The sequence below is a fragment of the Streptomyces albiflavescens genome (assembly GCF_014645835.1).
Taxonomy (GTDB): domain Bacteria; phylum Actinomycetota; class Actinomycetes; order Streptomycetales; family Streptomycetaceae; genus Streptomyces; species Streptomyces albiflavescens.
The window spans coordinates 201,733-315,275 of record NZ_BMMM01000012.1; the positions used below are offsets into that span (position 1 = coordinate 201,733).

102 protein-coding genes, 2 pseudogenes and 1 riboswitch are annotated in these 113,543 nt (G+C 70.3%); of the genes and pseudogenes, 51 read left to right on the top strand and 53 right to left on the bottom strand.

The genetic code is table 11. From position 1 onward, the window contains the following. Positions 1-104: 104 nt before the first annotated feature. The 6 genes from IEY95_RS49345 (at position 105) to IEY95_RS29965 (ending at position 7,953) form a co-directional block, all read left to right on the top strand. Entirely contained in the window at positions 105-323 is a 219-nt protein-coding gene (locus tag IEY95_RS49345) for a glycoside hydrolase family 3 N-terminal domain-containing protein (protein ID WP_229703480.1), read from the top strand. A 71-nt stretch (positions 324-394) separates the two neighbouring features. After that, positions 395-1,099 carry a glycoside hydrolase family 3 protein gene (locus IEY95_RS29945; RefSeq protein WP_229703465.1) on the top strand — a complete coding sequence of 235 codons (705 nt, stop codon included), beginning with the start codon at positions 395-397 and terminating at the stop codon, positions 1,097-1,099. A 40-nt stretch (positions 1,100-1,139) separates the two neighbouring features. Continuing rightward, positions 1,140-1,817 (top strand): spermine/spermidine synthase domain-containing protein, encoded by a 678-nt coding sequence (locus IEY95_RS29950; RefSeq protein WP_189189277.1) that lies wholly within the window; start codon positions 1,140-1,142, stop codon positions 1,815-1,817. A 113-nt stretch (positions 1,818-1,930) separates the two neighbouring features. Next, entirely contained in the window at positions 1,931-2,668 is a 738-nt protein-coding gene (locus IEY95_RS29955; RefSeq protein ID WP_054236710.1) for a response regulator transcription factor, read from the top strand. 40 nt (positions 2,669-2,708) lie between these two features. Continuing rightward, a complete protein-coding gene (locus IEY95_RS29960) occupies positions 2,709-3,839 on the top strand; it encodes a HAMP domain-containing sensor histidine kinase (protein ID WP_229703466.1) in 1,131 nt (376 codons plus the stop codon). 292 nt (positions 3,840-4,131) lie between these two features. Next, the gene (locus IEY95_RS29965) at positions 4,132-7,953 is read left to right on the top strand and encodes a multifunctional oxoglutarate decarboxylase/oxoglutarate dehydrogenase thiamine pyrophosphate-binding subunit/dihydrolipoyllysine-residue succinyltransferase subunit (protein ID WP_189189278.1); all 3,822 of its coding nucleotides are present in this window, start codon (positions 4,132-4,134) and stop codon (positions 7,951-7,953) included. 93 nt (positions 7,954-8,046) lie between these two features. Here the strand turns inward: IEY95_RS29965 and fxsT (IEY95_RS29970) are convergent, their stop codons facing one another. The 13 genes from fxsT (IEY95_RS29970) to IEY95_RS30030 form a co-directional block, all read right to left on the bottom strand. After that, positions 8,047-11,529: an FxSxx-COOH system tetratricopeptide repeat protein gene (gene fxsT / locus IEY95_RS29970; protein WP_189189279.1), complete on the bottom strand. Its 3,483-nt coding sequence runs from the start codon at positions 11,527-11,529 to the stop codon at positions 8,047-8,049. After that, complete coding sequence (locus IEY95_RS29975) at positions 11,526-12,824, bottom strand: CHAT domain-containing protein (protein WP_229703467.1); 1,299 nt, start codon at positions 12,822-12,824, stop codon at positions 11,526-11,528. The genes fxsT (IEY95_RS29970) and IEY95_RS29975 overlap by 4 nt, the downstream gene beginning before the upstream one ends. Beyond that, positions 12,814-14,595 carry a magnesium chelatase gene (locus tag IEY95_RS29980; protein ID WP_189189280.1) on the bottom strand — a complete coding sequence of 594 codons (1,782 nt, stop codon included), beginning with the start codon at positions 14,593-14,595 and terminating at the stop codon, positions 12,814-12,816. The genes IEY95_RS29975 and IEY95_RS29980 overlap by 11 nt, the downstream gene beginning before the upstream one ends. A gap of 9 nt (positions 14,596-14,604) precedes the next feature. Continuing rightward, positions 14,605-15,549, bottom strand: a complete 945-nt coding sequence (locus IEY95_RS29985; RefSeq protein WP_189189281.1) for an AAA family ATPase — start codon at positions 15,547-15,549, stop codon at positions 14,605-14,607. Further along, a complete protein-coding gene (locus IEY95_RS29990; RefSeq protein ID WP_229703468.1) occupies positions 15,546-15,950 on the bottom strand; it encodes a CU044_2847 family protein in 405 nt (134 codons plus the stop codon). Before IEY95_RS29990 ends, IEY95_RS29985 begins: the two co-directional genes overlap by 4 nt. A 106-nt stretch (positions 15,951-16,056) precedes the next feature. Continuing rightward, the gene (gene fxsT / locus IEY95_RS29995) at positions 16,057-19,068 is read right to left on the bottom strand and encodes an FxSxx-COOH system tetratricopeptide repeat protein (protein WP_189189282.1); all 3,012 of its coding nucleotides are present in this window, start codon (positions 19,066-19,068) and stop codon (positions 16,057-16,059) included. A 255-nt stretch (positions 19,069-19,323) separates the two neighbouring features. Next, positions 19,324-21,171 (bottom strand): aKG-HExxH-type peptide beta-hydroxylase, encoded by a 1,848-nt coding sequence (locus IEY95_RS30000; protein WP_229703469.1) that lies wholly within the window; start codon positions 21,169-21,171, stop codon positions 19,324-19,326. Then, positions 21,168-22,367 carry an FxsB family cyclophane-forming radical SAM/SPASM peptide maturase gene (locus tag IEY95_RS30005; RefSeq protein WP_373294572.1) on the bottom strand — a complete coding sequence of 400 codons (1,200 nt, stop codon included), beginning with the start codon at positions 22,365-22,367 and terminating at the stop codon, positions 21,168-21,170. Before IEY95_RS30005 ends, IEY95_RS30000 begins: the two co-directional genes overlap by 4 nt. 241 nt (positions 22,368-22,608) lie before the next feature. Beyond that, entirely contained in the window at positions 22,609-22,821 is a 213-nt protein-coding gene (gene fxsA, locus IEY95_RS30010; RefSeq protein WP_189189283.1) for an FxSxx-COOH cyclophane-containing RiPP peptide, read from the bottom strand. Between the two features lie 89 nt (positions 22,822-22,910). Beyond that, on the bottom strand, positions 22,911-26,285 hold the full coding sequence (locus IEY95_RS30015) for an SAV_2336 N-terminal domain-related protein (RefSeq protein ID WP_189189284.1): 3,375 nt from the start codon (positions 26,283-26,285) through the stop codon (positions 22,911-22,913). A gap of 6 nt (positions 26,286-26,291) precedes the next feature. Continuing rightward, positions 26,292-27,320, bottom strand: a complete 1,029-nt coding sequence (locus tag IEY95_RS30020) for an AAA family ATPase (protein ID WP_189189285.1) — start codon at positions 27,318-27,320, stop codon at positions 26,292-26,294. 187 nt (positions 27,321-27,507) lie between these two features. Beyond that, a complete protein-coding gene (locus tag IEY95_RS30025; RefSeq protein ID WP_189189286.1) occupies positions 27,508-29,622 on the bottom strand; it encodes a VMAP-C domain-containing protein in 2,115 nt (704 codons plus the stop codon). After that, positions 29,619-30,224: a CU044_2847 family protein gene (locus IEY95_RS30030; RefSeq protein WP_189189287.1), complete on the bottom strand. Its 606-nt coding sequence runs from the start codon at positions 30,222-30,224 to the stop codon at positions 29,619-29,621. Before IEY95_RS30030 ends, IEY95_RS30025 begins: the two co-directional genes overlap by 4 nt. Before the next feature lie 152 nt (positions 30,225-30,376). Here IEY95_RS30030 and IEY95_RS30035 point away from each other — a divergent pair, with 152 nt between their 5' ends. Further along, positions 30,377-30,559 (top strand): DUF6104 family protein, encoded by a 183-nt coding sequence (locus IEY95_RS30035; protein ID WP_005312030.1) that lies wholly within the window; start codon positions 30,377-30,379, stop codon positions 30,557-30,559. A gap of 140 nt (positions 30,560-30,699) precedes the next feature. On the opposite strand, the gene IEY95_RS30040 is transcribed toward IEY95_RS30035, so the two are convergent. After that, positions 30,700-31,527, bottom strand: a complete 828-nt coding sequence (locus tag IEY95_RS30040; RefSeq protein WP_189189288.1) for a hypothetical protein — start codon at positions 31,525-31,527, stop codon at positions 30,700-30,702. 164 nt (positions 31,528-31,691) lie between these two features. Between IEY95_RS30040 and IEY95_RS30045 the strand changes: the two genes are divergently transcribed. Together IEY95_RS30045 and IEY95_RS30050 are read left to right on the top strand one after the other, a co-directional pair. Next, positions 31,692-32,675 carry a DUF4097 family beta strand repeat-containing protein gene (locus IEY95_RS30045; RefSeq protein ID WP_189189289.1) on the top strand — a complete coding sequence of 328 codons (984 nt, stop codon included), beginning with the start codon at positions 31,692-31,694 and terminating at the stop codon, positions 32,673-32,675. Between the two features lies 1 nt (position 32,676). Then, a complete protein-coding gene (locus IEY95_RS30050; protein ID WP_189189290.1) occupies positions 32,677-33,747 on the top strand; it encodes a PadR family transcriptional regulator in 1,071 nt (356 codons plus the stop codon). A gap of 144 nt (positions 33,748-33,891) precedes the next feature. Here the strand turns inward: IEY95_RS30050 and IEY95_RS30055 are convergent, their stop codons facing one another. The 4 genes from IEY95_RS30055 to IEY95_RS30070 all read right to left on the bottom strand — a co-directional run bounded on the left by IEY95_RS30055 (position 33,892) and on the right by IEY95_RS30070 (position 37,383). Beyond that, positions 33,892-34,464 carry a Clp protease N-terminal domain-containing protein gene (locus IEY95_RS30055; RefSeq protein ID WP_189189291.1) on the bottom strand — a complete coding sequence of 191 codons (573 nt, stop codon included), beginning with the start codon at positions 34,462-34,464 and terminating at the stop codon, positions 33,892-33,894. Further along, the gene (locus tag IEY95_RS30060; RefSeq protein ID WP_121405930.1) at positions 34,464-34,673 is read right to left on the bottom strand and encodes a helix-turn-helix domain-containing protein; all 210 of its coding nucleotides are present in this window, start codon (positions 34,671-34,673) and stop codon (positions 34,464-34,466) included. The genes IEY95_RS30055 and IEY95_RS30060 overlap by 1 nt, the downstream gene beginning before the upstream one ends. Before the next feature lie 103 nt (positions 34,674-34,776). After that, positions 34,777-35,742 (bottom strand): zinc-binding dehydrogenase, encoded by a 966-nt coding sequence (locus IEY95_RS30065; protein WP_189189292.1) that lies wholly within the window; start codon positions 35,740-35,742, stop codon positions 34,777-34,779. 417 nt (positions 35,743-36,159) lie between these two features. After that, positions 36,160-37,383, bottom strand: a complete 1,224-nt coding sequence (locus IEY95_RS30070; RefSeq protein WP_189189293.1) for an NAD(P)-dependent malic enzyme — start codon at positions 37,381-37,383, stop codon at positions 36,160-36,162. A gap of 540 nt (positions 37,384-37,923) precedes the next feature. On the opposite strand from IEY95_RS30070, the gene IEY95_RS30075 reads away from it, so the two are divergent. From IEY95_RS30075 to IEY95_RS30085, 3 genes are read left to right on the top strand one after another with little or no spacing between them, the layout of a single operon-like run. Further along, positions 37,924-38,880, top strand: a complete 957-nt coding sequence (locus tag IEY95_RS30075; protein ID WP_189189294.1) for an ABC transporter substrate-binding protein — start codon at positions 37,924-37,926, stop codon at positions 38,878-38,880. Positions 38,881-38,918: 38 nt separating this feature from the next. Beyond that, complete coding sequence (locus tag IEY95_RS30080) at positions 38,919-39,857, top strand: amino acid ABC transporter permease (protein ID WP_189189295.1); 939 nt, start codon at positions 38,919-38,921, stop codon at positions 39,855-39,857. Between the two features lie 35 nt (positions 39,858-39,892). Continuing rightward, positions 39,893-40,645 (top strand): amino acid ABC transporter ATP-binding protein, encoded by a 753-nt coding sequence (locus IEY95_RS30085; protein ID WP_189189422.1) that lies wholly within the window; start codon positions 39,893-39,895, stop codon positions 40,643-40,645. Between the two features lie 132 nt (positions 40,646-40,777). Here the strand turns inward: IEY95_RS30085 and IEY95_RS30090 are convergent, their stop codons facing one another. From IEY95_RS30090 to IEY95_RS30100, 3 genes are all read right to left on the bottom strand, one after another. Further along, entirely contained in the window at positions 40,778-41,563 is a 786-nt protein-coding gene (locus IEY95_RS30090) for a hypothetical protein (RefSeq protein ID WP_189189296.1), read from the bottom strand. Continuing rightward, a complete protein-coding gene (locus IEY95_RS30095) occupies positions 41,560-42,048 on the bottom strand; it encodes a sigma-70 family RNA polymerase sigma factor (RefSeq protein ID WP_189189297.1) in 489 nt (162 codons plus the stop codon). The genes IEY95_RS30090 and IEY95_RS30095 overlap by 4 nt, the downstream gene beginning before the upstream one ends. Before the next feature lie 146 nt (positions 42,049-42,194). Further along, entirely contained in the window at positions 42,195-42,953 is a 759-nt protein-coding gene (locus tag IEY95_RS30100) for a class I SAM-dependent methyltransferase (protein ID WP_189189298.1), read from the bottom strand. Between the two features lie 101 nt (positions 42,954-43,054). Here IEY95_RS30100 and IEY95_RS30105 point away from each other — a divergent pair, with 101 nt between their 5' ends. Continuing rightward, the gene (locus tag IEY95_RS30105; protein ID WP_189189299.1) at positions 43,055-43,684 is read left to right on the top strand and encodes a CGNR zinc finger domain-containing protein; all 630 of its coding nucleotides are present in this window, start codon (positions 43,055-43,057) and stop codon (positions 43,682-43,684) included. Here the strand turns inward: IEY95_RS30105 and sodX are convergent. Beyond that, entirely contained in the window at positions 43,588-44,022 is a 435-nt protein-coding gene (gene sodX, locus IEY95_RS30110; RefSeq protein WP_189189423.1) for a nickel-type superoxide dismutase maturation protease, read from the bottom strand. The genes IEY95_RS30105 and sodX overlap by 97 nt on opposite strands. A gap of 145 nt (positions 44,023-44,167) precedes the next feature. On the opposite strand from sodX, the gene sodN reads away from it, so the two are divergent. Continuing rightward, complete coding sequence (gene sodN, locus IEY95_RS30115; RefSeq protein ID WP_004983535.1) at positions 44,168-44,563, top strand: superoxide dismutase, Ni; 396 nt, start codon at positions 44,168-44,170, stop codon at positions 44,561-44,563. Between the two features lie 7 nt (positions 44,564-44,570). Here sodN and IEY95_RS30120 read toward each other — a convergent pair. Further along, positions 44,571-45,197, bottom strand: a pseudogene (locus tag IEY95_RS30120) (site-specific integrase); the annotation flags it as partial. Between the two features lie 3 nt (positions 45,198-45,200). Between IEY95_RS30120 and IEY95_RS30125 the strand changes: the two are divergent. The 3 genes and pseudogenes from IEY95_RS30125 to IEY95_RS30135 form a co-directional block, all read left to right on the top strand. After that, a pseudogene (locus tag IEY95_RS30125) lies at positions 45,201-45,347 on the top strand (tetratricopeptide repeat protein); the annotation flags it as partial. 35 nt (positions 45,348-45,382) lie between these two features. After that, complete coding sequence (locus IEY95_RS30130; protein ID WP_189189300.1) at positions 45,383-45,883, top strand: NUDIX domain-containing protein; 501 nt, start codon at positions 45,383-45,385, stop codon at positions 45,881-45,883. A 113-nt stretch (positions 45,884-45,996) separates the two neighbouring features. Further along, entirely contained in the window at positions 45,997-46,359 is a 363-nt protein-coding gene (locus tag IEY95_RS30135) for an ASCH domain-containing protein (RefSeq protein WP_189189301.1), read from the top strand. Between the two features lie 209 nt (positions 46,360-46,568). Here IEY95_RS30135 and IEY95_RS30140 read toward each other — a convergent pair whose 3' ends face one another. Beyond that, positions 46,569-47,330: an SDR family NAD(P)-dependent oxidoreductase gene (locus tag IEY95_RS30140; protein WP_189189302.1), complete on the bottom strand. Its 762-nt coding sequence runs from the start codon at positions 47,328-47,330 to the stop codon at positions 46,569-46,571. Between the two features lie 130 nt (positions 47,331-47,460). Here IEY95_RS30140 and IEY95_RS30145 point away from each other — a divergent pair, with 130 nt between their 5' ends. The 3 genes from IEY95_RS30145 to IEY95_RS30155 all read left to right on the top strand — a co-directional run bounded on the left by IEY95_RS30145 (position 47,461) and on the right by IEY95_RS30155 (position 50,403). Then, complete coding sequence (locus IEY95_RS30145) at positions 47,461-48,069, top strand: TetR/AcrR family transcriptional regulator (protein ID WP_229703471.1); 609 nt, start codon at positions 47,461-47,463, stop codon at positions 48,067-48,069. Between the two features lie 556 nt (positions 48,070-48,625). Next, positions 48,626-49,627: an ATP-binding cassette domain-containing protein gene (locus IEY95_RS30150; protein ID WP_189189304.1), complete on the top strand. Its 1,002-nt coding sequence runs from the start codon at positions 48,626-48,628 to the stop codon at positions 49,625-49,627. After that, positions 49,624-50,403, top strand: a complete 780-nt coding sequence (locus IEY95_RS30155; RefSeq protein ID WP_189189305.1) for an ABC transporter permease — start codon at positions 49,624-49,626, stop codon at positions 50,401-50,403. The genes IEY95_RS30150 and IEY95_RS30155 overlap by 4 nt, the downstream gene beginning before the upstream one ends. A gap of 5 nt (positions 50,404-50,408) precedes the next feature. On the opposite strand, the gene IEY95_RS30160 is transcribed toward IEY95_RS30155, so the two are convergent. Continuing rightward, complete coding sequence (locus IEY95_RS30160; protein ID WP_189189306.1) at positions 50,409-53,555, bottom strand: ATP-binding protein; 3,147 nt, start codon at positions 53,553-53,555, stop codon at positions 50,409-50,411. Between the two features lie 104 nt (positions 53,556-53,659). Here IEY95_RS30160 and IEY95_RS30165 point away from each other — a divergent pair, with 104 nt between their 5' ends. From IEY95_RS30165 to IEY95_RS30180, 4 genes are all read left to right on the top strand, one after another. Next, the gene (locus IEY95_RS30165) at positions 53,660-54,085 is read left to right on the top strand and encodes a helix-turn-helix transcriptional regulator (protein WP_189189307.1); all 426 of its coding nucleotides are present in this window, start codon (positions 53,660-53,662) and stop codon (positions 54,083-54,085) included. Between the two features lie 203 nt (positions 54,086-54,288). After that, positions 54,289-54,705, top strand: coding sequence for a VOC family protein (locus IEY95_RS30170; protein WP_189189308.1), 417 nt, complete (start codon positions 54,289-54,291; stop codon positions 54,703-54,705). Between the two features lie 122 nt (positions 54,706-54,827). Continuing rightward, positions 54,828-55,700 (top strand): ATP-grasp domain-containing protein, encoded by an 873-nt coding sequence (locus IEY95_RS30175; RefSeq protein WP_189189309.1) that lies wholly within the window; start codon positions 54,828-54,830, stop codon positions 55,698-55,700. Next, positions 55,697-56,452: a VOC family protein gene (locus IEY95_RS30180; protein WP_189189310.1), complete on the top strand. Its 756-nt coding sequence runs from the start codon at positions 55,697-55,699 to the stop codon at positions 56,450-56,452. Before IEY95_RS30175 ends, IEY95_RS30180 begins: the two co-directional genes overlap by 4 nt. Positions 56,453-56,521: 69 nt before the next feature. Here the strand turns inward: IEY95_RS30180 and IEY95_RS30185 are convergent, their stop codons facing one another. From IEY95_RS30185 to IEY95_RS30195, 4 genes are all read right to left on the bottom strand, one after another. Then, positions 56,522-57,748: an RNA polymerase sigma factor gene (locus IEY95_RS30185; RefSeq protein ID WP_189189311.1), complete on the bottom strand. Its 1,227-nt coding sequence runs from the start codon at positions 57,746-57,748 to the stop codon at positions 56,522-56,524. A gap of 5 nt (positions 57,749-57,753) precedes the next feature. Continuing rightward, on the bottom strand, positions 57,754-58,167 hold the full coding sequence (locus IEY95_RS30190) for a YciI family protein (protein ID WP_189189312.1): 414 nt from the start codon (positions 58,165-58,167) through the stop codon (positions 57,754-57,756). Positions 58,168-58,264: 97 nt separating this feature from the next. Beyond that, the gene (locus tag IEY95_RS49350; protein ID WP_229703472.1) at positions 58,265-58,483 is read right to left on the bottom strand and encodes a hypothetical protein; all 219 of its coding nucleotides are present in this window, start codon (positions 58,481-58,483) and stop codon (positions 58,265-58,267) included. 26 nt (positions 58,484-58,509) lie between these two features. Then, positions 58,510-59,097, bottom strand: coding sequence for a dihydrofolate reductase family protein (locus IEY95_RS30195; protein WP_189189313.1), 588 nt, complete (start codon positions 59,095-59,097; stop codon positions 58,510-58,512). Between the two features lie 113 nt (positions 59,098-59,210). On the opposite strand from IEY95_RS30195, the gene IEY95_RS30200 reads away from it, so the two are divergent. Then, positions 59,211-59,801, top strand: coding sequence for a TetR/AcrR family transcriptional regulator (locus IEY95_RS30200; RefSeq protein WP_189189314.1), 591 nt, complete (start codon positions 59,211-59,213; stop codon positions 59,799-59,801). Here IEY95_RS30200 and IEY95_RS30205 read toward each other — a convergent pair. The 3 genes from IEY95_RS30205 to IEY95_RS30215 form a co-directional block, all read right to left on the bottom strand. After that, a complete protein-coding gene (locus tag IEY95_RS30205) occupies positions 59,798-60,412 on the bottom strand; it encodes a GNAT family N-acetyltransferase (protein ID WP_189189315.1) in 615 nt (204 codons plus the stop codon). The genes IEY95_RS30200 and IEY95_RS30205 overlap by 4 nt on opposite strands. A gap of 330 nt (positions 60,413-60,742) precedes the next feature. Beyond that, complete coding sequence (locus tag IEY95_RS30210; protein ID WP_189189316.1) at positions 60,743-61,852, bottom strand: family 2 encapsulin nanocompartment cargo protein polyprenyl transferase; 1,110 nt, start codon at positions 61,850-61,852, stop codon at positions 60,743-60,745. Between the two features lie 154 nt (positions 61,853-62,006). Then, positions 62,007-63,413, bottom strand: coding sequence for a family 2B encapsulin nanocompartment shell protein (locus tag IEY95_RS30215; RefSeq protein ID WP_189189317.1), 1,407 nt, complete (start codon positions 63,411-63,413; stop codon positions 62,007-62,009). Between the two features lie 224 nt (positions 63,414-63,637). On the opposite strand from IEY95_RS30215, the gene IEY95_RS30220 reads away from it, so the two are divergent. The 3 genes from IEY95_RS30220 to IEY95_RS30230 all read left to right on the top strand — a co-directional run bounded on the left by IEY95_RS30220 (position 63,638) and on the right by IEY95_RS30230 (position 65,620). Beyond that, entirely contained in the window at positions 63,638-63,871 is a 234-nt protein-coding gene (locus tag IEY95_RS30220; protein WP_189189318.1) for a hypothetical protein, read from the top strand. 136 nt (positions 63,872-64,007) lie between these two features. Then, positions 64,008-64,601, top strand: a complete 594-nt coding sequence (locus IEY95_RS30225; RefSeq protein WP_189189319.1) for an N-acetylmuramoyl-L-alanine amidase — start codon at positions 64,008-64,010, stop codon at positions 64,599-64,601. Positions 64,602-64,642: 41 nt separating this feature from the next. Next, positions 64,643-65,620, top strand: a complete 978-nt coding sequence (locus tag IEY95_RS30230; protein WP_189189320.1) for a 1-aminocyclopropane-1-carboxylate deaminase/D-cysteine desulfhydrase — start codon at positions 64,643-64,645, stop codon at positions 65,618-65,620. Here the strand turns inward: IEY95_RS30230 and IEY95_RS30235 are convergent. Beyond that, on the bottom strand, positions 65,602-67,197 hold the full coding sequence (locus IEY95_RS30235) for a Na+/H+ antiporter (RefSeq protein ID WP_189189321.1): 1,596 nt from the start codon (positions 67,195-67,197) through the stop codon (positions 65,602-65,604). The two genes, IEY95_RS30230 and IEY95_RS30235, sit on opposite strands and share 19 nt — an antisense overlap. Before the next feature lie 61 nt (positions 67,198-67,258). On the opposite strand from IEY95_RS30235, the gene IEY95_RS30240 reads away from it, so the two are divergent. From IEY95_RS30240 to IEY95_RS30250, 3 genes are all read left to right on the top strand, one after another. Then, the gene (locus IEY95_RS30240) at positions 67,259-67,519 is read left to right on the top strand and encodes a UBP-type zinc finger domain-containing protein (RefSeq protein ID WP_189189322.1); all 261 of its coding nucleotides are present in this window, start codon (positions 67,259-67,261) and stop codon (positions 67,517-67,519) included. Between the two features lie 308 nt (positions 67,520-67,827). Continuing rightward, a complete protein-coding gene (locus tag IEY95_RS30245; protein WP_054228129.1) occupies positions 67,828-68,241 on the top strand; it encodes an ATP-binding protein in 414 nt (137 codons plus the stop codon). Further along, a complete protein-coding gene (locus IEY95_RS30250) occupies positions 68,238-69,374 on the top strand; it encodes an RNA polymerase sigma factor SigF (RefSeq protein WP_189189323.1) in 1,137 nt (378 codons plus the stop codon). Before IEY95_RS30245 ends, IEY95_RS30250 begins: the two co-directional genes overlap by 4 nt. A gap of 22 nt (positions 69,375-69,396) precedes the next feature. Here IEY95_RS30250 and IEY95_RS30255 read toward each other — a convergent pair whose 3' ends face one another. Then, a complete protein-coding gene (locus IEY95_RS30255; RefSeq protein WP_189189324.1) occupies positions 69,397-69,849 on the bottom strand; it encodes a hypothetical protein in 453 nt (150 codons plus the stop codon). 158 nt (positions 69,850-70,007) lie between these two features. Here IEY95_RS30255 and IEY95_RS30260 point away from each other — a divergent pair, with 158 nt between their 5' ends. Both IEY95_RS30260 and IEY95_RS30265 read left to right on the top strand, forming a co-directional pair. Further along, positions 70,008-70,976: a diacylglycerol/lipid kinase family protein gene (locus tag IEY95_RS30260; RefSeq protein WP_189189325.1), complete on the top strand. Its 969-nt coding sequence runs from the start codon at positions 70,008-70,010 to the stop codon at positions 70,974-70,976. A gap of 319 nt (positions 70,977-71,295) precedes the next feature. Then, positions 71,296-71,553, top strand: a complete 258-nt coding sequence (locus IEY95_RS30265; RefSeq protein ID WP_016639615.1) for a WhiB family transcriptional regulator — start codon at positions 71,296-71,298, stop codon at positions 71,551-71,553. A gap of 203 nt (positions 71,554-71,756) precedes the next feature. On the opposite strand, the gene IEY95_RS30270 is transcribed toward IEY95_RS30265, so the two are convergent. Continuing rightward, on the bottom strand, positions 71,757-73,223 hold the full coding sequence (locus IEY95_RS30270) for a sensor histidine kinase (protein WP_189189424.1): 1,467 nt from the start codon (positions 73,221-73,223) through the stop codon (positions 71,757-71,759). A 493-nt stretch (positions 73,224-73,716) separates the two neighbouring features. Then, the gene (locus IEY95_RS30275) at positions 73,717-74,367 is read right to left on the bottom strand and encodes a TetR/AcrR family transcriptional regulator (protein WP_189189326.1); all 651 of its coding nucleotides are present in this window, start codon (positions 74,365-74,367) and stop codon (positions 73,717-73,719) included. A 98-nt stretch (positions 74,368-74,465) separates the two neighbouring features. Between IEY95_RS30275 and IEY95_RS30280 the strand changes: the two genes are divergently transcribed. Beyond that, a complete protein-coding gene (locus tag IEY95_RS30280; RefSeq protein ID WP_189189327.1) occupies positions 74,466-75,218 on the top strand; it encodes an SDR family oxidoreductase in 753 nt (250 codons plus the stop codon). A 119-nt stretch (positions 75,219-75,337) separates the two neighbouring features. Here the strand turns inward: IEY95_RS30280 and IEY95_RS30285 are convergent, their stop codons facing one another. Further along, positions 75,338-76,420, bottom strand: coding sequence for an SIS domain-containing protein (locus IEY95_RS30285; protein ID WP_189189328.1), 1,083 nt, complete (start codon positions 76,418-76,420; stop codon positions 75,338-75,340). Between the two features lie 304 nt (positions 76,421-76,724). Between IEY95_RS30285 and nagB the strand changes: the two genes are divergently transcribed. Further along, complete coding sequence (nagB, locus tag IEY95_RS30290) at positions 76,725-77,510, top strand: glucosamine-6-phosphate deaminase (RefSeq protein ID WP_189189329.1); 786 nt, start codon at positions 76,725-76,727, stop codon at positions 77,508-77,510. Between the two features lie 247 nt (positions 77,511-77,757). On the opposite strand, the gene IEY95_RS30295 is transcribed toward nagB, so the two are convergent. From IEY95_RS30295 to IEY95_RS30310, 4 genes are all read right to left on the bottom strand, one after another. Beyond that, positions 77,758-79,353 carry a glycoside hydrolase family 3 protein gene (locus tag IEY95_RS30295; RefSeq protein ID WP_189189330.1) on the bottom strand — a complete coding sequence of 532 codons (1,596 nt, stop codon included), beginning with the start codon at positions 79,351-79,353 and terminating at the stop codon, positions 77,758-77,760. A gap of 10 nt (positions 79,354-79,363) precedes the next feature. After that, positions 79,364-80,203 carry a carbohydrate ABC transporter permease gene (locus IEY95_RS30300; protein ID WP_189189331.1) on the bottom strand — a complete coding sequence of 280 codons (840 nt, stop codon included), beginning with the start codon at positions 80,201-80,203 and terminating at the stop codon, positions 79,364-79,366. Next, complete coding sequence (locus IEY95_RS30305; RefSeq protein ID WP_189189332.1) at positions 80,200-81,198, bottom strand: carbohydrate ABC transporter permease; 999 nt, start codon at positions 81,196-81,198, stop codon at positions 80,200-80,202. The genes IEY95_RS30300 and IEY95_RS30305 overlap by 4 nt, the downstream gene beginning before the upstream one ends. Before the next feature lie 110 nt (positions 81,199-81,308). Beyond that, complete coding sequence (locus tag IEY95_RS30310) at positions 81,309-82,586, bottom strand: extracellular solute-binding protein (RefSeq protein ID WP_189189333.1); 1,278 nt, start codon at positions 82,584-82,586, stop codon at positions 81,309-81,311. A gap of 406 nt (positions 82,587-82,992) precedes the next feature. On the opposite strand from IEY95_RS30310, the gene IEY95_RS30315 reads away from it, so the two are divergent. The 10 genes from IEY95_RS30315 (at position 82,993) to IEY95_RS30360 (ending at position 95,898) form a co-directional block, all read left to right on the top strand. Then, positions 82,993-83,757 (top strand): GntR family transcriptional regulator, encoded by a 765-nt coding sequence (locus IEY95_RS30315; protein WP_189189334.1) that lies wholly within the window; start codon positions 82,993-82,995, stop codon positions 83,755-83,757. A gap of 193 nt (positions 83,758-83,950) precedes the next feature. Further along, positions 83,951-86,089 carry a carbon starvation CstA family protein gene (locus IEY95_RS30320; RefSeq protein ID WP_189189335.1) on the top strand — a complete coding sequence of 713 codons (2,139 nt, stop codon included), beginning with the start codon at positions 83,951-83,953 and terminating at the stop codon, positions 86,087-86,089. Continuing rightward, positions 86,061-86,261: a YbdD/YjiX family protein gene (locus IEY95_RS30325; protein WP_189189336.1), complete on the top strand. Its 201-nt coding sequence runs from the start codon at positions 86,061-86,063 to the stop codon at positions 86,259-86,261. The genes IEY95_RS30320 and IEY95_RS30325 overlap by 29 nt, the downstream gene beginning before the upstream one ends. 126 nt (positions 86,262-86,387) lie before the next feature. Then, complete coding sequence (locus tag IEY95_RS30330; protein WP_189189337.1) at positions 86,388-86,651, top strand: DUF3311 domain-containing protein; 264 nt, start codon at positions 86,388-86,390, stop codon at positions 86,649-86,651. Then, positions 86,648-88,258 (top strand): monocarboxylate uptake permease MctP, encoded by a 1,611-nt coding sequence (gene mctP, locus IEY95_RS30335; protein WP_189189338.1) that lies wholly within the window; start codon positions 86,648-86,650, stop codon positions 88,256-88,258. Before IEY95_RS30330 ends, mctP begins: the two co-directional genes overlap by 4 nt. A gap of 367 nt (positions 88,259-88,625) precedes the next feature. Then, complete coding sequence (locus IEY95_RS30340; RefSeq protein WP_189189339.1) at positions 88,626-89,144, top strand: GNAT family N-acetyltransferase; 519 nt, start codon at positions 88,626-88,628, stop codon at positions 89,142-89,144. A 62-nt stretch (positions 89,145-89,206) separates the two neighbouring features. Further along, a riboswitch (cobalamin riboswitch) is annotated at positions 89,207-89,346 on the top strand. 134 nt (positions 89,347-89,480) lie between these two features. Then, entirely contained in the window at positions 89,481-91,892 is a 2,412-nt protein-coding gene (locus IEY95_RS30345; RefSeq protein WP_189189340.1) for a ribonucleoside-diphosphate reductase subunit alpha, read from the top strand. Next, positions 91,892-92,905: a ribonucleotide-diphosphate reductase subunit beta gene (locus IEY95_RS30350; RefSeq protein ID WP_189189341.1), complete on the top strand. Its 1,014-nt coding sequence runs from the start codon at positions 91,892-91,894 to the stop codon at positions 92,903-92,905. Before IEY95_RS30345 ends, IEY95_RS30350 begins: the two co-directional genes overlap by 1 nt. A 352-nt stretch (positions 92,906-93,257) precedes the next feature. Next, positions 93,258-95,336 (top strand): putative Ig domain-containing protein, encoded by a 2,079-nt coding sequence (locus IEY95_RS30355; protein ID WP_189189342.1) that lies wholly within the window; start codon positions 93,258-93,260, stop codon positions 95,334-95,336. Between the two features lie 100 nt (positions 95,337-95,436). Further along, on the top strand, positions 95,437-95,898 hold the full coding sequence (locus IEY95_RS30360) for a type 2 periplasmic-binding domain-containing protein (RefSeq protein WP_189189343.1): 462 nt from the start codon (positions 95,437-95,439) through the stop codon (positions 95,896-95,898). Here IEY95_RS30360 and IEY95_RS30365 read toward each other — a convergent pair. After that, positions 95,859-96,062, bottom strand: a complete 204-nt coding sequence (locus tag IEY95_RS30365) for a hypothetical protein (protein WP_189189344.1) — start codon at positions 96,060-96,062, stop codon at positions 95,859-95,861. The two genes, IEY95_RS30360 and IEY95_RS30365, sit on opposite strands and share 40 nt — an antisense overlap. Positions 96,063-96,156: 94 nt before the next feature. Here IEY95_RS30365 and IEY95_RS30370 point away from each other — a divergent pair, with 94 nt between their 5' ends. Further along, positions 96,157-97,122 carry a GlxA family transcriptional regulator gene (locus tag IEY95_RS30370; RefSeq protein ID WP_189189345.1) on the top strand — a complete coding sequence of 322 codons (966 nt, stop codon included), beginning with the start codon at positions 96,157-96,159 and terminating at the stop codon, positions 97,120-97,122. A gap of 24 nt (positions 97,123-97,146) precedes the next feature. Here IEY95_RS30370 and IEY95_RS30375 read toward each other — a convergent pair whose 3' ends face one another. The 10 genes from IEY95_RS30375 to IEY95_RS30420 all read right to left on the bottom strand — a co-directional run bounded on the left by IEY95_RS30375 (position 97,147) and on the right by IEY95_RS30420 (position 107,706). After that, entirely contained in the window at positions 97,147-98,517 is a 1,371-nt protein-coding gene (locus IEY95_RS30375; protein ID WP_189189346.1) for a bifunctional albaflavenone monooxygenase/terpene synthase, read from the bottom strand. Beyond that, complete coding sequence (gene cyc1, locus IEY95_RS30380) at positions 98,514-99,599, bottom strand: epi-isozizaene synthase (RefSeq protein WP_189189347.1); 1,086 nt, start codon at positions 99,597-99,599, stop codon at positions 98,514-98,516. The genes IEY95_RS30375 and cyc1 overlap by 4 nt, the downstream gene beginning before the upstream one ends. A 406-nt stretch (positions 99,600-100,005) precedes the next feature. Continuing rightward, positions 100,006-100,656: a peptide deformylase gene (gene def, locus IEY95_RS30385; protein ID WP_189189348.1), complete on the bottom strand. Its 651-nt coding sequence runs from the start codon at positions 100,654-100,656 to the stop codon at positions 100,006-100,008. A 171-nt stretch (positions 100,657-100,827) separates the two neighbouring features. After that, a complete protein-coding gene (locus IEY95_RS30390) occupies positions 100,828-101,808 on the bottom strand; it encodes a tetratricopeptide repeat protein (protein WP_189189349.1) in 981 nt (326 codons plus the stop codon). A 153-nt stretch (positions 101,809-101,961) separates the two neighbouring features. Further along, entirely contained in the window at positions 101,962-103,266 is a 1,305-nt protein-coding gene (locus tag IEY95_RS30395; RefSeq protein ID WP_229703474.1) for an HD-GYP domain-containing protein, read from the bottom strand. Further along, a complete protein-coding gene (locus tag IEY95_RS30400) occupies positions 103,263-104,609 on the bottom strand; it encodes an HD-GYP domain-containing protein (RefSeq protein WP_189189350.1) in 1,347 nt (448 codons plus the stop codon). The genes IEY95_RS30395 and IEY95_RS30400 overlap by 4 nt, the downstream gene beginning before the upstream one ends. 158 nt (positions 104,610-104,767) lie before the next feature. Further along, positions 104,768-105,070, bottom strand: a complete 303-nt coding sequence (gene rsrA, locus IEY95_RS30405; protein ID WP_189189351.1) for a mycothiol system anti-sigma-R factor — start codon at positions 105,068-105,070, stop codon at positions 104,768-104,770. Continuing rightward, positions 105,067-105,750, bottom strand: a complete 684-nt coding sequence (sigR, locus tag IEY95_RS30410; RefSeq protein ID WP_189189352.1) for an RNA polymerase sigma factor SigR — start codon at positions 105,748-105,750, stop codon at positions 105,067-105,069. Before sigR ends, rsrA begins: the two co-directional genes overlap by 4 nt. A 254-nt stretch (positions 105,751-106,004) precedes the next feature. Further along, complete coding sequence (locus tag IEY95_RS30415) at positions 106,005-106,637, bottom strand: alpha/beta hydrolase family protein (protein WP_189189353.1); 633 nt, start codon at positions 106,635-106,637, stop codon at positions 106,005-106,007. Positions 106,638-106,890: 253 nt separating this feature from the next. Then, a complete protein-coding gene (locus IEY95_RS30420; RefSeq protein WP_189189354.1) occupies positions 106,891-107,706 on the bottom strand; it encodes an SOS response-associated peptidase in 816 nt (271 codons plus the stop codon). A gap of 50 nt (positions 107,707-107,756) precedes the next feature. Between IEY95_RS30420 and IEY95_RS30425 the strand changes: the two genes are divergently transcribed. The 4 genes from IEY95_RS30425 to IEY95_RS30440 all read left to right on the top strand — a co-directional run bounded on the left by IEY95_RS30425 (position 107,757) and on the right by IEY95_RS30440 (position 111,475). Next, on the top strand, positions 107,757-108,479 hold the full coding sequence (locus IEY95_RS30425; RefSeq protein WP_189189355.1) for a M50 family metallopeptidase: 723 nt from the start codon (positions 107,757-107,759) through the stop codon (positions 108,477-108,479). Positions 108,480-108,622: 143 nt separating this feature from the next. Continuing rightward, positions 108,623-109,963, top strand: coding sequence for a 3-phosphoshikimate 1-carboxyvinyltransferase (gene aroA / locus IEY95_RS30430; RefSeq protein ID WP_189189356.1), 1,341 nt, complete (start codon positions 108,623-108,625; stop codon positions 109,961-109,963). A gap of 16 nt (positions 109,964-109,979) precedes the next feature. Beyond that, positions 109,980-110,990, top strand: a complete 1,011-nt coding sequence (gene rsgA / locus IEY95_RS30435) for a ribosome small subunit-dependent GTPase A (protein ID WP_189189357.1) — start codon at positions 109,980-109,982, stop codon at positions 110,988-110,990. A 161-nt stretch (positions 110,991-111,151) separates the two neighbouring features. After that, positions 111,152-111,475, top strand: coding sequence for a DMT family transporter (locus IEY95_RS30440; protein WP_189189358.1), 324 nt, complete (start codon positions 111,152-111,154; stop codon positions 111,473-111,475). A 256-nt stretch (positions 111,476-111,731) separates the two neighbouring features. On the opposite strand, the gene IEY95_RS30445 is transcribed toward IEY95_RS30440, so the two are convergent. Next, the gene (locus tag IEY95_RS30445) at positions 111,732-112,346 is read right to left on the bottom strand and encodes a TetR/AcrR family transcriptional regulator (RefSeq protein WP_189189426.1); all 615 of its coding nucleotides are present in this window, start codon (positions 112,344-112,346) and stop codon (positions 111,732-111,734) included. Positions 112,347-112,610: 264 nt separating this feature from the next. On the opposite strand from IEY95_RS30445, the gene hisN reads away from it, so the two are divergent. Continuing rightward, positions 112,611-113,411, top strand: coding sequence for a histidinol-phosphatase (gene hisN / locus IEY95_RS30450; RefSeq protein WP_189189359.1), 801 nt, complete (start codon positions 112,611-112,613; stop codon positions 113,409-113,411). Positions 113,412-113,543 lie beyond the last annotated feature (132 nt).

Consider the following 113,543-nt stretch of genomic DNA (forward strand, 5'->3'; position numbering starts at 1 on the left):
GTCCCACACGTCGCTGTCTATGACCGACGCCACGCGAGAGCCGATTCACAGCAACTTCCAAGACCCGTCAGGCGTCCGCCGCCCTGGCGCCGTTCAAGGCGGCCATCGAGGCCGGCTGCTCGCAGCTGATGCCGTACTACGGCCAGCCGGTCGGCACCGACTGGGAGGAGGTCGGCTTCGGCTTCAACCGTGACGTCCTGACCGACCTTCTGCGGGGACGGCTCGGTTTCGACGGCATCGTCTGCACCGACTGGGGCCTGTTGACCGACGCGCCCGTCTTCGACGAGCTGTTCCCGCCCGCGCCTGGGGTGCCAAGCACCTGACCGTCGCCGAACGCGCGGCGAAGGCGCTGGACGCGGGCACCGATCAGTTCGGCGGCGAGCAGTGCCCCGGGGTGATCGTGGAAGTGGTTCGCTCGGGCCGCGTCCCGGAGGCATGTATCGATGAATCTGTACGTCGACTCCTGCGCGAGAAGTTCGCGCTCGGCCTCTTCGAAAACCCCTATGTCGACCCGGACCGGGCCGAGGAGGTCGTCGGGGCGGGCGAGTTCACCGCGCTCGGCGAGGCGGCCCAGCGCCGCTCCCTCACCGTCCTGACCGCCCAGGACCTGCTGCCGCTGAAGGGCCGTCCGAACCTGTATGTCCAGGGCGTCTCCGAGCAGACGGCCTCGGCGTACGGCCAAGTCGTCGCCGACCCCGTCGACGCGGAACTCGCGGTGCTGCGCCTGCGCACCCCGTACGAGAAGCGTCCCGGGATCTTCGAGTCCTTCTTCCACCCCGGTTCGCTCGCCTTCCCCGAGGACGAGCTGAAGGAGATCCTGCGACTCCTGGAGCCGGTGCCGACGTTGGTGTGCGTCAAGCTCGAACGACCGGCCGTACTCCCGGAGATCGCCGAGAAGGCGGCCGCCCTGGTCGCCGGCTACGGCGCCTCGGACGCCGCCCTGCTCGACGTCGCCTTCGGACGGGCACGGGCCGAGGGGCGCCTGCCGTTCGAACTCCCGCGCTCCATGGCGGCGGTGGAGGCGTCCCGGCCGGATGTGCCCGACGACACGGGGGATCCGGTGTTCCCGTACGGGCACGGGGCCGCACTCAGGGGTTAATTCGGCTACCCATCCTGGTGAAACTGCCAGGATGGGAGCCATGACTGCTTCGTACGACACCCCTGTGGTCATCGACCGTCGCCAGGGCCCCTACGGCGAGGTCGTGCTGCGGCGACACGGCGCGCTGCTGCAGATCATCGCCAACGGATGCTTCCTGATGGACACTTCCGACGGCCGCTCGGAGCGGCTGCTCGTGGACGCCGCGTACGACGCGCTGGACGGGCGTGCGCGGCCGGATGTGCTGATCGGAGGCCTCGGCGTCGGGTTCTCGCTCGCACACGCCGCCGCCGATCCCCGGTGGGGGCGCATCACGGTCGTCGAACGCGAGTCGGCCGTCATCGACTGGCACCTCCACGGACCGCTCTCCGCAATCTCCGCCGAGGCTCTCGCCGATCCGCGCACGGAAATCGTCGATAACGATCTGGTTGCCTACGTCAATGAGAAGTCGGCCACGTACGACGCGCTGTGTCTCGACATCGACAACGGGCCCGGCTGGACAGTCACCGAGGGCAACGAAGGCCTGTACTCGAAGGCCGGACTGGCAAGCTGCGCAAGGGTTTTGAGGCCCGGTGGGGTGCTCGCGGTGTGGTCGGCACAGCCCTCTCCGGAATTTGAAGGATCCCTACGGAATGCCGGGTTCCAGCGGGTGCGTACCGAAGAGATCCCGGTTGCCCGGGGCGTTCCGGACGTCGTACACCTCGCAGTCAGGGCTGGATAGCCGCGGCACGGTGACTGCCCGTACTCTGCTTCCCTGACGCCGATCATTCAAGCGTCAAGCGCAGTCATGGGATCACCCCACGGATTCCGGAAAGCACACTTCAGGGGCGGGCGATGGAGCAGACACACACCTCCCACAACGGCACGGCGGCGACACCGGGCGCTCAACGCCGGGTGTTGGTGGTCGAGGACGACCCGACGATCGTCGACGCCATCGCGGCCCGCCTGCGTGCCGAGGGATTCCTGGTGCAAACCGCGGGCGACGGCCCTGCCGCCGTCGACACCGCCGAGGCCTGGCAGCCTGACCTGCTGATCCTCGACATCATGCTGCCCGGCTTCGACGGCCTGGAGGTCTGCCGCCGCGTGCAGGCCCAGCGCCCGGTGCCGGTGCTGATGCTCACCGCGCGCGACGACGAGACCGACATGCTGGTCGGACTCGGCGTCGGAGCCGACGACTACATGACCAAGCCGTTCTCGATGCGCGAGCTGGCCGCCCGCGTGCACGTCCTGCTGCGCCGGGTCGAGCGCGCCGTCGTGGCCGCCTCGACGCCGCGCAGCGGAATCCTGCGTCTCGGCGAGCTGGAGATCGACCACGCGCAGCGCCGGGTGCGGGTGCGCTCGGAGGACGTGCACCTGACGCCCACCGAATTCGACCTGCTGGTGTGCCTCGCGAACACCCCCCGTGCCGTACTCTCGCGCGAGCAGCTGCTCGCCGAGGTGTGGGACTGGGCGGACGCCTCCGGTACCCGGACCGTGGACAGCCACATCAAGGCGCTGCGCCGGAAGATCGGTGCCGAGCGGATCCGCACGGTCCACGGCGTGGGCTATGCGCTGGAGACCCCGACTCCCTGAGCCGGGGCTTCGTCGGAAGCTTCTTGAGGGGGCTGATGTGATGAGCGGGCTCGGGCAGCGCGAGGTCGACGGGCACGGTTTCGGGGAGCACAGGAGCGCTGTTCCCTGGGGCGTCGTACGGCCCTTCTCCATCAAGACGAAGCTCGGCACGCTGGTCGTCGTCTCGGTCTTCATCACCACCGGTCTGCTGATGATCGCGGTGCGCACCGAGACCGAGCTGCGCTTCATCACGGTCTTCTCGATGATCGCCACACTCTTGATAACGCAGTTCGTGGCCCATTCGCTCACCGCACCGCTGGACGAGATGAACGCGGTGGCCCGGTCCATCTCGCACGGCGACTACACGCGCCGGGTGAGCGACAGCCGCCGCGACGAGCTGGGCGACCTGGCCGAGACGATCAACCTCATGGCCGACGAGCTGGAGGCCCAGGACCGCCAGCGCAAGGAACTCGTGGCGAATGTCTCGCACGAGCTGCGCACTCCCATCGCGGGCCTGCGCGCGGTCCTGGAGAACGTCGTGGACGGCGTCTCCGCCGCCGATCCCGAGACGATGCGTACGGCCCTGAAGCAGACGGAGCGCCTGGGCCGGCTGGTCGAGACGCTGCTCGACCTGTCGAGGCTGAACAACGGCGTCGTACCGCTGCACAAGCGGCGTTTCGAGGTCTGGCCGTACCTGTCGGGCGTGCTCAAGGAGGCCAACATGGTCGCCTCCGCGCGCGCGGACATCGCCTCGGGCTCCGGCAGCCACACGCGCACCGACGTCCATCTGCACCTCGACGTGTCCCCGCCGGAGCTGACCGCGCACGCGGACCCGGAGCGGATCCACCAGGTCGTGGCGAATCTCATCGACAACGCGGTCAAGCACAGCCCGCCGCACGGCCGCGTGACCGTGAAGGCCAGGCGGGGCGACCTCCCGGAGTCACTGGCCCTGGAGGTCCTGGACGAGGGGCCCGGCATTCCGAAGTCGGAGTGGCACCGGGTCTTCGAACGGTTCAACCGGGGCGGGGTCCCCTCGCCGCACGGTCCCGGCAGCGACGGCGGTACGGGGCTCGGCCTGGCCATCGCGCGCTGGGCGGTCGATCTGCACGGCGGCCGGATCGGTGTGGCCGAATCCGAGCGGGGCTGCCGGATCCAGGTCACCCTTCCGGGACTTCCATCTCTGCCAAGTTGACGTAAAGTTCGAACCGGAGCCACAAGATCCATCGGTGTCCGCACTGGCGGACACGTGTGATCAGGCAGAGGGGCCGCGTGAGTCGTGCCGCGACCCGGAATCGACATACCCGAACGAGCCCGTCCGGAACCGGAACCACGCTTGTTTCCCGCCATTTCCACAGCCGAAACACGGTTTCCGATGTGACTTGCACGACGTTGGACGGGCCCGACCTGACCTTCCCGGCCACAGGGGCGTAGCCTTAATTCCCGCTGTCCATCACCTTGTGAAGCGGAAGAGGGCGGTTGCCGCCGTGTCGCCACAGTCCCCCAGTAACTCGAGCATCTCGACCGATGACCAAGCCGGGAAGAACCCCGCTGCTGCGTTCGGTCCCAATGAGTGGCTCGTCGACGAGATCTATCAGCAGTACCTCCAGGACCCGAATTCGGTAGACCGAGCCTGGTGGGACTTCTTCGCCGACTACAAGCCGGGCGCCGCTGCCGCCTCGGCTCCGGCGGGTACTGCGGCCGCGGGGGCCGCAGGGACCACCACGGCGGCCCCGGCCGCGCCTGCCGCTCCGGCAGCCCCTGCGGCGCCCGTGACGCCCCCGGCTCCGGCTCAGGCCGCTCCCGTGGCTCCTGCCGCGCCCGCGCCCGCTCCGGTGGCCGCTCCCGCGGCACCGAAGCCCGCTGCCGCCGCCCCGGCTCCCGCGAAGGCCGCTCCGGCCGCCGCCAAGCCGAAGGCCGAGCCGGCCACCGAGGCCCCCGAGGGTCCGGAGTACGTCACCCTGCGTGGCCCCGCCGGTGCCGTCGCGAAGAACATGAACGCCTCGCTGGAGCTGCCCACGGCCACGTCCGTGCGCGCGGTCCCCGTGAAGCTGCTCTTCGACAACCGCATCGTCATCAACAACCACCTGAAGCGCGCCCGGGGCGGGAAGATCTCCTTCACCCACCTCATCGGCTACGCGATGGTGCAGGCCATCAAGGCCATGCCGTCGATGAACTGGCACTACGCGGAGAAGGACGGGAAGCCCACCCTCGTCAAGCCGCCGCACGTCAACTTCGGCCTCGCCATCGACCTGGTCAAGCCCAACGGCGACCGCCAGCTCGTCGTCGCGGGCATCAAGAAGGCCGAGACGCTGAACTTCTTCGAGTTCTGGCAGGCCTACGAGGACATCGTCCGCCGCGCCCGTGACGGCAAGCTCACGATGGACGACTTCACCGGTGTCACGGTCTCCCTGACCAACCCCGGCGGCCTCGGCACCGTCCACTCCGTGCCGCGTCTGATGCCCGGCCAGTCGGTCATCATGGGCGTCGGCTCCATGGACTACCCGGCGGAGTTCCAGGGCACCTCCCAGGACACCCTGAACAAGCTCGGCATCTCCAAGGTCATGACGCTCACGTCGACCTACGACCACCGGGTGATCCAGGGCGCCGCCTCCGGCGAGTTCCTGCGCATCGTCGCGAACCTGCTGCTCGGCGAGAACGGCTTCTTCGACGAGATCTTCGAGGCGCTGCGGATCCCCTACGAGCCGGTCCGCTGGCTCAAGGACATCGACGCCTCGCACGACGACGACGTCACCAAGGCCGCCCGCGTCTTCGAGCTGATCCACTCCTACCGGGTCCGCGGCCACGTCATGGCCGACACCGACCCGCTGGAGTACCGCCAGCGCAAGCACCCCGACCTGGACATCACCGAGCACGGGCTCACCCTGTGGGACCTGGAGCGCGAGTTCGCGGTCGGCGGCTTCTCCGGCAAGGCCCTGATGAAGCTGCGCGACATCCTCGGTGTGCTGCGCGACTCGTACTGCCGCACCACCGGCATCGAGTTCATGCACATCCAGGACCCGAAGCAGCGCAAGTGGATCCAGGACCGCATCGAGCGCCCGCACACCAAGCCGGAGCGCGAGGAGCAGCTGCGCATCCTGCGCCGACTGAACGCGGCGGAGGCCTTCGAGACCTTCCTGCAGACGAAGTACGTCGGCCAGAAGCGCTTCTCCCTGGAGGGCGGCGAGTCCGTCATCCCGCTCCTCGACGCCGTCATCGACAGCGCCGCGGAGTCCCGCCTGGACGAGGTCGTCATCGGCATGGCCCACCGTGGCCGCCTGAACGTCCTCGCGAACATCGTCGGCAAGTCGTACGCGCAGATCTTCCGTGAGTTCGAGGGCAACCTCGACCCGAAGTCGATGCACGGCTCCGGCGACGTGAAGTACCACCTGGGCGCCCAGGGCACCTTCACCGGCCTGGACGGCGAGCAGATCGCCGTCTCGCTGGCCGCGAACCCGTCCCACCTGGAGACGGTCGACCCGGTCATCGAGGGCATCGTCCGCGCCAAGCAGGACATCATCAACAAGGGCGGCACGGACTTCACGGTCCTGCCGGTCGCCCTGCACGGTGACGCGGCCTTCGCGGGCCAGGGCGTGGTGGCCGAGACCCTGAACATGTCGCAGCTGCGCGGCTACCGCACGGGCGGCACGGTCCACATCGTCATCAACAACCAGGTCGGCTTCACCGCCGCCCCGGAGTCGTCGCGCTCCTCCATGTACGCCACCGACGTGGCCCGCATGATCGAGGCGCCGATCTTCCACGTGAACGGTGACGACCCCGAGGCCGTCGTCCGCGTCGCCCGGCTGGCGTTCGAGTTCCGCCAGGCGTTCAACAAGGACGTCGTGATCGACCTCATCTGCTACCGCCGCCGCGGACACAACGAGTCCGACAACCCGGCGTTCACGCAGCCGCTGATGTACGACCTGATCGACAAGAAGCGCTCGGTGCGCAAGCTGTACACCGAGTCCCTGATCGGCCGCGGCGACATCACCCTGGAGGAGGCCGAGCAGGCCCTGCAGGACTTCCAGGGCCAGCTGGAGAAGGTCTTCACCGAGGTCCGCGAGGCCGTCTCGCAGGCGCCCGAGGTGCCGGCCCCGGACACGCAGGCCCAGTTCCCGGTCGCCGTGTCCACCGCGGTCTCCCAGGAGGTCGTGAAGCGGATCGCCGAGTCCCAGGTCAACATCCCCGACCACGTCACCGTGCACCCGCGTCTGCTGCCTCAGCTGCAGCGCCGCGCGGCGATGATCGAGGACGACACGATCGACTGGGGCATGGGCGAGACCCTCGCCGTCGGCTCCCTGCTCCTCGAGGGCACTCCGGTCCGCCTCTCCGGCCAGGACTCCCGCCGAGGCACGTTCGGCCAGCGTCACGCGGTGCTGATCGACCGGGTCACGGGCGAGGACTTCACGCCGCTCCAGTACCTCTCGGACGAGCAGGCGCGCCTGAACGTCTACGACTCGCTGCTCTCCGAGTACGCGGTCATGGGCTTCGAGTACGGCTACTCGCTGGCCCGCCCGGACGCGCTGGTCATGTGGGAGGCGCAGTTCGGCGACTTCGTCAACGGCGCGCAGACGGTCGTGGACGAGTACATCACGGCCGCCGAGCAGAAGTGGGGCCAGACGTCCGGCGTCACCCTGCTCCTCCCGCACGGCTACGAGGGCCAGGGCCCGGACCACTCCTCGGCCCGTATCGAGCGCTTCCTCCAGCTGTGCGCGCAGAACAACATGACGGTCGCCCAGCCGACGCTCCCGTCGAACTACTTCCACCTCCTGCGGTGGCAGGTGCACAACCCCCACCACAAGCCGCTGGTGGTCTTCACCCCGAAGTCGATGCTGCGCCTCAAGGCCGCCGCGTCGAAGACGGAGGAGTTCATCACGGGCGCCTTCCGCCCCGTCATCGGCGACGACTCGGTCGACGCCGCGGCGGTCCGCAAGGTCGTCTTCTGCGCCGGCAAGCTGTACTACGACCTCGAGGCCGAGCGGAAGAAGCGCGGCGTCACGGACACGGCCATCATCCGCATCGAGCGCCTGTACCCGCTGCCGGGTGCCGAGCTCCAGGCGGAGGTCAACAAGTACCCGAACGCCGAGAAGTACCTGTGGGCCCAGGAAGAGCCGGCGAACCAGGGCGCCTGGCCCTTCATCGCCCTCAACCTGATCGACCACCTCGACCTGGCGGTCGGTGCGGACGTCCCGCACGGCGAGCGCCTGCGCCGCATCTCGCGCCCGCACTCCTCGTCCCCCGCCGTGGGTTCCGCCAAGCGGCACCAGGCGGAGCAGGAGCAGTTGGCGCGGGAGGTGTTCGAGGCGTAGGCCTCGGCACGCGGTCGCCCACGACCGCTTCCTGTACGACGGCGAAGGCCCGGTTCCCTTTCGAGGGGCCGGGCCTTCGGCGTGCGGGCCCGTTCACGTGGTCAGGGGTTCGAAGTCCCAGAAGGGGCGCTCGCGGTTTCTGGCGGAGCGGGTGCGGGGGTGGTCGGCGCCCAGGGTCGCCTCCAGGTTGTTGAGGGCGACCTGTTCCAGCCGCTCGGCCTCCCCACGGTCGCCCGTGGCCCGCAGGTCGGCGGCAAGAGCGATGCGCGCCGACAGCGTCAAGGGGTGGGCGGGGCCGAGAACTTCGTCGGCCTCGGCCCTGGCCGCCGTGTCCAGGCTCATCGCGAGAGCTCTCTCTCGATCACCGGCCAGGGCAGCCGCCGCGGCGGCATTGAGAGCGCAGCCGAGCGCCCAGGGGTGGCCGGGCCCCACCGCCCGCTCCATGTCGGCACATGCTCGGTCTGCGAGGAAGCGGGCCTCTTCCCGTTCGCCGACCACACGCAGGATCAGGGACTGGTTGGCGTGGACGCCTGCGACGTAGGGGTGGGCGGGGCCAAGCATGTGCTCATAGCGGGCGACGATCGGCTCGCAGATCTCCCGCGCCCGGTCGAGGTCCCCGTGTACTCGTACGAAGCAACTGTGGGCGACGGCGAACATCAGGCTCAGTGGGTCGTCTTCGCCGACAACCCAATCACCGCGTTCCACGACCGAGGCAAACAAGGCCCATGCCTCCTCGAGCTCGCCGGCCTGATAACGGCACATGGCCAGGTTGTACTCGGCGTGCAGGGTCTGGGGGTGGTCGGGGCCGAGCTGCGCGCGGTGGCGTTCCGCGCTGGCCGCCTGGACCAAGACGGCGTCCCGCGGGTGGCCGAGCAGGCGCAGATCGGTCGCGTAGTGGATTTCGGAGAGCAGCGTCCACGGATGGCGGGGGCCCAGAACCTGGTCGCGGGCGTGCAGGACGCTCCGGTCCGTGTCCCGTGCGCGCCGGTAGTCACCGAGCAGGCGGAGCGACATTGCCAGGTTGTTCCGTGCCGCGAGAACAGCCGGGTCGTTCTCATCGCCCACGAGTTCCTCGTAGGCGTCGTAGATCTCCTGCGAGAGTCCGTATGCCTCTTGGTAGCGGCCCAGCGCCCGCAGGTCTGCTGCGAGGCCGCTCGCGGCCCGCAGGTACGGTCGTCGGCGGTCAGGGCGGCCGCTGGCCCAGTGCCGCTCGGCGGCGGCGCGGCTGACGGCCTCGCTGTGCCGGTAGTCGCCGACCGCACGCAGCAGGTTGGCGTAGTGGTGTCCGAGGTCCCACAGGGCCGGATGGTCGGAGTCGAGGAGCGCTTCCCAGACGGGGATGGCCTGTTCGGCAAGGCGAAGGCCAGTGCCGTACTCGCCGGCCAGGTAGAGGTGGCGCAGACAGTCGAGGACGAGGTTCTGTACGGCCGGGTCGGTATCGTGCAGCCCACCCGCGTACTCCAGGTGCGGGACGATCTCGGCATAGGCAGGCCACGTCTCCGGGTCGCCGGGCCTACCGGGAGCAGCGGCAGCGAGCGCGGCGCGGGCCGCGGTGGCGTACTCCCGGGCGTCGTCCTCGGGGATGTTCTGGCGGACGATCTGGTGCACCATGCGGTGCACGTACACGGCCGTCCCGCCGGACTCCAGCCGGATCACCGAGTACTGAGCCAGCCGCTGGAGCGTCCTGTCCGACAGCTCCTGATCATCCATCAACCATCGGATGGATTCAGGCCTTTGGTTGACCGGTATGCCTGTCAGGAGTCGTACGGGGATGGAGCCCGGCGAAAAGAACATGCACAAATTGAGGAGATCGACGGATTCGGGGGCCGTATCGCGCAATCTGTTCAGCAGGATCGCCCAGGCGGTCCGGAAGGTGAGCGGGAAGTCCGCGGAGACCGTGACCGCGTCGTACTCGCCGCCGCTTTCCAGCTCGGCGATGTACTCGCGGACCGACATGTCGGAGTCGCTCAGCCAGGCGGCTGTCTGGGCGAGCGCGAGCGGCAGGTCCCCCAGCGCCTCGGCGAGTTGGTCCGCCTCGGCTCCGGTCAGGCGGGGTGCGCGACGGCGGATGAAGGCGACGGATTCGGCGCGCTCGTAGAGCGGGACTTCCAGCAGCGCGGCATCGTGCCGCTCCCAGTCGGCGTTGCGTGTCGTGATCACAACATGGCCAGTCCCACTCGGCATCGTGTCGGCGACCAGTTCGGGGTCGTCGGCGCCGTCCAGGACGAGCAGCCAGCGCCGGTACGGCGCACCTTCGCGCAGCGCCAGGTGCACCGCGCGGATGCGCTCGCCGATCTCCTGGCCGGTCCGCAGCCCCAGCACCGGGGCCAGTCGGGCGAGACCCTCCCTGCAGGTGGAGCGTTGGTCAGCGCTGACCCACCACACGACGTCGTACTCGGAGCCGAAACGGTACACGTACTCAATGGCGAGCTGGGTCTTGCCGACGCCCGGCATGCCGCACAGCGCGGCCACGCCGGATTCCCTGTCCTGAAGCAGTCGGCCCACCCGCGTGAGCAGCGCTTCACGACCGGTGAATCGGGTGTTCCGGCGCGGCACCCCGCCCCATACCTCGGGCACCTCCATGGGGAAGCGCGGACGGGAGCGGCCGGAGTCGGCCGGCACAGACGTTGTCGGCACGCCGAGCCGGCGCAGCAGCCGTCGTTCGGCCTCCTCGGCGTCCACGCCGAGCAGCTCGACAGCCCGGAGGACCGCGGTCGCGGACGGAAGGGGCGCCGAGGTGATGCTGACCGCTGCGAAGCGGTCGGCGTTCGGCGCGACAACCTCGCGCAGAGCCTCGTTCCAGTCGTCGTGGCTGCGCGGCCCCAACTGGAAGTACCACTGGCTGAGGATCAGGAGCACTGGGCCCGGCACCGAGAGGAGCTCGCGCATCGCGTCCCCCGTGGAGGTGCCTTTCGACGGGTCCCAGCGGAGCAGCCTGACAGATCGGCCGCGCTGCTCCAGGCGGTCCGCGATCCACACCGCCCAGGCCCGGTTGTAGCCGGCGAAGCTGATGGTGATGGTCTGGCCGGTGAACGACTGGCCGGTGACGGTCTGAGGGTCACTCCGCTCGGGAACCGGCGTCGGCTGGATGGTGCGGGTGGAAGGCGGCTCCGGCGTCCGCGGCCTCGGCGGGGCAGGGAGGGAGGCCCGAGCCCGTACGACCTCCGCGAGCTGCGCCGCCGGTGCCCTCCCCGGCTCGCGTTCCCAGATCTCCGAGCGCAGTTCGGCCTTGCGGACGGGCACCCCCCACTGGTTGCTGACCGTCAGCCACAGCGCGGCGGGCCCTGGGATGGTGCCCGTGGTGACGCGGAAGGAGGCCGGGCCGTAGGTGCCGCCGAAGCGGTGCAGGACGACGCTGGGTTCGTCGAGCGCCGTACAGACGAAGTGCGGGGAGCCGTCGAGGGCGACGGTGAAGGTGAACTCCTCGTCGGGGTAGGGCCATTCGGCCTCGCCGCCGTCCGGCGCCAGCGGACCGCTCAGGTCGACCGTGACGAGGTAGTCGCAGTCCGTCTCGGCACGGTGCGGCCAGGCGACGACGGGTTCGATGAGGAGGGGGCGTTGATCGGGTGAGGTCATCGCGCCTCCACCCCCCGGGCCGTCAGTCGCAGCGTGGTCTGCGGGTGCCCGTAGTAGTGGAACATGAACGCGTACAGCAGGCGCAGGACCCGTTTCTGCCCGAACTCGTCGACCCTGCCGTCGTCGTCACGGATCGGGGGGACGGCGGACGGCGGGCCGAACTCCTCCGCCGCGCGGGCCCGGAAGGACAGCAGGGTCCGGGTGACCGGGCTGTGCGGGTGTTCGGCGACCTGTTCGACGAGACCGCGGACCAGGGCCCGGGCCTCCTTGTCGCCGACCTGGCCGGACGTGACGATGCAGCCGCCGGCCCCTTTGCGCAGGAAGAGTTCGGCGAACCCGCGCAGTGCCTGCTCGCCCTGGGCGCTGTTGAGGACGGCACGCCCGGAGTGGCAAGCGTTGAGGCACACCAGGGAGCGGTCGGCGCGCAGGGCGCCCATGGCCTGGCCGTTGAGCTCCGCCCAGGTGCGGTTACCGAGCGTGAGGCGCGGGACGCTGTCGCCGTAGGTGCCGTGGCAGCCCATGTAGACGAGGCCGGTGGGATCACCGGGGGTGTCGAGCGCCTGGAGGAACGCGGTCATCCTGGCGTGGAGCTGGTGGGCGTAGGGGCGGAAGACCCGTCCGTCGTCGGCCATCTCGTGGTGGAGGTAGCCGAGCACCCGGCCGCGGCAGTCCGTCGTCTCGCGCGGCAGGTCGTGGCCGCTGTCGTGCACGGTCGTCCAGCGGGACATCACGACCTGAGCGCCCAACCAGGCTTCTTGGAAGCCACGCGTGGCGTCGCCGGGCAGCAGGAAGAGCTCCCAGGGGAGTTCGTACCCCGTGTCGTCCCAGACGAGAAGCCGCAGCGACGCGCCGTGCCGGGCGCGGACGCGGTTGAACCAGTCGCCGAGTTCCGGCTGGTTGCGCGACCACAGGTGGATGCCGTGCAGGATGTCGGCGGGGTACTCGCCGTCGCGGCGGACATTCCCGAGGCCCACTCCGGGAGCGCTCAGCCGTGGAGATTCGGCCGCGCTGCGGACGGTCAGGTCGCCGCACCAGCCGGTCACCCGGTAGGCGTCGCGGCCCGCGCCGTCCTGGGCCCGGACGACGTACAGCACGGCGTCGCCGTCCTTGAGACGCTGATAGGGGTGGGCCGCGGCGCCGCCGACTCCGGACGCCGCCTCACGCGGCTGCCGCAGGCTGCGCAGGGAGGCGGGGGCGCGACGGGCCGCCTCCTTCAGACCGGGCAGCGACGCCCTGCGCACCATGGATCCCGTCCCGGACAGCCACCGGGCACCGTGCTGTTCCTCAGCCCCCATGGCTGTCCCGCCCCTCGACGACGGTGGCGCCGAGGGTATCGGCCAGCGCGAACGGCAGGTCTCCGTACGGCCTTCGAGCCGTGTCGACGACCGCCACGTTCAGCCTGCCGCGGTCCATGGCGGCGAACGAAGCAGCCGCGGTGAGGCTGTCCTCGATGCCCTGCACGGCCACGGGTCCGTGCAGTCGGCCGGTGTGGCTGGCGCGCAGCGGAACGTTGCCGCGGCCGTCGGTCACCACGACCAGCCAGGCCTCGGCGAGGGCGCTGCCCTGTCTGCGGAACGCCTGGCGCAGCACCTGCCCAGCCTGTTCGATGCCGTGGGCGAGCGGTGTGGCCCGCCCCTTGGGCCGGTACAGGGCGGCGAGTACACGCGGGTCGAGCACACCGCGCGCGGCGAAAGACTCGGCTCGCAGTTCATCGGCCGCGTCGGCACCGCCGACCTCGACGACGTGGATGGCGGCCCTGGATGTGTAGGCCCACTGGAGGAACGGAGTGAGCGCGTCCTGCCAGTCCCAGTCACCTCGACAGGTGTGGTCGAGGAGCAGGGTGAGCAGGCGTTCGGGGGCGGGTGCGCGGAGATTGCTGTGCAGGTCGACGGGGGCGACGGTGAACTCCCTGTTGCCCCGGATCCTTTGGTGCACGGCAGCTTCCCGCACCGTGCGCACCAGTGCGAGGTCCCGCAGGTCGCGCGCCCGCCGGGTTCCCACGACGGCTCCCCTCGTCGAGGTGGGCCCGGAGCGCCGCTGCCACGGGTTGCGCAGCGGCATGAACTCGCGCAGGGCCATGGCCTCGTCCTCCGGGTACGGCATGCCGAGCGTGGCACCCGGCGCGGGGCCAACCCCTTCGGCGGGCCCGGACGCGAGCAGCGGCAGCTTCTCCTCCGAGCGGCGCCGCTTCGCGGGCCGGCCTCCGCGGCGGCCGATGTCACCGGGGCGCGGCAGCGGAGGGAGCCGGGGGCCAGGTGCCTCGCTGTCCGCACGGTCGTCGGCCGGCGTCGGTTCGGTCACGCGCAGCCCGATGAGCCGCGCCGCCTCCTCGCAGTGCTGGGCCGTCACCTCCCGATGGCCTCCCAGGGTGGCGAGCGCCCGCGCGATCCGCGCGAGGGCCAGGCTTCTGCGCGGGCCCGCTCCCGGCCCGAGGATCTCATGTACGCGGGTGACGGCCCGGTCCGTGGTGGTGGCGAACGTGTCGTGGGGCAACGGTGCGTCGGTGGGGCCCGCATCCGGGACCGTACGCAGTCCGGGCACGGCGAGCCGTACCGCGAACCGGTCCAAGAGGTGCGGGGTGACGCGCCCCGCGTCCTCGGAGCGGCATAGTGCGAGCCACCGGGTACGCGGTCGATCAGCGATACGCAGCCCCGGCTGTTCGACCGAGACGAGATCGGCGCCGATGAGCTGCACGGCCGCCCGCATTCCGGCGACGCTGAGACTCGCCAGATCCGCGACGACGGCCAGGGGCGGGGGTGCCGCGCCGTCGACGAGGGGACTGGGCCCGACAGTGAACGCGATGCCGTCCGGGCGCCGTTCGAGTCGTGAACGGCACCACAGCTCCTCGTCGCGGGTGGCCGCGCCGAGCGGGATCCTGGCGGCGGGTGGGCCGGCCGGGCCGCCGAGGACCGCCGCGAAGACGCGGGAAACGGGTTCGATCAGGCGTGGCTCCAGGTCGAAGAGCAGCACCCCGGCAAGGGCCGGGTCGAGAGCCGCGCAGCGGAACGCGCACTCCAGCCGCCGCGCGTCGTCAGACGGTTCGAGGGCAGGGGTCGCGGTCGTCATGAGGTCGGCTCAACCCGCGTCGAAGAGGTCCTTGATCCGGGCATGGTCGTCGCGCCCCCAGTCGAAGGTCCCGCCGTGCGCCGCCTCGGGCCTGCGATGGCGCAATGCGAGGGGCAGTGCTTGAAGAAGATGGCGCGGCTGGACCCGGAGGACGCCGTCCAGGGCGGCGAGGGCACGGGCGGCCTGGGTGGCGACGATCTCGCCGCGCTGTCCGACGGCGTCGAGTTGCCCGGCGGCCTCGGCGCACAGGCGCAGGATGTCGTCGGGGACCTCGACCTGCGGGAATCGCTCCCGGGCGGCTTCGAGACGGTCGCGGACGACGCCGTTGTGCCGTTCGGCCTCGGCCAGCCACTCCGAGGTGCCCCGGGTCCGCTCCTCTTCGAAGGTGAGGACGGTACGGATCATCCGGTGGCGGGCGTCGGTGTCCAGGTCCGCGGCGGTGACCATGAGCCCGAACCGGTCCAGCAGTTGCGGCCGCAGTCCGCCCTCTTCGGGGTTCATGGTGCCGACGAGCCCGAAGGCGAGTTGCTTGGCGCTTGCGAGCCCCTCGCGCTGCACGGACAGCACCCCGGTCGAGACGACATCGAGGATGATGTTGACGACGTGGTCGTCGAGAAGGTTCACCTCGTCGACGTAGAGCAAGCCCTTGTCGTGTGCCTCCTCCAGGAGCCCGGGCTGTTCGCGAGTCTCTCCCCGCATCAGGGCGTCGAGCTGCCAGCCTCCGACGACACGGTCGTCGGTCGCGTTGATGGGCAGCGTGACGGGCAATTCGCCGTGCATCATCAGGGCGAAAGCGCGGACGATCGTCGACTTGGCGGTGCCGCGCTGCCCCGCTATGAGGACACCCCCGATGCCGGGCGCCACGTGGTTGAGCTCCAGAGCCAGCTTCAGGTCGTCCTGTCCGACTACACAGCTGTACGGGAGGATCCACGCCCCCGGCGATGTGCGGCTCACGAGGCGGCTCCGGGCGCGCCCCCAGCCGCGTCCGGAGCGCCGGAGGTCTGCCAGCGGAAGGTGATCTGGAGCTGGGCCTCGGCACCGCTCTTGACCAGGGCCGCCACACCCGCGTCGACCTTGATGGAGAGCTGCATCTCGATCTCGTCGGGCCTCAGGCCCGCTTCCAGCTCCTCGAACCTCCGTACCGCTTGTGCGGCGCACCGGCGTGCCAGGTCCAGTCCGTCGGTGTAGGCGTCGTGGGCGACCTCGACGACACGGCGGGCGGCTCCTCCCCTGGTGCTCTCGTCGCCGTAGACGAGGTCGAGACCGTCGGGGTCGGACGGATCGAGGTCCGTGTCGACTTCGACGGGGATGGGTCCATCCGCGCCCGTCGGGACGGGCCCCACCAAGATCACCACGCGTCCCCCTGGTTCAACTCTCTTGAAATGCACGGCTGTTGAGAGAGAACTTGGTCATTCCCCGGCGCGCGGGGGGTTATGCGCGCCGGGGTGGGCGACTCGGGGATCAGGTCGACAGGGGTTCGAAGTCCCAGTAGGGCCGGTTGCGGGAGCGGGCCGAGATGGTGTGGACGTGCTGGGGGCCCAGCGTGGCGGCCAGGTCGGAGAGGGCTTCCTGCTCCATCTTCTCGGCCTGCCGACGGTCCCTGATTCCGCGCAGGTCCGCCGCGAAGGCGATGCGGGCCGAGAGCGTCAGCGGGTGAGTGCGCCCGAGGGCCTCGGTGGCCCGCGTGACCGCCTCCTGGCTGAGTGACGCCGCCGACTCGGGATCGCCGACGAGGTTGCGCAGAGCGGCGGCGTTGATGGCACAGCCCAGCGTCCAGGGATGGTTCTCCCCCACCGCCGTGGTCATATCGGCCAGCACCTGTTCGATGACCGCATGCGCCTGGTCCCGTTCGCCGACGCTCCGCAGGACCAGGGCGTGGTTGGCCCGGACCCCGGCGATGAAGGGGTGCCCCTCGGCGAGCATCACCTCATAGCGGGCGACGACGGACTCGCCGAGCTCCCGCGCCTGATCGATATCGCCGTGCTCTCGCAGGAAACAGCTGGTGGTGGCGGCGAACCTCAGGGTCTGTGGGTCGGTCTCGCCCAGGACGCGCTCACACCGCTCCAGCACGCGGGTCAGCAGCGTGCCCGCCGAGGCGCGGTCGCCGCTGCGGTAGTGGCACAGGGCGAGATTGTGTTCGGCCTCCAGGGTCGGCGGCGCGTCGGACCCCATGACGAGACGGTACTCGCGCACGTTCTTGGCCTGGATCGACTCGGCCTCGGCATAACGGCCGAGAAGGCGCAGATCCGTCGCGTAGGACCACTCGGAACTCAGCGCCCACGGATGCCGCGCCCGCAGCAACAACCTGCGTGCCTCCATCGTCCGCCGGTCGATGTCCAGTGCCTCCTCATAGCGGCCGAGCAGCCGCAGGGACACCGCCAGGTTGTTCTGGGCTCCCAGGGTCCGCGAGTCCTGTTCACCCAGGAGCTCCCGGTACGTCACCGCGAGCCGCTGGGAGAGTTCCAGCGCCTCGTCGTAGCGGGCGAGGCCGCGCAGGTCGGCGGCGAGACCGCTGACCGCGCGCAGGTGGTCCAGGTCCTGCTCACCCCGTTGTTCGCGCAGATGGTCGACGGCGGCGCGCTCGATCATCTCCGTACGCTGGTAGTCGCCGACCTCGCGCAGCAGGTTGGCGTAGTGGTGGGTCAGTTCCCAGATCCTCGGATGGTTCTCGCCGAGCAGTGTCCGCCAGGCCTTCAGGGCGCGTTCACCGAGTTTGATGCCCGCCCGGTACTCGCCCGAAATGTACATGTACCGAAGACAGTTGAACACCAGCGTCTGCACCGCCGGGTCCTTGCTCTTCAGCACGTCCGCGTACTTCAGGTGCGGGACGATCTCCGCGTATCCGGGCCACAACCGGGTGTCGGTGGGGCGGCGCGGATCGGCGGCGGCCAGTGCCCGGCGTACGACGTCGATGAACTCGCGGCGGTCCTCGTCCGGCATGTCCTTGTGGACGATCTGGTGGACCATCCGGTGGAGGTACAGGGACTCGCCGGAGGACGCGGCCTCGTCGGTGGCCGCCTCGTGGGACTCCAGGCGGACGACCGAGTACTGGCGGAGCTGGTTGATCGCCTTGTTCCACAGGAGCGGGTCGTTGAGGAGGCCGGCGATCTGCTCGGGCAGCTCGTCGTGCGGCATCTCCTTCAGAAGGCGTACGGGGATGAAGCCGGGTGCGAAGAAGGTGCACAGGCGGAGCAGGTCGACGGACTCCGGGACGGTGTCCCGGAGCTTGTTCAGCAGTATCGACCAGGCGGTCTGGAAGGCGACCGGGAAGTCGGCGGAGATCTTGACGACGTCCTGGTCGATGCCGCCCTCCAGGAGGGCGATGTACTCCTGCACGGAGAGGTCGGAGTCGTTGAGCCAGCCCGCCGTCTGGTCGAGCAGGAGCGGCAGGTCCTCCAGCGCTTCGGCGAGCTGGTCGGCCTCGGGCTCGCCGAGGCGGGGCGCCCGGCGGCGGATGAAGGCGACGGACTCGTCGCGGGCGTAGACCGGCACTTCCAGCAGCTTGCTGTTGTGCTCGCTCCACTCGGGGTTGCGCGAGGTGATCAGGACATGGCCGGGGCCGGTGGGGACGAGGTCGTAGATCTGGTCCGGCTCGTCGGCGCCGTCCAGGATCAGCAGCCAGCGGGCGTACGGGTCGCCGCGGCGCAGCGAGTCCCGCACCGCGCGCAGCCGCTCGCCGTACTCGGCGCCCGTCGACAGCCCCAACTGCGGTGCCAGTTCGGCCAGCCGGCGCCGATAGGTGACCCGTTTCTCGGCGTTGACCCACCACACCACGTCGTACTCGGAGCCGAAGCGGTACACGTACTCCGCCGCGAGCTGGGTCTTGCCCACGCCCGACATGCCGTGCAGGGTGACCACGCCGGCTCCCGACTCGGCGCCCTGGAGAAGATGGTAGGCGTCGTTCAGCAGCGGCTCACGGCCGGTGAAGCGGGTGTTGCGGCGGGGCACGCCGCCCCACACCTCGGGCATGGCCGCGGGGAAGCGCGGGCCCCGGCGCGCGCCCTCGACGGACTCCGGCAGGGGGTCGGCGGGCAGGTCGAGGCGGTCCAGGACGCGACGCTCGGCCTCGTCGGCACCCGTGTTGTTGAGCTCGACCGCGCCGAGTACGGCGGCGGCGGTGGGCACCGGACTGGTGGTGACGGAGACGGCCGCGAAACGGGTCGGCTCGGGGGCGACGACCTCGCGCAACGCGGTGTTCCACTCGTCGTGGGTGCGCGGGCCCAGCTGGAAGTACCACTCACTGACGACGATCAGAATGCGACCCTGGGCGAGCTTCAGGTCGCGCAGCAGGTCCACGAGCGGTACCTCGGCCGGGGAATCCCAGCGCTGGTACACGACGCGATGACCACGTCGCTCCAGACGATCCCCGATCCAGGCCGCCCAGGCCCGGTTGAAACCGGCGAAGCTGATCGTGACGGTCTGCTTCGCGGCCCCCCTCTCGGTTGGCCCGACCGGCGTACGAGCTCCAGACATGCAGCGGCCTCCCCGCGCGAAATTTTAGAACCGCTGCGAGGTCCGGCGATAGGCACTGACGGATACCAGTCGCTTGCTTCACGGTTCCTTTCCATCCTTTTCAAGCGACGATCTTGGCGCACTGATCGTCCCGCGTCCGGGAACCCGCGGCTTTCGGCGAGGATGGCTCAATCGAGCCGGTGGCGCGGCGCGTTCGGCGGGTGCGCGATACGTCCGGTGCGCGCCGCGCATGGCTGGTTCACCCCGGCTCCCGGCTTACTCGCCCGGCACGTGGCGCTGCGTCCACAGCGCGCGGGCCGCCCGTATGTACGCCTCAGCGCGCGCCGTCTGCCCGCGCGGCGCGGGATGCTCGGCGAGCCGTTCGTAGACCGCGACCATCTGGTCGACGAACCGGCGCCCCTGCGCCGTGAGGTCCCCCGATCCGACGAGGGCCGGCAGTACGGCCCCGACCTGCTCGCGGTAGCGGGCGTGCTGGGCCCACGCGGAGTCCCGGTGGGCCGGGTGGGTGGTGACGAGCGCGGTGCGCTGGAAGAAGTCCGCCAGCGCGAGGTGGGAGTACGTGCCCTGCAACAGGCCGTCGTACGGGCGCGGGTCGGGGCGCCAGGGCGCGAAGTAACGTGCCTGCGGACCGGCGTGGTGGAGCGTCAGCATGTCGCTGAGTGCCGCCAGTTTGGTGTGCTGCAGTTCGTGCACCAGCGTGGCCGCGAAGGTCATGGGTGTGGGCGGGGTGCTGCTGAGGAGGGCGCCGAAGGCCTCACGCCGGGTGCCGCTGCAGCTGCCGGTGGTCCGGCCGCCGGCCGTCGAGCCGGGCGGCGCGGACAACGGGACCAGACAGCGCAGCAGGGCCACAGCCTCCGTGACGCGGTGCTCGCCACCTGGTCGGAGAACGGAGGCGATGCCCGACCACGACTGCAGCCAGCGCTTGCGCTCGGCGTCGTCGAGGGCGACCGGTCCGCTGAGCTCGTGGTGCTGGGGGCCGCCACGCGCGGTGCGGTACGGGTCGAGATCGTCCAGGGGTACGGGGTCCGAGCCGGGCAGCAGACCGGGCAGCGCGTAGGCGGGTGCCCACGCGGCGGCCTCGGACCAGGCACCGAAGCCGCCGCCCTGCAGGCGCACGACGATGTTCTTCTCGCCACGGCGGCGCAGGGTCAGAATCCCCCTGCGGTGCACGACGTCGACCGGGACGTCCCCGGACGCGGATGTGCGCAGCGCCCCGAGGGACGGCAGGGTGAGCACGCCGTCGCGCGCCCTCAGCCGTACCGCGTAGGACACCCCCGCGCGGGCGGCGAGGACCGCGGCGAGCGCCCCGAAGTAGGCCAGATCACGGCTGAGTTCGCGCCCGTCCCGCCCGGCGCGCGGCCCGGCGGCCGCGCCGAGCCCGCGCAGACAGTGCCGGGCCCACGGTCCGACGAAGGGGTGCAGGAGCTGGGTACGAACCGGCGAGAGCGTGACTCCGGCGAGGGCGCGCCCGGCCCCGGTCGTGGATACCGGGCCGACATCGCCGCCGCCCTCGGACACCGGCGCCCCGACGGCTCGGTACGCCACTGACCGCGGGCCGACTCGGGAATCGCCGTTCGACGCCGCCGACTCCACGTCCGGGTCCGCGTACACACCCGGCCCGTCCGGGTCCGCGTACACACCCGGTCCGTCCGGGTCCGCGTACGCACCCGGCCCCGGAGCTACACCGGGGCCGCCCCCGGACGCCGTCTCCGCCACCTGTCCGTACGTGGCCGACGCCGGGTCGGCAACAGCACGGCCCCCGGGCGCCCTCGCGTCCGCGGGGGCGGCACCCGCACCGGTCCAGGGCCCGGTGCGGCTCACCCCCGCGATTCCCGAGCCGTCCTCGTACCCCCAGCCGCCCCGCCGGACGGGCGGCTCCACCCGGTCCGCCTCCTCCAGCAGACCCCAGTCCTCCCGCAGCCGCGCCCGGGCGTCGGCGGAGCAGACCCCGGGGTCGGCCGCCTCCACCGCGTCGAGCACCGCGCGCAGCAGCAGCAACCGGCGCGTGTACTGGTCGCGTACGAGGAGGCCCAGGGTCTCGGGGCCGCCTTCGGTGCGGCCGAGTTCGGTCAGGGCCCGGTCCGGGACCACCGGCAGGATCACGGGGTGCCTCCTTCGAGAGAGGCGGTGACGGGCGCGGCGGCCCCCGCGAGCCGCCCCGCCACATGGCGGATGAAGCGCTGAAGGTCGGCGCAGTAGACGGAGGGGTTGGCGAAGCCGTCTCCGGCCCGGTAGCGGTGGGCGTAGTGGCCGCCGCCGCAGACGGAGAGGAGCGGGCAGGCACGGCATCGCGCGGCGAGCGAGGCTGCGCCCGTCTGCCGGGCCGCCACGCCGGGGTGACGCAGGGCCTCGTCGAAGCTGTGCCGGAAGACGTCGAGGCCGGTCTCCGCCGCCCCCTCGTAGCAGGACTTCAGGGAGTCGACCTGCTCGATCGACCCGTCCGTCTCCACGACGACGGCGTCGAACGGGGCCAGCCCCAGCGACTCGGTGGCGGCGGGCAGCCCGAACAGCAGCGCCAGGCACTCCTCGAAGAGCCGCACGCGCGTCTCCCGCCGCCCGGCCCCCCACCAGCGGTCGAAGACGGCACACAGCCAGTCCCCGTACGGAACATCGGTGCCGTCCCAATGCGGCGGCGGGGCCGACCAGTTGCCGTGCGGCAGCAGCAGGTCGAGGGCCGGCGGCCGCAGGGCCAGGAGCGACTCGTACAGCTCGACCGGGTCGGTCGTGGGGTCCACGACCGTGAGGATCCCGGCGTACACCTCGGGGAAGCGGTCGGCGATCAGGCGGGCGCCGCGCGCGGCGGCGGGCCAGGACGGGCGCCCCGCGCGGTCGGTGCGCAACGTGTTGTGCGCGGGCAGGCCGCCGTCGAGGCTGATGCCGACGCGGATGCCGTGCCCGGCCAGCACGGCGAGCCGCCGCTCGGTGAGCAGGGTGGCGTTGGTCTGGACGGTGGCGTGCACGGTGCACGAGTCCGGGACCCGGTCGCGTACGAGATCGGCGAAGCGGGCGAGCGTGTCCGCGCCCGCGAGCAGCGGCTCGCCGCCGTGCAGGACGAGGGAGAGCGCCCTCATGCCGTGGGCGCGCGCGTGCTCTCCGATCCGTAGCGCGGTCCGGGCCAGCACATCGGGCGGGGCGGCGGCGGGGCGGCTGCGCCAGGTGCGGTCGGGGCCCTCGTAGAGGTAGCAGTAGCGGCAGGCGAGGTTGCAGCGGCCGTGCGCCTTGACGATGAACTGCCGGAAGGGGAACGGCGGTTCGAGTGTCGGGACAGAGGTGATCGAGGTCGCCCGGACAGCTGCGATCGAGGTCGCGGAGGTCGCCTCTTCAGACACTCCGGCACCCCCATGCTCTACGGCCCGCGATCCCACGGTACGGTCCGCGTCACGGCCCCCTGCCCGTACGGGGCGGCATTCCCTGGCGGGGGCCGGACGCAAACGCGGCACGATCGAACTTGTCCGGTTCAATAACAGAGCCGACCGGAACTGACGCCTTGTGAACGGAGATTGATTACTTCTCTATTCATCTCGCCCCTCGGATCGTCCCTCAGAACGCGTTGTTGAACCCCCAGAGCATCTCGCTCGGCTGCCCGGCACGTTCCCTCAGCTCCTCCAACACCTCGGTCAGTACCGGGTGTTGAATCGTCCTGAGGTCCGCGAGGTCCAGCTCCAGCAGGTCCGGCAGAATCTGCGCATCCGGCAGATCCCGCAGCCGCTCCGCTGCGACGTCGGAATCCAGTGCGTCGTCCCGTGCACCCATGTCCTCCCCCTCTTCCCTCGCTCCGCTCCGGCACCAGCCGGACAGGCGCTCCCTCACCCCGCCCCGGCGGCCGCCGGGCAGGCGCTCCCTCACTCCAGCTCGGCCAGCCGCTGTGCCGTCTGCCGAGCCGTCGGCTCGCCCGTGCCGACGGCGCCGTCCGGCAGCCTGGACCACTCGGCCCGGGCGGCCCGGTAGGCCTCGCGTGCGGCACGCGGGCGCGCCGCCGCCTCGTAGGACATACCCCGCCAGTGATGCGCCTGCGCACCCAGTTCCACGGCCGCCTCGCGACGGCGGTCCGTCTCCGCCTCCTCCTCGGCGTCACGTGCCGACTCGGCGGCGGCGCGGAAGGCGTCGACCGCCTCGTCGAGCCGGGCGGGCCGACCCAGGCTCTGGTAGGCCTCGAACTGCGCCTGCCCGAGCTCCAGCCAGCAGCGCGCGGCCGTCAGCGGTTCGCCGGCCTCCAGCGCCGCGAGCCCGAAGAGGTGCTCGGCCTCGCGCAGATCCACCCGGTCGCCCCGGGCCCGGTAGCGCAGCATCAGGGCGCGGCCGAGCAGCAGCAGCCGGTACGCGAGTTCTCCGCTGCCCGCGGGGGTTTCGGTCCGGCAGTCGCGCAGCACCCGGATGGCCTGGGACAGCGACTCGCGCGTGCCGGGGCCGTTGGCGGGAACCGCCCGGCGCAGCAGCACTTCGCCCCATTCGGCGAGGATGTCCGCGTGCGCGGGGGCGTCCCGCGGCACGCCCCGGGAGGCCTGCTCGAAGCGTTCGGCCGCGTCCTGGAGCTCGCGCGGGTCACCCGACTCGGTGTACCGCGCCGCCTTGACGCGCCCCGCGCGCACCAACAGCGCCGCCCGCAGGCCCTGTTCACGGGTCAGACTCAACGCCTCGTCGACGTGTGCCTGGGCGTCGTCCAGCGCGCCGCCCGACTTCAGGATCGCGTCGACGAGGTCGAGGAGGATACGGACCCGGGACGGCTCACCGGCGGCGGGGAGCCCGGGCTCGGGGCCGGGTTCCAGGGCGGCGCGCAAGGAGTGCGCGCCCTGTTCCGCGTACAGCCGGGCCTGTTCGTGGTCGGCGGTGGCGCTGGACAGGCGCAGCAGGACACGGCCATGCGCCAGCGGCAGTTCGGGCGGGCGGTGACGCCGGTCGGGCCAGGCGTCGGCGAACGCCTCCAGCATGCCGACCGCGCCCTGGAGCAGCGCGCTGTCCCCGCCGAGGCGCCACTGGGCCTCCAGGGCGCGCACGCGCTCCAGCGTGAGTCGCAGGGCTTCTTCGGCCTCCAGGTCGGGCGCGGCGCAGGCCACCGCGTACTCGCGATCGGCGCGTTGCAGCAGATCGAGCGCGCCGCGCCGGTCGCCGCGGCGCCTGCGGTCGATGGCGGCGGCGTGCAGCACCCTTGCCAGCACGGCCCGTTCGCGCAGCGCACGCGGGTGGGCGACGGCCCGTTCGGCGGCCGCCTCCGCCTCGCGCAGCAGCTCCGCGCCGCCCTGCACCTCCCACAGCCGCAGCACACAGTTGGCGTACTCGGCCCACAGCTCCGGGTCGGCGCCTGGGGGCAGTTCGTGCTCGGTGGCGCCGCGCAGCAGTTGTACGGCGTCGATGAGGTCCTGCACCATGCCGTCGGTGTCGAACTGCCCGGCCAGGGAGCGGGCCCGGGTCACCGCCGCGTGGGTGGGCCGCTCGTCGGGCAGGTCGGTGCGCCCCCGGGCGCCGTACAGGGCGAACTGTTCCGGCAGCGGCATGAAGCGCTCCAGGACCCGCGCGGCGACCTCGGCGAAGGGCTGCGGGACCAGAGTGGCGCCGCCGTTGTCGCCGTTCTCGCCCGGATATCCGGCGCCCGGCGCGTACGGCCGCCCGGAGCCGCCCTCTCCGAGCTGCGCGAGCGCCAGGGCCGGGAAGTTGGGTCCGCCCTTGCCGAAGCGGTACTCGATGTACTCCGAGCAGTGCTTGAGCACCAGCATGGCCTCGTCGCGGCCCAGCGGCGACAGGAGCGCCTCTTGCACGCCGGGCGCGAACTCGTACCACTGGGCGCCGTCCGCCCCGAAGTCCTCCCCCTTGGCGCGTGACACCAGGCCGCTGAGCAGGACCTCGGCCAGTTCGGACGGCCCGGAGTCGGGCAGCATGGTGCGCTGCACGAGCTGCATCACGGGGAGACTGAGGGGTGCCGCCGCCAGATAGCCGGCCAGGCGTCCGGCCGTCTTCGAGGCGTTGGAGCGGAACCGGCTGACCAGTTCGAGCGCGGACAGCCGGCGCCCGGGGCGGGCGGCCCGGGCGGGCGGATGGTCGTGGCGCACCCAGCCGACGGCACCGGCGACGGGTCCCGCGCCGGCCCCGGACAGCAGCCGCGCCCATGCGCCGAGCGCGGCAGGCTCGGGAGGCAGTACCGGCACGGGCAGCGCGCCGGCGCGGGCCTCCGGCGGGGCGCCGGTCGACAGCCGGACCTTCAGGGTGGCCGCGCCCGCGAGCGCCTCGCCGCGCGTCAAATCGCCGTACGACACGGGGAGTCGGGTGCGGTTCCACATGCGCTGCGGCAGCGGCTGGATCACGGCGGCGGGGCCGAGGCGGGACAGGTGGTGCAGCAGTCGGTGGGCGTGGCCGCTGTGCCACAGGGGCCCCGCGCAGTCGCTGACAAGAAGCGTGATCCGGCGGCCCGTGGGGTCGCTCAGCCGGTCGGCGGAGTGCAGCGGGGCCGCGCCTGGCTCGGGACTGCGGCTGACGGCGGGCTCACCGTCCGGGCCCTGGTGCAGATGGCTGACCTCGATGTCCCAGAAGGCGCCCAACTGACCGAAGACCTGCTCCAGTTCGGCGAACATCCGGTCCCACACCCGCATCGACGAGGAGGCGTCCATCACCAGCTGGAGTGCCGCGTCGGCCCGCGTCACCCCGCGGAACACCGGCAGGACCAGACCGCCCGCCCGGGCGCTCAGCTCCGCGGTCGCCGTCTCGTCGAGGACCGTGCGCAGGGGCGGCGCGGCGGTCCGGTAGCCCTGCAACGGCCGTAATGCGCGCTGGAGTTCGAGCGGGGCGGGGAACGCGGGTGCGGCGGGCACCCCGATCGGCAGCACCGTCACCCGGCCCTGCCCGTGCCCCTGCGGCGCGCCGTCCCGCGGCACGGGATAGAGGGCGACACGCCGGTCCACTCCCCCGTCCTGCGGAGGCGGTTCACTGCCGTCGCCGGGCGGCTCCGGAGCGGTGACGGACGGGTCCGTGCGCTCCGGGAGCAGGTCGCCCCCGGCACCGGGCAGGGAGCCGTACGCCGGGACGCCGCCCTCGGCCGGTTCGACCGCTTCGGTCGGGCGCGCCCAGCGGGCCAGCCAGAGACTGTCGCACAGCTGCTGGGCGTCGGGGTCCAGCCCGATCTGCCGCATCCGGGCGACGAGTTCGGCGATCGGGTCGCGGCCGGGCAGGGCGGTGCCTCCCGCCCCACCGGGTGTGTCGGGACCGTGGCGCGCCGCGGCGTCAGGCATCGGGCCTCACCTCGGGCGGTCGAGTCGCTGGATGAGCAGGTCCGCGAGACGGTCGCGGCTGGGCGGGGCGGCCGCGTCGGTGAGGTAGATGGCGTTCAACAGCTGGTCGGCCGCGACGAGTTCGCTGCGCGAGCGCTCCAGGAAGTGGGTGATGAGATCGTCCCCGGCGCGCGCGGCCTCATCGCCGAGATGGGCGCGTACGAAGGTGGCGAGCCGCTTGTGGTCCGGGCGCCCCAGTTCGAGGTGGATGCACCGGCGCATGAGGGGGGCGGGGAAATCGCGCTCGCCATTGCTGGTGAGCACCACGAAGGGGAACGCGCGGCAGCGCACCCGGCCGTCGCGCACCCGAGCCTTGGTGCCGTCGGCGGTGAGCACCTCGGCCTCGCCGCCGGGCAGCCGGTCGGCGACGCGCTCCAGCTCGGGAATGGCGAACTCGCCCTCCTCGAGCACGTTCAGCAGGTCGTTGGGCAGATCGATGTCGCTCTTGTCCAGCTCGTCGATGAGCAGCACTCGCGGGGCGTCGGACGGCAGCAGAGCGGTGCCGAGGGGGCCGAGCCGGATGTAGCTGCCGATGCCCTCGACCGAGCCGGGAGCCCCGGGCGTGGCCGGATCGGTGCCCTGCGGGGCGGCGATCTGCACGTCCTGGAGGCGGGCGATCGCGTCGTAGTGGTACAGCCCGTCCTGCAGCGTGGACCGGCTGACGATCGGCCAGCGCAGCACATTGCCCAGGCCCAGTTCGTACGCCACCGAGTGGGCGAGCGTGCTCTTGCCGGCGCCCGGGCTGCCGGTGACCAGCAGAGGCCGGCGCAGATAGAGCGCCGCGTTGATCATTTCGAGTTCCTCGGCGCCCGGCCGGTGCAGCTCGGCCAGATGCCGGTGCGCGCCCAGCCTGCGGTCCTCGGAGCCGTCACCGTTTCTCCCCGCCGCGTCCCGGCTCGCGAAGTCGCGCCAGGGGGGTGGGGCCGGGAGGCGGTCTATGCCGTCGTGGGGTTCACCGGCACCTCGGTAGATGAGCCACTCGCTGGATTCGGTCATTGCCCAGTCCTCGTCGTCACTCGTCCACCATGGCCGCCGTCGAACATGCGGGAGCGTGCATCACCGTATCGACCCTCGATGACCGCCGAAAGAGCCCAGTACGGGCTCGTGACGGCCCAATTCGGCGCCGTGAAAACCCAGTTGGCCTTCATGGCGGCCAGGCGCGACGGAGCGCCGTATGCCACGGTCATGGCGCCTCCAACAGGTCACCGGTACCGGGCAGATGCAGGCTCGGATCGTCATAGAACAGGGCGATGCCGTCGGCCCAGTTGGTCTCCCGCAGGCCTGCGCGCAGCCCCACCCGCAACGCGTGGACGACTTCGGGAAGCCGCTCCGCGCTGCCCGCCTCCGCGATGGTGTCGCCGACGCGCCTGTGGAACTCACCGCAGACGGCGTCCGGTTGGCGCGGCCGGCGCCGCCACAGCGCGACGCCGTAGCCGCCGTGCACGATCCGCAACAACGCGACCGGGTCGTCCTCGAAACGATGGTCTCCGTAGCGGCACAGCACCGGGACCGTGGTGTGGGGCAGCCCGCGCAGCGACTCCGTGGACGGTACGGATACCCGCAACCCGTCCTCGCAGTCCAGGACTTCGGCCTTCCCACCGTACGCGTGGATCCACCGCCAGCGGGCCTCGCGCTCGTGCTGCTCCTCGTCGGCGGGCAGCTGCCGGTCGATGAAGTCGCCCTCGTCGGGCAGCTGCTCCCGGTCGGCGCAGCGCACGACCACCGGCCGGTGGGCGCCGAGCGGTGGCGCGTCCGGCGCGAACCGCCAGGCGTCGACGTCCAGTCCGAGCAGCTGATGGGGCAGCGCCACCTGGAGAACCGCGGGCCGCCAGGGCTGGTCGCACTGCCGGAAGGCTTCCGCCAGGGGCGCCGCGAGACTGCCGGTGAGTTCGGCCAGCGGAATGCGCTTGTCCTCGCCCAGTCGCACCACCTCCCCGTCGGGACGGCCCACGGAGACCCGCCAGTCGTAGCGGTCCCGTTCCCAGCCCAGCTGTTCCAGTTCGAGCAGGGCGTAGGGACGGGGCGCACCCTCGGCGCCATGCGCCAGGGCGCGCGCCCTCTGTGCCTCCGCCTGATACTCGGCACGGTTCAGCAAAGGCCGGAGGCTCTCGACCTTCCGCTGCGCGAGCTGGCGGCGGTACCTGACGCCAAGGCTCTCCGCGGCCCGCCACGCCCAGCGCCACAAGGCCCGCTCCGCGCTCTTGGTATCGGCGTCGACGAAGGGGCGCTCGGCGGTCATGACCCGCACCACATAGTCGATGACCAGTTCCAACGCGCCGTCCTGGCGCGAGCTCTCGTACAGCGCCCCGAGGCCGTCGCGCCAGGCGCGCGGCGCCGGGTGCGGGATCGCCGCATGGCTGCCCAGCAGGGATTCGAGGATGCCGAACAGCTCGCCGGTACTGGCCGGAGGCGGCAGATCGGCGAGCCTGCCGAGCAACCGGGTCCGCTCGAACGGGCTGAAGGCGCGGCCGGGCCGCGCGCCGAGCTGACCCTGCACGTCGGCCCAGGTGTTGCCGTCGTAGTCGGGATGGCGCTGCCGGTCACGGTGATAGCGGTCGTGGGCGCGGAAGACGGCCTGGTACAGATCCGCGTCCTCGCCTCGCACCTCACCCGTCGGCACCGGCAGGGACCGTAACTGCTCCACGCCCGTGCAGGTACCGCCGAGCCCCCGGTCCGCCTGCGACTTCAGAACACCGACGACCTCACCGCGTACGGGATCGACGACCGGCCCTCCCGAGACGCCGGGCGGCAGCACATCGCCGCCCAGCCGGATCTGCTCGCCCTCGGACCAGCCACCGAGGGTGCCCTGCACCGTGCAGGTCCCGTTCACCCGGCGCAGCTCACCGCCGACCACGGACCAGCCCGAGTACAAGACCTTCGCCTCTTCGTAGTACGCCACCGGACGCTCGGTGACATAGGCGCAGTCGTGGTCGACGGACTCGCGCAGCCGGACGAGCGCGAGGTCGGGGGCCGGCCAACTGCCGCGCACCACACCCTCGACATGGGGCGGGAGAGTCGTCGCCACGTCGCCCGCGACAGCGGACGTACCGCGGCCCGGTCCCGTCTCATAGACCACGGTCACCTCGCCCCCCTCCCCGCTCCGAGCCACATGCGCGCAGGTCAGAACCCATTCCGGAGCGACGAAATAGCCACTCCCGAGGAACGTGCCGGGCTCGTCCAGGGCATACCCGGCCCCCGCTCGATGGATGCGCACCGTCGCCGCGGTGACGAGATCACGCAGCGCACGGTGAGCGTTCCCGGGGCCGCCCGGTGCGCCCGGGGCGTGCCCGTCCGTCATGCCCCGCCCCCGACGGAGGCGTCACCGGAGCCGCCGTGCGCCGGGGCGCCGGGGGACGCGCCCGCGTGTGGGTCGGCCGGTGGGTTCGCCCGTGCGTCTGGGCCGGTTGAGCCTGGCTGCGGGTTGCCGCCGGTGCCGGTCGGATGTGCGTTTCCGCCGGTGCCGGTCGGGTGTGCGTTGCCGCCGGTGCCGGTCGGGTGCGTATGGGGGGTGGTGGTGCTCGGCCGCGCGTTCACGTCGGTCTCTTCGAGGTCCGGTGGGCCGCCGTTCCAGGTGAGCGTCACCGTGATGCCGGCCTTCGCCTCGCCGTCCGCCAGGAGGCCGACCACCTTGCCCGCCTTGGCCGTCAGCTCGATCCCGAACTCGACGCTGACCTCGTCGGGCCGCACCGCCCGCAGCGGCGCGGCCAGCGACCGCGCAACACTGGTGATCACCGACTGCAGGCTCTCGACCTGCGCCTCCACCCGGTCGCCGAACCCCGTGTCCGTGTACGACAGCCCGCCGGACGGTTCCTCCAGCTCCTCGGCCCCCGAGATCCGGGCCCAGACCGGCGTCCCGTCCGGCATCTCGATCCGTGCGATCCGGGTCACTGCGTCACCCATGGCATCCCCCGTTCCCCCACGCCCCCGTGGTACCGCCGACCTTGCAGGCTAGCCGCAGGGAGGCGGTCACGACAGAGGACCTCCGCGCGCGACGCGCCCCACTTATCCTTTTCCCAGCGTTCCACTTCACTTTCACCGACGGAGCACCATCCATGTACTTCACCGACCGTGGCATCGAGGAACTTGAGAAGCGGCGGGGCGAGGAAGAGGTCACCTTCGAGTGGCTCGCCGAACAGCTGCGGACGTTCGTCGACCTCAACCCGGACTTCGAGGTACCGGTGGAGCGGCTGGCGACGTGGCTGGCGCGGCTGGACGACGAGGACGACGAGGAGTAGGGCGACACTCGGGGCTGCGTACAGCGTGGGCGTCACGCCACCGGGGGCTGCGTACGCGTGGGCGTCACCCCGGGGGCTTGGTGCTCGTCGGCTCGCCCCTCGGGACTCGCGGTCGCGGTCGTCGGTCGGACTCGCGGTCGTCAGTCGAAGGCGCGCAGGTGGCCGTATGCCAGGCCCAGAGCGCCGTGGATCACCAGGAGCGCGCCGGCGGCGATCCAGCCGGCACTGCGGCGCCGTACGCCCCAGGCGGTGAGCGGGAGGCCGGCGGCCAGCTCGGCCGTGGCGAGGTCACGGGCCCTCGCGCCGCGGAACCAGGACGCCAGGCTGCCGCCTTCCATCACGTCGATTTCCGCGCGGACGGCGGCACGCCACCCCGACCACTCGATCTGCTCGGCGCCGGGCTGGATCCGGGCCACCTCACGGAGCCGGTCGGTCGGTTCTCCCGGGCTGATACCGGCCGGAAGCACCATCCCCGCGCGCGTGAGGACGGTGAGCAGAGTCCACACGCGCGTGCGTGCGTCCGCACCGGGGTCGGGCTTCGTCAACTGCTCCAGGGACTGCATGTCCAGCACCGGATCGAGACCGAGCCGCGCGGCCAACGTGCGCATCGCCTCGTCCTCGCCGACCGGGGTGCCGTTGGCCAGCCATTCGTAGCCGACGGTGCGACGGAAGCCCGAGGCGAGAGTGCAACCACTGTGGTCGGCGTCCCACCACAGGGCGAGTACCGGCCAGGAGGCGCCGACGGCGAGAGCCGCGGCCCAGCCGCTGAGCACACGGTCGACGGATTCCTCGCCGTGCCGCCAGGGCTTGCCCTCGGGAACCAGCACGCTCCACTCGGGACCGGCCCCGGCGAGCAGCATCCGCTCGCGCAGCAGCTGGGCGGCGGGACCGACGGACTCGGGGTGCGCCCGGCACAGGAGCAGGGCGCCGGGGGCCGTGGCCGAGGACTCGCCGGGCACAGTCGACATGGCCCCACTTTAGGACGTTTTGGCCCCTACATCTCGCCCATGATCCCCAGAACGGGTGTCTTGACTTTCAGCAACCGCGATATATCGTGAATGACGGGAGACGCGATATGGCGCGTCGAGTCCGGACTCGACGGGGGTCCGGTCCGGTCGAGGAGGTCTGCACCATGTCCGAGTGGTCCGTCGCAGAGCCGAGGAAGCTCACCTTCGACGACCCCGTGACGGCGCTGCACGTACGCATCGTCAATGGAACTGTCAACGTCGTGGGCACCGACGAGGGTTCCGCCCGGCTCGAGGTGTCCGACCTCGAGGGCCCGCCGCTCCAGGTGACCCAGAAGGACGGCACCCTCAGCGTGGCGTACGAGGACCTGCCCTGGAAGGGCTTCCTCAAGTGGCTCGACCGCAAGGGCTGGCGTCGCCATGCGGTGGTCTCACTGGCGGTCCCCACCGGCACCCGGGTCGAGGTCGGCGTGGTCGGCGCCGCCGCCGTGGTCTCGGGGGTGGACGCGCGCGTGGAGGTCAAGGGCGTCACGGGCGACACGACTCTCGTCCGCATCGCGGGTCCCGTGCGGGTGGACACGGTGTCCGGAAGTCTGGAGGCCCAGGCCGTCACCGGCGACCTCCGCTTCAACTCCGTCTCCGGCGACCTGACCGTGGTGGAGGGCTCGGGCTCCTCCGTGCGGGCAGAATCGGTGAGCGGCTCGATGATCGTGGACCTCGACGCCACGGGCGCCCCGACCGACGTCCAGCTCACCAATGTCTCGGGCGAGATCGCCATCCGACTCCCGCATCCGGCGGACGCGGAGGTCGAGGCGAACACCGCGAGCGGCACCGTCTCCAGTGCCTTCGAGGATCTCCGGGTCGGTGGGCAGTGGGGTGCCAAGAAGATCACCGGCCGACTGGGCGCGGGCAACGGCAGGCTGAAGGCGGTGACCGTCTCCGGCTCCATCGCACTGCTCCGCAGGCCACCGACGGAGGACGGGCCGTACGACGACGATCCGGCCCTCCGGCACGCGGCCTCGTCCGAGGGTCCAATCGACGACTCGACGATCACGTCGACCGACGACCCGACCGACGACTCGACCCACACCTCGACCGACGACTCGACAGACACCTCGACCGACGGCCCGACCGACAAGAAGGTGCTCTGACATGCCTCCCGTCTTCGCTCATGGCCGCCTTCGCCTCTACCTCCTGAAGCTGCTGGACGAGGCACCGCGCCACGGGTACGAGGTGATCCGGCTCCTGGAGGAGCGCTTCGAGGGCCTGTACGCGCCCTCGGCGGGCACCGTCTACCCCCGGCTGGCGAAGCTGGAGGCCGAAGGACTCGTCACGCACACCACCGAGGGCGGCCGCAAGGTGTACGCGATCACGGACGCGGGCCGCGCCGAACTCGCCGACCGCAGCGGCGAACTGGCCGATCTGGAGCTGGAGATCCGGGAGTCCGTGGCAGAGCTCGCGGCCGAGATCCGTGCCGATGTACGGGGCGCGGCGGGCGATCTGCGCCGCGAGATGCGGGCGGCCGCCACGGAGGCCCGGCGGGGTTCCAAGGGTGGCACCGGGGCCAAGGAACACGACGCGGAGCCGGGCGACTTCGGGGGCATCGGCGACTACCAGGACAAGGAGTCGTGGCGGGCGGCGAAGGAGGAGATGCGGCGCGTCCGGCAGGAGTGGAAGGAGCAGGCCCGCCGAGCGAAGGACGAGAGCCGCCGCGCCCGCGACGAGGCCCAGCGCGCCCGTCGCCAGGCCAAGGAGGCCCAGGAGCGAGCCCGCGCCCAGGCCCAGGAGGAGATGCAGCGGATGGCCAAGCGGGTCCAGGAGCAGGTGCAGGACCATTTCGCGCGGGGCGACTGGCCGACCGGCGTGCGCGAGGGACTGACCGAACTGGCCAAGGAATTCGGCGACTTCGGCAAGAACTTCGGAAAGGACCTCGGCAAGGACTTCGGCTTCGGCCGTACGGACACGAAGGCGGGTTCGACCACCGAACCGGAGTACACGGTCACCCGCGAGGACTTCCCCGCCGACTACGAACCCTCCTGGGCCCACGAGGACTCCACCGGCAATCCCGCCCGCGACCTCGACCGCCTCCTGGACCGCTTCCGCGACGACATCCGCGACGCGGCCCGCGACCACGGCGTCACGGAGGACCAACTACGGGAAACCCGCCGCCACTTGTCGACCGCGGCGGCACACATCGCGGCGTCACTGCGCAAGCACGTCTAGCCCGTCCGGCGTGCGAGGACGAGCGCGAAGCGCGATACGGGGGCCTGGGGGCGTAGCTCCCGGAGAGGGGAGGGGCAGGGGCGGAGGGGCGAAAACGCCCCCAGCCCCGCCCCGCCCACGCCGCCATACTCACCCCGCGCACCTTCACCCCGCCTCGGCCACACCACCGCCGCCGCCGTACAGCACCCGCGTCACCGCCTCGTGCGTAACCCCGTGATCGGCAAGCACCTCCGAGAGAACCCCGGGCCGCACGGTGAGCGCCATGAGCAGATGCTCGTCACCGATGTGCCGCTCACGCCGAGCGAGAGCGATCCGCAGGGACTGCGTCAGCACACCCTTCGCCCCCTGGGCGAAGGGCCGCCGCCGGGCCCGCCGACCACCCCCACCCCCTTTCCCCGAGTCCAACGCCCCTTCCCCGTGCGCCTCCTCGACCCGGGAGACGATCTCCGACAGGTCGATACCCAGCCCGGAGAGGGCGTCCGCATCGGCACGGGAGAGACCACCGCGACGCCGCGCCTCGGCGAGGTCCCGCTCCACCGAGTCCCGCCGGCCGGCCAGCCCGAGCGACGCCAGAGCGAACGATCCCCGGCTCCCCTCCCGGTCAAGCAGAGCGAGCAGCATGTGCTCCGCCTCCACCGTCTCGGCCCCCGCCCGCTCGGCCTGGAGCACCGCCCCCTCGACGACAGCACGCGCATCCTTGGTGAACCGCTCGAACATCACTGCCTCCCGTACTTCTTATGCACGGCCTGCCTGCTCACTCCGAGTTCCGCGGCGATCTCCTGCCACGACCAGCCCTGATTGCGCGCACTGCGCACCTGCACCGCTTCCAGTTGCTCCAGCAGCCTCCGCAGCGCGGAGACGGCGCGCAGCCCGACCCGCGGATCGCGATCACCCGCGCGCTCGGCAAGATCCGTTGCTTCGGTCATGACGTCAACCTACGTTGACAGGTCGAAACTTGTCAACCATAGTTGACACACGACAACGGCCGGCCCGGAGAACCGGACCGGCCGTTGTCGGCGGAGAAAACCGTCAGGAGTTCGTCAGCACGATCTTCCCGAACTGATCGCCCGCCTCCAGCCGCTCGAACCCTTCGCGGGCCCGGTCGAGCGGCAGCACCTCGTCGATGACGGGGCGTACGCCGGTGGCGGCGCAGAAGGACAGCAGGTCCTCGAGCTCGTCCTTGGTACCCATCGTGGAGCCGACGATCTTCAGCTCCAGGAAGAAGACGCGGGTCAGTTCGGCATGCGAGGGCCGGTCGCCGCTGGTCGCCCCCGAAATGACCACCGTGCCGCCGGGCCGCAGTGACTTGATGGAGTGTGACCAAGTGGCGGCACCGACCGTCTCGATGACGGCGTCGACCCGCTGCGGCAGCCGCGCCCCGGACTCGAGCGCCTCCACGGCCCCCAGCTCGACGGCCCGCTTCCGCTTGGCCTCGTCGCGGCTGGTGGCGAACACCCGAAGCCCGGCGGCCTTCCCGAGCACGATCGCGGCGGTGGCCACGCCGCCACCCGCGCCCTGCACCAGGACGGAGTCACCGGGCCGCACCCCGGCGTTGGTGAACAGCATCCGGTACGCCGTCAGCCAGGCCGTGGGCAGACAGGCGGCCTCTTCGAAGGACAGTTCCTTGGGCTTGGGGAGGATGTTCCACGTAGGTACGGAGACCTGCTCGGCGAAGGTGCCCTGGTAGTGCTCGGTCAGGATGGACCGGGGTTCCTTGGGGCCTACCCCGTGGCCGGTCTGGCCGATGACGGAATGCAGCACCACCTCGTTGCCGTCCTCGTCGATCCCGGCGGCGTCGCAGCCGAGGATCATCGGGAGCTTGTCCTCGGCCAGGCCGACTCCGCGGAGCGACCACAGGTCGTGATGGTTGAGCGAGGCGGCGCGTACGTTCACGGTCGTCCAGCCCGGCCTCTTCTCGGGGGTCGGGCGCTCCCCCAACTCCAGGCCGTTCAGCGGCTGGTCACGGTCGATTCGGGCGGCATAGGCAGCGAACATGACCTTGACGATAGGCTCCGCCCCCGGCCGGGGGAACCATGTCCCCCTGTGACACGCGTCCCGCCACCCCCGACGCGGGGGTGGGTTCGGGGGATGTCCTTCGCCCCCTCCGCCCCTGCCCTCCCCCAAGCTCTCGGCTTCGCCCGAGCAGGGGGACCCATGGCGGAGGTACCCCGCTGGGTCTGCTCCGCCGGCCTCGGCCGCCGACCGAGGCCGCGAGGACCGCTGTCCGTGCCTGGACCCCATCGAACCTGGGGGCTACTCCCCCAGACCCCCGCCAAAAGATCGCGCAGTTCCCCGCGCCCCTGAAAGCAGTTCCCCGCACCCATGAAAAGGGGCGGAGCCCCCCCCGCCCGAACGCCCCCACGCAAAAGTGGCCCCGCCGAGAAACCCGGCGAGGCCACCACGCACACCGCGTCAGCGGCGAGCAACCCCCTCGGCCCGGGCAGCCGCGGCCACCGCCGCGGTCACCGCCGGAGCCACCCGCTCATCGAACGGCGAGGGAATCACATAGTCCGCCGCAAGATCGTCCCCGACGACCGCGGCCAGCGCGTCGGCCGCCGCGATCTTCATCCCCTCGGTGATCCGGGACGCCCGCACCTGCAGCGCCCCCGCGAAGATCCCGGGGAACGCCAGCACGTTGTTGATCTGGTTCGGGAAGTCGGACCGCCCGGTCGCGACGACGGCCGCGTACTTGTGGGCGATGTCGGGGTGCACCTCGGGGTTCGGGTTGGCCATCGCGAAGACGAAGGCCCCCTCCGCCATCGACGCCACCGCCGGCTCCGGCACCGTACCGCCGGAGACGCCGATGAAGACGTCGGCGCCCGCGAGCGCGGACTCCAGCGTCCCCGTCAGACCGGCCTTGTTGGTGATCTCCGCGAGCTCACGCTTGACGTCCGTCAGGTCGTCCCGGTCCTTGGACACGACGCCCTTGCGGTCCGTGACGGCGACATCTCCGAGCCCTGCCTCCAGCAGGAACTTGGCGATGGCCACACCGGCCGCACCCGCGCCCGAGATGACCGCGCGCAGGTCGCCCAGCGACCGCCCGGTCAGCTTCGCGGCGTTGCGAAGCGCCGCCAGCGTCACGACCGCGGTCCCGTGCTGGTCGTCATGGAAGACGGGAATGTCCAGCCGCTCCTGGAGCTTGCGCTCGATCTCGAAGCACCGCGGTGCCGAGATGTCCTCCAGGTTGACGCCACCGAAGGACGGCGCCAGCCGGGCCACGGTCTCGACGATCTCGTCGACGCCCGTGCAGTCGAGCGCGATCGGCACGGCGTCGACGCCGCCGAACTGCTTGAACAGGATGGCCTTGCCTTCCATGACCGGAAGGGAGGCCTCGGGGCCGATGTCCCCCAGCCCCAGAACAGCTGTCCCATCCGTCACCACAGCCACGACGGACGACTTCCACGTGTAGTCGTGGACAAGGTCCGGCTGCTCGGCGATGGCGCTGCACACCTTCGCCACGCCGGGCGTGTACGCCAGGGACAGGTCGTCCTTGTCGCGGATCGGCACGGTGGCCTGCACAGCCATCTTGCCGCCGCGGTGCAGCGCGAATGCCGGGTCGAAGGAATCGAGGGGCTCGCCCCCGGCTTCCTGATCCGTACTGCTGTCGCTGCGAGGATTGACGATCTCCGCTGCCACTTTGTTTTACCCCTTAAGTCTTCATTGTTTGAGGGTGACCACTCCTGGTTGAGGGGTGGGCGGGCACCACGCAAGCCCAGCCGCCGTGGTTGCGTACGAGCTTGGCGCGACGGGCGCGCCGCACACGCGCCCTGAGCCCCGGATGAGGGGTGTAAAGAACCTTCTTACCGGACGGACGGTGTCGACGACGAGTCCATAACGCGAAGGTCACATGCCGGTGACATGACTCATAACCGAATATGTGGACAAGTCCACGACTTGTCCTCCTGTCGCCGCAAGTGAGGAGTAGCGGCCGCCCGCATCGCGAGATGCGCCGAAGATCTTCCGGCCGGAACGAGAGATTCCCGCACAAGGTCCGGCCTTGATGTACCGGCCCGTAGCGGTTCGGGGGTCACCCGTTATCCGATTTTGACATAGCGAGTCCCCTGAATGGCGTCGTCCGAATGGCAGGATGCCGTCATCACACAAGGTCGCGGCACTCGAAGGTCTGTGTTGTCGTCGACCTATCGGCTACTCCCTCATCCGCCGGAGGAACCCAACATGACCGCACGCTCCACCCGTCGTACGACCGCCATGCGCTCCCGGACAGCTGCGGTCGGTGCGATCGCGGTCGCTGGCGCCCTGATCCTCACCGGCTGCGGTGACCAGACGAAGGACAACTCGAGCAAGTCGACCACCGGCACGAGCTCGGCGCCACTGGCCGACAAGCTGCCCAAGGCGATCCGCGACGCGGGCGTCATCAAGGTCGGCTCGGACATCGCGTACGCGCCGGTCGAGTTCAAGGACAGCTCCGGCAAGACGGTCGGCATCGACCCCGACCTGGCGGACGCGATGGGCAAGCAGCTCGGAGTGAAGTTCGAGTTCCAGAACGGCACCTTCGACACCCTGATCACGGGCCTGCGCTCCAAGCGGTACGACATCGCGATGTCCGCCATGACGGACACCAAGGACCGTCAGGAGGGCATCGACGCCGACACCGGCAAGAAGGTCGGCGAGGGCGTCGACTTCGTCGACTACTTCACCGCCGGCGTCTCGATCTACACCCCCAAGGGCAAGACCCAGAACATCAAGACCTGGGCCGACCTGTGCGGCAAGAAGATCGTGGTGCAGCGCGGCACGGTCTCCGAGGACCTCGCCAAGTCCGAGTCGAAGAAGTGCACCGGCGGCAAGAAGATCGCCATCGAGTCGTACGACAACGACCAGCAGGCCCAGACCCGACTCCGCGGCGGTGGCGCCGACGCCGGCTCCTCGGACTTCCCGGTCGCCGCGTACGCGGTGAAGACCTCCGGCGGCGGCAAGGACTTCGAGCTCGTCGGCGAGCAGGTCGAGGCGGCGCCGTACGGCATCGCGGTCGCCAAGTCCAACACCCAGCTGCGGGACGCCCTCCAGGCCGCGCTGGACGCCGTCATCAAGAACGGCGAGTACGACAAGGTCATCTCCAAGTGGGGCGTCGAGGCCGGTGCCGTCAAGACGGCCACGGTCAACGGCGGCAAGTGACCGCGGATCCGAGCGGGCACTGAAAGGCAACAACTCCCGTGACTCTTGACATCGACAAGACGGCGGGCCCGGAGGACACTCCCCCGGCCGGACCGGAGGCCATCAAGGCGATCCCGGTCCGGCACTACGGGCGGTACGTCTCCGCGGTCGTCGCGATCGCGCTCCTGGTAGCCGTGATCTACGCGTTCTCCCAGGGCAAGATCAACTGGGGTGCGATCCCCGACTACTTCTTCGACCACCGCATCATCGACGGCGTACTCAAGACGCTGCTGCTGACGGTCCTCTCGATGCTGATCGGCGTCGTCGGCGGTGTGCTCCTCGCCGTGATGCGGCTGTCGAAGAACCCGGTGACCTCGTCCATCGCGTGGTTCTACATCTGGTTCTTCCGCGGCACCCCCGTCCTCGTGCAGCTGGTGGTCTGGTTCAACCTGGGCCTGGTCTTCACGTACATCAACCTCGGTCCGATCTACAAGGACTACTGGTCCAGCTTCATGACGCCGCTGCTGACGGCGCTGCTGGGGCTGGGTCTGAACGAGGCCGCGTACATGGCCGAGATCTGCCGGGCCGGTCTGCTCTCGGTCGACGAGGGCCAGACCGAAGCCAGCCACGCGCTGGGCATGAGCCACAGCAAGACCCTGCGCCGGATCGTGATCCCGCAGGCGATGCGCGTGATCGTGCCGCCCACGGGCAACGAAGTCATCAACATGCTGAAGACGACCTCGCTGGTCGCCGTGATTCAGTACTCCGAGCTGTTCCGCGTCGCCCAGGACATCGGCCAGACGTCCGGCGCCCCGGCCGAGATGCTCTTCCTCGCCGCCGCCTGGTACCTGCTGCTGACCTCGGTGTTCAGCGTCGGCCAGTACTACCTGGAGCGGTACTACGCTCGGGGTAGCAGCCGCACCCTCCCGGCCACCCCGTTCCAGAAGATCAAGGCCAGCCTGCTGTCGCTGGGCCGTCCGAGGGGAGGCATGGCATGACCGCCAATGTGACCAAGGCGGACTCCGCCACGACGATGGTCAAGTCCGAAGGCGTGCACAAGTCCTTCGGCCCCATCGAGGTCCTCAAGGGCATCGACCTGGAGGTGAAGTCCGGCGAGGTCTTCTGCCTCATCGGCCCCTCCGGCTCCGGCAAGTCGACCTTCCTCAGGTGCATCAACCACCTGGAGAAGATCAACGCCGGTCGCCTGTACGTCGACGGTGAGCTGGTCGGCTACCGGCAGCACGGCGACAAGCTGTACGAACTGCGCGACCGCGAGGTCGCGCTGAAGCGCCGGGACATCGGCATGGTCTTCCAGCGCTTCAACCTGTTCCCGCACATGACGGCGCTCGAGAACGTCATGGAGGCGCCGGTCCAGGTCAAGGGCGTCAGCAGGGCCCAGGCCCGGGAACGCGCGGGCCAGCTCCTGGAGCGCGTGGGCCTGGCCGACAAGGCGAAGAACTACCCCTCGCAGCTCTCCGGCGGTCAGCAGCAGCGCGTGGCCATCGCCCGCGCGCTGGCGATGGACCCGAAGCTGATGCTCTTCGACGAGCCGACCTCGGCGCTCGACCCGGAGCTGGTCGGTGACGTCCTCGACGTCATGCGCGACCTCGCCGAGTCCGGCATGACGATGATCGTCGTCACGCACGAGATGGGCTTCGCCCGCGAGGTGGGCGACTCGCTGGTCTTCATGGACGGCGGTGTGGTGGTCGAGTCCGGCCACCCCCGTGACGTACTGACGAATCCGCAGCACGAGCGGACGCAGTCGTTCCTGTCCAAGGTGCTCTAGCGGTACGCGGAAGCAAGGGGCGGTACGGAGTTCCCGTACCGCCCCTTCTTCATGCCGTCCCGGCTACGGCCTTCATGCCGTCCCGGCTACGGCCTTCATGCCGTCCCGGCTACGGCCTTCATGCCGTCCCGGCTACGGCAGCAGCACCGGATTCAGGATCAGCTTGTGCAGCTGGGCCCTGGTCAGCGGCGGCGTCTTCAGCAGCGGACCGAGCTGGCCCTTGCCCTGGAAACCGGTGGTGTCGCGGACCTGGAGGATCCCGCCGTCCGTCAGCTTCAGCGAGGCGACGTACGTCTTGCCCCACTTCGGGTAGGAGTAGCTGCCCGGCTCGGGCACGCCCTCCTGCCAGATACCCAGCAGGCTGCCGTTGGGGAGCTTCTCGGTGGTGCAGTTCACCCGGCCGTCCTTCGGGGCGTCCTTGCAGGGGTCCTCGATCCCCTTGCGGCCCGTCTTGACCGCGACCTGCTGGGAGGTCAGGACCCGCACGCTCAGGTATCCGGTGCCGCCGTCCCGGCTGACCGCGTAGTCCCCGTCGTACGGCCCGACACGCTTCGGGAGCGGCGCCTTGGGCACCTGCTTGACCAGCCGCAGCAGCGACACCTCGCTGATCTTCCCGGTCCCGGCGGGCAGCAGCTTCGCGAACTTGGCCGCCTGGGTGGTGAATTCACCGGCGGTGGGCTCACTGGCGACACTCGACCCGCCCCCGCCGCTGTTCAACAGGCCGGGGCCGACGGCCACCAGGCCGGCTGCAACGGCCGCGGCCACAGCGCCGGTCGCCGCCGCACGCCGCCGCCACCGCACGCGCGAGGCCTGAGCGAAGACGGCCTCGCTGCCGCGGCTCCCGGGCGCCCGCACGTCGTGCACGGCCCGCCCGAGCAGTTCCCTGACGTGCTCGCTCTCGACTTCCTTCTGGTTCATGCGTATTCCTCCCGCACCGCGGCCCTGAGCGCCGCGAGTCCCCTGGCCGTGTGGCTCTTGACCGTGCTCTCCCGCATCCCGAGCAGCTGGGCCGTGGCGGCCACGCTCAGGTCCTCCCAGTAGCGCAGCACCAGCACGGCACGCTGCTTGGGCGCGAGCTCCGCGAGAGCGGCCCGCACCATCAGTCCGGTGTCGCTGTCGACCAACTGCCCCGCCACGTCCGGCACTTCGCCGTACGCCTGCTCGCGCCGCCAGAACCGGCGACGGGCGGAGATGAAGGTGTTGACCAGCGTCTTGCGCGCATAGGCCTCGAGGTTGTCGAGGCGTCCGTGCCGGCGCGCGCCGAGGACGACCTTCACCAGGGTCGTCTGCACGAGATCCTCCGCCTCGTCGCGGTTGCCGCACAGCAGATAGGCGCTGCGGAACAGCGCCGTGCGTCTGCCCTCCACGAAGGCGTGCAGAGCGACTTCCTCGCCGCGCGTCATCCCGCCTCCCTCCCCGGCCCGCGGTCGCGGACCGTCTCACCCTTCCAGTGCGGTGGGAGGTCACACAGGACGCAGAAGAGGCGGTACGGAATTTCCGTACCGCCTCGATCGCCGTCGCCGGCGCTTGGTTGGGGGTCCCGTCGGGCTTACTTGAGGGCCAGGAGAAGCGTGTCCGAGGGTGAGCACCACACCGGCCGGGCCTCCCCGAAGCCCTTCTCGCGCAGCACCCGCGCGTGCCAGGCGGCGGACGGCGTGTCGCCGTCGGCGTGCTCGCCGTAGATCTCGAAGCGGCGGGCGGTGGGCGCGGCGAGGACGGGGTCCTTCGCGGCCAGCTCCCACCATTCGGCCCAGTCGAGGGCGCCGTTCTTCTTGGCCTGATCCATATGGGCGTGCCGCTGCGCACGCTCGGCCGCGTTGATCCTGGGCGTCGTCTCGTCGATCATGTGGTCGGCGTTCATGAAGACACCGCCGTCGCGGACGAGTTCCGCGACCTGACCGTAGAGGGCCGCGAGAGGTTCGCTGTGCAGCCAGTGCAGGGCCGTGGCAGTCAGGACGGCGTCGTACGAGTCGTACGGCAGCAGCGTGGGCCACTGCGGGTCCTTGAGGTCAGCCGTGACGAAGGAGACCCGGTCGTCGCCCTCGAAGGTGCCCTCGGCGATGGTCAGCAGCGCGGGGTCGAGATCGACGCCGGTGCTGGTGGCGCCGGGCAGGCGGGCGAGCAGCCGGGCCGTGATGGTGCCCGTGCCGCAGGCGAGGTCGAGGACGCGCGGCTCGGGCCCGACCAGCGCCTCGACCATGTCGAGCATCACCCGGAAGCGCTCCTCGCGGTCCGGCATGTACCACTCCTGCTGCCGGTCCCAGCTCTCCTGCCAGGCGCGCCAGTCGGTTCCGGTGCTGACGGTCATGGAAGCCCCTTACTTCGCTCGCCCACGTAATACCCTGGAAGCACGATCATCTGTTACCTGACCGCAGCCACGACGATAGAGCGCCCCCGTAAGGACTACAAGTGGAACTGGCCTATTACTCGGATTACGCTGTCCGTCTCGTCAACAGCGAGGAGCCGGGCCGGGGCAAGGACTCGCTGACCTCGGTCGAGGCCGTCCGCGACCTCTTCGGCGGCAACTCCTCGGCGGCCCGCCGCGCCACGGACGCGGACGTCACCCGCTTCCGCTCCGTACGGGCTCGGCTGCGCGCGGTCTTCGAAGCGGCGGACGGCGGCAACGAGACCCTCGCCGTGGACCTGCTGAACTCACTCCTCCTGGAGTTCCCGGTGAGCCCGCAGATCTCCGGCCACGACTACCGGGACGACGACGGCCGCCCCCTGTGGCACATGCACCTGGCGGATCACCCGTCGAACGCGACGGCGGGCTACGCGGCCATCGCGGCGATGGGCCTGGCCTTCCATCTGACGGAGTACGGCGTCGACCGCCTGGGCCTGTGCGAGGCGTCACCCTGCCGCAACGCCTACCTGGACACCTCGACCAACCGCTCCCGGCGCTACTGCTCGGACCGCTGCGCGACCCGCGCCAACGTGGCGGCCTACCGCGCCCGCAAGCGCCTGGAGGCGGACCGGTCGGACAGCACGGGCCTCGCGGCCCCCGCCACCCACCGGACGACGGCGACCGGCGACCGCTGATCACCCTTCAGGGGCCGGTACCGGAACCGCACCTTCCCGAGGACGAGCTCCTCGGGAACGGTTCCGTAATCAGTGCTGTCTCCCCCGGCGAACGCATTGTCCCCGAGCACCCACCAACCCCCCTCCCGGCGCTCCGCGATCCGCTTGACGACCAGCAGATCCTGCTGGAACGGATGACGCAGGACGACGACGTCACCGGGCCTGACCCGCGCCCCCCACTGCACGACGAGCCGATCCCCGTGCTGAAGCGTGGGAACCATGGAGGGTCCCGTCACCTCGGCTGCTCCGAACGGCAGCACGGCCCTCCCACGCTCGGTCTCCTGCGACAGCTCCGGCATCACCGGCACCTCCCCGGTCCTATCCTCCACCAGTCCCAGTTTCACCCTGGACTTTTGTCCTAAGCCCATGGGGGCACTCGCGAAAACCCCTCTCCCACGGAGTAATGTCCCACCTGAGAAGACGATCACGAGGAAGGACAGCTCAATGCTCTCCCGCCTGTTTGCCCCCAAGGTCAAGGTCAGCGCGCACTGCGACCTGCCCTGCGGTGTGTACGACCCGGCCCAGGCCCGCATCGAGGCGGAGTCGGTGAAGGCCGTCCAGGAAAAGATGGCCGGCAACGACGACCCGCACTTCCAGGCTCGCGCCACCGTCATCAAGGAGCAGCGCGCCGAGCTCGCCAAGCACCACGTGTCGGTGCTCTGGAGCGACTACTTCAAGCCCCCGCACTTCGAGAAGTACCCGGAGCTGCACCAGCTGGTCAACGACACCCTGAAGGCCCTCTCGGCCGCCAAGGCGTCCACGGACCCGGCGACGGGCCAGAAGGCGCTGGACTACATCGCCCAGATCGACAAGATCTTCTGGGAGACCAAGAAGGCCTGATCTATGGCTAGGCCGTCTGACCTGCTGTTTCGCGGGTCGCATCGCCTACCTGTCCGCACCCGGTCCGCAGGCCGCCGAAAACGGCGTCCATGACGGTCCGGGTGCGGTCTTCTTCTCCCGGCCACAGGTGCGCGCAGATCCGCAGTGTGATGACGGCGGATGCGTGGCCGAGGACGAGTTGGACCTGCTTGACGCTCGCTCCGCCGGCGATGAAGGCGGAAGCGAAGAAGTGGCGCAGGTCGTGGGTCACCATGTGCGGCAGCTCGACGGGCTTGCGGCCCTCACGCTCGGCCGTCTCGTTCTCTGCCGCCTGGAGCGTCCCGCGGACGCAGTTCCACTCCGTCTTCCAGCGGCGGCAGTTGAGGGGCTCGCCCTCCTCCATCGTGAACAGCCATTCCTTGGAGGGGCGCGCGGCGAGGTGTGTGAGCAGCGCGTCGGTGACGACTTCGCCGACTGGGACGGTGCGCCGGGACTTGGCGGTTTTCGGCGGCCCGATCTTCCCGGACTGGAGGCGCTGACGCTCGACGCGGATGGTGCCGGCCTTGAAGTCGACGTTCGACACCTTGAGGCCGAGCAACTCGCCTATTCGCAAGCCTGATCCGGCGAGGGTGACGATCGCCGCACGGATGTACGGCGTCGCGCGGGCCCCCTGATGGAGGGCATGACCTCCAACCGCACCCGCAAGGCGATTACCTCGCTCCGCTCCACCCTGTCCATCTACCAGCGCCGCAGAGTGCCCGGAGCCGCCGAACTCGCCCGCCGCGCACGCGAAGCGCCGGCCTAAGCTGCCACCATCCGGCCGACGAAGGGACACAAGCCGTGGCTCAGCGGACCACCGACGACCAGCCCAAAGCCCTGCCGCCCGCCCTCGAATCCATGACACTGCTGGTCGCCGCCGTCATCGTCCACGACCAGGCCACCAATCGCGTCGTCCTCCTCCAGCGCAGCCAGAACGCCAAGTTCGCCCAGGGCATGTGGGACCTGCCCGTCGGCAAGAGCGAGCCCGGCGAGCCGATCACCGAGACCGCAGTGCGCGAGCTGTACGAGGAGACCGGCCTGACCGTGAAGCCCGAGTCGCTGAAGGTCGCCCACATCATCCATGGCGCATGGGGCGTCGAAGCGCCAAACGGCTTCCTCACCGTCGTCTTCGCCGCCCACGAATGGACCGGCGAACCCGAAAACCGCGAACCGCGCAAGCACGCCCAGGTCCGGTGGGTCGACGCCGATGCAATCCCGGAAGACTTCGTGGACACCACCTCAAGCGCCCTCCACCGGTACCTCGTGGGAGGCCGGGAGGTCTCCCTCGACGGCTGGCAATAGAAGCGCCACCTGCGGCCAAACCGGTTGCCAGAGCGGGCCCTTCGCCACTCGTACTCGGCAACCAAGACCTGCCGCATGATGACCGAACCAGCCACCAGGAGCATTCCCACCCCATGACCGACGCCACCGCCCGCGTCCGCGAGCTCAACCTCTACCGCCAGTACTTCGACCTCGTCGCCGCGGGCACCAAGACCATCGAGGTGCGGGTCAAGTACCCGCACCTCGCCGACCTCGCCGCTGGCGACACCATCCGCTTCCGCAGCAAGGGCACCGACGAGACCTGCGACGTGAAGGTCAAGCGGGTCACTGAGTACTCCGACTTCGAAGCCCTGCTCGACGGCGAGGGCGCCGCGAACGTCAACCCGACCGCCACCCGCGAACAGCAACTCGCCAACATCCGCGCCATTTACCCACCCGAAAAGGAATGCCTCGGCGCCCTGGCCATCGAGATCGAGTTGCTTCAACTCGGCCTGTGAGCGTGATAGGCAGACTGCGAAAACAGACTGCAACCAACCCCTCTCAGACATCGGCAAGGTCCACGCACGGCCACGGTTACGGAGCGGCTGGCCCACGCCACCGTGCAGGCCCCGGCGGCGTGGGCGTCATGGGGGGGAGCGTCCGGCCGTCACCCGCACGTGCCGGCCTCCCCGCCCGGGATCGGTGTCCTTGAACACGCGCTTGGTGTTCAGATCTGCTCGGTGGGGCGTACGAGCAGTTCGGCGACGTTTACGTGCCGGGGGCGGGTGACGATGTAGCCGACGGTGTCGGCGATGTCCTGGCTCTGCAGCCGATCGATCTCGCCGATGGCGGTGGCGAGTTGCTGCTGGACGACGGCCGTGTTGTGAGTGCGCAGCTCGGTGTCGACGCTGCCGGGCTCGACGACGGAGACGCGGACGTGCTGGCGTGCCAGTTCCTGGCGCAGGGCCTCGCTGAAGGCGCCGACGCCGAACTTGGTGGCGCAGTACACGGCGGACATGGCGAAGGCGCCACGGCCCGCGAGGGAGCCGATGTTGACGATGTCGGCGACCTGACGCGGCTGATCGGCGGCTGCCTTGACCAGGTGGGGAATGGCCGCGTGGGTGCTGTACATCAGGCCCATGAGGTTGATGTCGATCATGCGGCGCCAGTCGTTCAGGTCCGCGCTGGGGGCGGGGCCGAGCAGCATGAGGCCGGCGTTGTTGACCAGGGTGTCCAGGCGGCCCAGGCCCTCCACGGTCCGCTCGACCGCTTCCGCGGCGGCCTGGGCATCGGTGATGTCGGCGGGCACGACCAAGGCGTTTCCGCCGGCGGTGGAGATTTCCCCGGCGAGGTCGGTGAGCCGGTCCTCGCGTCGGCCTACCAGGGCCACCGAGGCGCCCTCGCGGGCCAGCTCCAGGGCGGTGGCGTGGCCGATACCGCTGGAGGCCCCGGTGACCAGGGCGACGGTTCCTTCAAGACGACGAGTCATGTGTACAAGCCTTTCGATGAACGGCCACGTTGCTGCGGGCCGCACGGGATAGGGGGAGGACGGCCCCATGGGGGTGGGACCGTACGAGGGTGGAGGCCGCTCAGGGCCGGGCCGAGGGCACAATGGGGAAGTGAGCAGCACTGGGCAGAAGACCACCAACGCCGCACGTCGAGAGATCAAGAGCGAGGGGGAGCTACCGCCCCGCGAACGCTTGGTCCGGGCCGCGTCGCGGCTGTTCTATTACGAGGGCGTCCGCGCGATCGGCGTGGAACGGCTGATCGCCGAGGCCGGCGTGACGAAGGCGACCTTCTACCGGCACTTCGCCTCCAAGGACAACTTGGTGGTGGCCTATCTGCTGACCAAGGACGCCTACTACCGGCAGGTGGCCGAACCGCTGGCCGCCGGGCACCCGCCCGCGGAGGCGATCGACCTGATCTTCGAGGCGATCGCCGAGCACGCCCGCGAGCGCGGATTTCGCGGATCGCCGTTCCTGAACGCGGCCGCCGAGTACCCGGATGCGGATCATCCGGTCCGCGGTCTGGTGACGTCCCACCGGGACTGGATCCGCACCCTCTTCCAGGAGCTGCTCACCCGGCTCGGCCACGCCGACCCGAAGTCGGCCGCCGGTGCGCTGCTGATGCTGTACGACGGCGCTATGGCCGCCGGCTACCTGGATGACTGGTCGGCCGCGCACAAGACCCTGCTGGACGCGGTCCGGCTGATCCGGTCGGGGAGCTGACCCTGTCGGGAGGGGCCGCGACACGGCGGCCCTCTGCGGGGCTCCGGCCAGGCCGGGGCACGGATTGCTTTCATGGAACCTTTTGATCTTTCGTCGGTGTGCGCCGGGGACCCACTTGCACTCCTGTGCCTGGAGGCAGTCCCGCACGGAAGGCCGAGGGCCAGCATCCCATCAGGTAGGAAGACCGGTCGTTCTACCTAGAAGATAGCCTCCCTGGCGTCGTCGCGCTAGCGGTCAACCCATTTATGAGATCCCTCACCGGGTCGCCACTGACTCAGAGGGCCTCCCCGGCTTGCACGTCCGCGCTCGCCTGCTCCCTGATCTCCTGACGCCCCCTTCGAACCGCACTTCGTTGGGAGTCCTGAGCCAGCAGTGCAGTACCACGCCCAGTAGTCCGCACACAGTCCGCAGGACACTCGATCGCGACCGTCGCACCCCATCGCCAGCAATCACCAAACGGCCAGGTCATGGGTGGGTTTCACGCCCAGCGGGCTGCTTCGCCCCCGTGAAACCGCCGTGAAACCGCCGCAAATCCGCGACCCCGCACGCTCCTCGCATGACAACGAACACCGCGACCGCGCACCACCCCGCCAGGACCGCACCGGCGTACGCCATCACGGCGACCGGACTGCGCAAGGAGTACGGCGAGCAGGTCGTCCTCGACGGGATCGATCTGGCTGTCGCCGAGGGCACCGTCTACTCGCTGCTCGGGCCGAACGGCGCCGGCAAGACCACCACCGTGCAGATCCTCTCGACGCTGCTCGACGCGGACGGCGGGGAGGCGCGGATCGGTGGGCACGACCTGTCCCGGGAGCCCGACGCCGTGCGGGCGCAGATCGGCGTCACGGGGCAGTTCGCCGCCGTGGACGGCATGCTCACCGGCGAGGAGAACCTGCTGCTGATGGCCGACCTGCACCATCTGGGGCGGCGGGAGGGCAAGCGGCGGGCCGCCGAGCTGCTCGAGCGGTTCGAACTGACCGGGGCGGCGAAGAAGCTGCCCGCCGCCTACTCCGGCGGGATGCGGCGGCGGCTCGACATCGCGATGACGCTGGTCGGCGACCCCCGTGTGCTCTTCCTCGACGAGCCGAGCACCGGGCTCGACCCGCGCAGCCGGCACTCCATGTGGCAGATCGTGCGGGAGCTGGTCGCGGGCGGCGTCACGGTCTTCCTGACGACTCAGTACCTCGAAGAGGCCGACCAGTTGGCCGACCGCATCGCCGTCCTGAACGGCGGCCGGATCGTGGCCGAAGGCTCCCCGGAGGAGCTCAAGCGGCTCGTACCCGGCGGGCATGTGCGGCTCCGGTTCGCCGACCCGGCCGGCTATGAACGGGCAGCGGCCGCCCTGCGCGAGGCGTCCCGCGACGACACCGCGCTCACCCTGAACGTGCCGAGCGACGGCAGCTCCCGTGAACTGCGGTCCCTGCTCGATTGGCTGGAAGCCGAGTCGGTCGAGGCCGAGAGCCTGACCGTGCACACGCCCGACCTGGACGACGTGTTCTTCGCCCTGACGAGCCCGACCACCGGCCCGATGAACTCCCTCAAGGAGAGCCTCCGTTGAGCACCCACTCGTACGCCATGAGCGACTCGGTGACCATGCTGCGCCGCAATCTGAAGCACGCGATGCGCTATCCGTCCATGACGCTCACGACAGCGGCGATCCCGATCATCATGCTGCTGCTGTTCGTGTACGTCTTCGGCAACGCCCTCGGCGCTGGGATCACCCCCTCGGGCGGCGGCGACTACGTCGACTACGTGGCACCCGGCATCATCCTGATGGCCGCGACCTCCGGGGCGATCTCGGTCGCGGTGTCCGTCTGCGTCGACATGACCGAAGGCATCGTCAACCGGTTCCGCACCATGTCCATCTCCCGGGCCGCCGTACTGAACGGGCATGTCGTGGGAGGCGTGATCCAGACGATGACCTGCATCGCGCTGGTCATCGGGGTCGCGTTGCTCACCGGGTTCCGGCCCACCGCCACGCCCGTCGAGTGGCTCGCCGCCATCGGAGTGCTCGCCCTGGTCGTCCTGGCGCTGACCTGGGTGTCGGCGGCCCTCGGACTGCGGGCCAAGACGGTCGAGTCGGCCAGCAACGCACCGACTCCGCTGACCTTCCTGCCCTTCCTCGGCAGCGCCATCGTCCCGACGGACTCGATGCCGACGGGCGTGCGCTGGTTCGCCGAGTACCAGCCCTTCACGCCGATCATCGAGACGCTGCGCGGGCTGCTGATGGGCACCGAGATCGGCGACAGCGCCGCCCTCGCGGTCGCCTGGTGCGTCGGGCTCACCGTCCTCGGCTACTTCTGGGCGCGGTCGGCGTACGACCGCGCCCGCTGACCCGCCTACTGGTGGGCGTGCTCCCGCAGCAGTTCCAGCGCCGCACCCCGCAACTCCCCGCCCCCCAGGGCGGCATACGCCGACACCGCGTCGTCGTACGCCGCCCTGTCGGCGCGCCCGGCCGCCTCCCCGAGGCGGGCGGAGGACATCGTCGGCTGGAAGCCGCGCAGGCAGCGGAAGCGCTCGGCGAGGGCGAAGAGCCGTGCCGCGGGGACGCACTCGCCCCGCTCCAGACCGACCATGGCGAGCGCCAGCAGGTAGGTGCCGCACACCGGCAGGTCGACGACGTACGCGGGCTGCGTGACGGTCGGACGGGTCAGCAACACCCTGAGCCTGTCGGGCAGTTCCCGTACCAGCGGCTCCACCAGGTCGAGCCGGCCGTGCTGGGCGTGTGCGATGACGGCGACGGCGTGCGCCTCCAGGTTCCACGCCTCCACGCCGGACGGATCGGCCTGGAAGAGGGGCCCTTCGGGGCCGGGACCCGGCTCGGCGGCCCGCCGCCAGGTGCGCAGACCCTCCTCGGTCCGCCCGCGCGCGAGCAGGATCTCCGCCCGCACCCCGTGGCCGTACATCAGCATGCCGAACGGGTCGTCCGCCTGGTTCAGTGCCGTCTGCTCCAGCCAGTGCTCGGCCTCGTCGAGGGCACCGAGCCGGAGGTGGACCAGCACCAGGGCCCAGCGGACTCCCATCGTGTCGGACCAGGGGCCCAGGAGCTGTTCCTGGAGCCGCTGCGCCACCAGGATGTGGCGCCGGGCCTCCTCGCCCCGCTCCAGCTGGAGGCAGAGTTCGCCGATCCGGGCGTGGGCCTGGGCCAGCATCCATGGGCTGCCCCGCCCGTCGAGCGCGGCGAGCGAGCGCCGGGCTGCCCCGAGGGCCCGCTCCGGGTCGTTCTCGTTCTCCGCCACGAAACTCATGGCGGAGTTCGCGACACCGGTCACCAGCGGTTCGGTGCTGTCGCACAGGGCCGGCAGCTCGGAGTGCGCCCGCGGCAGGGCGTCCAGCACCGTCGCCGCGGCCCGGACGAGGGTGTCCGGCGGCGCCGGCGGAAGTCTGCGCAGGGTGGCCAGGGAGCGCAGTGCGGGGGTCCGCGGCCCGTGCAGCAGGAACAGGTTCGCAGTAAACAGCACGGCCGCCGTCCGCGTGACCTCCAGATCCTCCGGCCCGGGCCGCAGACGTGCCAGCAGCGGGCCGTTCTCCTCAATCAGCGTGACCACGCGCGTGTAGTTGGACTCCAGGTTCCAGATGCCGGAGAGCACCGCGGACACCGCCGCCACCGTGGCCCCGTCGGCGCGGGCCTGCGCGAGCCGCAGCGCGTGGACGAGGTTGTCCTGCTCGGCGCGGATCCGGTCCAGTGCGGCGACCGACTCGACGTCCAGGACCGCCTCGTGGTGGGCCCGCCCGAAGTCCCGCGCCCACGCCAGGAGTCGGCCGGTCACCCGGTCCGTCTCCCCCTCCGTCTCCCGACGGGCGGCGCTGAACTCCCGTACGGTCTCCAGCATGCGGAAGCGGACGCCCGATGCGGTGTCCGTGACCTTGAGCAACGACTGGTCGACGAGATGCTCCAGGACGTCGAGTACGTCCATGGCGTCGTCCCCCAGCAGATGCTGTGCCGCCTGCGCCGTGAAGCCGTCCGGGAAGGCCGACAGCGCGCGCAGCGCAGCGCGGCCCTCGGCGTCGAGCAGGTTCCAGCTCCAGTCGACGACGGCGAGCAGCGTGCGGTGCCGCTCCGGGGCGTCGCGCGCGCCGCCCTTGAGCAGGGCGAAGCGGTCGTCGAGGCGGCGGGCTATCTCGGGCACCGACATGACACGGACGCGGGCCGCCGCCAGCTCCGTCGCCAGCGGCAGGCCGTCCAGGTGGCGGCAGAGTTCCTCGACCGGGCCCGCGGGCAGGTCGACGCCCGGCCGCGCGGCCCGCGCCCGCTGCCCGAACAGCTCGACGGTCGTCGCCAGGCTCAACTCCGGGAGCAGGTACACCGATTCGGAGGACAGGCCGAGCGGGGCCCGGCTGGTGGTGAGGACACGCAGGTCGCGGGTGGTGGACACGAGGCCCTGTACGAGGTCGGCAGCGCCGCGCACGACGTGCTCGCAGTTGTCCAGGACCAGCAGGGCGCCGGGGCCGAGGGCGCCGGCCATGCCGGTGAGGACGTCGGCCGGGACGCCCGGGTGGCCGCCGGGTCCTCCTGCGACGCCGAGCGCGGAGGCGACCTCGTCGGCCACGTCGGCGTCGGAGGTGACACCGGCGAGCGGCACGAAGTGCACGGACTTCTGCTCGGCCGCCCGGCTCACCACGTGCGCCATGCGGGTCTTGCCGAGGCCGCCCGCGCCGACGATCGAGGTGACCCGGGAGGCGCGCAGCAGATCCATGACCGCCGCGATGTCGTCGGCACGGCCGAGCAGCGGGTTCGGCTCGTGCGGGACGCCGTGGCGGACGGCCGGGGCCTCGTCGCGCAGCAGCTCCTGGTGCACGGCGCGCAGCGCGGGGCCCGGGTCGGTGCCGAGGTCGTCGCGCAGCGTGCGGCGGTAGGTGTCGTAGCGGGCGAGGGCGGCGGCGGGGCCGAGCGTGGCGGCTTCGCAGCGCAGCAGCTCCGCGAGCACCTCCTCGTCGCGGGGGTGCTCCCGTACGAGGCCGGTGAGCGCCTCGGCCGCCTCGGCACGGCGGCCGAGCCGGGCCAGGGCGAGCGCGCGGGCGCGCACCAGGGTCGTGTACGCCGGGACGCGCGCAGCGCGCAGCGCGGAGACGGGGTCGGCCGCCAGGTCGTCGGCGCTGCCGTCCCACAGCGCGAGCCCCACCTCGGCGTGCGCCAGCGCGGCGGTGTGGTCGCCGTCCCGGGCCGCCCGGGAGCTCGCGGCCGCGGCGAGCAGGACGGCGGAACTGTCCACCTGTGCCTCGTCCAGCGTGAGGCGGTAGCCCGTGGCAGTGCTGGCGATCAGCTCGGCACCGAGCTGGGAACGGGCCCGCGAGACGAGGACCTGCAGCGCCTTCGTCGGATTCTCCGGCTGCTCCTCGGGCCACAGCCCGTCGACCAGCCGGGCCGTGCTGCACCCGGTGCGCAGATCGTCGGCGAGCAGGGCGAGCAGGCCACGCAGCCGGGGTCCGGCGACCTCCCGGTCGCGATAGGACACCCGCGAGAGGAAGGTCAGCTCGGCGGTCATTCGAGTAGGTTAGCGAGCGCGGGTGCCGGGGCGTGCGGGTAAGGGGACCCCTCGGTGTCAGCGCTCCGGGCCATCGTGTCGGCGCCGGATGCCATCCTGGTGTGGTGAATGTCGAGGACTTGGTCCGGCTGCGCCGGGCCCGCGACCGGATGGACCGTGAGTACGCGGAGCCGCTGGACATGGGCACGCTCGCGCGCACCGCGCTGATGTCGTCGGGCCACTTCCAGCGGAGCTTTCGCGCGGCCTTCGGCGAGACGCCGTACACCTATCTCATGACCCGCAGGATCGAGCGTGCCAAGGCTCTGCTGCGCCGCGGCGACATGACGGTCACGGCGGTCTGCTTCGCCGTGGGCTGCACCTCGCTCGGCTCCTTCAGCTCCCGCTTCACGGAGCTGGTCGGCGAGACTCCGAGCGCGTACCGGGCCCGCCCGCACGACCACGGCGCCCCCATCCCGTCCTGTGTGACCCGGCGGCTGACCCGCCCGGCCCGCCACCCGAACCCGGAGGCGGAACCGGGCTCGCGCCTCTAGGGGGCTTCTGATGGATCTCCGCGGCGTCGCGACGCCCGGCATGCTCCCCCACTGTGCCTTAAGGGCGTGGGGGAGCATGCCAGACGTCGCGGGGCAGACGGGAAGGTGACGACAGGCCCTGGCGTCCGCGCCGCGGTCCGCCGGGCCGGCAGGCCCGAGGGGCTGGACGGCAGATCGAGGCGGCAGGCCATAGCGTGAGGCGTATGGACCTGAAACTCTCCCAATGCTTCATCGCCGTGGACGACCACGACAAGGCGCTCGCCTTCTACCGGGACGTGCTGGGCCTGGAGGTCCGCAACGACGTCGGGTTCGAGGGGATGCGTTGGGTCACGGTCGGCTCGCCGCTCCAGCTGGACGTGGAGATCGTCCTGGAGCCCCCCGCCGCGAGCCCGGACATCTCCCCCGCGGACAAGCAGGCCATGGCCGAACTGCTGGCCAAGGGCGTCCTGCGCGGTGTCATCTTCTCCACCGCCGACTGCGACGCCCTCTACGAACGCGTCCACGCCTCCGGCGCCGAAGTCCTCCAGGAACCCATGGACCAGCCCTACGGCCTCCGCGACTGCGCCTTCCGCGACCCGGCGGGCAACGTGCTCCGCTTCACCGAACGCTCCGGTGCCTGACCTGGACCACCGTTGGGTGCCGTGAGGTCGGGATCGTGCGGGAGGCAGACTACGTCCGTGTGTTCCGCGTGCGTGGTCTGCCCGTGGAGCGGAACGTCCGCGCAGTGTCCGAGGAGTCAGCCATGCCGTCCGCCCGCGCCCGTGTCCTGTATGTCAGCGACCTGGCTTATCCGGCCAAGGGGCGCCGTTACTGCGACGAGGACATCTTTCTCACCTCGCGGCTGCGCGACGAGTTCGACATCGCCGTGTGCCACCCGCTGGACGCGGCCGGGCTGATGGACGGCTTCGATGTCGTGGTCGTGCGGAACAGCGGGCCGGTGCTGAACTACCAGGCGGAGTACGACGCGTTCCGGGAGCGGGCGGTCGCGGACGATGTGCGCGTGTACAACGAGCTGTCGGGCAAGGGGGACATGGCGGGGAAGGGGTACCTGCTGGAGCTGACCGCGGCCGGGTACCCGGTCATCCCCACCATCGACCGCTCGGAAGACCTGGGGCGGCTGCCCGACGTCGACACATACGTGGTGAAGCCGAAGCTGGGGGCCGACTCCATAGGGCTGGAGTTCGTGGCGCGCGAGCGGCTCCCCGAGCTGGCGTACGGCGACGTCCTCGTCCAGCCGCGCATCGACTTCCGCTACGAGGTGTCCTTCTACTTCGTCGACCGCGCCTTCCAGTACGCCCTGTACGCGCCCCACCCGGACCGCCGCTGGGCCCTGGAACCGTACGAGCCGACCGAGCAGGACCTGGAGTTCGCGCAGCGGTTCGTCGACTGGAACGACATCGCGTACGGCATCCAGCGCGTGGACGCCTGCCGGGCCCCCGGCGGCGAGCTGCTCCTGGTCGAGCTGGAGGACCTCAACCCGTATCTGTCCCTGGACGTCCTCGCCCCCGAGGCCCAGGACGCCTTCGTCGCGAGCGTGAAAACCTCGTTGCGCGCTCTGATCGGGCGGGAGACGGTACGAGCCGTACCGACCGGCCGACAGGGAGCGCCCCGATGACCGCACAACCGATCCGGTGGACCTATGCCTTTGTCGACCGGCCCATGAAGGAGTTCGGGCCGGCCACCGATTTCTGGACCGCGGTCACGGGGACACGGCTGTCGGAGCCCCGCGGCGACCAGGGCGAGTTCGTCACCCTGCTGCACGAGGGCGCCGATGCGTGCGTGAAGGCGCAGGGCGTCGAGTCGGGCGAGGGCGGCGCGCATCTCGACCTCGCCGTCGGGGACGTGCCGGCGCTGGTGCAGTCGGCGCTGCGGCTGGGCGCCGTACTCGTCGCCGATCACGAGGGGTGGGCCGTACTGCGTTCCCCCGGCGGGCAGTTGTTCTGTGCGGTGCCGTGGCACGGGGAGTCGGCCCGGCCGCCCGTGGTCGAGTCACCGGGCGGCGCGACCAGCCGGCTCGACCAGGTGTGCGTCGACGTGGCACCGTCCGTGTACGACACCGAGATCGCCTTCTGGAGCGAACTCACCGGCTGGGACTCCCACCCGGGCGCGCTACCGGAGTTCCACCTGGTCAAGCCCCCCGCCGCCCTCCCCTTCCGCATCCTCCTGCAACGCCTCGGCAGCGACCGCCCCACCTCCGCCCACCTCGACATCGCCTGTTCGGACATCGAGGCGGTGCGGGCCCGGCACGAAGATCTTGGCGCCACCCTGGTCGACCGCGGCGCCCGCTGGGCGGTGATGCGGGACCCGGTCGGCGGCACCTACTGTCTGACACCCCGCGATCCCGGGACGGGCAGCCTTCCCGGCTGACCGGCCCCACCGCGCCCGACCAGTTCGTCGGGGCCGACGCAGGAGCCGTACAAGAAGGAGCCGGAAACGCTATGGCTTCAGGCGTGCGGACCGCGCGTGCAGATAGCGCTGTTCGGGAAGGCTGAGCGTCTTGCGGGCGGCGGACTCGTACGCGGCGCGGGCCGCCGCCGTGTCGCCCGCGCGTTCCAGCAGGTGGCCGCGGACCGCGTCCAGCCGGTGACCGGACGCCAACTCCTCTTCCAACGCGTCGAGTTCGGCCAGACCTGCCCGCGGCCCGTGCACCATGGCCACCGCCACCGCCCGGTTGAGGCGCTCGACGGGGCCCGGGACCTGACGCACCAGCACGTCGTACAGGCCGAGGATCTCGCGCCAGTCCGTCTCCTGCGGGGACGGCGCCTCGTCGTGCACCGCGGCGATGGCGGCACGGAGCTGATAGGGCCCTGCCCGCCCCCGCGACGACGACAGCGCCCGTGTCACCAGGGCCACGCCCTCCTCGATCGCCGCCTTGTCCCACAGATCGCGGTCCTGCTCGTCGAGCGGCATCAGCTCGCCGTGCGGGCCGGTGCGGGCGGCCCGGCGGGCGTCGGTCAGCAGCATCAGCGCCAGCAGGCCCGTCACCTCGTGGTCCTCGGGCAGCAGCCGGTGCACGGTACGTGTCAACCGGATGGCCTCGCCCGCGAGTTCGGCCCGCCGGAGCACCGCTCCGGACGTCGCCGTATAGCCCTCGTTGAAGATCAGATACAGGGTGTGCAGGACGGTCGGCAGTCGCTCCTCCCACTGGTCCGGGCGCCCGAATCGCACCCCCTTCACCCGCTGCTTGGCCCTGCTGATCCGCTGGGCCATCGTCGCCTCGGGCACGAGGTACGCCCGGGCGATCTCCGCCGTGGTCAGACCGCCGACAGCCCGCAGGGTGAGCGCGATCTGCGCGGGCGGGGTCAGATCGGGGTGGCAGCACAGGAAGAGGAGCGAGAGCGTGTCGTCCTCGCTCGGCGCCCGGTCCACGCCCGGCGGCGACGCCGTGAAGGCGTCCCGGGGAGTCAGCGCGGCCGCCCTCTCCTCCCGCAGCCGCCGCGCCTCCTCACTGCGCAGCGCATCGGTCAGCCGCCGCGAGGCGACCTTGATCAGCCAGCCGCGCGGATTGTCGGGCACACCCTTGTCGACCCACTGCCCGGCCGCCGCGAGCAACGCCTCCTGTACGGCGTCCTCGGCGGCGTCGAAGTGTCCGTACCGGCGTACGAGCGCGCCGAGGACCTGCGGCGCGTGCCGACGCAGCAGATCCTCGACCTCGATGCTCATGCCGGTCAGATGTCCCCGGCGCCGTCCAGAATGGGCCGGATGACGACCGGGTAGTCGGTGGCACCCTCCGGGCAGGGGCACCGCGTGACGCGCTCGGCGATCTCGGTGACCCGCTCCAGGCTCGCGCACTCCAGGACCCAGTAGCCGGCCATCAGCTCCTTGGTCTCGCTGTACGGGCCATCGGTGATCACTGCCTTGCCGTCCTTGCCCAGGGCGACCAGCCGGGTCTGCGCGGGTTCGGCCAGCCCCTGCCCGTCGATCAGCTCACCCGTCTCGGACAGATCGTTGTTGATCGCGCCCATGTACGCGTACATGGCCTGCAGTTCCTGCTCGCTCCAGGCCGGGGCCTGCGCGGACGCCTTGCCGCGCATGGCCTCGTAGTCGGCCTGCGTGCCCTGCACCATCACCAGGTACTTCATGAGTCCGCTCCTTCGGCTCCCGCCGCCCGCGGTGGGCGGCTCTCAGGGGGGACGTCGGAGCCGGCCCTCGATTCTCTACACGGCCTCGCTCGTTCGGTCAGGATTTCCCCGTAACCGGCTCGTCCGGCTCGCTCGGGGGCTCCGCCGCGGACTCGCCGACGTACGCCGAGGACTCACCGACGTACGCCGCGCACTTCGGATTCCGGCAGGGCCCAGGCCGCCAGAGGGGGACCCACGCACCCAGCGTCTTGTGACGCCGTACGACCGTGGCGACCGGCTGCCCGCATTCGGGACATACTCGCTCATCGGTGCCCATGCCTTCAGGGTAGGACGCCGGGGCCTTCAGCGCTTCCTGCTGTACGTCCGCACGAGCACCCCGTTCTTGAACACCCGCACGCCGTCGAGCGTGAACTCGGCGACGTCGAACCCGGAGCCGAACATCGGCATGCCGGAGCCCAGTACCACCGGGTAGGTCTTGATGACGAGCTCGTCCACCTCGTCGATCAGCGCGCCCGCGAGCTGCGAGCCGCCGCACAGATAGATGCCCAACTCGCGGTCCTCCGCCTTGAGTTCGCGGACCTTGCCGAGGACGTCGTCCGCGACGATCTCCACGTGCGGGTCGGGCGACTCCTTGAGGCTGCGCGAGGCGACGTACTCGCGCAGATGGGCGTAGGGGCTGGTGACGCCGGCCTCCAGCGCCAGGTCGTAGCTGGCGCGGCCCTGGATGATCGTGTCGAAGTGCCGGTTCTCGAGATCGTCGATACCGAGCGGGCGGCGGCCGTGGGTCGACAGCGTGTCCGGGTACTCCGCCTTGAGGAAGTCCTCGAGGAACTCCTCGTCGACGAACGGCATGAAGAACTGGGCGTCGCCGTCCGGCGCTCCGATGAAGCCGTCGATCGAGCAGGCGATGAAGTACGTGAGCTTGCGCAAACGGGTCTCTTTTCGTCAGTCGGCCGACGGTCGGCCGTTTCGCAACCACTCCAGTTATAGTGCTTCATCTGTAGTGGTTACAAGAGACTCAAGAGACTTCTGGAGGTTGCGCGATGGCACGGAACCCGGAGCGCAGAGCGGCTCTCGTCGACGCGGCCGTGGAGGTGCTGGCGCGCGAGGGAGCGCGCGGGCTGACGTTCCGCGCCGTGGACGCCGAGGCCGCCGTGCCGGTGGGCACCTCGTCGAACTACTTCACCGACCGCGACGACCTGCTGAGCCAGGTCGACGCCCACCTCCACCAGCGCCTCGCCCCCGACCCGGCCGTACTCGCCGTATTGCTGCAGGGGCCGAGGGACCGTTCCCTGGTGCTGGAGTTCATGCGCGACCTGCTGGCCCGCGCGACCCGTGACCGCACGGGCTATCTCGCCCTCTTCGAGATGCGCCTGGAGGCCACCCGCCGCCCCGCCCTGCGCGCCTCGTACACCAGGTCGGTGCGCGGCGACCTGGAGCAGGGCATGGAGTTCCACCGGGACGCCGGGCTGCCCGGCGGCGACGAGACCGTGACAGTGCTCTATCTCGCCGTGCTCGGGCTGCTCCTGGAGCACCTGACCCTGCCCGGGGTACTGGACGGCGTACTACAGGGAGTCGCCGTCCCGGACGAGCTGCTCGAACGGATCGTGACGACGATCGTCCCGGCGAGCTAGGGGGTTTCTGATGGATCCTGCCCGGGCCGCGGCTCGCGCCACATGGGCCACATCTGCGGGCCGTCCGGCAGATCGAGGGGACGCCCGACAAGGTCGAACCCGAGACGCTCGTACAACTTCCGGCTGCGGGCGTTGCTCGCCTCCAGATACGCGGGCACGCCCTCGCGGTCGCAGCGGTCGAGGACCGACTGGATGAGCGTGGTGCCAAGGCCTCCACCCTGCCGCTCCGGCGCCACGGCGATCATCCACAGGTACTCGTGGTCGCGGCCCGCGGGGTGGACGTCCGCCGTCAGCCGCCCGATCAGCTCGACGCGCTCATTCTCCGGGTCGACGGCCTCACGCAGCTGCACGGCACCGTCCTCGTCACCGTGCTCCTCGGCGGGAACGGGCAGCCACAGGGCACACGCCGCACCGTCCTCGGCCACATCGACTCGCCCCTCGGCGAGCACGACATCGAGAAACGCGGCCATCAGCTTGTGGTGCGTGGCACGCCGGTACGCCTCGTCCGGAAACACCCAGCCGCTCACCGGATCATCCAGAAAGGCCGCATCGAGCAGCCCGACGACCAGCTCCCGATCCCCCTCGCCCGCCGTACGGATCGCCACGCCCATGTGCCCGCTCCTTTGCCCCAACTGACGTTGATCGTATGGCGGTTGAAGCGTAACCGGTGGGGCCGGCCGCTTCAGCCCCAGCCCCAGCCCCAGCCCGCATCATCCAGCACCGTCCGGCGTTCGAGGACGAGGCCGTCGAGGCCGAAGCGGGGGGTCTGGGGGCGGCAGCCCCCAGATACGGGAAGGGCAGGGGCGGAGGGGGCGAAAGAACGAGCCCCGCACACCGTGGGGATGTGCGGGACCCGCCCGGCCGGAGCCCGGCGCCGTACGGAGGTCAGGTGCCGTACGGAACCGGCGGCTCCGGGGTCTTCGACCGGCGCGCCACCCCGGTCAGTCGGTGCGCCGGGTCACGAACTCCGCCAGCGCGAGGAGCCCGCCCGCCGCCTCCGGATCGGGCACCGCCCGGGACAGCTCCTGCATCGCCCGGGACATCCGGTCGACCGCCTGGCCCTGCGCCCAGTCGCGGCCACCCGCCCGCTCGACCGCGAGGACCGTACGCTCCAACTCCCCTTCTTCGTAGGGCGCTCCGTACAGCTCGGCCAGTTCGCCGGCTGCCGGCGTGCCCGAAGCGAGCGCGGCGACCACGGGCAGCGACTTCTTGCGGGCGATGAGATCCGCCCCGGCCGGCTTGCCGGTGCGGCTCGGGTCCCCCCAGATCCCGATCACGTCGTCGATCAGCTGGAACGCCAGCCCGGCCTCCCGGCCGAACGCGTCCAACGCGTCGACGTCCTCCTCGTCCGCCCCCGCGTACAGCGCCCCGAGGGCACAGGCGCAGCCGAGCAGCGCTCCCGTCTTCGCCTCGGCCATGGCGAGGCACTCGTCGAGAGTGACCTCGTCGGGGCCGCGCTTCTCCATGGCCGTGTCCGCGTGCTGTCCCGCGCACAGCTCGACCACGCAGGACGCGAGCCGAGCCGCGGCCGCCGAGGACGCCGGGTGCGGGTCCTCGGCGAGCAGCCGCTGGGCCAGCGCCTGCAGGGCGTCCCCGGCGAGGATCGCGTCGGTGTCACCGAACACGGTCCAGGCGGTGGGGCGGTGCCTGCGGGTGGTGTCCCGGTCCATGACGTCGTCGTGCAGCAGGGTGAAGTTGTGGATCAACTCCACGGCGGCGGCTGCCCGCACGGCCGTCGTGTGCTGTCCGCCGAGCGCCCGGACCGCGGTCAGTACGAGCGCGGGCCGGATCGCCTTGCCCGCGTTGCCCGCCGCCGGAGTGCCGTCCGCGTGCTCCCAACCGAAGTGGTAGAGCGCGATCCGGCGCATCGAGCCGGGCAGGGATTCGACGGCCCTGCGCAGCTCGGGGTCGACCGACTCCCGGGCGCGCTCCAGGATGCCCGCCGCTTCCTGCCCCTCGTGCGGGCTCGGTGGACCCTTCCTGTCCATGAGCCTCCCGATGGGGCTCCGCCTGTGCAGGATCTCGGTCGGGCTCCGCGTCGTCTCCGTCATGAAGCCACCTGTGCACTCACCCCTGACCAACTCACCCATGGAATCGCCCCGGAGAGCCTGCGGACAGTGGTACTTCCGCGGCCGCTGGGCGCGTACCCCCTCGATGTACCCGCCCCGGAAGGCGGGCACACGGCGACCGCCGGCTCGCGGAAGGTCACCGCCAGCGACCGATCTCGACGTTCTCCAGGATGCCGAGGGCGTCCGGCACGAGCACCGCGGCCGAGTAGTACGCCGTCACCAGGTAGGAGATGATCGCCTGCTCGTTGATGCCCATGAAGCGCACCGACAGGCTCGGCTCGATCTCGTCCGGGATGCCCGCCTGCTGGAGCCCGATCACGCCCTGCTCGGCCTCGCCGGTACGCATGGCGATGATCGAGGTCGTACGGGTGTCGCTGACCGGGATCTTGTTGCACGGGAAGAGCGGCACCCCGCGCCAGGTCGGGATGCGGTTGCCCGCGATCTCGACGCTTTCGGGGACGAGTCCGCGCTTGTTGCACTCGCGGCCGAACGCGGAGATCGCGCGCGGGTGGGCGAGGAACAGCTTGGTGCCGCGCCTGCGGCTGAGCAGTTCGTCGAGGTCGTCGGGGCCGGGGACGCCGTCGTGCGGTTGCAGTCGCTGGTCGTACTCGCAGTTGTTGAGCAGTCCGAAATCCCGGTTGTTGATGAGCTCGTGCTCCTGGCGCTCCTTCAACGCCTCAACGGTAAGCCTCAGCTGCTGCTCGGTCTGGTTCATGGGCTGGTTGTAGAGGTCGGCCACGCGCGTGTGCAGGCGCAGCACGGTCTGGGCGATGCTCAGTTCGTACTCGCGCGGCGCGGCCTCGTAGTCGACGAAGGTGCCGGGGATGTCCGGCTCTCCGGTATGGCCGGCCGCGAGGTCGATCTCCTTCTCGCCGTACTTGTTGGTGCGCTGCGCCGGAATCGCGCGCAGCTCCCGGAGGTGGGTGCGCAGGGACTCGGCGCGCTCCGCGACCTGTTCGAGATCCTGGCGGGGCAGCGTGAGCACGGTGACCGCGGTGACGGCACGGGCCGTGTACTCCCAGATGGCGTCCGGGTCGATGAGCGCCTGCTCCCCGAAGTACGCGCCGTCGGCGAGGACACCGAGCACCGCGTCGTCCCCGTAGGGGCCGGTGCCGATTTTCTCGACCCTGCCGTGCGCGAGCAGGAACACCTCGTCGGCCTGGCTGCCGAACGAGGCGAGCACTTCCCCTGGCACGAACTCCCGCTGCCGGCAGCGCTGGGCGAGCTCGCCGAGCACCTCCTGATCCTCGTACGACCGCAGTACGGACAGCTCGCCGAGCTCCGCGGGGATGACCTGGACGCGGTCACCGGTCTTCACGAACGTCACCCGGCCGTCGCCCACGGAGTAGCTGAGCCGCCGGTTCACGCGGTACGTGCCACCCTGCACATTCACCCACGGCAGCATGCGCAGCAGCCAACGTGAGCTGATCTCCTGCATCTGGGGTGCGGACTTGGTGGTGGTGGCCAGGTTCCGCGCGGCGGATGTGCCGAGACTCTGCTGCGGCCTGCCCTGCTCCGCGCGGACCTCTTCGCCTACCGACATGAAAATTGCCCTCCCGGTCGTGCACTGATCTGCGGGAACAAGACTTCCATCACGGAGCGTGCCGGTGCTATTACACGAATGAGCGGGAATGGATCATCCCGGACTGGGCACCCAACGGAATTCTGTCCAGGGAACTCCAAGATCCGGCCAACCGTTTGCCCCTTTGAACGGACACCTGAACGGACACCGTTTGCCCCTTTGACGGACAACGACAGGAGACGGCAGTGGCAGGCTTCCTGGACCGTGCGAAAGAACAGGCGCAGCGCGGCCTCACACAGGGCAAGCAGAAGCTCGACGACGTGCAGGCGCAGCGCGCCGGCGGCGACCTCCTCAAGAAACTGGGCGCGGCGTACTACGCGGAGCGGCGCGGCAGCGGCTCCCCCGAGGCGACACAACAGGCCCTGCAGGCCCTGGAGAGCCACATAGCGGCGCACGGGGACGCGTTCCTGCGCTCCTGACCGGCCCACTCCGCTCCTGACCGGATCGGCTCGCACGCTGTGCGAACGAGTAGGCCCGGCCACCCGATCATGGGTACAAGCTGCGGTACGAGACGGCCGCGACAGGTGGCCGGCGTGCAGCGCGAAGGAGGCGGCCATGGCCCCACCCATGTCCGCGGGCAGTTTCCTGGACCGGCTCAGGGAGGCAGGCGTCACCGTCGTCGAGGTCGGCGACTGGGAGCATCACAACCGCAACCACAAGGGCCCGTGGGGTCCGGTGTACGGCGTGATGATTCACCACACGGTGACCTCCGGCAGCGAGCGCACCGTCGAAATCTGCCGCGAGGGCCATCCGGAGCTGCCCGGGCCGCTGTGCCACGGCGTCATCACCAAGGACGGCGTCCTCCACCTCGTCGGCTACGGGAGGGCCAACCACGCGGGCCTGGGCGACGACGACGTCCTGCGTGCGGTGATCGCGGAGAAGGCGCTTCCGCACGACAACGAGGCGAACACCGACGGCAACCGCCACTTCTACGGCTTCGAGTGCGAGAACCTCGGCGACGGAATGGACCCCTGGCCCGAGGCCCAGCTGGAGACCATCGAGAAGGTCTCCGCCGCGATCTGCCGCCACCACGGCTGGACGGAACGCTCGGTCATCGGCCACCTCGAATGGCAGCCGGGAAAGGTGGACCCGAGAGGATTCACCATGGCCTCGATGCGGGAGCGCATCCGCGACCGCTTGAAGTCTTGAAGTGACGAGCGGGCGCGGGTGGCTGCCCCACCCCCGGACAGATGTCCGACAATGGCGGGGTGACCAGCCCTGACGTCCCCGACGCTCCCGAAGCGCTCGGCCCGACCGCCTTGCGGCCGCGACTTCCGTCGCCGCTGCGGGAGGCCGCGGACGAGCGCTTCGCCCGCCATGGCGTCCGGCTGCTACTCAAACGGGACGATCTGATCCACCCGGAGCTGATCGGCAACAAGTGGCGGAAGCTGATCCCGAACCTGAAGGCGGCGGCGGGCCGCACGGTGGTCACCTTTGGCGGTGCGTACTCGAACCATCTGCGCGCCACGGCCGCCGCAGGCCGTCTCCTGGGCCTGCCCACCGTGGGCGTGATCCGCGGCCAGGAGCTGGCCGAGCGCCCCCTCAACCCCTCGCTCGCCCGGTGCGCGGCCGACGGCATGCGGCTGCATTTCATCGACAGATCGACATACCGTCGCAAAGCGGAGCTGGAGACCCTGGCCGGCATCCTGCGCACGGTGGGCGCCGAGGACGCGTACGTCGTGCCCGAGGGCGGCAGCAACTCCCTGGCCGTATGCGGCTGTCAGGCGCTCGGCGCGGAGCTGCGCGGCCACGCCGAGGTGGCCGCCCTCGCCTGCGGCACCGGCGGCACCCTCGCGGGCCTGGCCGCCGGACTCGGCCCCGACCAGCGCGCCCTCGGCTTCCCGGTCCTCAAGGGCGGCTTCCTCAGCGCCGACATAGGGGCCCTCCAGCACGCCGCCTTCGGCGCCCGCCGCGGCACCTGGTCCCTCGACGATCGCTTCCACTTCGGCGGCTACGCCCGCACCACCCCCGAACTCGACGCCTTCGCCGAGGACTTCGAGCACCGCCACGGCCTGGCCGTCGAACGTCTCTATGTCGCCAAGATGCTGTACGGACTCGTCGCCCTGGCGGAGGAGGGCGCCTTCCCGCGCGGAACGACCGTCGCGGCGGTGATCACCGGAGCGCCCTTCCCGGATTCGGGGCTGGGGCCTCACGCCGCCTCCCGATAGGCCGCCGCCTCCTCCAGGTCCAGGCGGCGCAGCAGGGTCCGCAGCATCTCGTCGTCGATGTAGCGGTGGTCCCGGAGCTTGACGAAGACCTCGCGCTCGGCACCGATCATCTCGCGGGACAGCCGCCGGTAGGTGTCGTCGGCGGTCTCGCCGGTCACCGGGTTGACCGCGCCGAGGCGCTCCCACACGGCGTTGCGGCGCCGCTCCAGGACACTGCGCAGACGGTCGGCGAGCGGCGGGGGCAGGGCGTTGCGCTCGTCGGTGAGGAGGTCGTCGAGGCGCTGTTCGGCGACCCGGGACGCCTGCGCCTGGGCATTGGCCTCGGCGAGCGTCTCGGCCTGCGGGTCACGCCCCGGCAGCTTCAGGAACCGGATCAGCGGGGGCAGCGTCAGCCCCTGCACGACCAGGGTCCCGATGACCGTCGTGAAGGTCAGGAAGAGGATCAGATTGCGCCCGGGGAAGGCCTCGCCGCCGTGCACGGTGAGCGGGATGGAGAAGGCGATGGCGAGCGAGACCACACCTCGCATTCCGGCCCAGCCGATGATGAACGGCCCCTTCCAGCTGGGGTTGTCCTCGCGCTCCCGGATGCGCGCCGACAACAGGCGCGGCAGGAACGTCGCCGGATACACCCACACGAACCGGGCCGCGACCACGACGAGGAAGAGGGCCACCGCGTACCAGGCGGCGGTTGCGCCCTCGTACTGCCCGAGCCCCTTGAGGACGACCGGCAGCTGCAGTCCGATCAGTGCGAACACCGCGGACTCCAGGATGAACGCGACCATCTTCCAGACCGCCTCCTCCTGGAGCCGGGTCGCGAAGTCCACCTCCCAGGCACGGTGCCCGAGGTAGAGCGCGACGACGACGACGGCGAGCACCCCGGAGGCGTTCAGCTGCTCGGCGATCCCGTACGCGACGAAGGGGATCAGCAAGGAGAGGGTGTTCTGGAGAAGCGCCTCCTTCATGTGGGTGCGCAGCCAGTGGATGGGGATCATCAGGACAAGCCCGACCAGCACGCCGCCGACCGCGGCGATCAGGAACTCGCCGACGCCGCCCGCCCAGGTCGCGCCCTCACCGACCGCGGCGGCGAGCGCCACCTTGTAGGCGGTGATCGCGGTCGCGTCGTTCACCAGGGACTCGCCCTGCAGGATGGTGGTGATCCGCGAGGGCAGCCCCACCCGGCGCGCCACCGCCGTCGCCGCGACGGCGTCCGGCGGTGCCACGACCGCCCCCAGGACCAGCGCCGCGGGCAGCGGCAGGTCGGGCACGATCAGATACGCGGCCCAACCGACGACGAAGGTCGCGAAGAGCACGTACCCGACCGACAGCAGCGCCACCGGCCGCAGCTGCGCCCGCAGATCCAGGTACGAGCTGTCGGTGGCCGACGTGTACAACAGCGGGGGCAGCACCAGCGGGAGCACAATCTCGGGGTCGAGTTCGTAGTTGGGCACCCCGGGGATGTACGAGACGATCAGGCCCGCCGCGACGAGCAGCAGCGGCGCGGGGACCGGGGTGCGGCGGGCCGCTCCGGCGACCGCCGCACTACCCGCGACCAGCAACAGCAGTGGCAAAACGTGCATCGTCTTCCGCCCGCCCTCGTTTTCGCGCGGCTTCCCGCACACCCGACGTAACCTGGCAATCATGAAACAGTGCACGCACACCGACGCGCTGCCGCACCCCGAACCCGAACCCCTGAGCGAGACCTGTGTGGAGTGTCTGGCCGCCGGCACGCATCCGGTGCAGCTTCGCCTGTGTATGGAGTGCGGGCACCTCGCCTGCTGCGACTCCTCACCGCTGCGCCACGCGACGGAGCACTTCAAGGACACCGGACATCCGATCATGCGCACTTTCGAGCCCGGGGAGAACTGGCGTTGGTGCTTCACCGACCACGTCCTCGTATGACGCGCGGACGGCATACTGAAAGGACCCGCGGATCACGTAGGTGCGTGACCCTCGATCCGGACGGTTCGACGGTCTGACGCCTGGGTACGTCAACCCGGCGCGCGCTCTTCCTATTTGGGCCCGCAGACCCCTAGCCACTGTCCGTACTCGTAGGCTTACTATGAGTGACAGCAAGGGAGCGGGGTCCCCAGGACAGGAAACTTGGGAGCGCGGTAGCGTCACCGCTGAACCACCTAGCGCGTTACCCCGGGGGGCGACCCTCGGCCCCGAGAGAGCTCGAATGAGCTTGTACCACCATGGAGGTGAGGGTGTCCCAGATCGCAGGCGAGCCCGCGACGAAGGACTTCGTGGAAGTCCGGCTGCCGGCCGCGGGTGCCTACCTGTCGGTGCTGCGCACGGCCACGGCCGGGCTCGCAGCCCGTTTGGACTTCACCCTCGACGAGATCGAGGACCTGCGCATCGCGGTCGACGAGGCCTGCGCGATCCTGCTGCAGCAGGCCGTCCCCGGCTCGGTGCTCAGCTGTGTGTTCCGGCTCATCGACGACTCTCTGGAGGTCACGGTCTCGGCCCCGACCACGGACGGTCACGCCCCCTCCCGGGACACCTTCGCATGGACCGTCCTCTCGGCCCTCGCCGGCAAGGTCGACTCGACCGTCGCCGAGGACAAGACCGTTTCGATCAGCCTCTACAAACAGCGCGGCGCGGGACCCGGGCCGGCGTGAGGAACGGGGACGGGCCGGTGCAGGACGAAGAGCGCGGCACACGGGAGCTTCCCGCTGAGCGTGTCGACGGCCTCGACGGGCCGCGGCGCACGGCGGAAGGCGTCGACGGCATCCCCGAGCAGGCCCGACCGCACCCGGAGGACGGCGCCTCCCCGGCCGTATCCGAAGCGCCGATCGACGAGCACGAACGGGAGAGACTCTCCGGCCGGGACGACGGGCAACGGGATCCGGAGGGTGCCGCGCGGAGCACGTCCTCGGAGGGGCGACGGCTGGTGACGGGCGGGACTATGAGCGAGCACGAGCGAGACGACGAGCTGGGAGCGCAGAGCGTGCAGGGCGCGCAGCACGGGCCGAGCGCCCAGCACATCCAGCACGACCCCCAGGACCGCAGCGGGGCACGGGCGATGTTCATCGAGCTGCGCAAGCTGAAAGAGGGCAGCGCCGAGTACGCCGAGCTGCGCAACCAGCTGGTCCGCATGCATCTGCCCCTCGTCGAGCACCTGGCCCGCCGCTTCCGCAACCGCGGGGAGCCGCTGGACGACCTCACCCAGGTCGCCACCATCGGCCTGATCAAGTCGGTCGACCGCTTCGACCCGGAGCGCGGCGTCGAGTTCTCGACATACGCGACGCCCACCGTCGTCGGCGAGATCAAGCGGCACTTCCGCGACAAGGGCTGGGCGGTGCGGGTGCCGCGCCGACTGCAGGAGCTGCGGCTCGCGCTCACCACGGCGACCGCCGAGCTCTCGCAGCTGCACGGCCGCTCCCCCACGGTCCACGAGCTGGCCGAGAAGCTGGCCATCTCGGAGGAGGAGGTGCTGGAGGGCCTGGAGTCCGCCAACGCGTACTCCACGCTGTCCCTGGACGTCCCCGACACGGACGACGAGTCCCCGGCCGTCGCGGACACCCTGGGCGCCGAGGACGAGGCCCTGGAGGGCGTCGAGTACCGGGAATCGTTGAAACCGCTGCTCGAAGACCTCCCTCCGCGCGAGAAGCGCATCCTGCTGCTGCGCTTCTTCGGCAACATGACGCAGTCGCAGATCGCGCAGGAGGTCGGCATCTCCCAGATGCACGTGTCACGGCTGCTGGCCCGCACGCTGGCGCAGCTGCGGGAGAAGCTCCTCGTGGAGGAGTGAGATCAGCCGCTGGTGGGACCGGTTACCTCTGGTCCTGTGCGTCACTGCCGGGCCCTCGGATTCCGAGGGCCCGCGTCGTGGCCGGGTTCACCAGCAGCACCAGAGCCACGATCGCGACGACCGCCAGGGCGATGCCGCCGGGGATCGCGACGCTGTCGGCCTGCAGCAGGTTGTAGGCCACGGGCAGCGCCATGATCTGGGTGATGACGGCCGGGCCCCGGCTCCAGCCGCGGCGCAGCAGCAGTCCGCGCGCGGCCAGCAGGGGCAGCAGGGCGAGCACGATCAGCGTGACGCCGCCGGTGACGGCCTGCTGCCGATCGTCCGGGTCGCCCGTGAGACCGAGGACGAGCATGTAGACGCCGCCCGCTACGAGGGCGAGCCCCTCCAGCGCGGCCAGCGCCGCCGCGGCGGTCAGCCGCCCGGGGCGGGGTTCTGCGGTGGGGGCGTCGGGGGTGGGGTTCTGCTCAGGGCTCACCCCTGAAGAGTAGCCGTCGGCCCTGGGCCGCCGACCGCACCGGGTCGCACCGGGTGTACAGACTCAGGTCACCGGGTGGGCAGACTCACGTTCCCATCTCTTACCTGATCCCTACCTCGGTCTGGGATGAGTACCACCCAGTAGGTACGCTGCATCGCATGCGTGCACTTCTCGTGGTCAATCCGGCAGCAACCACCACAAGTGCGCGCACGCGTGACGTCTTGATCCACGCGCTGGCCAGCGAGATGAAGCTGGAGGCGGTCACCACCGAGTATCGCGGGCACGCCCGGGACCTCGGCCGGCAGGCCGCGGAGAGCAAGGACATCGACCTGGTCGTGGCCCTCGGCGGCGACGGCACGGTCAACGAGGTCGTGAACGGCCTGCTCCACCAAGGCCCCGATCCGGAGCGCCTGCCGCGCCTCGCCGTGGTCCCCGGCGGCTCCACCAATGTCTTCGCCCGCGCCCTGGGCCTGCCCAACGACGCCGTGGAGGCAACCGGCGCCCTGCTGGACGCGCTGCGTGAGGAGCGCGAGCGCACGATCGGCCTGGGTCTGGCCGCGGGCACACCCGGCACGGCGGACGAGGCCGTGCCCTCCCGCTGGTTCACGTTCTGCGCGGGACTCGGCTTCGACGCGGGCGTGATCGGCCGGGTCGAGCAGCAGCGCGAGCGCGGCAAGCGCTCCACGCATGCGCTATATCTGCGCCAAGCGGTGCGCACGTTTTTGGACGAACCCCACCGCAGACACGGAACGATCACACTGGAGCGCCCCGGCGCGGACCCGGTCACCGATCTGGTCCTGTCCATAATCTGCAATACCTCGCCGTGGACGTTTCTCGGCAATCGTCCGGTGTACGCCGCCCCTAAGGCCTCGTTCGATACCGGGCTCGACGTACTCGGTCTCAGCCGCATGTCGACGACCGCTGTCGCCCGGTATGCCACGCAGTTGCTCACTTCGTCCCCCGAGCGCGGACCCCATGGCAAGCACGCCGCATCCCTGCACGACTTGACAGACTTCACCTTGCATTCGAAGGTCCCGCTGCCCCTTCAGATGGACGGCGACCACCTCGGACTGCGAACCAGCGTGACGTTCACAGGCGTACGCCGTGCACTGCGTGTGATTGTGTGAGTGGAAGGGCCCAAAGTCCTTTCACTCGAACGTTTAGACCAGGATCCACCCCATGGAAGTACGGCTGTGACCTAGTCGACACCGAGGAATCAAAAAAAACTTTCCTGAAGGGGTTGTATCCGCCGCTGAGGTTTGCGAGTCTCTACGTGGCGCTCGGGACGGCCCGCAACATCGGCCACCACAGAGAGCCAGAACCCCTCCTCAAATCACAGGACCACGCCAGTCCGTCTGGTAGTCGGCCCTTCACTTGTTGAGGGATTCGTGAAAGCGTTCACATTCACAAGCAACCTGCATGTAATACCAAGGAGAGGTAGCAGCCATGGACTGGCGTCACAACGCCGTTTGCCGCGAGGAAGACCCCGAGCTCTTCTTCCCCATCGGCAACACCGGTCCTGCGCTGCTGCAGATCGAGGAAGCCAAGGCCGTCTGCCGCCGCTGCCCCGTCATGGAGCAGTGCCTGCAGTGGGCGCTCGAGTCCGGCCAGGACTCCGGCGTCTGGGGTGGCCTCAGCGAGGACGAGCGCCGCGCCATGAAGCGCCGCGCCGCCCGCAACCGGGCCCGTCAGGCTTCCGCCTGACACCCCACCCCGCACGAGCCTGAGCTTGGCGGCGCGTACAGCGAGTACGCATCTCCCGCCCCCGAGCCGCAGCGCGCAGTACCCCCGATGCGCATAGCAACGTGAGCGTGAGCCCCGGACCACTCAGTGGTCCGGGGCTTATTGCTGTTTGCGGCTGCAGGGATTGCTCTCCTGCGTATCGGTCACCCGTGCGACCGGCTCGGTCACTTCTGGGCCCGCACCGGGATGTCCAGGATCACCTGCGTACCGCACTCCGGGGCGGCCACCATGTCGAAGGTGCCGCCCAACTCGCCCTCCACCAGCGTCCGTACGATCTGCAGGCCGAGGTTGCCCGAGCGGTGCGGGTCGAAGCCCTCGGGCAGACCGACTCCGTCGTCCTGGACGGTGACCAGCAGACGGGCCTCCTTGGTGGTGCCGCCGCGTACGGCCGCGACCTCGACGGTGCCCCGGTCGCCCTCGCGGAAGCCGTGCTCCAGGGCGTTCTGGAGAATTTCGGTGAGGACCATGGAGAGGGGGGTCGCGACCTCGGCGTCCAGGATGCCGAAGCGGCCGGTACGCCGGCCGGTGACCTTGCCGGGCGAGATCTCGGCGACCATGGCGAGCACCCGGTCGGCGATCTCGTCGAACTCCACGCGCTCGTCCAGGTTCTGGGAGAGCGTCTCGTGCACGATCGCGATCGAACCGACCCGGCGTACGGCTTCCTCCAGGGCCTCCCGGCCCGTGTCCGAGTCGATGCGCCGGGCCTGCAGCCGCAGAAGTGCCGCCACCGTCTGGAGGTTGTTCTTCACCCGGTGATGAATCTCCCGGATGGTCGCGTCCTTGGTGATCAACTCGCGCTCACGGCGCCGCAGTTCGGTGACGTCACGCAGGAGCACGAGTGAGCCGACACGCGTGCCCTTGGGCTTGAGTGGGATCGCACGCAGCTGGATCACGCCCTCGCCGCTCTCGATCTCGAACTCGCGGGGCGCCCAGCCGCTGGCGACCTTGGACAGTGCCTCGTCCACCGGACCGCGGGACGGGGCGAGTTCGGCGGTGGTCACACCGAGGTTGTGGCCCACCAGGTCCGCGGCCAGGCCGAGGCGGTGGTAAGCCGACAGCGCGTTCGGCGAGGCGTACTGGACGATGCCGTCCGCGTCGAGCCGGATCAGTCCGTCGCCCACCCGCGGCGAGGCATCCATGTCGACCTGCTGGTCGGGGAACGGGAAGGTGCCCGCCGCGATCATCTGGGCGAGGTCGGAGGCGCTCTGGAGGTACGTCAGCTCCAGCCGGCTCGGGGTGCGCACGGTGAGGAGGTTGGTGTTCCTGGCGATGACACCGAGGACGCGCCCCTCACGCCGTACGGGAATGGACTCGACGCGGACCGGAACCTCCTCGCGCCACTCCGGGTCGCCCTCGCGTACGATCCGGCCCTCGTCGAGCGCCGCGTCCAGCATGGGGCGACGGCCGCGCGGGACGAGGTGGCCGACCATGTCGTCCTGGTACGAGGTGGGGCCGGTGTTGGGCCGCATCTGGGCGACGGAGACATAGCGGGTGCCGTCGCGCGTGGGGACCCACAGGACGAGGTCGGCGAAGGAGAGGTCGGAGAGCAGCTGCCACTCCGAGACCAGCAGATGCAGCCACTCGAGATCGGAGTCACCGAGGGCGGTGTGCTGGCGTACGAGGTCGTTCATGGAGGGCACATCTGCGAGCGTACCCGGCGGATACGACAGGCCCCGAAATCAGTCGTCGGCACCGGCTCCGGAAACACCCGCGGGCCGCGGCGCCTGGGAGGGACCCTCAACCCTCCCGGCACCGCAGCCCGGAGCAACAACGGCCGCGGGGTGTGCGGTCCCGGTCGGCCGAAGAGAGGAGCCGGAGCAGTCAGGGCAGAGAGCGCCGGTTCCTCGGTCCGCCTTCCTGTGCGGGGAAGACGGAGGCTTGTTCACTTGCCTTCAATGCTTTCAGTTGCCAAAGCATTGTGGACTAGACCATGGTCCTGCGTCCATGTGCCTTCTGTCCATGCGTCGGCGGATGTTAGTTGTTGTCTGCTTATCCAACATCCAAAGGCATCCATCACGCAGACTAACCCGCTTCGGTTCATGAACGGGCCGGATTGGCGGATGAGTCGGCCCGGATTGGTTCATGACGGCGACTGCCGCGGCTCATGACGGCGACTGCCGCGGCTCATGGCCGGGGCCAGAGCGCCATGGCGAGTTCGGCGAGGGCCTCCAGCTCCTCCCTGGCGGCGCCGTCGCGGGCTTGCTGGCTCATGCCTTGGATCATCGCCCCGGTGTGCCGGGCGAGGGCCGCCGCGTTCGTGTCGGCGGGCAGCTCACCCTCGGCGATCCCCGCCTTTATACGACTCTCGAACGCGGCGATGTTGGCGTTGCGCCGCTCGCGCAGCGACTCCTCCACCTCCGGTGAGGTGCAGTTGGTGGCCGCGTGGATGACCAGGCAGCCGTGCGGACGGCCCGGGGCGGTGTACTCGACAGCGGCCTCGCGCAGCATCCGCTCGACCGCGCCACGGGCCGTGGGCTCCTCGGCCAGCGCGCGTTCGCCGAACGAGCCATACCTCGTGCCGTACTCGCGCACGACCTCGTCGAAGAGCGACCGCTTGTCGCCGAACGCCGCGTAGAGACTCGGGGCACCGATGCCCATGACGCGCGTGAGGTCGGAGACGGAGGTCGCCTCGTACCCGTGCTCCCAGAACGCGAGGATCGCCCTCTCCAGCGCGGTCTCACGGTCGAAGGAACGGGGGCGGCCACGCTGCTTGGTCACGGCCGTCGCGGCCTCGTGCCGGGCCGCGCCCGCCTCGGTCTGCTGCCTGCTCACCATGAGGTGGATTTTATAGCGGGTGCTAGAGAAATGTCGGTGGGCTGTTGTACGGTTTTTTCTGTAGCGACCACTAGTGAAATGGGGAAGGGGGCGCCGACATGGACGTGCTCACGGGCAGGACGGCACTCGTCACGGGTGGCGGCAGGGGCATCGGGCGGGGCATCGCCGAGCGGCTCGCACGGGACGGCGCGCGGGTGGCCGTGCACTACGGCAGCAATGAGGCGGCGGCGAAGGAGACGGTCACCGCGATCGAGGCGACCGGAGGATCGGCGTTCGCCATCGGGGTGGAGCTGGGGCGGCCGGGCGACGCGAAGGCCCTGTGGGAGGCCTTCGACCGACAGGCGGACGGCCTGGACATCCTGGTGAACAACGCGGGGATCGGCACGTCGCGGCCCCTCGATGAGATCGACGAGGCGGAGTACGACAGGGTCTTCGCGGTGAACGTGAAAGCGCCGCACTTCATCGTCAAGCACGGCCTGGACCGCCTGCGGGACGGCGGGCGGGTCATCAACATCTCCTCCGGGCTCGCACGGACCGCCGCCATGCCGGACAAGATGGCGTACGCGATGACCAAGGGCGCCCTGGATGTCTTCACCCGGGACCTGTCCAAGGTGCTGGGCCCTCGGGGGATCACCGTGAACTCGGTGGCCCCCGGCATCATCGACACCGACAACACCGCCGAGTTGCTGCACGGGACCGAGGACGGATGGGCGCAGGCCTCGGCGATATCCGCGCTGGGCCGGGTGGGGGTGCCGGCCGATGTGGCCGACGTGGTGGCGTTCCTGGCCTCGGACGACGGGCGGTGGATCACGGGGAGTTGGGTGGATACGACGGGTGGTTCGCTGACGTAGGGCCCGCCGGGGCCGAGGCGTGGGACCGGGCGGGATGCCAAGGCGCCGGGCCCGGCGGAGTGCGGAGGGCGCCGGGTCCGGCGGGGTGCGGAGGCGCCGGGTCCGGCGGGCCCTGGGTCTCAGCGGGTCTCCGTCACCTTCGCGAGGGCGCGCGGCGCGTCCGGGTCCTGACCGCGGGCGATGGTGACCTCGTAGGCCAGGAGCTGGAGCGGGAGGATCTCCAGGAGCGGCTGGACCTCTTCGGCGACACCCTCGGTCGGCAGGACGAAACCGGCCGAGGCCTGTTCGACCTGGGCCCGGGGGCCGATGACCACGAGGTCGGCGCCGCGGCCGCGCAGCCGGTCGAGCACGGGCTGGAGCGCTTCGCCGCCCTTGCCGTCGGTGACGACCGCGATGACCGGCGAGATGTTGTCGACCATGGCGAGGGGGCCGTGCAGGAGGTCGGCGCCGGAGTACGAGAGGGCGGGGATGTAGCTGGTCTCCATCAGCTTCAGGGCGGCTTCCTTGGCGGTGGGGTAGCCGTAGCCGCGAGAGGTGATCACCATGCGCTCGGCGAAGCGGTAGCGCGAGGCGAGGGCCCTGACCTCGTCCTGTCGGGCGAGGAGACCGGCGGCGAGGTCGGGCAGCACCTTCGCGGGAGCGCCGTCGCCGCCGCACAGGCCTTCGACGAAGAGGTAGAGAGAGAGAAGGGAGGCCGTATAGGTCTTGGTGGCAGGGAGGGCCTTCTCCGGTCCGGCCATGATGTCGATGTGGTACTCGGAGACGGCGGCCAGCGGTGAGTCCGGGTTGTTGGTCACCGCGAGGGTGATGGCGCCGGCCTCGCGGGCGGCCCGGGTCGAGACGACCAGGTCCGGGGAGCCGCCGGACTGGCTGACGGTGATCACCAGGACGTCGGTGAGATCGGGGTGCGCGCCGTACGCCGTGGTCGTCGACATCGAGGTGAGCCCACAGGGCAGGCCCAGGCGGATCTCCAGGAGGTACTTCGCGTACAGGGCGGCGTTGTCGGAGGTGCCGCGGGCCGTGAGCAGCACGAAGCGCGGCTTGCGGGAGGCGATCCGCCGGGCCACGTCCTGGATCCGGGGCCCGCCCGTGTCGAGGATCCGCCGCAGCACGTCGGGCTGTTCGGCCATCTCCCGGGCCATGATCCGGCCCGGGCGGTCGCCCCGGGATGCGCCCTGGGGGTGCGAGGGCGTGGCGGTCATGGGTGCCTCCTTGTGCGAGGTGTGCGGTGAGCGGTGATCTGTGCGGTGCGGAGTGGGCCGGGTGCGGCGTAAGTCGGTGTGGGGTGGCCGGGTGCGGCGTGAGTCGGTGTGCGGGTGGCCGGGTGCGGCGTGCGTCGGTGTGCGGTTTCCATTGCACTCCCCCAGGTGGGGGCTCGCGCGTCCTGGTGGGGCCTTCGGGGCGACGGGCGGGTGACGCTCTGCTAGATTGGTCTATACCACACGTGTCCCCCTTCGGGTTCCAGTTGAGTCCCCTGAGTCCCCTCTCCAGATCGGCAGGCCCAGCGTGGAAGTTGTCATCGTCCCGGACGCCAAGGCGGGCGGCGAGCTGATCGCCGAGGCCATGGCCGAGCTGCTCCGGCGCAAGCCCGACGCCCTGCTCGGCGTGGCCACCGGCTCGACTCCGCTGCCCATTTACGAGGCTCTGGCGGCCAAGGTGGGTTCCGGTGCCGTGGACGCCTCGGGCGCGCGGATCGCGCAGCTCGACGAGTACGTGGGGCTGCCGGCCGAGCATCCCGAGTCGTACCGTTCCGTGCTGCGGCGGGAGGTGCTGGAGCCGCTGGGCCTGGGCATGGACGCGTTCATGGGGCCGGACGGCACCGCGCAGGACGTGCAGGCCGCGTGCGTGGCGTACGACAAGGCGCTGGCGGAGGCCGGTGGGGTGGATCTGCAGCTGCTCGGGATCGGGACGGACGGGCACATCGGGTTCAATGAACCGTGCTCCTCGCTCGCCTCGCGGACCCGGATCAAGACGCTGACGGAGCAGACCCGGGTCGACAACGCGCGGTTCTTCGAGGGCGACATCGAGCAGGTGCCGCACCACGTCATCACCCAGGGCATCGGCACGATTCTGGAAGCGCGGCATCTGGTGCTGCTCGCGACGGGTGAGGGCAAGGCGGACGCGGTTGCCGCGACTGTGGAGGGGCCGGTTGCCGCGGTGTGCCCCGCTTCGGCCCTTCAGCTTCACCCGCACGCCACGGTGGTCGTCGACGAGGCGGCGGCTTCCAAACTGAAGCTTGCGGATTACTTCCGGCATACGTTTGCCAACAAGCCGAGCTGGCAGGGGATTTAGGTCGGCTGATGCTGTGCGAAGGCGCCGGACACCCTTTCTCGGGGTGTCCGGCGCCTTCGCACATCTCGTGCCTGGGGTACTGACGCGGGTGCGGCTGCGTGGGTGGTGTGTTCCCACCCGCCTCCAAGCCCTCGACTTCGCTCGAGCGGGGGGACCTCCATCGCCCCTTGCGGAACACTCGCCCCAGGCCACGGCCTTCTTGCACGGCGCTCGTGGCAAGCGCGCACCGCACGGTCCGCTCCGGAGCTCAGGCTCCCGTGATGACCTCCGCCGCCGCTCGGCCGCATACCCTTGCCGCGCCGTGGGTGGCAATGTGGAGGGCGCCACGAGGCGAGGACTGGGGTACGCCCATCTCGACCACGACGGTGTCGGGGCGGGCTGCGAGAAGGGTGTCGAGGGCGGCTGCCATCCAGGGGTGGCGGTGTTCGTCCCGGACGACGGCGACGATACGGCGGGGGCCCGCGGCGGCGAGGGCCGAGGGGCCCGCTTTCTCGCCGGTGAAGCTGCCGGTCTCCGTGCCGGGGAGCAGACGGGCCAGTTCCGCCGCGACGCCCCAGGGAGTCTCGTCGCCGACGGCGATGTTCGCGACCGGGGTGAGGGCGGCGACGTACGGGGCCTCGGTGAGCGGGGCGTACGTCTCGGAGTGGGTCACTGTGAGCGCGCGCCGGGCGGCCACGAGCCCGACCTCGACACGATCACTCGCGCCCGCGCCCGCCTCCGCGCCCGCTCCCGTACCGGCACCGGCACCGGCACCGGCACCGGCACCACCCACGAATGCCCCGGCTCCCCCGCCCGCACGCGCAGCCCCGGAAGAAGCCGTCCAACGAGCCAGTTCCCGTACCCGGCTCGCCGCGTCCGCGAGGCGTTCCTCCGGGAGTTCACCGGTGCGGACGGCGGAGACGAGGGCGTCGCGCAGGCGGCGTACCGTGTCGTCGTCCGCCAGTCCCCCGCCCACGCAGATCGCGTCGGCGCCGGCGGCGATGGCGAGGACGCTGCCGCGTTCGATGCCGTACGTCGCGGCGATGGCCTGCATCTCCATGCCGTCGGTGACGATGAGGCCCTCGTAGCCGAGTTCCTCGCGGAGCAGGCCGGTGAGGATGCGGCGGGAGAGGGTGGCCGGGCGGTCCGGGTCCAGGGCGGGGACCAGGATGTGCGCGCTCATCACGGCGCGGGTGCCGGCGGCGATCGCGGCCCGGAACGGGGCGAGTTCGCGGCCCTCCAGCACCGACAACTCGGCGTCGATGCGCGGCAGCGCGTGGTGCGAGTCGACCGCCGTGTCGCCGTGGCCCGGGAAGTGCTTGGTGCACGCCGCGACGCCGGCCGCCTGGAGTCCGGTGACGTAGGCCGCCGTGTGCCGGGCCACCAGATCGGTGTCGGCGCCGAAGGACCGTACGCCGATGACCGGGTTTCCCGGATTGGAGTTGACGTCGGCGGACGGGGCCCAGTTGAGGTTCACTCCACAGGCGGCCAGGCGGCGGCCGAGCTCGAAGGCGACGTCCCGCGTGAGCGAGACGTCGTCCACGGCGCCCAGCGCGTGGTTGCCCGGAAAGGACGAACCCGTCCGCACCTCCAGGCGGGTGACGTCACCCCCCTCCTCGTCGATCGCGACGAGCACGTCGTCGCGTTCGGCGCGCAACTGCGCGGTCAGGGCCGCCAGTTGCCCGGGTGAGTCGATATTGCGACCGAACAGACCGACCGAGGCGAGGCCTTCGCCGAGGCGGCGGAGCAGCCAGTCGGGGGCCGTGGTCCCCGTGAAACCGGGCTGCAGGACGGTCAGGGCGTCACGGGTCAGGCCATCTTTTTCTGAATTGGACGCAGCGGTACCACTGGCGAGTGTCGTCATCGGGGTGGCGTTATCCCTTCACGGCGCCTGCGACAAGGCCGCTGACGGCCTTCCGCTGCAGGAAGACGAAGAGGATCAGGATCGGTACGGCGAAGAGCGAGGCCGCTGCCATGGTGGCACCCCAGTCGTCGCCGAAGGTCGTCTGGAAGCTGGACAGCCACAGCGGGAGGGTCTGGGCCTCGATGTCCTTGTTGAGGATGAGGACCATGGGGAACTCGTTCCAGGCGGTGATGAACCCGAAGAGCGAGGTGGCCATCAGGCCCGGCGCGAGCAGCGGGAAGATCACCTTGATGAAGGCCTGGGTGCGGGTGCAGCCGTCGACCATGGCCGACTCCTCCAGCTCCTTCGGCACGGCGGCGACGTATCCGCGCAGGGTCAGGATGGTGAAGGGCAGCACCATGACCATGTAGAAGATGGTCAGCGGGACCAGACTGTTGAGCATCTCGGAGTCGCGCACGATCATGTAGATCGCGATGACCATGACCTCCCAGGGGGCCATCTGCGCGATCATGAATGTGACGATGAAGCCGCGCCGCCCCCTGAACCGCATCCGCGCCAGCGCGAAGGACGCGAGCAGCGCGATGACGAGCGACAGGAGAACCGACAGCACGGTGACCGTCACGGAGTTGCCGACCAGCGTCCAGAAGTGGTCCGCGTCCACGGCTTTCTTGAAGTGCTCGAACGTGGCGTCGGTCGGGAAGAAGACGGGGTCCTCGGCGATGATGTCGCCGGTCGGCTTGAAGGCCGTGGCGAACATCCAGTAGACGGGGAACGCGAAGACCACGAAGAGGACGATCGCTGTCGCGTTGGGCCAGAGACGGCGGATCGCCGAAGAAGCAGTGCGCTTCACAGCTCGTCCTCCTCCTGCTTGAGCACGGTGCGCAAGTAGTACGCGGTCAGGGCCAGCAGGATCAGGATGGTGAGGAACGAGATCGCCGCGCCCATCCCGAAGTGCTGGTTGCCGACGCCCTCGACGAAGGCGTAGACGGGCAGGGTCTCGGTGAGCCGGTCGGGTCCGCCCGCGTTCATGGCGAAGACCTGGGTGAACGCCTTGAAGATCCAGATGACCTCGAGGAACGTCGTCGACCACAGGAACGGCCGCAGGAACGGGAAGGTCACCGAGGTGAAGCTCTGCCAGGCGCCGGCGCCGTCCAGCGCGGCGGCCTCGTAGAGCTCCTTGGGGATGGTGGTCGTGGCGGCGTAGAGGTTGATCGCCACGAACGGAATGGATCCCCAGACGATCAGCAGGGTGACCACGGAGAACGTGGACAGCTGGGAGCCGAACCAGTTGTAGTCGGCCATGGAGTGCCAGCCGAGTTTGTCCAGTACCCAGTTGACGACGCCGAAGCGCTGGGCGAACAGCCACTGGTAGACGGTGGTCGCGGCGACGACCGGCATCGCCCAGGCCAGCACCAGGCCGAGCATCAGCGTCAGCCGCATGCGCTTGCCGAGCCGCGCGAGGAGCAGGCCGATCAGGGTGCCGAGCAGCATGGTCAGAACGACGTTGACGGCGGTGAAGACGAGGGACCGTCCGACGACCTTCCAGAAGTCGGAGCCGGTCAGGACTTCCTTGTAGTTGTCGATCCCGTTCCACTCGGTGAGGTGGAGGATCAGCTGCCGCGGGTTGAGGTTCTGGAACGACAGCATGCCGTTCTTCACCAGCGGCCAGCCCAGGAGTACCGCGGTGGCCGCCAGCGCGGGCAGCAGGAGCAGATAGGGGACGGCTGCGCCGCCTCGGCTCTTCCCGCGGTTCTCCCCGTCTCTCCCGACTCCGGGTGGGGAGGCGTCGCTCTTGCGGATTCCGGCCGCCGCGGCCGTGTCCGCGCGTTCGGTCTGCACTGACATGCTCGCCATCTCTCTGTGGCCCTACTGGTCGATGCGCCACGGCGCCGGGCACCCTGTTCGGTGCACCACGGCGCCGGGGCGCCCCGTTCGGGGCGCCCCGGCGCGGGTGATCAGCTCGTCTGCGAGAGACGCTTGTTGATCTCGGACTCGACCTGCTTGGCGGCGTCGGCGGGCGACTTACCGTTCAGCACCGCGGTCATGTAGGTCTTGATCGGGTTCGGGGCGTTCTCGACGGCGGCCCACTCGGGGATGAGCGGCGTCGTGCCACCGCCGGCCGCGGCCGGGGCGGCGGCCACGGCGGCGGGGTTGGCCGAGAGGTTGGACTGCAGCGACTCCTTGTTCGGGATGACGCCGTTCTCCTTGGCGAGCGCGCCCTCGAACTTGTCGGACAGGGCCATCTTCAGGAACTCCTTGGCGAGTTCCTGCTTCTTGCTGCCCGCGGCCACCGCGAAGTTGGAGCCACCGAGGAAGACGCCCTCGGGCTTGTCGGCGGTCTCACCCGGGATGGTGAAGTAGCCGATGTCCTTCTCGATCTTCTTGTTGGCGGCGATGGCCGTGCCGGCCTCCCAGCCCATGCCGATGAAGGCGCCGACGTTGCCCTTGGCGAAGACCTCGGCCTGCTGCGGGGTCGCCTCGTCCTTGTCCTTGGGGGCCTTGGAGTAGGACTGGTACTTCTTGTAGGTCTCCATGGCCGCCGCGACCTTGGGGTCGGCGAGGTTGGAGACGTACTTGTCGCCTTCCTTCTTCACCAGGTCGGCGCCCTGGCCGATGGTCAGGCCGTCGAAGAAGTACCAGTTCTGGCCGGGCAGGTAGATCGGCTCGGCCTTGGTCTTCTTGCCGATGGTGTCCAGGTCCTTGAAGAACTCGTCCCGGGTCTTCGGGGTGTCCTTGATGCCGGCGTCGGCCCAGACCTTCTTGTTGTAGACGACGACGCGGTTGGCGAAGTACCACGGGGCCGCGTACTGCTTGCCGTCGTAGACCGAGGACTTGTTGAGGGCCTCGGTCCAGTCGGCGCCGATCTCCGACTTGAGGTCCGTCAGGTCGGCGAGACCGCCGGTGGCCGCGTAGGCGGGGGTCTGGGTGTTGCCGACCTCGATGACGTCCGGCGGGGTCGACTCGGAGAGGGCGGTGGTGATCTTCTGCTGGATCCCGTCCCACTTCTGGGTCTCGAACTTCAGCTTGGCGCCGGTCTTCTTCTCGAAGGCCGCCTTCAGGTCCTTGGTCCAGGTCGGCGGCGTGGAGCCGTCCATTGCCCAGACGGTCAGGGTCTGGCCCTTGTAACCGTCGGCCCCCGCCTTCTTGTCGCTGCCGCCGTCGTCGCCGCCGCAGGCCGCGACCGACACCATCATGCCCGCGATACCGATCGCGGCTATCAGCTTGCGCTTCACGCCACCCTCCTCAGGGATGCCACAAACCCCCCTGGCTCCCCGCGGTGACGTACGACGTGTACCGCCCGTGGGGCCGGGACTGGACCAATGGTGTAGACCAGTACGGGGAGCTTGGCCTAGACCTAGAAGGGTGTCAAGGAGTTCGCGAGCCCTCTGACCGTCCGTTATGGGACCTACATATGAAGGGACCTTTAAGTAGGTAACCGACATAATTCTCGGCGCTGTTCGCGCGCCCACAGGTGGACCACTTCAGCGCGGTGGACTAGACCAACAGGTGCGCCGACGGTATATAGAGGGGATCACGGAGCGTGCGGGGGGACACTCGCACATAAAGCCGTGCCACGATGTGAGCCGTGGCCGATGGGGATGTCGGCCGTTTCGGCATCCGGAGCCGGGAAGGCAGAGCATGAGCGCCGACGTCAGCAGTGCGGAGAACGAGGGTGGGGCCCCCATCCGTACCGCGCGCGTGCCCAAGTACTACCGCCTGAAGAAGCACCTGCTCGACATGACGGAGACACTGCCGCCCGGCACGCCGGTACCGCCCGAGCGCACCCTCGCCGCCGAGTTCGACACCTCGCGCACGACCGTGCGGCAGGCCCTTCAGGAGCTGGTCGTCGAGGGCCGCCTCGAACGCATCCAGGGCAAGGGCACCTTCGTGGCCAAGCCCAAGGTCTCCCAGGCGCTGCAGCTCACCTCGTACACCGAGGACATGCGCGCCCAGGGCCTCGAACCCACCTCGCAGCTGCTGGACATCGGCTACATCACCGCCGACGAGACCCTCGCCGGGCTGCTCGACATCTCGGCCGGCGGCCGGGTGCTGCGCATCGAGCGCCTCCGCCTCGCCAGCGGCGAACCGATGGCCATCGAGACGACCCACCTGTCCGCCAAACGCTTCCCCGCCCTGCGCAGGTCGCTCGTCAAGTACACCTCCCTCTACACCGCCCTGGCCGAGGTGTACGACGTCCATCTCGCCGAGGCCGAGGAGACCATCGAGACCTCGCTGGCCACTCCGCGCGAGGCCGGACTGCTCGGCACCGACGTCGGCCTGCCCATGCTGATGCTCTCCCGGCACTCGCTGGACAAGCAGGGCGAGCCGGTGGAGTGGGTGCGCTCGGTGTACCGCGGCGACCGGTACAAGTTCGTGGCACGCCTGAAGCGCCCGCAGGAGTGATGCGGCGGCCCAAGCACCCGCAGGACCACCGAGTCCCAAACACCTACAGGACCATCGAACCTCAAGCACTCGCGGGAGCGATGAGGCTCAAGCGCCCGCGAGAACAAGCCACTTGAGGTAGGCGCGTGGTGTAGCGCGACTCATCTTCCTGCTCTACGTTCCTCCCGTCACCGCATGGACGGGAGGACGAACGGTGCGTACCGCCAAGCCTCGAACCATCGTCATCTGGACCCTCGTCGCGCTGGTGGGCGCCGCGGGCTGGTCCGTGCTCGCGCTCTCGCGGGGCGAGAACGTGTCGGCCGCCTGGATGGTCGCCGCCGCGCTCGGCTCGTACGCGATCGCCTATCGCTTCTACGCGAAGTTCATCGCGCACAAGGTGCTCAAGGTCGACGGCACACGAGCCACCCCTGCGGAGCGGCTGAACAACGGCATCGACTTCCATCCGACGGACCGGCGCGTGCTGCTCGGCCACCACTTCGCAGCGATCGCGGGCGCGGGCCCGCTGGTCGGCCCGGTGCTGGCCGCGCAGATGGGCTATCTGCCCGGCACCATCTGGATCATCGCCGGAGTGATCTTCGCGGGCGCGGTCCAGGACATGGTGGTCCTGTTCTTCTCCACGCGCCGGGACGGGCGGTCGCTCGGGCAGATGGCCCGTGAGGAGATCGGCCCGTTCGGCGGGGCGGCGGCGCTGCTCGCCGCCTTCGCCATCATGATCATCCTGCTCGGGGTGCTCGCACTGGTGATCGTGAACGCGCTCGCCGCCTCCCCCTGGGGCACGTTCTCGATCGGGATGACGATCCCGATCGCCCTGCTGATGGGCTTCTACCTGCGCGTCCTGCGCCCGGGACGGGTCACCGAGGTGTCGCTGATCGGCGTGGCGCTCCTGCTGCTCGCCCTCGTCGCGGGCCGCTGGGTCGCCGAGTCCTCGTGGGCCGGCACCTTCACCCTCGCCCCCTCCACCCTGGTCATCTGGCTGGTGGCGTACGGCTTCATCGCCTCGATCCTGCCGGTCTGGATGCTCCTCGCACCCCGCGACTACCTCTCCACCTTCATGAAGATCGGCACGATCGCGCTGCTCGCGCTCGGCGTCGTCATCGCGCTGCCGACGCTGAAGATGGACGCGGTCACGGACTTCGCCGAGCGGGGCGACGGCCCGGTGTTCGCGGGTTCGCTCTTCCCGTTCGTCTTCATCACCATCGCCTGCGGCGCCCTCTCCGGTTTCCACGCACTCATCTCGTCCGGCACGACGCCCAAGATGATCCAGAAGGAGACGCAGGTCCGGATGATCGGGTACGGCTCCATGCTGATGGAGTCGTCGGTCGCGATCATGGCCCTGGTCGCCGCGTGCATCATCGACCCGGGCCTGTACTTCGCCATGAACGCGCCCGCGGGCGTCGTCGGCACCACCGTCGAGTCGGCTTCGCACGCGGTCGCGAACTTCGGGTACACCATCTCCCCGGCGGACCTCGCGAAAGCCGCGCACCAGGTGGAGGAGCAGAGTCTGCTCTCCCGCACCGGCGGCGCGCCCACTCTCGCCGTCGGTGTCTCGGAGATCTTCTCGAAGGTCACCGGCGGAAGTCTGCGCGCCTTCTGGTACCACTTCGCAATCATGTTCGAGGCGCTGTTCATCCTGACGGCGCTGGACGCGGGCACACGCGTGGGCCGGTTCATGCTCCAGGACATGCTGGGGAACGTCTACCGCCCCTTCAAGAACGTGAGTTGGAAGCCCGGCCTGATCGCCACCAGCGCCCTCGTGTGCGGACTGTGGGGCTACTTCCTCTGGGTCGGTGTCCACGAACCCCTCGGCGGCATCAATCAGCTCTTCCCGATCTTCGGCATCTCGAACCAGCTGCTCGCGGCGGTCGCCCTGGCCGTCTGCACGACCCTGCTCGTGAAGTCCGGACGCCTCAAGTGGGCCTGGATCACCGGCATTCCGCTCATCTGGGACGCCACGGTGACGCTCACGGCCAGCTATCAGAAGGTGTTCTCCGGCGATCCGCGTGTCGGCTTCTTCAAGCAGCGCAGCGTCTACCAGGACGGCATCGACGCCGGAAAGGTCCTGCCGCCCGCCAAGAGCATGGACGACATGCACACCGTGGTCACCAACTCCACGGTGGACGGCGTCCTTTCGGCCGTACTCGCCGTCCTCATAGTCGTCGTGATCGTGGACGCGGCCCGGGTGTGCGTCCGGCACGTACGCCGCCCGGCCCTCTCCACGTTGAGCGAGGCACCGTACGTGGAGTCGAAGATCGTCGCCCCGGCCGGGCTGATCCCGACCCAGAGGGAGAGGCGGGAGGAGCGAGATGCGATCGGCGCTGCACCGGGCAGCTAGCGGAATCCGTTGGTATATACGGGAGCTGACGGATGAATCCGCATATGACCGCTATGTCGCACACATCCGCCAAGACCACCCGGACGCCCCCGTGCCGTCACGCCGGGACTTCGAACGAGCACGCACGGACCGTCAGGAGGAGGACCCGCGCCAAGGGTTCCGCTGCTGCTGAAGGCCGGACCCTACCCCACACGAACCCTCCACATCCGCTATCCGGAGGGGGGTTCCATAAAGCGGAATCGTCGCCTAGATTGCCTGCGCGTTACACAGGTGATCAGTGAGGGGACGGAGCCGCCATATGTCAGATGTGCCCGAAGTGAAGCCACCGGCGGTGACGCCGGTCCGTGTCGTGATAGCCCTCTGCCTGTTCGCCCCCTTCGTGGCGATGCTGTGGGTCGGCTCGTACGCGAAGACGGATCCGGCCTTCATCGGCATCCCGTTCTTCTACTGGTACCAGATGCTGTGGGTGCTCATCTCCACGGCGCTGACGATGATCGCCTACAAGCTCTGGCAGCGTGACCAGCGTGCCCGCGCCACCACGAAGGGCGGTGTCGAGGCATGAAGGACGGCGTGAACGGCGTGGCACTCGCCGTCTTCATCTTCTTCTTCCTGGCCGTCACGGTCATGGGCTTCCTGGCCGCGCGCTGGCGCAGAGCCGACGACGAGCACAGCCTCGACGAATGGGGCCTGGGCGGACGCTCGTTCGGCACCTGGATCACCTGGTTCCTGCTCGGCGGCGACCTCTACACGGCGTACACCTTCGTCGCCGTACCGGCCGCGATCTACGCGGCGGGCGCCGCCGGCTTCTTCGCGGTCCCGTACACCATCCTGGTCTACCCGCTGATCTTCACGTTCCTCCCCCGCCTGTGGTCGGTCTCCCACAAGCACGGATACGTGACGACGTCGGACTTCGTGCGCGGCCGCTTCGGCTCGAAGGGCCTGTCCCTCGCCGTGGCCGTCACGGGCATCCTGGCCACCATGCCGTACATCGCGCTCCAACTGGTCGGCATCCAGGCCGTCCTGGACGTGATGGGCGTGGGCGGCGGCGAGAACACGAACTGGTTCATGAAGGACCTCCCGCTCCTCATCGCCTTCGGCGTACTGGCCGCGTACACCTACTCCTCCGGCCTGCGCGCCCCGGCCCTGATCGCGTTCGTGAAGGACACCCTGATCTACATCGTGATCGCGGTGGCCATCATCTACATCCCGATCAAGCTGGGCGGGTTCGACGAGATCTTCAAGGCAGCGGGCGACAAGTACACGGCGGCGGGCGCGGGCGGAATCGTCCCCGCCGAAGCGGGCCAGTGGACATACGCCACTCTCGCCCTGGGCTCGGCACTGGCGCTCTTCATGTACCCGCACTCGATCACGGCGACGCTGTCGAGCCGCAGCCGCAACGTCATCCGCCGCAACACCACGATCCTCCCCCTCTACTCCCTGATGCTGGGCCTGCTCGCGCTGCTCGGTTTCATGGCGATCGCGGCCGGAGTGAAGGTCACGAACGGCCAGCTCGCCATCCCTCAGCTCTTCGAGACCATGTTCCCGGACTGGTTCGCGGGCGTGGCCTTCGCCGCCATCGGCATCGGAGCCCTGGTCCCCGCGGCCATCATGTCGATCGCGGCCGCGAACCTCTTCACGCGCAACATCTACAAGGACTTCATCAAGCCGGACGCGACCCCCCAGCAGGAGACCAAGGTCTCCAAGCTGGTCTCGCTCCTGGTGAAGGTCGGCGCGCTGGTCTTCGTCCTCACCATGGACAAGACGGTCGCGATCAACTTCCAGCTCCTCGGTGGCATCTGGATCCTGCAGACCTTCCCGGCCCTGGTCGGCGGCCTGTTCACCCGGTGGTTCCACCGCTGGGCGCTGCTCGTGGGCTGGGCCGTCGGCATGCTCTACGGCACACTCGCGGCGTACGGGGTCGCCTCCCCGACGCAGAAGCACTTCGGCGGCAGCGCGAAGGAGATCCCCGGGATCGGGGAGATCGGCTACATCGGCCTCACCGCGTTCGTACTCAACGTCGTGGTGACCGTCGTCCTCACCTTCGCCTTCCGCGCGTTCAAGGCCCCCGAGGGCATCGACGAGACGTCCCCCGAGGACTACACGGCGGACGCGGGCGACCCCGGCGTCGAGGCGGAACTCCCACCGGCCACGGCGGGCGCGAGCCACTAGACCCGGGCTGAGCTCGGCGGCACGATTGCCCGCAGCTGAGCCAGTACGCACCCGCAGTCGCCAGACCACGGAAGGGGCCGTGCCGGTACATCACATGCCCCGTCGCTTACGCGGTTGCCAACAAACAGGACCCTGCAGCCCAAGCGATCTGCCACCGGCGACGGGGCGGATGTACCGGCACGGCCCCGCCCCGCCCACCGACCGCAGGCGAACCGCCCCACCGAGCCGCAGGCGCAAACGCCCCACCGAGCCACAGGCGCAAACGCGCCACCGAGCTCAGGCGCAAACGCAGACGCAGACACCACAGGACGGGCCGCCGGACAAAATCCGGCGGCCCGTCGCCGTGCCCGTCCGGCACACTCCCCGCATGGACATCGTCATCAGACGCGCACAGCCCGAGGAGTACGCCACCGTCGGCGAGATCACCGCGCAGGCCTACCTCGGAGACGGCCTGCTCGACTTCGGGGAGCACGACGAGTACCTCGGAGAGCTGCGGAACGTGGCCAAGCGGGCCGCCGCCGCGGACGTACTCGTCGCGGTGGCCCACGACCGCGTACTCGGCGGCGTGACCTTCGTCCCGCAAGGCGGCCCCATGGCCGACATAGCCCGCCGGGGCGAGGCGGAGATCCGCATGCTCGCGGTCGCGCCCGAGGCCCGCGGCCGGGGCGCGGGCGAATCCCTCGTCCGCGCCTGCATCGACCGCGCACGCGCCACGGAAGGCTGCGTACGCGTCGTCCTCTCCACCCAGCGCACGATGCTCACAGCCCACCGCATCTACGAACGTCTCGGCTTCACCCGCACCCCCGACCGCGACTGGAACCCGATCCCGGACATCGACGACATCCTGCTGCTCACCTACGAGTTGGCGCTCAAGCACACTCCGTAGCACTCCCCGACGCCGACGCGACACAACATGTGGGGGTGCTCCCGCAGCCCGGCACAAGATGTATGCTCATGCTCGCTGTCGTCGCAGGGGAATCCGGTGCGAATCCGGAACTGTCCCGCAACGGTGTACTTGTACGTGTTCATGCCCAGCAGAGCCGCGTACGAGTTTCAGTCCGAGGACCTGCCGACAGCGCGCCCCGGCCATCCGGCCCGGGCGCCGACGACGTCCGGGCCTCGCGGAATGGGCCGGTGGACGCGGTGCGCCGCTGCCCAGAAGCGCCCCCGTGTGCCCCGCTCCTCCCCAACAGGCCCCGTGCCGAGCGAGGGAGAGCCCCAAGTGACCATCGCGCCAGCCGACCCGGCTTCAGCTTCCGTTTCCGTGAAGCAGGTCCCGGTGGAGACGGACGGTCCCGGTACCACGCTGCTGCGTACCCTGACCGACCTCACCGCCGACCTCCCCGACGCCGACCCCGGCCGGGTCGCCGCCGCCGCGCTGCGCGGCCGGTCCGCCCGCGCGGACGACGCGGAGCTGCGCGAACTGGCCACCGAGGCCGCCGCGGGCCTCATCTCCGAGGACCCCGCGTACTCCCGCCTCGCCGCCCGCCTGCTGACGATCAGCATCGCGGCGGAGGCCGCCTCGCAGGGCGTGCGGTCCTTCTCCGAGTCGATCGCCACCGGCCACCGCGAGGGTCTGATCGCCGACCGTACGGCGGAGTTCGTACGGCTGCACACGGCCCGCCTGGACGAACTGATCGACGTGCACGCCGACGACCGCTTCGGCTACTTCGGCCTGCGCACCCTGCACAGCCGCTATCTGCTCCGGCACCCGATCACGCGCAAGGTCGTCGAGACGCCCCAGCACTTCATGCTCCGGGTGGCGTCCGGCCTCGCCGCGGACACTGTGCTCGATTCAAAGACGGGGACCAGAGCGCTCGACGAAGTCGCCGCCCTCTACCGGCTCATGAGCCGCCTCGACTATCTCCCCTCCTCCCCCACGCTCTTCAACTCCGGTACACGGCACCCCCAGATGTCGTCCTGCTACCTCCTCGACTCCCCGCTGGACGAGCTGGACTCGATCTACGACCGCTACCACCAGGTCGCGCGCCTGTCGAAGCACGCGGGCGGCATCGGCCTGTCGTACTCCCGGATCCGTTCCCGCGGTTCGCTGATCCGCGGCACGAACGGGCACTCCAACGGCATCGTCCCGTTCCTCAAGACCCTCGACGCCTCGGTCGCCGCGGTGAACCAGGGCGGCCGGCGCAAGGGCGCGGCCGCGGTCTACCTGGAGACCTGGCACTCCGACATCGAGGAGTTCCTGGAGCTGCGCGACAACACCGGTGAGGACGCCAGGCGTACGCACAATCTGAACCTCGCGCACTGGATCCCGGACGAGTTCATGCGCCGGGTGAACGAGGACGCCGCCTGGTCCCTCTTCTCCCCGTCCGACGTACCCGAGCTGGTCGACCTGTGGGGCGAGGAGTTCGACGCCGCGTACCGCAGGGCGGAGGCGGCGGGGCTGGCCAAGAAGACCATCCCGGCCCGCGACCTGTACGGCCGCATGATGCGCACCCTCGCGCAGACCGGCAACGGCTGGATGACCTTCAAGGACGCCGCCAACCGCACCGCCAACCAGACGGCGGAGCCGGGCCACACCGTTCACTCCTCGAACCTGTGCACCGAGATCCTGGAGGTCACGGACGACGGCGAGACGGCGGTCTGCAACCTCGGCTCGGTGAACCTGGGCGCCTTCGTCGACCGGGCGAGCGGCGACATCGACTGGGACCGCCTGGACGAGACGGTCCGCACGGCCGTCACCTTCCTGGACCGGGTCGTCGACATCAACTTCTACCCGACCGAGCAGGCGGGCCGCTCCAACGCCAAGTGGCGCCCGGTGGGCCTCGGCGCCATGGGCCTCCAGGACGTCTTCTTCAAGCTCCGTCTCCCCTTCGACTCGCCGGAGGCCCGCGCCCTCTCCACGCGCATTGCCGAGCGCATCATGCTCGCCGCGTACGAGGCCTCGGCCGACCTCGCCGAGCGCAACGGCCCGCTCCCGGCCTGGGAGAAGACCCGTACGGCCCGCGGTGTCCTGCACCCCGACCACTTCGACGTGGAGCTGACCTGGCCGGAGCGCTGGGCGGCGCTGCGGGAACGGATCGCCGCCGTGGGCATGCGCAACTCCCTCCTCCTCGCCATCGCGCCCACCGCGACGATCGCGTCCATCGCGGGCGTGTACGAGTGCATCGAGCCGCAGGTGTCGAACCTCTTCAAGCGCGAGACGCTCTCCGGCGAGTTCCTCCAGGTCAACTCCTACCTGGTGGACGAGCTGAAGAAGCTCGGCGTGTGGGACGCGCAGACACGGGAGGCGCTGCGCGAGTCCAACGGCTCGGTGCAGGGCTTCACCTGGGTGCCGCAGGACGTGCGCGACCTGTACCGCACCGCGTGGGAGATCCCGCAGCGCGGTCTCATCGACATGGCCGCCGCCCGGACCCCGTTCCTGGACCAGGCCCAGTCGCTGAACCTGTTCCTGGAGACGCCGACCATCGGCAAGCTCTCCTCGATGTACGCGTACGCCTGGAAGTCGGGCCTGAAGACGACGTACTACCTGCGCTCCCGCCCGGCGACCCGCATCGCCCGCGCCGCACAGGCGCAGGCGCAGACCCAGACCCCCATCCCCGTACAGGCGACTCCCGACGAAGACACCGTCGCCTGCTCCCTTGAGAACCCCGAGTCCTGCGAGGCCTGCCAGTGATGAGCTCTACCGAAAAGAACCTGCTCGACCCAGGCTTCGAACTCACCCTCCGCCCCATGCGCTACCCGGACTTCTACGAGCGCTACCGGGACGCCATCAAGAACACCTGGACCGTCGAGGAGGTCGACCTCCACTCGGACGTCGCCGACCTCGCGAAGCTGTCGCAGGGCGAGCAGCACATGATCGGCCGGCTGGTCGCGTTCTTCGCGACGGGCGACTCGATCGTGGCGAACAACCTCGTGCTGACGCTGTACAAGCACATCAACTCCCCCGAGGCGCGGCTCTATCTGTCGCGACAACTCTTCGAGGAGGCCGTGCACGTCCAGTTCTACTTGACGCTGCTCGACACCTACCTCCCGGACCCGGAGGACCGCGCCGCCGCCTTCGCCGCCGTCGAGAACATCCCCTCCATCCGTGAGAAGGCCGAGTTCTGCTTCAAGTGGATGGACTCGGTGGAGAAGCTGGACCGGCTGGAGACGAAGGCCGACCGCCGGCGCTTCCTGCTCAACCTCATCTGTTTCGCCGCGTGCATCGAGGGGCTCTTCTTCTACGGGGCCTTCGCGTACGTCTACTGGTTCCGCAGCCGGGGTCTGCTGCACGGCCTGGCGACGGGCACCAACTGGGTGTTCCGGGACGAGACGATGCACATGTCCTTCGCCTTCGAGGTGGTCGACACCGTCCGCAAGGAGGAGCCGGAACTCTTCGACGACCTGCTCCAGCAGCAGGTGACCGACATGCTCCGCGAGGCCGTCGAGGCCGAGCTCCAGTTCGGCCGCGACCTGTGCGGTGACGGTCTGCCGGGCATGAACACCGACTCGATGCGGCAGTACCTGGAGTGCGTCGCCGATCAGCGCCTGACGCGGCTGGGCTTCGCGCCGGTGTACGGCTCCGAGAACCCCTTCTCCTTCATGGAGCTCCAGGGCGTTCAGGAGCTGACCAACTTCTTCGAGCGGCGGCCGTCGGCGTACCAGGTCGCGGTGGAAGGAACCGTCGACCTCGACGAGGACTTCTGACGACACCTCAGGGATGATGCCGGGCCGCGCATGCGGCCCGGCATCATCGCGTCTCGTCCATGGACCGTCCATGGGTCGTCCATGGACCACCTATGGAGCGGCAAAGTTCTTCCGGCGCCGCTATCCGCGCCTCATCGGCCCCGGCTAGGTTCTGGCCGTCCTGACATGTCACACACAGCGGCATGCCGGGTGAGCAATTGGCATGCCCCTGACACTTCTCCAGGTACCAACGCTACGCGCGTCACAGGCCTGCCAGGCAACGCCGAGAACCCCCACTTCCGGCTGTGGAGCCGCGTACGGCCCTACCCGGTCCGCGCGGCACCGGCCTCAAACCGATGGAGGCAGCACCCCCATGCGTGAGACACGCTCCGTCAGACCCGCCCGGAGACTGCGAAGACTCCTGACCGCCGCCCTCCCCGCCCTCGCCCTCGGCGTCGCCGGGTTCGCCGCGGCCCCGCCGGCGGGTGCGCAGACCGCGCCCACCCCGCACGTCTCCCGGGTCGCCCAGAACGCGAAAGCCCTGACCTCCCCCGCTGCCCAGGCCGTTCACCCGACCGGCAAGGCCGGCCAGAAGGTGTCCACCACGCATCTGTGCGGCACCCCGACCCCCGGGCACGCCGCCTGCTTCGCCCAGCGGCGCACGGACATCAAGCAGAAACTGGCCGCGGCGATATCCCCGAACGCCGCCGCCGCGGTGTCCGGCCTCAGCCCGGCCAACCTGCACAGCGCGTACAACTTGCCCTCGACCGGCGGCTCCGGCCTGACGGTCGCCGTGGTCGACGCCTACAACGACCCCAACGCCGAGTCGGACCTGGCCACTTACCGCTCGCAGTTCGGCCTGTCGGCCTGCACCAAGGCCAACGGCTGCTTCAAGCAGGTCAGCCAGACCGGCTCGACGACCTCGCTGCCGTCGAACGACACCGGCTGGGCGGGCGAGGAAGCGCTCGACATCGACATGGTCAGCGCTGTCTGCCCCAACTGCAACATCATCCTGGTCGAGGCCAACTCCGCGAACGACACCGACCTCGGCATCGCGGAGAACGAGGCGGTCTCGCTGGGCGCGAAGTTCGTGTCCAACAGCTGGGGCGGCGACGAGTCCTCCTCCCAGACCAGCGAGGACACCCAGTACTTCAAGCACCCGGGTATCGCCATCACCGTCTCCGCCGGTGACTCCGGCTACGGCGCCGAGTACCCGGCGACCTCCCAGTACGTGACGGCCGTCGGCGGAACGGCGTTGACCACGTCCTCCACCTCCCGCGGCTGGAGCGAGTCGGTCTGGAAGACCAGCAGCACCGAGGGGACCGGCTCCGGCTGCTCCGCGTACGACGCCAAGCCGAGCTGGCAGACCGACACCGGCTGCACCAGGCGCATGGAGTCGGACGTCTCCGCGGTCGCCGACCCCGCGACCGGTGTGGCCGTCTACGACACCTACGGCGGCTCCGGCTGGGCGGTCTACGGCGGTACGAGCGCCTCCGCGCCGATCATCGCCGGTGTGTACGCCCTCGCGGGCACCCCGGGCTCCGGCGACTACCCGGCGAAGTACCCGTACTCCCACACCTCGAACCTGTACGACGTCACCAGCGGCAACAACGGCTCCTGCTCGACCTCGTACTTCTGCACCGCCACCACCGGCTACGACGGCCCGACCGGCTGGGGCACCCCCAACGGCACCACCGCCTTCACCTCGGGCACCAGCACTGGCAACACGGTGACCGTCACCAACCCGGGCAGCCAGTCCACCGCGACCGGTGGCTCGGTCAGCCTGCAGATCTCGGCCTCCGACAGCGCGGGCGCGACCCTCACGTACAGCGCGAGCGGCCTGCCGACCGGTCTGTCGATCAACAGCTCGACCGGCCTGATCTCCGGCACAGCGAGCACGGCGGGCACCTACAGCGTGACCGTCACCGCGTCCGACAGCACCGGCGCCTCCGGTTCGGCCACCTTCACCTGGACCGTCAGCACGTCCGGCGGCGGCACCTGCACCTCGGCGCAGCTGCTCGGCAACCAGGGCTTCGAGTCGGGCAACACCACGTGGAGTGCCTCCAGCGGGGTCATCACCAACGACAGCGGTGAGGCGGCGCACGGCGGCTCCTCCTACGCCTGGCTGGACGGCTACGGCTCCACCCACACCGACACGCTGTCCCAGTCGGTGACCATCCCGAGCGGCTGCAAGGCGTCGCTCACCTTCTACCTGCACATCGACACGGCCGAGACCAGCACCAGCACGGCCTACGACAAGCTCACCGTCACCGCCGGATCCACCACGCTGGCGACCTACTCCAACCTCAACAAGGCTTCCGGCTACGCCCAGAAGACCTTCGACCTGTCCTCCTTCGCCGGCTCCACCATCACGCTGAAGTTCAGCGGCGTCGAGGACTCCTCGCTCCAGACCAGCTTCGTCGTCGACGACACCGCCCTGACGACCAGCTGACCCGCGAAAGCCCTGGCCGCCGTCGCGGCCAGGGCTTTTCCGTGCCCCGAAGTGGATCCTGATGCGGGGGTGGCACGTCCAAGCGACGAGGAGGCCCCCCATGCGCCGAACGACCCACCACCGAACCATCGCCCTCGCGGCACTGACGCTTCTCCTGGCCGCGGGCTGCGGCACACAGAGCGGAAGCGACGCGGGCGGCAGCGGCACCGTGTCACCGTCCCCCACGACATCCCACAAGGGTTGTGCGGAGGCGAAGGCGGAGCTCGGTGCCGCCGACACCGGCCGCACGTTCTGCCTGACGACGGGCGATGTGCTCCGCATCAGCCTGGACGGCACCACGAGCCGGCCGTGGGCGCCGGTCAAGGTCGGCGGCAGCGGCCTGGAGGCGACCAACAGCGGCATCGTCCTACAGCCGGGCGACGCCTCCGCCGCCTTCAAGGCCGTCTCCGCGGGAACGGCGCAGCTCACCTCGTCCCGCCCGTTGTGCCCCAGCGACCCGGCCCGGATCTCGTGCAAGGGTCTTCAGGACTGGACAGTCACAGTGGTGGTGACGAAGCCCTGAGGGCGGGAGGGGCGGTCCGCCTCGGGGCGGGCGGCCCGGGCCGCCCTGAGCTGACGATCGACGCGCCGCTCGTGGGCGAGCCCGATCAGCGAGGGGAGCGCCACGACCGCGAAGATCCCAAGGACGGTCAGGATTCCGACGAGGTTGTCCATGAGTGTGTTCATGAACACCACTGTCGCGCCGATTGCTCCTGACCGTCAGTGGCAGGACTGCCGCACACCCTCGAATTACTGCCACTTCCGAGGCACACTGAAAGGCATGCTGAAGAACGTGGCCGCAGTCCTGCTCGACGGTGTGCACCCCTTCGAACTCGGAGTCGTCTGCGAGGTGTTCGGTCTCGACCGCAGCGACGAGGGGCTGCCCGTCTACGACTTCGCGATCGCCTCGGCCGAGGGCCCCACGCTCGACACCCATGTCCCCGGGTTCACCGTCTCCACCCCGCACGGCCTCGACCGGCTCGACGAGGCCGACCTCGTCGTCGTACCGGCCGGGGACACCTATGCCGTGCGCGACTATCCACCCGAGCTGCTGGACGCGCTGTGCCGGGCCGTCGAGCGCGGCGCGCGGGTGCTCAGTGTGTGCTCCGGTGTCTTCGTGCTGGGCGCGGCCGGGCTCCTGGACGGCCGGCGCTGCGCGGTGCACTGGCATCATGCGGAGGCGCTCGCCCGGCAGTATCCCCGGGCGATCGTCGAGCCGGACGTGCTGTACGTCGACGAGGACCCGGTGATCACCTCGGCGGGCACCGCCGCCGGCATCGACGCCTGCCTCCACCTCGTCCGCAAGGAGCACGGCCCGGAGGTCGCCAACGCCATCGCCCGGCGCATGGTCGTACCGCCGCACCGCGACGGCGGCCAGGCCCAGTTCATCGAGCGCCCGCTGCCCCGCTCCCGGTACGACACGGTCGGCGAGGTGCTGGTGTGGATGCAGCAGCACCTCGACGAGGAGGTGACCGTCGAGCAGCTCGCGGCCCGCGCCCATATGTCCCCGCGCACCTTCGCGCGCCGGTTCCAGCAGGAGACGGGGACGACTCCGTACCGCTGGATCCTTCGCCAACGGGTGCTGCTGGCCCAGGAGTTGCTGGAGGCCACGGACGAGACGATGGACGCGATCGCGGGCCGCGCCGGGTTCGGCAACGCGGCCGCGCTGCGCCATCAGTTCGTCCGGAGCCTCGGGACGACCCCGCAGGCGTACCGGCGCACGTTCAGGGGCCCGCGAGCGGCCTGAACGTGCGCCGGTAACCACGCACGGTCAGCGCGGCTGGGCCTTCAGCACCAGCTTGTGCGGGCGCAGGGTGATGCCGACGTGGGTCGCGTCCTTGGAGCCCGACACCTGCTCGAAGCGCCACCGGGACGCCACGGTCGCCGTGATCAGACTGAGCTGGGCCATCGAGAAGTGGTCACTGGGGCACTTCCGGTTGCCCAGGCTGAACGGGCGCATCGCGTACTTCGGTATGTCCTTGGACCGTTCCGGAAGCCAGCGGTCGGGGTCGAAATCCTGGTGCTTCTGGTACGACCGGGGATCGCGCTGGATCGCGTACGGGCTGTAGACGATGTCGGCACCGGCCGGAATGCGATAGCCGCCGAGCTCGGTTTCGGTCACGGCGCGCCGCGTCAATATCCACACGGCGGGATGCATACGCATCGTCTCGACGACGACATTGTTCGTGTGCGACAGCTTCCGGACGTCGTCGAATCCGACGGGCCGGTCGCCCGCGACGGATTCGACCTCCTTGCTCACCTTGTCCGCCTGTTCCGGGTGTTCGGTGAGGGCTTGCAGGAGCCACATGATCGTGGACGCGATGGTTTCGCCGCCGGGGGTGAGTATTGCTACGACTTGGTCGTGGATCTCCTGTTCGTCGATGGGGTCGCCGTTGTCGTCCTTCGCCTCCAGCAATGCCGTCAGCAAATCGTCCGGCTTTTGACCAGATGCCCGCCGCTCGTCGATGATCTCGTCGACGAGGTCATGCAAATCGGCCAATGCGCGGTCGAATTGGCGGTGGGACGGAAGCGGCAGCCGATAGAGCGGCCCGGCCGGGATGACCATGCGCCGGTACATACCACGGAACACGGTGCCGAGCGCGATGCTCAGCCGCTCGGCCCGCTCGTCCATGAACTCGCCGCGCAGCAGACAGCGGGCCGCGATGCGGACGGCGACGCGGAACGACTCGGAGGTGCAGTCGATGGTCTCCCCCGGCACCATGCGCGCCGCGAACGCGCGCGCCTCCTCCTCCATGATCGGCCCGTACTCGTGGATGATGTCGGCCCGGAACGCCGGCTGGATCGTCCGCCGCTGGCGCCGGTGCTGCGACCCGTTGGCGGTCGCGACCCCCTTCTTGCCGAGCAGCCCCTCGAGGGACTCCCACAGCGGGCCGCCGATCTCGTAGTCGGGGTTGAGTGCCAGCGCCCCGGTGAGCGCGGGCGTGGTGACGGCGTACACCGTCTTGGGGCCCAGCTTGAGCCGGACGACGTCGCCGTGGTCGCGCAGTTGGGCCAGGAAGCCCAGCGGGTCGCGGACCAGTTTCCAGCCGTGGCCGAGACCCGGCACGCCTCCACCCGCAAGGGGCGGTGTGGACAACTCCAGCGTCTCAGGTACCTCGGGCCGCACAGACTCGACGGTCATTTCTCACCTGCCGCTTCATTGTTGACGTACGGGGGTGTGGAGCGGTCGTCCCAGCTGTCGACCATGTACCGGCCCGACTCGTGGTGGAACCAGTACACGGAGCTGAACCAGTTCCGCATATTGCCGAGGCATTCCTTCACGGCGATGCTGCATTCCTTGCCCCGCACGGTCCCGTCCGCGAGGGCGTCGGCGAGCCGTAATACGTCCCTTTCGGCGACGAGGAATTCCTTGATGGATTCCTCGACCCGTCGCCGTACTTCCGAGACGGCCTCTTCGAGAGTCAGCCCCCCATGGTGAATGAGACTGATTCCGAGATTGTGGACTTCGTCGCCTGCTATTTCCTTGGGAAGCGAGCACAGATCGTTGTACCAGGCGGCGAATTCCTGGCTGAGCAGTGCCGCCTTCCTATATGCGGGGTGATTCCGCACTTCGGTGGGGAGTTCGTATCCCGCGCTGGGTTCCAGAAGGTCGGTCCAGATCCAGTGCGCGAACGTCAGACGGCGGAGTTCGAGATACTCCTCGACCGTCGGAACAGTGCCCGATGCGCGATTCCGGAACTCCTGGTCGTACGCCTCGATCACCGCGTGGAAGTGGAGTGCGAACCGCTCGTTCCACTTCTTGCCGAGGAATGAGTACAGCCGCACCATGCTGTCCGCGAACCCCGCCACCAGGGGATCCTGGTGGTGCAGATGGTCCCTGGGGGAGTCAAGGGCCGCGTGCAGCTGGAACCTGAGCCTCCGCCAGGCGTCGGCGCGGCCGTGGATGACGTCGCGGTCGTGGCGGTCGTCCCAGACGAAGAACCACGCGCTGTAGTCCGCTATCGCCTGCATGACCTCGTCGGGAGCGCCAATGTAGTAGCCCGCCATGAGGTCCGTGTAGCACAAGCCGTCGGCATATTCCTCGACCTTGTCCGCCGGCATGAGCCGTTTTTCGAGCAGCCAGGTCCTGGTCTTCTCCTGGAGCCTGGGCCAATACGGATGCAGTTGACGGGGAAACTCTGCCTCGATCACCGGGAGAGAGAGCGCCGGTGGAACCGCGACCGCTGTCGGTGTCGATGAAGTGCCGTGTGAGAAAGCATGCACGAACAAACCCCTCTCAGCCGCCTGTTGCGCTACGCCCCTCCGGCTGTGCCGGGCGTGCGCCGTTGCGTATCCCCGCACTTCCCATTCAGCACCACAACTGACCGCCCTGGGAACGGATTTGCTTCACTCACTACCCCATGATGCCGAGAATCTCCCCTTGTGTGACTGAATATGGATCACTAGAGGAGCACAAAGGATCGAACGTACGACGTACACACGAACGGCGCCTGGTCAGGAGGGTTCCCTGACCAGGCGCCGTTCGAGCAAGCTCACAAGAGGTTGCGAGCCCCAGCTGTCATTTTCTGTCTCAGCCGTTCGCGAGGACGATCGCCGTCGCGTCTCAGCCATTCGCCAGGCCGGTCGCCGTCGCGTCTCAGCCGTTCGCCAGGCTGGTCGCCGTCACGTCTCAGTCGTTCGCCACGATCGGGTAGCGGGGCTCGTTCTCGGCCATCTGCCGCAGCGCGTCCTTACGCTCGCGCTTGGAGAGCCGGTCGATGTACAGGTAGCCGTACAGGTGGTCCGTCTCGTGCTGGAGGCAGCGGGCGAAGTAGCCGGTGCCGCGCACCTTGATCGGATTGCCCTTCTCGTCCTGCCCGGTGACCTCGGCGTAGTCGGGGCGGGCCAGCGGCGCGTACGCGGTCGGCACCGAGAGGCAGCCCTCGTTGCTGTCGTCCAGACGGCGCTGCTCGGCGGGCAGCTCGACGAGCACGGGGTTGCAGACGACACCCACGTGCCGCTTGCCCTCGTCGTCCATGCAGTCGTAGACGAAGACCTTCAGGTCGACGCCGATCTGGTTGGCGGCCAGGCCCACACCCTCGGCGGTCCGCTGGCTGGCGAACATGTCGGCGGCCAGCTGGTCCAGCTCTTCCCCGAACTCGGTGACGTCCTTGCACTCCTTGTGCAGCACCGGGTTCCCGACGATCGTGATCGGCCGCGAGGTGCCGCGCGCGCGGTAGGCCTCCTCACGCTCCTCGCAGTCCTCGGTGTCGATGACGAAGCCCTCGTCGTCCACGGGGAGCACGCCCGCGTGCTGCTGATCGGTGTCCTGCTGCGCCATGACCGACGTATGCCTTCCTGAAAAACGGGGGTGTGATGCTGATACAGGGTACGGGGCGGCGCCCGGTAAGGGGCGCGGGACCGCGTCCGAGGTGCGGCTCCGCCGCGTGGGCGCGACCAGCAGGCGACCAGCCACGACGAACCCGCAGCCGGCCTTCCTCCCCGCAGCCTCCTAACAGACCTCTTCCAGGTCCCGCCAGTCCCTGGAGTCGGGGCTGTCCGCGACCCACCCGTCCAGCAGCCCCCTCACCAGCGAGGCCGGCGCGGCCACCCCGCACTCCCGCTCGGGCACCCAGAGCTGCCCGTCGGTGCGGTGGCCGAGCGGACCCGGATGGCCGGGCTCGCTGTGGTCGTGCGGGTCCAGGTGCTCGCCGTCGCCCTCGTCGGAGGGCATCCGCGACTCGGAGCACATCCGGCAGAGCAGCCGTACGGACGACGACCAGTCCTCGGCGGCGAAGCCGGCGTCGGCGGCGAGCTGCTCCAGCGCGTCCCGGTCGTCCTCGGTGGCCGCCTCAAGGAGGACCACCCAGGTAGGCACCGGTGACGGCGCCCACAGCTCGATCTCGTCGAAGACGGGGTAGGCGTGCCCCGCGGCGGTGGTCCGCTCACCGTGCGGGACACCGTCGTGCAGCACGACTTCGCCCCAGCGCCGCCCGGAGGACGGCAGCGGAATGGACAGCACCTCGACGCGGGCGGGGTCGAGCCTGCGCCCCCACACCACCTCGGCCTCGCCCTCGGGAGACAGCCGGACGGCCGCACTGCCGAGGTCCATGCCCACCGGTTCCCCGGAGACGGCGGCGCCGCCGGGTACCCGCAGCCCGTACGCCTGCCAGGCGCGCCGGGCCAGCGGCCAGTCCTGCAGGGCGGTGGCCGCGATGCCCACGTTCCACCAGTCGGGCGCCCCGGTCTCGCGGTCGAGCAGCGCGACGGCCCTGAGTCCCGCGGCCCGCGCCTGCTCCCAGTCATGCCGGAACTTGTGCAGCAGGGCCAGATTGAACCAGGACTCGGACAGCCACGGCTCCAGGTCCGCGGCGCGCGTCAGCAGCGCTCCCGCGTCTTCGTACCGGCCGTCGCCGATCAGCGTGAACGCACGGTCGGTGGCCTGCCGCCATGAGGCGGAGGGCCGGTGTCGTCCCTTGCCGAAGATCCTCACGATTCCCGCCTGCCAGTTCCTTGCGTTTCCCGCCTGCCGGTCCCTTGAAGAGTCCCTTGAAGACAGCGCAGCCCCGGGCTGGCCCGTGCCCCCGAACACCCTCTTCCTCGCATCCAACCACGTACCGTCGGACGGGCGCTCATTACCCATGGGTTACCCAGCCTGGGGCAGGGTCAGACCGCCCCTTGCCAGGACCCTGGCCAGCGACTCCACGACCTCCGGCTGATAGTCGCGGGCCGTGGCCAGACGCAGCTTCTCCAGGGCGGTCAGGGTTCCTCCCGGCCCTGCTTCCCTGGCCAACTCCTCGTATGCGTTCACGGCTCGTACGATCCGCGCGGTGACCGGTTGCTCCCGGTACGGGTCGGCCTGCCGCTCCACCACCACGGCGACCTCGGCATCCACGCCGGTCTGGCGTACGACGGCACCGCCGAGCAGAGCTATCCGCCGCTGCTCCTCGGCGGGAAGCACGGCAGTGGCCCCGGCGGGGACGGGATCGACGAGACTCAGCTGCCCGATGTCGTGCATGAGTGCCGCGTACTCCAGGACGGTCAGATCGGGCTCGGACAGCCCCAGCTCCCGCCCCACCGCACTGCTGAGCACGGCCACCCGCCGGGCATGACCTGCGGGGGTGTACCCGGCTATCTCGGTCGCCCGAGCGAGGGAGGCGATGGTCTGCCGGTAGGTGACCCGCACGCCCGCGTACCGCCGGAAGGACAGCTGGGTCAGCAGCAGGGGCAGCGAGAAGACGGGCAGGGCCCAGAGCCCGACCACGGCGACCGCGAGCGACATCACGGCCCCGGTCGCGCACACGGCCGACCCGATGCCGAGCATGGACCGCAGCTCGTCCCGCAGCAGCGGCCCGAACGGCCACCGGGTGCGCGAATGCGCCATCGCGGCCGCGAGCACGGCGTCGCACAGCGCGGTGAGCACGAGCAGCGCGACCAGCAGCAGGGCGTACGCGGGGCCGCTCCACCCGTGAAATCTCCCCTGGTTGTACAGGGGTTGGAAGCAGACGGCGGCGAACCCGACGGTCAGTACGCGCCGGGTGAGGTGGTCGAGGGTCGGGCCCCGCCCGCCCGCGACATGGGGCACGCACCCCAGGAGCGCGGCCGCGGTGACGACGGCGACGACCTGGGCCGCACCGTGGTGCGTGGGCTGCCCGGCCTGCGCCCCCAGCAGGGCGTACGACAGCGCCCCCGCGGCCCCGAGCGGAGCGGTCTCCCGCTCCTCGGCACCGCTCCAGCGGGTGAGCTCGCCCAAGGCGATGAGGAGACCGAAGGCGAGGGCGGTACCGCGTTCTTCGAGGCCGGTCCAGAGGGTGACGGCGAGGGACAGGGCCCCCAGGAAGAGGGCGAGCGCACGGACGAGGGTGAGGGCGAGGGATGTGGGCGCGCCGGTAACCGACGGGAAACGAGCGGAGCGGGTGGGAAACCCTCGCCGTGGGGCGGCGGTGCTCATGTCGGATGCCCTTCCAGCCGACCGGAAACGGACGGAGCGGGCGGGTAAACACCGTTGTCGGCCGTGACGGCGGGATGCCACCCCTGTCGGGAAAGGGCCCGGGCCAGCGCCCGTACCATCCCGGGGTCGAACTGCGCCCCGGCACACCGCTCCAACTCCTCCAGCGCGGCGGGCACGGGTCGGGCCCGCCGGTAGGACCGGGTGGACGTCATCGCGTCGAACGCGTCGGCAACGGCCACCACCCGCGCGAACTCCGGAATCTGGCCGCCCACCAACCCGTACGGATACCCGCTTCCGTCCAGCCGCTCGTGGTGGTGCAGGATCGCCGAGCGCGCCTCCCCCAGGAACCCGATCCCCCGGACCATCTCGTGCCCGTACTCGGGATGCAGCTCGATGACCCGCCGCTCCTCGGGAGTGAGCGGCCCGTCCTTGCGCAACAGCCGGGTAGGAACGCCGAGTTTGCCCACGTCGTGCAGAATCCCGGCGAACCGCAGCACTTCGACCCGCTCGTCGTCCATCCCGAGTTCCCGCGCGATCATCATGGACGCCTGCCCGACCCGCTCACTGTGCCCGCGGGTGTACCCGTCCTTGATGTCGACGGCCTGGACCAGCGCGCGAATCGTCGCCTGGTGGGCGGCCCGCTCCCGGTGGTACTGCGCGAACACCCAGCAGGACACGTACATCGGCAACAGCACGAGCAGCGCGGCGACAGGCCCGTACGGACTGCGCCACAGCACCGCCATCATCAGCCCCGCCAGCCCGTGCACGGCGACGGGCGCGAGAGAGCGCGCGAACAGCCCGCGCCAGGCGCCCCGCACCGGCACCCGCTCGGCGAGCGCCAGGATCCCGCCGTCGAGGACGGTCAGCACGAGGCAGAAGGTGAGCACTGCGGCCCCGGCGGGCACCAGCGCCTGCGGAAAGTGGGGTTCGACCACCGCGCTCCGGCCGCCCAGCGCCCGGTGCACCCTGGAGGCCGCCCAGATCGCGACGGCGAGCTGTGCCGCGCGCCAGATCCGGCGCAGCCACCGCGGCCGCTGCTCGACCCGGGCGAGCAGGGCCCCCGGCAGCGCGACGAGCGCGGCGGCGGCGGGCGGCAGCAGAAAGGCCCCGGCCAGTAGCACGGGGAGGAAGGAGCCCATCCCTTTGGGGGCCTCACGGCCGGAGGCCCCGGCGGCCCGGGGGCCGCGGGGCAGCGGGATCCGCTCGCACCCGGCGTACAGTGCGGCGAGCAGCGTCACGACCCACCACGGCACGTGGAGGTCCGGCAGGGGGACCAGGCAGACCAAGGCCCCGAGAACGACACAGGCCACATACACACGGGCCCACGCCGGAACCGACCCCATCCTCGCCCCCTCCCCGACTTCAGGCTCCGGAGCCTAGAGCGGCGGGGGTGCTACGGGGACACCTATGGCCGAATCCGCGGGCTGGTAGCCCGCGGATTAGCACGTTCGGGTGATAAAGGGACGATCTCCGCCAGGAGTTGACGTCCGACGTCGGGAGTTCAGGACTCCTGAGGCGTCGCCGTCACGTCGTGCTCGGGCACGACCTGTCCGGAGCGGATCAGATCGATGCGGCCCATGACCTTGGCGCGCAGATCGCTGGGCACGTCGTCATGACCGCAGCACCGCTTCACCAGCTTCTTCACCGCCTGCTCGAGGCCGTACTTCTCGAGGCACGGGGAGCACTCCTCGAAGTGCACCTCGAACTTGGTGCAGTCCGCGTCCGGCATCTCATGGTCGAGGAACTCGTAGAGATGATCGAGTACCTCACTGCAATCCGTCTCGTGCGGCTCTCCGCAGCTCATGAGCCCGAGCCTTTCGCTTCGTTCGACTCCCCGGCGCCGGCCGGGACCAGCCCGCGGTCACGCGCGTAGTCCTCGAGCATGCCGCGCAGTTGACGGCGGCCCCGGTGCAGCCGGGACATCACCGTACCGATGGGTGTCCCCATGATGTCCGCGATCTCCTTGTACGCAAAGCCCTCTACGTCCGCGAGATAGACGGCGATGCGGAATTCCTCGGGGATCGCCTGCAGCGCTTCCTTGACGTCCGAGTCGGGCAGGTGGTCGAGCGCCTGCGACTCGGCGGAGCGCAGACCTGTCGACATGTGCGACTCGGCACGCGCCAGCTGCCAGTCCTCGATCTCCTCGGCCGCGGAGCGCTGAGGTTCGCGCTGCTTCTTGCGGTACGAGTTGATGAAGGTGTTGGTGAGAATGCGGTACAGCCACGCCTTGAGGTTGGTTCCCTCACGGAACTGGTGGAAGGACGCGTACGCCTTCGCGTACGTCTCCTGCACCAGGTCCTCGGCGTCGGCCGGGTTGCGCGTCATGCGCAGGGCGGCCGAGTACATCTGGTCGAGGAATTCGAGCGCGTCCCGCTCGAAGCGCGCGGTGCGCTCGGCAGACGACTCCGTGCTCGTGCCCTGGCCCTCGGGCTGCTCCGCCTGGCCGTGTTCGGTCCCTGCGTCGGTCCCAGTGACCGGACCCACCTCCTCCAGCGACGACGTGAGACCGAAACCGGTCCCACTGGAATCGGAGGATAGACGAACATCAGGCCCACCCGCCGCCCGAATAGGGGCGGTCTTGCCCGCGTGCAGCACCGTCCAGTCCAGGTCAGCGCTGCTGCGACGGCTCGGGCAGATGGTCGAACCCATGCGGCGGACTTCCTCTCGTACGAACGGTCAGCACGCTCCGTGCTGTCTGATCCGCACAACAGTTGTCCGCCACCCAACATTCCCGGGCGTTACACGAGTGACGCGGTCCACTTCACGACACCGTCCGTGATGACCGTCAGCGCCTCGTCCTGCTCGATCGGCGCCCTCTTCGGAACGGCGAAGCCATGATCGCCGTACGGCACCTCGATCAGCTCGTACGACCCCGTCGGGAACTCCTCCGGCTTCCCGAAGGGGTCGTTGCCGCCCTGTACGACCAGTGTGGGCACCCCGGAGCCGAGCAGCTCGTCGGCACGCGACTTCTCGGGCTTGCCCGGCGGGTGCAGCGGAAAGCTGAGCGCCAGCACGGCATGGGCTCCCAGCTCGACGGCGGTACGACAGGCGACCCGAGCCCCGGCACTCCGGCCGCCGGAGACCACGGGCAGCCCCGGACGCGCGAGCGCGGGCCACAGCCCCCGCCACCCGACATCCAGGGTCTTCGGCGCGGGCGCCACCTTCTTCCCGGCCACCCGCCAGGGCTGCTCGACCAGCGCGACACTCACCCCGTGCCCGGGCAACACCCCGGCCAAGGCCCGCAGGTCCCGCGCCTCGATCCCCCCACCAGCCCCATGACTGACGGCCAGCACGAGCCGCGCCTTCTCGGCAGGGTGCCAGGTGATACGGGCGCTGCCCGCCTCGGTCTCCACCGTCTCACTGTGCGCCACGGAACCATCCTGTCACTGCCCCGGCTGTGGGCAGGCGTGCCACCAGGCTCGGCAGCGGCAGGGGGCGCCGTCGCAGCCGTCATGGCGGTAAGGCGCCTGCGGGCAGTGAGGGGCCGCAGCCCACCCCCGCAGCGGAAAGATCCCCGACTGTGGGCACGCGTCCCGCCAGGGCGGCACGCGTGGGCACAGCGGCCCCCCAATGCGCCGGGCCGCGCGCCCCACCCCCGACGCCACCCCCACCTCGGGGCACCCGTCAGAAGAGCGTCCCCTCCTCCGGCCCCTCCAGCTCCTTCAACAGCTCGGGCCCGTTGTTGCGCACATTGCTCACCGCCGTGGACACGGGATACGCCCGCATCAACCCCTCCGGAGGCGGAGCGAGCAGCGACCGCAGGTCCTCGACATCGGTCCGCGCCGGATCGAGCCAGGCGTCCCACCGATCCGGCCCGAGCATCAGCGGCATCCGCGGATGGATGTCGGCCAGGGCGCGCGGCCCCTCGGCCGGCGCGACCGCGAGCGGCGAGCTCTCCGCCTCGGTCGTGATGACCGAACACGTCACCCACCACGCCCGCGGATGGTCATCGGGCAACGTCTTGTCGCGCCAGAACTCGTACAGCCCGGCCATCGCGAAGACGGAACCGTCCGCGGGGGTCACGAAGTACGGCTGCTTGCGCGGCCGCTTCTTCTTGCCCTCGACCTCCAGATCGCGCTCGGTGACGCCGGTGACCCACTCGTAGTAGCCGTCGGCGGGCACGATGCAGCGCCGGGCGGCGAAGGCGCGACGGTAGGAGGGCTTCTCGTGCACCGTCTCCGCGCGCGCGTTGATCATCCGGGCGCCGCCCTCGGGCGTCTTGGCCCAGGACGGGACGAGCCCCCACTTGAGCCTGCGCAGCTGGCGAACCGGCTTCGGGCTGTCGGCGTCCTTAAGGGGGCGGTCGAGAACGGCGTAGACCTCCTTGGTCGGGGCCACGTTGTAGTCGGGGTCCAAGGTCTCCTCGGGCTCCCACTTCTCGATCTCAAAGATTCCTGCGAGATCCTCGGGCCTACGACTCGCTGCATACCGTCCGCACATACGTGCCACACTGCCAGACTCCGCGTTACGAGAGGGAGCTCCCGCCGACAATGGACAGCACCGCATCCACCTCGCTGGCCGGCCTCTGGGACCAGATCTTCGGCAGCCAGCCGGACCCCGACCTGTGGGTGGTAATCGCCACCATGGTCGCCGCGCTGGCGCTGATCGTCCCGCACGGCGTCTGGCGCGTCTCCCGCAACGCCATCACCATCGCCCACGAGGGCGGCCACGGCCTGATCGCCCTGCTCACCGGGCGCAGCCTCAGCGGCATACGGCTGCACTCGGACACCAGTGGCCTCACGGTCAGCCGTGGCAAGCCCACCGGCCTCGGCATGATCCTCACGGCCGCCGCGGGCTACACCGCTCCCCCGCTGCTCGGCCTGGGCGGCGCCGCGCTGCTCGCCGCGGGCCACATCACCGCACTGCTGTGGCTGGCGACGGCCCTGCTCGTGGCGCTGCTGCTGATGATCCGCAACGCGTACGGCGCGCTCACCGTGATCCTCACCGGCGGCACGTTCGTGGTGGTGTCCTGGCTCGCCGGACCCCAGGTGCAGGCGGCGTTCGCGTACGCCGTGGTGTGGTTCCTGCTGCTCGGCGGCGTTCGCCCGGCCTTCGAGCTCCAGGCGAAGCGGATGCGAGGCGGAGCGGGCGACTCGGACGCGGACCAGTTGTCACGCCTCACCCACGTCCCGGCCGGCCTGTGGCTGTTCCTGTTCCACGCGGTGTCACTGTGCTCACTGCTGGGCGGAGGCCGCTGGCTGCTCCAGGTCTGATCAGCACCCCGTCAGGGGCACGCGACGGTGCACTGTGCGGCTCCCCCGCGTGAGCGCGACCAGCCACAATGCACCGGCAGCCGACGCACGACCCGCGTTCCCGGCCAAACCCAGCGGAGCGAACCCCCATTAAAGTGGGGCGCATGACCGTGAAGCCCGCCCACACCGCCCTCTGGCCCGCCCCGCACGCGAGCGGAGCCGTCGACGCGACGGTCCACGTGCCGGGGTCGAAGTCGGTCACCAACCGCGCCCTCGTGCTGGCCGCGCTGGCCTCCGAGCCGGGCTGGCTGCGCCGCCCGCTGCGCTCCCGCGACACCCTGCTGATGGCGGGCGCCCTGCGCGCGATGGGCGTCGGCATCGAGGAGACGGTGGCGTCCAGCTCCACGGTCGCGGCCGGTCCCGACGCCTCCGGCGAGGCCTGGCGGGTCATCCCCTCGGGCCTGCACGGCCCGGCCACGGTCGACGTCGGCAACGCGGGCACCGTGATGCGCTTCCTGCCCCCGGTCGCCGCGCTCGCCGACGGCCCCATCCGTTTCGACGGTGACCCGCGCTCGTACGAGCGCCCCCTGAACGGTGTGATTGACGCACTGCGCCTGCTGGGCGCCCGGATCGACGACGACGGCCGTGGCGCACTGCCGCTGACCGTGCACGGCGGCGGCGCTCTGGACGGCGGCCCGGTCGAGATCGACGCGTCCTCGTCCTCCCAGTTCGTGAGTGCTCTCCTCCTCTCCGGCCCGCGCTTCAACCAGGGTGTGGAGGTCCGGCACATCGGCTCGACCCTCCCCTCCATGCCGCACATCCGGATGACGGTCGACATGCTGCGCGCGGTCGGCGCGCAGGTGGACACCCCGGAGTCGGGTGGCGAGCCCAACGTCTGGCGGGTCACGCCGGGCGCCCTGCTCGGCCGCGATCTGATCGTCGAGCCGGATCTCTCGAACGCGCAGCCGTTCCTGGCGGCGGCCCTGGTGACCGGCGGCAAGGTCGTCATCCCCGACTGGCCGACGCGCACCACCCAGCCCGGCGACAGGCTGCGGGAGATCTTCACCGAAATGGGCGGTTCCTGCGAACTGACCGAGAGCGGCCTGGAGTTCACCGGTTCCGGCGCGATCCGCGGCATCGATGTGGATCTGAGCGAGGTCGGCGAGCTGACCCCCGGCATCGCGGCGGTCGCCGCCCTCGCCGACTCCCCCTCGACCCTGCGCGGAGTGGCCCACCTCCGCCTGCACGAGACGGACCGGCTGGCCGCGCTCACCAAGGAGATCAACGAGCTCGGCGGCGATGTCACCGAGACCGCCGACGGTCTGCACATCCGCCCGCGCCCGCTGCACGGCGGCACCTTCCACACGTACGACGACCACCGCATGGCCACCGCCGGCGCGATCATCGGCCTGGCCGTGGAGGGCGTAGAGATCGAGAACGTGGCGACGACGGCGAAGACCCTGCCGGACTTCCCGGACATGTGGACCGGAATGCTCGGGAACTGACGGGCGGACCGGGATCATGCGCCGTTACGGCAAGCACACCGACGAGGACGACATCCGCCAGCGCCCCAACCGCAAGGGCAACCGTCCGCGTACGAACATCCGGCCCAAGCACGAGGAGGCGGTCGAGGGCATGGTCCTCACCGTCGACCGGGGCCGCCTGACCTGCCTGGTCGAAGACCGCGTCGTGATGGCGATGAAGGCCCGGGAGCTGGGCCGCAAGGCAGCCGTGGTCGGTGACCGGGTGGCCATCGTCGGCGACCTGTCCGGCGCCAAGGACACCCTCGCCCGCATCGTCCGCATCGAGCCGCGCACCTCCGTGCTGCGCCGCACGGCCGACGACGACGATCCCTACGAGCGCGTGGTCGTCGCCAACGCCGACCAGCTCGCCATCGTCACCGCCCTCGCCGACCCCGAGCCGCGCCCCCGTCTGATCGACCGCTGCCTGGTCGCGGCGTACGACGGCGGCCTCACCCCGCTCCTCGTCCTCACCAAGTCCGACCTGGCCCCGCCCGACGAACTCCTGGAGCTGTACGGGGCGTTGGGCGTCCCCTATGTCGTGACCAGCCGGGAGGAGCTGGAGAGCGGCGAGGCGGTGGACCGGGTGCGCAAGCAGTTGGACGGCAAGATCACGGCGTTCGTCGGCCACTCGGGCGTCGGCAAGACGACCCTGGTCAACGCGCTGGTGTCCCTGGAGCGGCGGCGCAGCACCGGAGTCGTCAACGCGGTCACCGGGCGCGGTCGGCACACCACCACGTCGGCGCGCGCGATCCCGTTGCCCGACGAGGTCGGCTGGGTCATCGACACCCCGGGCGTCCGCTCCTTCGGCCTGCACCACGTCGATCCGTCCCGGGTCATCCACGCCTTCCCCGACCTCGAACCCGGCACCGAGGGCTGCCCACGCGCGTGCAGCCACGACGAGCCGGACTGCGCCCTGGACCAGTGGGTAGCGGACGGCCACGCGGACCCGCAGCGGCTCTACTCCCTGCGTAGGCTGCTCGCGACGCGCGAGCGGAAGGAAGGCGACTGATCGCCGTGCGACCTGACCTCCGCGTTGTTTGCGTCGGCGGCTCGTCGGTAAGGGCTTAGCCGGTCGGTAAATGCATAATCGCACCGAGCGACCCCGGAGCGGCCACTGACCGGATCCGAGCCAGACGAAGCAGTCGACGTGCGGACACGGGAGGACAAGACATGGCGTGGCTGCTGGTCGTTGTGGCGGGACTGCTCGAAACCGGCTTCGCCGTCTGTCTGAAGCTCTCGCACGGCTTCACCAGACTCTGGCCGACGGTCGCCTTCTGCATCTTCGCGCTCGGCAGCTTCGGCCTGCTGACCCTCTCCCTGAAGAAGCTCGACGTCGGCCCGGCGTACGCCGTGTGGACCGGCATCGGCGCGGCCGGCACCGCGATCTACGGCATGATCTTCCTCGGCGACCTGGTCTCGACGCTGAAGATCGTCTCGATCAGCTTCGTCATCATCGGAGTCATCGGCCTGCAGCTGTCGGGCTCCGCCCACTGACGCCACGCTCCGGGCGCACGTCGCGGACAGCACGCCTGCGCCTGCCGTCCGAGTCGACGTCCGGTCCGGTCCGGTCCGGTCACTTTCGAGCGACGTCCGGTCCGGTCACTTCGCGCACCGGGGTTATCCGGTTCGGCTTCGGCCCGGCCGGCTTCGGCCCGGCCGGCTTCGGCCCGGCCGGCTTCGGCCCGGCCGGCTTCGGCCCGGTCGGCTTCGGCCGGTTCGGCTTCGGACGGGTCGGCTTCGGGCGGGTCGATCAGACGCTCTGGACACCGAACCGGCGGTTCGGGGTCAGCGCGGTCTTCACCAGGTCCGTGACCCCGCCCTCACCGGGCGGCGCGGCCACACACGACAGGGCAAGACGGACGACCAGTTCGCAGGAGCGTGCCAGCTCGGCCGCGTCCGCCTTGGAGGTGGCCAACGAGGCCACCGCACGGTCCCGGACAAGGGCCACGAAGTCGGCGGGCGAGGGCAGCGGCCCGTCGGCCCGCCGCTGCGCGGGCACGGCGGACGACGAGGGTACGGCCGACAGCGTCGGCGAGGGCAGCCGCTCGCTCCAGCAACCGGTGAGCATCGCCCGTACAAGAGCGTTGCTCCGCGCGGCCGAGGCGGTCCATTCGGCAGTCGCCACCAGCCGCTCCCGGGCGTCCGCATGCGCGGCCAGCGCCCGCTCGACCCCGGCGAGATAAGCATCGGCCTCCCGCCGCACCAGAGCACGCGCGAGCCCCTCTTTGCTCCCGAACTCGTTGTAGAGCGTCTGACGTGACACCCCGGCCACGGCGGCCACATCGACCATCCGCACCGCGGACCATGCGCGACGCGCGAGTGCCGTATAGGCGGCGTCCAAGAGGGATTCCCGCGCTGCAGGCATCATCGCCTCCCTGGGGCGAGCGAGTCTGCAGCTCAGATTTGACGCGCACAGGGGCACTGTCAAGGGTTCGCGGCGGCCCGAAGGGGCGTACGCCACCCTGCGCACGCACCGGCAGACGGACACAAGCCCCCACGGCCCCGCGGGCCGCCGAGCCGGCCCGTCACCGGGCGGCGGGCGAACCCGCCACCGGGCAGCCGGCCAAGGGCCGGAGTGATCCCCCGGCCCATGTAGCCCCGCCCCGACGCGGGCAGATACGGTTCACTCATGCCCGACTATCGCGATGACCTGCGCCTCGCCCATGTCCTGGCGGACGCCGCCGACGCGGCGACGATGGACCGGTTCAAGGCGCTCGACCTGAAGGTCGAGACCAAGCCGGACATGACGCCGGTGAGCGAGGCGGACAAGGCCGCCGAGGAGCTCATCCGCGGCCAGCTCCAGCGGGCGAGACCACGCGACGCGATCCTCGGCGAGGAGTACGGCATCGAGGGCACGGGCCCGCGCCGCTGGGTCGTCGACCCGATCGACGGCACCAAGAACTATGTACGCGGCGTCCCCGTCTGGGCCACGCTGATCTCCTTGATGGAGGCGGGCGAGGGCGGCTACCAGCCGGTCGTCGGCGTCGTTTCTGCCCCCGCGCTCGGCCGCCGCTGGTGGGCCGCGAAGGGGCACGGCGCGTTCACCGGCCGCAGCCTCTCCTCCGCGTCCCGGCTGCATGTCTCCCAGGTCTCCCGCATGGCCGACGCCTCGTTCGCGTACTCGTCGCTGAGCGGCTGGGAGGACCAGGGCCGTCTCGACGGCTTCCTGGACCTGACGAAGGCCGTCTGGCGCACCCGCGGATACGGCGACTTCTGGCCGTACATGATGGTCGCCGAGGGCTCGGTCGACATCTGCGCGGAGCCCGAGCTGTCCCTCTGGGACATGGCGGCGAACGCGATCGTGGTGACCGAGGCGGGCGGCTCCTTCACCGGCCTGGACGGCCGCCCGGGCCCGCACAGCGGCAACGCGGCCGCTTCGAACGGCATCCTCCACGACGAGATGCTGGGGTATCTGAACCAGCGCTACTGAGCGAGGGTCACTGTGAACCCGTTCACTCGTGAACCGGGTTCACAGTGAGCGGTGTTCAGTACCGAGCGGAATGTTCTGCCGAACGGAATGCACCACCGAACGGGGTTCCTGAGCAACCCCGGCTGAGCTGGG

Coding starts and splice junctions, on each gene's coding strand:
- IEY95_RS30035 (WP_005312030.1), top strand. CDS start 30,377: ATGTACTTCACCGACCGTGGCATCGAGGAACTTGAGAAGCGGCGGGGC.
- IEY95_RS30185 (WP_189189311.1), bottom strand. CDS start 57,748: ATGAGCATCGAGGTCGAGGATCTGCTGCGTCGGCACGCGCCGCAGGTC.
- IEY95_RS30360 (WP_189189343.1), top strand. CDS start 95,437: ATGCGCCGAACGACCCACCACCGAACCATCGCCCTCGCGGCACTGACG.
- IEY95_RS30440 (WP_189189358.1), top strand. CDS start 111,152: ATGGCGTGGCTGCTGGTCGTTGTGGCGGGACTGCTCGAAACCGGCTTC.
- IEY95_RS30135 (WP_189189301.1), top strand. CDS start 45,997: ATGACCGACGCCACCGCCCGCGTCCGCGAGCTCAACCTCTACCGCCAG.
- IEY95_RS30275 (WP_189189326.1), bottom strand. CDS start 74,367: ATGGTGAGCAGGCAGCAGACCGAGGCGGGCGCGGCCCGGCACGAGGCC.
- IEY95_RS30190 (WP_189189312.1), bottom strand. CDS start 58,167: ATGAAGTACCTGGTGATGGTGCAGGGCACGCAGGCCGACTACGAGGCC.
- IEY95_RS30355 (WP_189189342.1), top strand. CDS start 93,258: ATGCGTGAGACACGCTCCGTCAGACCCGCCCGGAGACTGCGAAGACTC.
- IEY95_RS30100 (WP_189189298.1), bottom strand. CDS start 42,953: ATGACCGTCAGCACCGGAACCGACTGGCGCGCCTGGCAGGAGAGCTGG.
- IEY95_RS49350 (WP_229703472.1), bottom strand. CDS start 58,483: ATGGGCACCGATGAGCGAGTATGTCCCGAATGCGGGCAGCCGGTCGCC.
- IEY95_RS30325 (WP_189189336.1), top strand. CDS start 86,061: ATGCGATCGGCGCTGCACCGGGCAGCTAGCGGAATCCGTTGGTATATA.
- mctP (WP_189189338.1), top strand. CDS start 86,648: ATGAAGGACGGCGTGAACGGCGTGGCACTCGCCGTCTTCATCTTCTTC.
- IEY95_RS29955 (WP_054236710.1), top strand. CDS start 1,931: ATGGAGCAGACACACACCTCCCACAACGGCACGGCGGCGACACCGGGC.
- IEY95_RS30365 (WP_189189344.1), bottom strand. CDS start 96,062: ATGAACACACTCATGGACAACCTCGTCGGAATCCTGACCGTCCTTGGG.
- IEY95_RS30340 (WP_189189339.1), top strand. CDS start 88,626: ATGGACATCGTCATCAGACGCGCACAGCCCGAGGAGTACGCCACCGTC.
- IEY95_RS30285 (WP_189189328.1), bottom strand. CDS start 76,420: ATGACCGCCACGCCCTCGCACCCCCAGGGCGCATCCCGGGGCGACCGC.
- IEY95_RS30235 (WP_189189321.1), bottom strand. CDS start 67,197: ATGCACGTTTTGCCACTGCTGTTGCTGGTCGCGGGTAGTGCGGCGGTC.
- IEY95_RS30265 (WP_016639615.1), top strand. CDS start 71,296: ATGGACTGGCGTCACAACGCCGTTTGCCGCGAGGAAGACCCCGAGCTC.
- IEY95_RS30025 (WP_189189286.1), bottom strand. CDS start 29,622: ATGACGGACGGGCACGCCCCGGGCGCACCGGGCGGCCCCGGGAACGCT.
- def (WP_189189348.1), bottom strand. CDS start 100,656: ATGGCGCAGCAGGACACCGATCAGCAGCACGCGGGCGTGCTCCCCGTG.
- IEY95_RS30395 (WP_229703474.1), bottom strand. CDS start 103,266: ATGAGCACCGCCGCCCCACGGCGAGGGTTTCCCACCCGCTCCGCTCGT.
- IEY95_RS29975 (WP_229703467.1), bottom strand. CDS start 12,824: ATGGGGGCTGAGGAACAGCACGGTGCCCGGTGGCTGTCCGGGACGGGA.
- IEY95_RS30305 (WP_189189332.1), bottom strand. CDS start 81,198: ATGTCAGTGCAGACCGAACGCGCGGACACGGCCGCGGCGGCCGGAATC.
- IEY95_RS30140 (WP_189189302.1), bottom strand. CDS start 47,330: ATGACTCGTCGTCTTGAAGGAACCGTCGCCCTGGTCACCGGGGCCTCC.
- IEY95_RS29950 (WP_189189277.1), top strand. CDS start 1,140: ATGACTGCTTCGTACGACACCCCTGTGGTCATCGACCGTCGCCAGGGC.
- IEY95_RS30180 (WP_189189310.1), top strand. CDS start 55,697: ATGACCGCACAACCGATCCGGTGGACCTATGCCTTTGTCGACCGGCCC.
- IEY95_RS30075 (WP_189189294.1), top strand. CDS start 37,924: ATGACCGCACGCTCCACCCGTCGTACGACCGCCATGCGCTCCCGGACA.
- IEY95_RS29960 (WP_229703466.1), top strand. CDS start 2,709: ATGAGCGGGCTCGGGCAGCGCGAGGTCGACGGGCACGGTTTCGGGGAG.
- IEY95_RS30050 (WP_189189290.1), top strand. CDS start 32,677: ATGCCTCCCGTCTTCGCTCATGGCCGCCTTCGCCTCTACCTCCTGAAG.
- fxsA (WP_189189283.1), bottom strand. CDS start 22,821: ATGGGTGCACGGGACGACGCACTGGATTCCGACGTCGCAGCGGAGCGG.
- IEY95_RS30020 (WP_189189285.1), bottom strand. CDS start 27,320: ATGACCGAATCCAGCGAGTGGCTCATCTACCGAGGTGCCGGTGAACCC.
- IEY95_RS30260 (WP_189189325.1), top strand. CDS start 70,008: ATGCGTGCACTTCTCGTGGTCAATCCGGCAGCAACCACCACAAGTGCG.
- IEY95_RS30160 (WP_189189306.1), bottom strand. CDS start 53,555: ATGACCGCCGAGCTGACCTTCCTCTCGCGGGTGTCCTATCGCGACCGG.
- IEY95_RS30400 (WP_189189350.1), bottom strand. CDS start 104,609: ATGGGGTCGGTTCCGGCGTGGGCCCGTGTGTATGTGGCCTGTGTCGTT.
- IEY95_RS30215 (WP_189189317.1), bottom strand. CDS start 63,413: ATGTCGGTAGGCGAAGAGGTCCGCGCGGAGCAGGGCAGGCCGCAGCAG.
- IEY95_RS30030 (WP_189189287.1), bottom strand. CDS start 30,224: ATGGGTGACGCAGTGACCCGGATCGCACGGATCGAGATGCCGGACGGG.
- rsrA (WP_189189351.1), bottom strand. CDS start 105,070: ATGAGCTGCGGAGAGCCGCACGAGACGGATTGCAGTGAGGTACTCGAT.
- IEY95_RS30170 (WP_189189308.1), top strand. CDS start 54,289: ATGGACCTGAAACTCTCCCAATGCTTCATCGCCGTGGACGACCACGAC.
- IEY95_RS30230 (WP_189189320.1), top strand. CDS start 64,643: ATGTCCGACAATGGCGGGGTGACCAGCCCTGACGTCCCCGACGCTCCC.
- IEY95_RS30315 (WP_189189334.1), top strand. CDS start 82,993: ATGAGCGCCGACGTCAGCAGTGCGGAGAACGAGGGTGGGGCCCCCATC.
- IEY95_RS30205 (WP_189189315.1), bottom strand. CDS start 60,412: ATGGGCGTGGCGATCCGTACGGCGGGCGAGGGGGATCGGGAGCTGGTC.
- IEY95_RS30090 (WP_189189296.1), bottom strand. CDS start 41,563: ATGAACCAGAAGGAAGTCGAGAGCGAGCACGTCAGGGAACTGCTCGGG.
- IEY95_RS30240 (WP_189189322.1), top strand. CDS start 67,259: ATGAAACAGTGCACGCACACCGACGCGCTGCCGCACCCCGAACCCGAA.
- IEY95_RS30065 (WP_189189292.1), bottom strand. CDS start 35,742: ATGTTCGCTGCCTATGCCGCCCGAATCGACCGTGACCAGCCGCTGAAC.
- IEY95_RS30425 (WP_189189355.1), top strand. CDS start 107,757: ATGGACAGCACCGCATCCACCTCGCTGGCCGGCCTCTGGGACCAGATC.
- IEY95_RS30210 (WP_189189316.1), bottom strand. CDS start 61,852: ATGACGGAGACGACGCGGAGCCCGACCGAGATCCTGCACAGGCGGAGC.
- IEY95_RS30445 (WP_189189426.1), bottom strand. CDS start 112,346: ATGCCTGCAGCGCGGGAATCCCTCTTGGACGCCGCCTATACGGCACTC.
- IEY95_RS30040 (WP_189189288.1), bottom strand. CDS start 31,527: ATGTCGACTGTGCCCGGCGAGTCCTCGGCCACGGCCCCCGGCGCCCTG.
- sodN (WP_004983535.1), top strand. CDS start 44,168: ATGCTCTCCCGCCTGTTTGCCCCCAAGGTCAAGGTCAGCGCGCACTGC.
- rsgA (WP_189189357.1), top strand. CDS start 109,980: ATGCGCCGTTACGGCAAGCACACCGACGAGGACGACATCCGCCAGCGC.
- IEY95_RS30175 (WP_189189309.1), top strand. CDS start 54,828: ATGCCGTCCGCCCGCGCCCGTGTCCTGTATGTCAGCGACCTGGCTTAT.
- sodX (WP_189189423.1), bottom strand. CDS start 44,022: ATGCCGGAGCTGTCGCAGGAGACCGAGCGTGGGAGGGCCGTGCTGCCG.
- IEY95_RS30055 (WP_189189291.1), bottom strand. CDS start 34,464: ATGTTCGAGCGGTTCACCAAGGATGCGCGTGCTGTCGTCGAGGGGGCG.
- aroA (WP_189189356.1), top strand. CDS start 108,623: ATGACCGTGAAGCCCGCCCACACCGCCCTCTGGCCCGCCCCGCACGCG.
- IEY95_RS30225 (WP_189189319.1), top strand. CDS start 64,008: ATGGCCCCACCCATGTCCGCGGGCAGTTTCCTGGACCGGCTCAGGGAG.
- IEY95_RS30095 (WP_189189297.1), bottom strand. CDS start 42,048: ATGACGCGCGGCGAGGAAGTCGCTCTGCACGCCTTCGTGGAGGGCAGA.
- IEY95_RS30045 (WP_189189289.1), top strand. CDS start 31,692: ATGTCCGAGTGGTCCGTCGCAGAGCCGAGGAAGCTCACCTTCGACGAC.
- IEY95_RS30350 (WP_189189341.1), top strand. CDS start 91,892: ATGAGCTCTACCGAAAAGAACCTGCTCGACCCAGGCTTCGAACTCACC.
- IEY95_RS30420 (WP_189189354.1), bottom strand. CDS start 107,706: ATGTGCGGACGGTATGCAGCGAGTCGTAGGCCCGAGGATCTCGCAGGA.
- IEY95_RS30270 (WP_189189424.1), bottom strand. CDS start 73,223: ATGAACGACCTCGTACGCCAGCACACCGCCCTCGGTGACTCCGATCTC.
- IEY95_RS30200 (WP_189189314.1), top strand. CDS start 59,211: ATGGCACGGAACCCGGAGCGCAGAGCGGCTCTCGTCGACGCGGCCGTG.
- IEY95_RS30280 (WP_189189327.1), top strand. CDS start 74,466: ATGGACGTGCTCACGGGCAGGACGGCACTCGTCACGGGTGGCGGCAGG.
- IEY95_RS30060 (WP_121405930.1), bottom strand. CDS start 34,673: ATGACCGAAGCAACGGATCTTGCCGAGCGCGCGGGTGATCGCGATCCG.
- fxsT (WP_189189282.1), bottom strand. CDS start 19,068: ATGTCTGGAGCTCGTACGCCGGTCGGGCCAACCGAGAGGGGGGCCGCG.
- IEY95_RS29980 (WP_189189280.1), bottom strand. CDS start 14,595: ATGACGACCGCGACCCCTGCCCTCGAACCGTCTGACGACGCGCGGCGG.
- IEY95_RS30375 (WP_189189346.1), bottom strand. CDS start 98,517: ATGACCGTCGAGTCTGTGCGGCCCGAGGTACCTGAGACGCTGGAGTTG.
- IEY95_RS30370 (WP_189189345.1), top strand. CDS start 96,157: ATGCTGAAGAACGTGGCCGCAGTCCTGCTCGACGGTGTGCACCCCTTC.
- IEY95_RS30150 (WP_189189304.1), top strand. CDS start 48,626: ATGACAACGAACACCGCGACCGCGCACCACCCCGCCAGGACCGCACCG.
- hisN (WP_189189359.1), top strand. CDS start 112,611: ATGCCCGACTATCGCGATGACCTGCGCCTCGCCCATGTCCTGGCGGAC.
- IEY95_RS30085 (WP_189189422.1), top strand. CDS start 39,893: ATGGTCAAGTCCGAAGGCGTGCACAAGTCCTTCGGCCCCATCGAGGTC.
- IEY95_RS30295 (WP_189189330.1), bottom strand. CDS start 79,353: ATGACGACACTCGCCAGTGGTACCGCTGCGTCCAATTCAGAAAAAGAT.
- fxsT (WP_189189279.1), bottom strand. CDS start 11,529: ATGACCTCACCCGATCAACGCCCCCTCCTCATCGAACCCGTCGTCGCC.
- IEY95_RS30015 (WP_189189284.1), bottom strand. CDS start 26,285: ATGCCTGACGCCGCGGCGCGCCACGGTCCCGACACACCCGGTGGGGCG.
- IEY95_RS30330 (WP_189189337.1), top strand. CDS start 86,388: ATGTCAGATGTGCCCGAAGTGAAGCCACCGGCGGTGACGCCGGTCCGT.